At 73.7% G+C, this 112,742-nt stretch carries 95 protein-coding genes, 3 rRNA genes, 9 pseudogenes and 1 riboswitch (2 of these 108 only partly in view); of the genes and pseudogenes, 73 read left to right on the forward strand and 34 right to left on the reverse strand.

Going from position 1 to position 112,742, the window contains the following annotated elements; all coding sequences use genetic code 11:
• Positions 1–25, forward strand: partial view of a universal stress protein gene (locus tag ACQEU6_RS04345; protein ID WP_499329296.1) — the final stretch only. 827 nt of this gene lie to the left of the window's left edge; only the last 25 of its 852 coding nucleotides appear in the window; the start codon falls outside the window, past its left edge; the stop codon is at positions 23–25.
• Between the two features lie 7 nt (positions 26–32).
• Here the strand turns inward: ACQEU6_RS04345 and ACQEU6_RS04350 are convergent, their stop codons facing one another.
• From ACQEU6_RS04350 to ACQEU6_RS04365, 4 genes are all read right to left on the reverse strand, one after another.
• On the reverse strand, positions 33–623 hold the full coding sequence (locus ACQEU6_RS04350) for a TetR/AcrR family transcriptional regulator (RefSeq protein ID WP_499329297.1): 591 nt from the start codon (positions 621–623) through the stop codon (positions 33–35).
• Between the two features lie 238 nt (positions 624–861).
• On the reverse strand, positions 862–1,893 hold the full coding sequence (gene dmpG, locus ACQEU6_RS04355; protein ID WP_499329298.1) for a 4-hydroxy-2-oxovalerate aldolase: 1,032 nt from the start codon (positions 1,891–1,893) through the stop codon (positions 862–864).
• Positions 1,890–2,786, reverse strand: a complete 897-nt coding sequence (locus ACQEU6_RS04360) for an acetaldehyde dehydrogenase (acetylating) (protein WP_499329299.1) — start codon at positions 2,784–2,786, stop codon at positions 1,890–1,892. Before ACQEU6_RS04360 ends, dmpG begins: the two co-directional genes overlap by 4 nt.
• Complete coding sequence (locus tag ACQEU6_RS04365; protein WP_499329300.1) at positions 2,783–3,580, reverse strand: 2-keto-4-pentenoate hydratase; 798 nt, start codon at positions 3,578–3,580, stop codon at positions 2,783–2,785. The genes ACQEU6_RS04360 and ACQEU6_RS04365 overlap by 4 nt, the downstream gene beginning before the upstream one ends.
• Positions 3,581–3,675: 95 nt before the next feature.
• Between ACQEU6_RS04365 and ACQEU6_RS04370 the strand changes: the two genes are divergently transcribed.
• Positions 3,676–4,464 carry an IclR family transcriptional regulator gene (locus ACQEU6_RS04370; protein WP_499329301.1) on the forward strand — a complete coding sequence of 263 codons (789 nt, stop codon included), beginning with the start codon at positions 3,676–3,678 and terminating at the stop codon, positions 4,462–4,464.
• On the opposite strand, the gene ACQEU6_RS04375 is transcribed toward ACQEU6_RS04370, so the two are convergent.
• A complete protein-coding gene (locus ACQEU6_RS04375) occupies positions 4,461–7,328 on the reverse strand; it encodes an FAD-binding and (Fe-S)-binding domain-containing protein (protein WP_499329302.1) in 2,868 nt (955 codons plus the stop codon). The two genes, ACQEU6_RS04370 and ACQEU6_RS04375, sit on opposite strands and share 4 nt — an antisense overlap.
• Positions 7,329–7,531: 203 nt before the next feature.
• On the opposite strand from ACQEU6_RS04375, the gene ACQEU6_RS04380 reads away from it, so the two are divergent.
• The 21 genes and pseudogenes from ACQEU6_RS04380 to ACQEU6_RS04480 all read left to right on the forward strand — a co-directional run bounded on the left by ACQEU6_RS04380 (position 7,532) and on the right by ACQEU6_RS04480 (position 29,372).
• Entirely contained in the window at positions 7,532–8,191 is a 660-nt protein-coding gene (locus ACQEU6_RS04380) for an MFS transporter (protein WP_499329303.1), read from the forward strand.
• On the forward strand, positions 8,188–8,631 hold the full coding sequence (locus tag ACQEU6_RS04385) for a hypothetical protein (RefSeq protein ID WP_499329304.1): 444 nt from the start codon (positions 8,188–8,190) through the stop codon (positions 8,629–8,631). Before ACQEU6_RS04380 ends, ACQEU6_RS04385 begins: the two co-directional genes overlap by 4 nt.
• Before the next feature lie 13 nt (positions 8,632–8,644).
• Positions 8,645–12,213, forward strand: a pseudogene (locus ACQEU6_RS04390) (nitrate reductase subunit alpha).
• Positions 12,213–13,931 (forward strand): nitrate reductase subunit beta, encoded by a 1,719-nt coding sequence (narH, locus tag ACQEU6_RS04395; protein ID WP_499329305.1) that lies wholly within the window; start codon positions 12,213–12,215, stop codon positions 13,929–13,931. Before ACQEU6_RS04390 ends, narH begins: the two are co-directional and overlap by 1 nt.
• Entirely contained in the window at positions 13,928–14,233 is a 306-nt protein-coding gene (locus ACQEU6_RS04400; protein WP_499329306.1) for a hypothetical protein, read from the forward strand. The genes narH and ACQEU6_RS04400 overlap by 4 nt, the downstream gene beginning before the upstream one ends.
• A complete protein-coding gene (locus tag ACQEU6_RS04405) occupies positions 14,230–14,892 on the forward strand; it encodes a respiratory nitrate reductase subunit gamma (protein ID WP_499329307.1) in 663 nt (220 codons plus the stop codon). The genes ACQEU6_RS04400 and ACQEU6_RS04405 overlap by 4 nt, the downstream gene beginning before the upstream one ends.
• A gap of 96 nt (positions 14,893–14,988) precedes the next feature.
• Positions 14,989–15,378 carry a hypothetical protein gene (locus tag ACQEU6_RS04410; protein WP_499329308.1) on the forward strand — a complete coding sequence of 130 codons (390 nt, stop codon included), beginning with the start codon at positions 14,989–14,991 and terminating at the stop codon, positions 15,376–15,378.
• 51 nt (positions 15,379–15,429) lie between these two features.
• A complete protein-coding gene (locus ACQEU6_RS04415; protein WP_499329309.1) occupies positions 15,430–16,302 on the forward strand; it encodes a Gfo/Idh/MocA family protein in 873 nt (290 codons plus the stop codon).
• Between the two features lie 21 nt (positions 16,303–16,323).
• Positions 16,324–16,716, forward strand: a complete 393-nt coding sequence (locus ACQEU6_RS04420) for a rhodanese-like domain-containing protein (RefSeq protein WP_499329310.1) — start codon at positions 16,324–16,326, stop codon at positions 16,714–16,716.
• Positions 16,717–16,786: 70 nt separating this feature from the next.
• Positions 16,787–17,578 carry a DeoR/GlpR family DNA-binding transcription regulator gene (locus ACQEU6_RS04425; protein ID WP_499329311.1) on the forward strand — a complete coding sequence of 264 codons (792 nt, stop codon included), beginning with the start codon at positions 16,787–16,789 and terminating at the stop codon, positions 17,576–17,578.
• A gap of 269 nt (positions 17,579–17,847) precedes the next feature.
• Complete coding sequence (locus ACQEU6_RS04430) at positions 17,848–18,924, forward strand: substrate-binding domain-containing protein (protein ID WP_499329312.1); 1,077 nt, start codon at positions 17,848–17,850, stop codon at positions 18,922–18,924.
• 19 nt (positions 18,925–18,943) lie between these two features.
• Positions 18,944–19,726 (forward strand): annotated as a pseudogene (locus ACQEU6_RS04435) (ATP-binding cassette domain-containing protein); the annotation flags it as partial.
• 151 nt (positions 19,727–19,877) lie between these two features.
• Complete coding sequence (locus ACQEU6_RS04440; RefSeq protein ID WP_499329313.1) at positions 19,878–21,122, forward strand: sugar ABC transporter permease; 1,245 nt, start codon at positions 19,878–19,880, stop codon at positions 21,120–21,122.
• A gap of 46 nt (positions 21,123–21,168) precedes the next feature.
• Complete coding sequence (locus ACQEU6_RS04445) at positions 21,169–22,680, forward strand: FGGY family carbohydrate kinase (RefSeq protein ID WP_499329314.1); 1,512 nt, start codon at positions 21,169–21,171, stop codon at positions 22,678–22,680.
• Complete coding sequence (locus ACQEU6_RS04450) at positions 22,677–24,152, forward strand: FGGY-family carbohydrate kinase (protein ID WP_499329315.1); 1,476 nt, start codon at positions 22,677–22,679, stop codon at positions 24,150–24,152. The genes ACQEU6_RS04445 and ACQEU6_RS04450 overlap by 4 nt, the downstream gene beginning before the upstream one ends.
• Positions 24,149–24,757, forward strand: coding sequence for a histidine phosphatase family protein (locus ACQEU6_RS04455; RefSeq protein WP_499329316.1), 609 nt, complete (start codon positions 24,149–24,151; stop codon positions 24,755–24,757). Before ACQEU6_RS04450 ends, ACQEU6_RS04455 begins: the two co-directional genes overlap by 4 nt.
• On the forward strand, positions 24,758–25,816 hold the full coding sequence (locus ACQEU6_RS04460) for a 2-hydroxyacid dehydrogenase (RefSeq protein ID WP_499329317.1): 1,059 nt from the start codon (positions 24,758–24,760) through the stop codon (positions 25,814–25,816).
• 36 nt (positions 25,817–25,852) lie between these two features.
• Positions 25,853–26,659: a hypothetical protein gene (locus ACQEU6_RS04465; RefSeq protein ID WP_499329318.1), complete on the forward strand. Its 807-nt coding sequence runs from the start codon at positions 25,853–25,855 to the stop codon at positions 26,657–26,659.
• A 232-nt stretch (positions 26,660–26,891) separates the two neighbouring features.
• Positions 26,892–27,599 carry a hypothetical protein gene (locus tag ACQEU6_RS04470; protein ID WP_499329319.1) on the forward strand — a complete coding sequence of 236 codons (708 nt, stop codon included), beginning with the start codon at positions 26,892–26,894 and terminating at the stop codon, positions 27,597–27,599.
• A gap of 387 nt (positions 27,600–27,986) precedes the next feature.
• Positions 27,987–28,487, forward strand: a complete 501-nt coding sequence (locus tag ACQEU6_RS04475) for a metallophosphoesterase family protein (RefSeq protein WP_499329320.1) — start codon at positions 27,987–27,989, stop codon at positions 28,485–28,487.
• A gap of 75 nt (positions 28,488–28,562) precedes the next feature.
• Complete coding sequence (locus ACQEU6_RS04480) at positions 28,563–29,372, forward strand: crotonase/enoyl-CoA hydratase family protein (RefSeq protein ID WP_499329321.1); 810 nt, start codon at positions 28,563–28,565, stop codon at positions 29,370–29,372.
• A 253-nt stretch (positions 29,373–29,625) separates the two neighbouring features.
• Here ACQEU6_RS04480 and ACQEU6_RS04485 read toward each other — a convergent pair whose 3' ends face one another.
• The 3 genes from ACQEU6_RS04485 to ACQEU6_RS04495 form a co-directional block, all read right to left on the reverse strand.
• On the reverse strand, positions 29,626–30,105 hold the full coding sequence (locus ACQEU6_RS04485; protein WP_499329322.1) for a GNAT family N-acetyltransferase: 480 nt from the start codon (positions 30,103–30,105) through the stop codon (positions 29,626–29,628).
• A gap of 136 nt (positions 30,106–30,241) precedes the next feature.
• Positions 30,242–30,715, reverse strand: a complete 474-nt coding sequence (locus ACQEU6_RS04490; RefSeq protein WP_499329323.1) for a DUF2752 domain-containing protein — start codon at positions 30,713–30,715, stop codon at positions 30,242–30,244.
• Between the two features lie 3 nt (positions 30,716–30,718).
• Positions 30,719–31,009: a CD225/dispanin family protein gene (locus ACQEU6_RS04495; RefSeq protein WP_499329324.1), complete on the reverse strand. Its 291-nt coding sequence runs from the start codon at positions 31,007–31,009 to the stop codon at positions 30,719–30,721.
• Positions 31,010–31,683: 674 nt separating this feature from the next.
• Here ACQEU6_RS04495 and ACQEU6_RS04500 point away from each other — a divergent pair.
• From ACQEU6_RS04500 to rrf, 3 genes are all read left to right on the forward strand, one after another.
• Positions 31,684–33,199 (forward strand): 16S ribosomal RNA (locus ACQEU6_RS04500).
• A gap of 444 nt (positions 33,200–33,643) precedes the next feature.
• Positions 33,644–36,757: ribosomal RNA gene (locus ACQEU6_RS04505) — 23S ribosomal RNA — on the forward strand.
• Positions 36,758–36,908: 151 nt separating this feature from the next.
• Positions 36,909–37,025 (forward strand): 5S ribosomal RNA (gene rrf / locus ACQEU6_RS04510).
• Together the 16S, 23S and 5S rRNA genes form the textbook arrangement of a ribosomal RNA operon.
• Before the next feature lie 94 nt (positions 37,026–37,119).
• Here the strand turns inward: rrf and ACQEU6_RS04515 are convergent.
• Positions 37,120–38,568 (reverse strand): hypothetical protein, encoded by a 1,449-nt coding sequence (locus ACQEU6_RS04515; RefSeq protein ID WP_499329325.1) that lies wholly within the window; start codon positions 38,566–38,568, stop codon positions 37,120–37,122.
• Here ACQEU6_RS04515 and ACQEU6_RS04520 point away from each other — a divergent pair.
• Together ACQEU6_RS04520 and ACQEU6_RS04525 are read left to right on the forward strand one after the other, a co-directional pair.
• Positions 38,506–39,402 carry a hypothetical protein gene (locus tag ACQEU6_RS04520; protein WP_499329326.1) on the forward strand — a complete coding sequence of 299 codons (897 nt, stop codon included), beginning with the start codon at positions 38,506–38,508 and terminating at the stop codon, positions 39,400–39,402. The genes ACQEU6_RS04515 and ACQEU6_RS04520 overlap by 63 nt on opposite strands.
• Before the next feature lie 105 nt (positions 39,403–39,507).
• Positions 39,508–40,674 (forward strand): alkaline phosphatase PhoX, encoded by a 1,167-nt coding sequence (locus ACQEU6_RS04525; protein WP_499329327.1) that lies wholly within the window; start codon positions 39,508–39,510, stop codon positions 40,672–40,674.
• Between the two features lie 35 nt (positions 40,675–40,709).
• Here ACQEU6_RS04525 and ACQEU6_RS04530 read toward each other — a convergent pair.
• The 3 genes and pseudogenes from ACQEU6_RS04530 to ACQEU6_RS04540 form a co-directional block, all read right to left on the reverse strand.
• Positions 40,710–40,811 (reverse strand): annotated as a pseudogene (locus tag ACQEU6_RS04530) (IS982 family transposase); the annotation flags it as partial.
• Positions 40,812–40,873: 62 nt separating this feature from the next.
• The gene (locus ACQEU6_RS04535) at positions 40,874–41,812 is read right to left on the reverse strand and encodes an MBL fold metallo-hydrolase (RefSeq protein ID WP_499329328.1); all 939 of its coding nucleotides are present in this window, start codon (positions 41,810–41,812) and stop codon (positions 40,874–40,876) included.
• A 7-nt stretch (positions 41,813–41,819) separates the two neighbouring features.
• A complete protein-coding gene (locus ACQEU6_RS04540; RefSeq protein ID WP_499329329.1) occupies positions 41,820–43,169 on the reverse strand; it encodes a DUF1015 family protein in 1,350 nt (449 codons plus the stop codon).
• A 72-nt stretch (positions 43,170–43,241) separates the two neighbouring features.
• Between ACQEU6_RS04540 and ACQEU6_RS04545 the strand changes: the two genes are divergently transcribed.
• Both ACQEU6_RS04545 and ACQEU6_RS04550 read left to right on the forward strand, forming a co-directional pair.
• The gene (locus tag ACQEU6_RS04545) at positions 43,242–43,697 is read left to right on the forward strand and encodes a tetratricopeptide repeat protein (RefSeq protein WP_499329330.1); all 456 of its coding nucleotides are present in this window, start codon (positions 43,242–43,244) and stop codon (positions 43,695–43,697) included.
• A gap of 56 nt (positions 43,698–43,753) precedes the next feature.
• Positions 43,754–44,755 (forward strand): HAD-IIA family hydrolase, encoded by a 1,002-nt coding sequence (locus tag ACQEU6_RS04550; RefSeq protein ID WP_499340088.1) that lies wholly within the window; start codon positions 43,754–43,756, stop codon positions 44,753–44,755.
• A 7-nt stretch (positions 44,756–44,762) separates the two neighbouring features.
• Here ACQEU6_RS04550 and ACQEU6_RS04555 read toward each other — a convergent pair whose 3' ends face one another.
• On the reverse strand, positions 44,763–45,104 hold the full coding sequence (locus tag ACQEU6_RS04555) for an SCP2 sterol-binding domain-containing protein (RefSeq protein WP_499329331.1): 342 nt from the start codon (positions 45,102–45,104) through the stop codon (positions 44,763–44,765).
• 114 nt (positions 45,105–45,218) lie between these two features.
• Here ACQEU6_RS04555 and ACQEU6_RS04560 point away from each other — a divergent pair, with 114 nt between their 5' ends.
• From ACQEU6_RS04560 to ACQEU6_RS04610, 11 genes and pseudogenes are all read left to right on the forward strand, one after another.
• Complete coding sequence (locus ACQEU6_RS04560; RefSeq protein ID WP_499329332.1) at positions 45,219–45,485, forward strand: hypothetical protein; 267 nt, start codon at positions 45,219–45,221, stop codon at positions 45,483–45,485.
• Positions 45,478–46,281, forward strand: a complete 804-nt coding sequence (locus tag ACQEU6_RS04565; protein ID WP_499329333.1) for a TlyA family RNA methyltransferase — start codon at positions 45,478–45,480, stop codon at positions 46,279–46,281. Before ACQEU6_RS04560 ends, ACQEU6_RS04565 begins: the two co-directional genes overlap by 8 nt.
• A gap of 112 nt (positions 46,282–46,393) precedes the next feature.
• A pseudogene (locus ACQEU6_RS04570) lies at positions 46,394–47,281 on the forward strand (NAD kinase); the annotation flags it as partial.
• A 211-nt stretch (positions 47,282–47,492) separates the two neighbouring features.
• Complete coding sequence (recN, locus tag ACQEU6_RS04575; RefSeq protein ID WP_499329334.1) at positions 47,493–49,199, forward strand: DNA repair protein RecN; 1,707 nt, start codon at positions 47,493–47,495, stop codon at positions 49,197–49,199.
• A gap of 149 nt (positions 49,200–49,348) precedes the next feature.
• Positions 49,349–50,587 carry a putative cytokinetic ring protein SteA gene (steA, locus tag ACQEU6_RS04580; protein ID WP_499329335.1) on the forward strand — a complete coding sequence of 413 codons (1,239 nt, stop codon included), beginning with the start codon at positions 49,349–49,351 and terminating at the stop codon, positions 50,585–50,587.
• A complete protein-coding gene (locus ACQEU6_RS04585) occupies positions 50,584–51,537 on the forward strand; it encodes a copper transporter (RefSeq protein ID WP_499329336.1) in 954 nt (317 codons plus the stop codon). The genes steA and ACQEU6_RS04585 overlap by 4 nt, the downstream gene beginning before the upstream one ends.
• A gap of 4 nt (positions 51,538–51,541) precedes the next feature.
• Positions 51,542–52,485: pseudogene (locus ACQEU6_RS04590) on the forward strand (hypothetical protein).
• 93 nt (positions 52,486–52,578) lie between these two features.
• On the forward strand, positions 52,579–54,195 hold the full coding sequence (gene murJ, locus ACQEU6_RS04595; protein WP_499329337.1) for a murein biosynthesis integral membrane protein MurJ: 1,617 nt from the start codon (positions 52,579–52,581) through the stop codon (positions 54,193–54,195).
• Positions 54,188–55,379 (forward strand): annotated as a pseudogene (locus tag ACQEU6_RS04600) (glycosyltransferase family 4 protein). Before murJ ends, ACQEU6_RS04600 begins: the two are co-directional and overlap by 8 nt.
• A 224-nt stretch (positions 55,380–55,603) precedes the next feature.
• Positions 55,604–56,608, forward strand: a complete 1,005-nt coding sequence (locus tag ACQEU6_RS04605; RefSeq protein ID WP_499329338.1) for a TerC family protein — start codon at positions 55,604–55,606, stop codon at positions 56,606–56,608.
• Positions 56,609–56,684: 76 nt separating this feature from the next.
• On the forward strand, positions 56,685–58,895 hold the full coding sequence (locus ACQEU6_RS04610; RefSeq protein WP_499329339.1) for an acyl-CoA dehydrogenase family protein: 2,211 nt from the start codon (positions 56,685–56,687) through the stop codon (positions 58,893–58,895).
• A gap of 153 nt (positions 58,896–59,048) precedes the next feature.
• Here the strand turns inward: ACQEU6_RS04610 and ACQEU6_RS04615 are convergent, their stop codons facing one another.
• A complete protein-coding gene (locus ACQEU6_RS04615) occupies positions 59,049–59,390 on the reverse strand; it encodes a hypothetical protein (RefSeq protein ID WP_499329340.1) in 342 nt (113 codons plus the stop codon).
• Positions 59,391–59,518: 128 nt separating this feature from the next.
• Between ACQEU6_RS04615 and ACQEU6_RS04620 the strand changes: the two genes are divergently transcribed.
• The 3 genes from ACQEU6_RS04620 to ACQEU6_RS04630 are packed head-to-tail and all read left to right on the forward strand — an operon-like array spanning position 59,519 to position 62,215.
• Positions 59,519–59,950: a hypothetical protein gene (locus ACQEU6_RS04620; RefSeq protein ID WP_499329341.1), complete on the forward strand. Its 432-nt coding sequence runs from the start codon at positions 59,519–59,521 to the stop codon at positions 59,948–59,950.
• Positions 59,947–60,816: an AAA family ATPase gene (locus tag ACQEU6_RS04625; RefSeq protein ID WP_499329342.1), complete on the forward strand. Its 870-nt coding sequence runs from the start codon at positions 59,947–59,949 to the stop codon at positions 60,814–60,816. The genes ACQEU6_RS04620 and ACQEU6_RS04625 overlap by 4 nt, the downstream gene beginning before the upstream one ends.
• Position 60,817: 1 nt before the next feature.
• The gene (locus ACQEU6_RS04630; protein ID WP_499329343.1) at positions 60,818–62,215 is read left to right on the forward strand and encodes a VWA domain-containing protein; all 1,398 of its coding nucleotides are present in this window, start codon (positions 60,818–60,820) and stop codon (positions 62,213–62,215) included.
• Positions 62,216–62,219: 4 nt separating this feature from the next.
• Here the strand turns inward: ACQEU6_RS04630 and ACQEU6_RS04635 are convergent, their stop codons facing one another.
• The gene (locus ACQEU6_RS04635) at positions 62,220–63,614 is read right to left on the reverse strand and encodes an MFS transporter (RefSeq protein ID WP_499329344.1); all 1,395 of its coding nucleotides are present in this window, start codon (positions 63,612–63,614) and stop codon (positions 62,220–62,222) included.
• 91 nt (positions 63,615–63,705) lie between these two features.
• On the opposite strand from ACQEU6_RS04635, the gene ACQEU6_RS04640 reads away from it, so the two are divergent.
• Together ACQEU6_RS04640 and ACQEU6_RS04645 are read left to right on the forward strand one after the other, a co-directional pair.
• Positions 63,706–64,200, forward strand: coding sequence for a winged helix-turn-helix transcriptional regulator (locus tag ACQEU6_RS04640; protein WP_499329345.1), 495 nt, complete (start codon positions 63,706–63,708; stop codon positions 64,198–64,200).
• Positions 64,201–64,274: 74 nt separating this feature from the next.
• Positions 64,275–65,876 (forward strand): adenylate/guanylate cyclase domain-containing protein, encoded by a 1,602-nt coding sequence (locus ACQEU6_RS04645; RefSeq protein ID WP_499329346.1) that lies wholly within the window; start codon positions 64,275–64,277, stop codon positions 65,874–65,876.
• A 46-nt stretch (positions 65,877–65,922) separates the two neighbouring features.
• Here the strand turns inward: ACQEU6_RS04645 and ACQEU6_RS04650 are convergent, their stop codons facing one another.
• Genes ACQEU6_RS04650 through ACQEU6_RS04660 form a run of 3 tightly spaced genes read right to left on the reverse strand, consistent with a single transcriptional unit; the run spans position 65,923 to position 68,437 of the window.
• A complete protein-coding gene (locus tag ACQEU6_RS04650; RefSeq protein ID WP_499329347.1) occupies positions 65,923–66,657 on the reverse strand; it encodes a hypothetical protein in 735 nt (244 codons plus the stop codon).
• Positions 66,658–66,707: 50 nt separating this feature from the next.
• On the reverse strand, positions 66,708–67,352 hold the full coding sequence (locus ACQEU6_RS04655; protein WP_499329348.1) for an MBL fold metallo-hydrolase: 645 nt from the start codon (positions 67,350–67,352) through the stop codon (positions 66,708–66,710).
• Positions 67,352–68,437 (reverse strand): S-(hydroxymethyl)mycothiol dehydrogenase, encoded by a 1,086-nt coding sequence (locus ACQEU6_RS04660; RefSeq protein WP_499329349.1) that lies wholly within the window; start codon positions 68,435–68,437, stop codon positions 67,352–67,354. Before ACQEU6_RS04660 ends, ACQEU6_RS04655 begins: the two co-directional genes overlap by 1 nt.
• Before the next feature lie 155 nt (positions 68,438–68,592).
• On the opposite strand from ACQEU6_RS04660, the gene ACQEU6_RS04665 reads away from it, so the two are divergent.
• Positions 68,593–69,327: a hypothetical protein gene (locus ACQEU6_RS04665; RefSeq protein ID WP_499329350.1), complete on the forward strand. Its 735-nt coding sequence runs from the start codon at positions 68,593–68,595 to the stop codon at positions 69,325–69,327.
• A 166-nt stretch (positions 69,328–69,493) separates the two neighbouring features.
• Positions 69,494–69,832 (forward strand): hypothetical protein, encoded by a 339-nt coding sequence (locus ACQEU6_RS04670; protein WP_499329351.1) that lies wholly within the window; start codon positions 69,494–69,496, stop codon positions 69,830–69,832.
• Here ACQEU6_RS04670 and ACQEU6_RS04675 read toward each other — a convergent pair.
• Together ACQEU6_RS04675 and ACQEU6_RS04680 are read right to left on the reverse strand one after the other, a co-directional pair.
• On the reverse strand, positions 69,825–70,466 hold the full coding sequence (locus ACQEU6_RS04675; protein WP_499329352.1) for an ATP-binding protein: 642 nt from the start codon (positions 70,464–70,466) through the stop codon (positions 69,825–69,827). The genes ACQEU6_RS04670 and ACQEU6_RS04675 overlap by 8 nt on opposite strands.
• A gap of 34 nt (positions 70,467–70,500) precedes the next feature.
• Entirely contained in the window at positions 70,501–71,166 is a 666-nt protein-coding gene (locus ACQEU6_RS04680) for an MBL fold metallo-hydrolase (protein WP_499329353.1), read from the reverse strand.
• Positions 71,167–71,360: 194 nt separating this feature from the next.
• Between ACQEU6_RS04680 and ACQEU6_RS04685 the strand changes: the two genes are divergently transcribed.
• From ACQEU6_RS04685 to ACQEU6_RS04695, 3 genes are all read left to right on the forward strand, one after another.
• Complete coding sequence (locus tag ACQEU6_RS04685; protein ID WP_499329354.1) at positions 71,361–71,852, forward strand: hypothetical protein; 492 nt, start codon at positions 71,361–71,363, stop codon at positions 71,850–71,852.
• A 4-nt stretch (positions 71,853–71,856) separates the two neighbouring features.
• Complete coding sequence (locus ACQEU6_RS04690) at positions 71,857–75,672, forward strand: tetratricopeptide repeat protein (protein ID WP_499329355.1); 3,816 nt, start codon at positions 71,857–71,859, stop codon at positions 75,670–75,672.
• 104 nt (positions 75,673–75,776) lie between these two features.
• Positions 75,777–76,475 carry a Crp/Fnr family transcriptional regulator gene (locus ACQEU6_RS04695; protein ID WP_499329356.1) on the forward strand — a complete coding sequence of 233 codons (699 nt, stop codon included), beginning with the start codon at positions 75,777–75,779 and terminating at the stop codon, positions 76,473–76,475.
• A 225-nt stretch (positions 76,476–76,700) separates the two neighbouring features.
• Here the strand turns inward: ACQEU6_RS04695 and ACQEU6_RS04700 are convergent, their stop codons facing one another.
• Together ACQEU6_RS04700 and ACQEU6_RS04705 are read right to left on the reverse strand one after the other, a co-directional pair.
• Positions 76,701–77,072 (reverse strand): DinB family protein, encoded by a 372-nt coding sequence (locus ACQEU6_RS04700; protein ID WP_499340579.1) that lies wholly within the window; start codon positions 77,070–77,072, stop codon positions 76,701–76,703.
• A 64-nt stretch (positions 77,073–77,136) separates the two neighbouring features.
• Positions 77,137–77,466, reverse strand: a pseudogene (locus ACQEU6_RS04705) (maleylpyruvate isomerase N-terminal domain-containing protein); the annotation flags it as partial.
• A 72-nt stretch (positions 77,467–77,538) separates the two neighbouring features.
• On the opposite strand from ACQEU6_RS04705, the gene ACQEU6_RS04710 reads away from it, so the two are divergent.
• The 4 genes from ACQEU6_RS04710 (at position 77,539) to ACQEU6_RS04725 (ending at position 82,643) form a co-directional block, all read left to right on the forward strand.
• Positions 77,539–78,330 carry an MBL fold metallo-hydrolase gene (locus ACQEU6_RS04710; RefSeq protein ID WP_499329357.1) on the forward strand — a complete coding sequence of 264 codons (792 nt, stop codon included), beginning with the start codon at positions 77,539–77,541 and terminating at the stop codon, positions 78,328–78,330.
• A 270-nt stretch (positions 78,331–78,600) separates the two neighbouring features.
• Positions 78,601–81,438: an excinuclease ABC subunit UvrA gene (gene uvrA / locus ACQEU6_RS04715; RefSeq protein WP_499329358.1), complete on the forward strand. Its 2,838-nt coding sequence runs from the start codon at positions 78,601–78,603 to the stop codon at positions 81,436–81,438.
• 172 nt (positions 81,439–81,610) lie between these two features.
• Complete coding sequence (locus tag ACQEU6_RS04720) at positions 81,611–82,051, forward strand: Rieske (2Fe-2S) protein (RefSeq protein ID WP_499329359.1); 441 nt, start codon at positions 81,611–81,613, stop codon at positions 82,049–82,051.
• 94 nt (positions 82,052–82,145) lie between these two features.
• The gene (locus ACQEU6_RS04725) at positions 82,146–82,643 is read left to right on the forward strand and encodes a Rieske (2Fe-2S) protein (RefSeq protein WP_499329360.1); all 498 of its coding nucleotides are present in this window, start codon (positions 82,146–82,148) and stop codon (positions 82,641–82,643) included.
• Here ACQEU6_RS04725 and ACQEU6_RS04730 read toward each other — a convergent pair.
• On the reverse strand, positions 82,630–83,634 hold the full coding sequence (locus ACQEU6_RS04730) for a mechanosensitive ion channel family protein (protein ID WP_499329361.1): 1,005 nt from the start codon (positions 83,632–83,634) through the stop codon (positions 82,630–82,632). The two genes, ACQEU6_RS04725 and ACQEU6_RS04730, sit on opposite strands and share 14 nt — an antisense overlap.
• 193 nt (positions 83,635–83,827) lie before the next feature.
• Between ACQEU6_RS04730 and uvrC the strand changes: the two genes are divergently transcribed.
• The 4 genes from uvrC (at position 83,828) to whiA (ending at position 88,748) form a co-directional block, all read left to right on the forward strand.
• Positions 83,828–85,813, forward strand: a complete 1,986-nt coding sequence (uvrC, locus tag ACQEU6_RS04735; RefSeq protein ID WP_499329362.1) for an excinuclease ABC subunit UvrC — start codon at positions 83,828–83,830, stop codon at positions 85,811–85,813.
• Entirely contained in the window at positions 85,810–86,685 is an 876-nt protein-coding gene (gene rapZ, locus ACQEU6_RS04740) for an RNase adapter RapZ (RefSeq protein WP_499329363.1), read from the forward strand. The genes uvrC and rapZ overlap by 4 nt, the downstream gene beginning before the upstream one ends.
• A 52-nt stretch (positions 86,686–86,737) precedes the next feature.
• Complete coding sequence (locus ACQEU6_RS04745) at positions 86,738–87,706, forward strand: gluconeogenesis factor YvcK family protein (RefSeq protein WP_499329364.1); 969 nt, start codon at positions 86,738–86,740, stop codon at positions 87,704–87,706.
• Positions 87,707–87,767: 61 nt separating this feature from the next.
• Positions 87,768–88,748 carry a DNA-binding protein WhiA gene (gene whiA, locus ACQEU6_RS04750; RefSeq protein ID WP_499329365.1) on the forward strand — a complete coding sequence of 327 codons (981 nt, stop codon included), beginning with the start codon at positions 87,768–87,770 and terminating at the stop codon, positions 88,746–88,748.
• A gap of 162 nt (positions 88,749–88,910) precedes the next feature.
• Here the strand turns inward: whiA and ACQEU6_RS04755 are convergent, their stop codons facing one another.
• The 4 genes from ACQEU6_RS04755 to ACQEU6_RS04770 all read right to left on the reverse strand — a co-directional run bounded on the left by ACQEU6_RS04755 (position 88,911) and on the right by ACQEU6_RS04770 (position 94,061).
• Positions 88,911–90,761, reverse strand: coding sequence for a heparinase II/III domain-containing protein (locus ACQEU6_RS04755; protein ID WP_499329366.1), 1,851 nt, complete (start codon positions 90,759–90,761; stop codon positions 88,911–88,913).
• A 78-nt stretch (positions 90,762–90,839) separates the two neighbouring features.
• Positions 90,840–92,048, reverse strand: coding sequence for a hypothetical protein (locus ACQEU6_RS04760; RefSeq protein ID WP_499329367.1), 1,209 nt, complete (start codon positions 92,046–92,048; stop codon positions 90,840–90,842).
• Positions 92,038–93,357, reverse strand: a complete 1,320-nt coding sequence (locus ACQEU6_RS04765) for a hypothetical protein (RefSeq protein ID WP_499329368.1) — start codon at positions 93,355–93,357, stop codon at positions 92,038–92,040. Before ACQEU6_RS04765 ends, ACQEU6_RS04760 begins: the two co-directional genes overlap by 11 nt.
• On the reverse strand, positions 93,354–94,061 hold the full coding sequence (locus ACQEU6_RS04770; protein ID WP_499329369.1) for a hypothetical protein: 708 nt from the start codon (positions 94,059–94,061) through the stop codon (positions 93,354–93,356). Before ACQEU6_RS04770 ends, ACQEU6_RS04765 begins: the two co-directional genes overlap by 4 nt.
• A 266-nt stretch (positions 94,062–94,327) precedes the next feature.
• Between ACQEU6_RS04770 and gap the strand changes: the two genes are divergently transcribed.
• The 10 genes and pseudogenes from gap (at position 94,328) to glyA (ending at position 103,730) form a co-directional block, all read left to right on the forward strand.
• Positions 94,328–95,332, forward strand: coding sequence for a type I glyceraldehyde-3-phosphate dehydrogenase (gene gap / locus ACQEU6_RS04775; protein ID WP_499329370.1), 1,005 nt, complete (start codon positions 94,328–94,330; stop codon positions 95,330–95,332).
• 75 nt (positions 95,333–95,407) lie between these two features.
• On the forward strand, positions 95,408–96,640 hold the full coding sequence (locus ACQEU6_RS04780; protein WP_499329371.1) for a phosphoglycerate kinase: 1,233 nt from the start codon (positions 95,408–95,410) through the stop codon (positions 96,638–96,640).
• Between the two features lie 3 nt (positions 96,641–96,643).
• Positions 96,644–97,453 (forward strand): triose-phosphate isomerase, encoded by an 810-nt coding sequence (gene tpiA / locus ACQEU6_RS04785; RefSeq protein WP_499329372.1) that lies wholly within the window; start codon positions 96,644–96,646, stop codon positions 97,451–97,453.
• A 139-nt stretch (positions 97,454–97,592) separates the two neighbouring features.
• Complete coding sequence (secG, locus tag ACQEU6_RS04790) at positions 97,593–97,835, forward strand: preprotein translocase subunit SecG (RefSeq protein WP_089313386.1); 243 nt, start codon at positions 97,593–97,595, stop codon at positions 97,833–97,835.
• Between the two features lie 82 nt (positions 97,836–97,917).
• On the forward strand, positions 97,918–98,289 hold the full coding sequence (locus tag ACQEU6_RS04795; RefSeq protein ID WP_185024817.1) for an RNA polymerase-binding protein RbpA: 372 nt from the start codon (positions 97,918–97,920) through the stop codon (positions 98,287–98,289).
• A gap of 260 nt (positions 98,290–98,549) precedes the next feature.
• Positions 98,550–99,485, forward strand: coding sequence for a class A beta-lactamase (gene bla, locus ACQEU6_RS04800; protein ID WP_499329373.1), 936 nt, complete (start codon positions 98,550–98,552; stop codon positions 99,483–99,485).
• Positions 99,482–100,720 (forward strand): MFS transporter, encoded by a 1,239-nt coding sequence (locus tag ACQEU6_RS04805; RefSeq protein ID WP_499329374.1) that lies wholly within the window; start codon positions 99,482–99,484, stop codon positions 100,718–100,720. Before bla ends, ACQEU6_RS04805 begins: the two co-directional genes overlap by 4 nt.
• 77 nt (positions 100,721–100,797) lie before the next feature.
• Entirely contained in the window at positions 100,798–101,289 is a 492-nt protein-coding gene (locus ACQEU6_RS04810) for an Lrp/AsnC family transcriptional regulator (RefSeq protein WP_499329375.1), read from the forward strand.
• A 109-nt stretch (positions 101,290–101,398) separates the two neighbouring features.
• Positions 101,399–102,214: pseudogene (locus ACQEU6_RS04815) on the forward strand (DMT family transporter); the annotation flags it as partial.
• A gap of 104 nt (positions 102,215–102,318) precedes the next feature.
• Positions 102,319–102,405: riboswitch (ZMP/ZTP riboswitch) on the forward strand.
• Positions 102,406–102,458: 53 nt separating this feature from the next.
• A complete protein-coding gene (glyA, locus tag ACQEU6_RS04820; RefSeq protein ID WP_499329376.1) occupies positions 102,459–103,730 on the forward strand; it encodes a serine hydroxymethyltransferase in 1,272 nt (423 codons plus the stop codon).
• A 3-nt stretch (positions 103,731–103,733) separates the two neighbouring features.
• Here the strand turns inward: glyA and ACQEU6_RS04825 are convergent, their stop codons facing one another.
• The 3 genes and pseudogenes from ACQEU6_RS04825 to ACQEU6_RS04835 form a co-directional block, all read right to left on the reverse strand.
• The gene (locus ACQEU6_RS04825; protein ID WP_499329377.1) at positions 103,734–104,519 is read right to left on the reverse strand and encodes a class I SAM-dependent methyltransferase; all 786 of its coding nucleotides are present in this window, start codon (positions 104,517–104,519) and stop codon (positions 103,734–103,736) included.
• Positions 104,503–105,162, reverse strand: a complete 660-nt coding sequence (locus tag ACQEU6_RS04830; RefSeq protein ID WP_499329378.1) for a GNAT family N-acetyltransferase — start codon at positions 105,160–105,162, stop codon at positions 104,503–104,505. The genes ACQEU6_RS04825 and ACQEU6_RS04830 overlap by 17 nt, the downstream gene beginning before the upstream one ends.
• A 266-nt stretch (positions 105,163–105,428) precedes the next feature.
• Positions 105,429–105,566 (reverse strand): annotated as a pseudogene (locus tag ACQEU6_RS04835) (ACT domain-containing protein); the annotation flags it as partial.
• A gap of 161 nt (positions 105,567–105,727) precedes the next feature.
• Here ACQEU6_RS04835 and ACQEU6_RS04840 point away from each other — a divergent pair.
• From ACQEU6_RS04840 to ACQEU6_RS04850, 3 genes are read left to right on the forward strand one after another with little or no spacing between them, the layout of a single operon-like run.
• The gene (locus tag ACQEU6_RS04840) at positions 105,728–106,399 is read left to right on the forward strand and encodes a carboxymuconolactone decarboxylase family protein (RefSeq protein WP_499329379.1); all 672 of its coding nucleotides are present in this window, start codon (positions 105,728–105,730) and stop codon (positions 106,397–106,399) included.
• The gene (locus ACQEU6_RS04845; RefSeq protein ID WP_499329380.1) at positions 106,392–107,000 is read left to right on the forward strand and encodes a GNAT family N-acetyltransferase; all 609 of its coding nucleotides are present in this window, start codon (positions 106,392–106,394) and stop codon (positions 106,998–107,000) included. Before ACQEU6_RS04840 ends, ACQEU6_RS04845 begins: the two co-directional genes overlap by 8 nt.
• Before the next feature lie 50 nt (positions 107,001–107,050).
• Positions 107,051–108,487 (forward strand): NAD(P)/FAD-dependent oxidoreductase, encoded by a 1,437-nt coding sequence (locus ACQEU6_RS04850; RefSeq protein WP_499329381.1) that lies wholly within the window; start codon positions 107,051–107,053, stop codon positions 108,485–108,487.
• Here ACQEU6_RS04850 and ACQEU6_RS04855 read toward each other — a convergent pair.
• Both ACQEU6_RS04855 and ACQEU6_RS04860 read right to left on the reverse strand, forming a co-directional pair.
• On the reverse strand, positions 108,474–109,268 hold the full coding sequence (locus ACQEU6_RS04855) for an isocitrate lyase/PEP mutase family protein (RefSeq protein ID WP_499329382.1): 795 nt from the start codon (positions 109,266–109,268) through the stop codon (positions 108,474–108,476). The two genes, ACQEU6_RS04850 and ACQEU6_RS04855, sit on opposite strands and share 14 nt — an antisense overlap.
• A 26-nt stretch (positions 109,269–109,294) precedes the next feature.
• The gene (locus tag ACQEU6_RS04860) at positions 109,295–110,026 is read right to left on the reverse strand and encodes an aspartate/glutamate racemase family protein (protein WP_499329383.1); all 732 of its coding nucleotides are present in this window, start codon (positions 110,024–110,026) and stop codon (positions 109,295–109,297) included.
• Between the two features lie 75 nt (positions 110,027–110,101).
• Between ACQEU6_RS04860 and ACQEU6_RS04865 the strand changes: the two genes are divergently transcribed.
• On the forward strand, positions 110,102–110,647 hold the full coding sequence (locus ACQEU6_RS04865; RefSeq protein WP_499329384.1) for a helix-turn-helix domain-containing protein: 546 nt from the start codon (positions 110,102–110,104) through the stop codon (positions 110,645–110,647).
• Positions 110,648–110,649: 2 nt separating this feature from the next.
• Here the strand turns inward: ACQEU6_RS04865 and ACQEU6_RS04870 are convergent, their stop codons facing one another.
• Complete coding sequence (locus tag ACQEU6_RS04870) at positions 110,650–112,044, reverse strand: MmgE/PrpD family protein (RefSeq protein ID WP_499329385.1); 1,395 nt, start codon at positions 112,042–112,044, stop codon at positions 110,650–110,652.
• A protein-coding gene (locus tag ACQEU6_RS04875) for a cyclase family protein (protein ID WP_499329386.1) crosses the window boundary here: on the reverse strand, positions 112,041–112,742 show its 3' portion. The gene runs 117 nt beyond the window's last position; the window shows 702 of its 819 coding nt (coding positions 118–819); its start codon lies off the right edge, out of view — the gene reads right to left on this strand; its stop codon occupies positions 112,041–112,043. Before ACQEU6_RS04875 ends, ACQEU6_RS04870 begins: the two co-directional genes overlap by 4 nt.

The following is a 112,742-nucleotide window of genomic DNA, read 5'->3' on the forward strand; positions in this document are numbered from 1 at the left end:
GATCGTCCCCGCGCGCCCGGACTGAGCGCCGGTCAGCGGTCGGCGACCAGGGCCTCGGTCGCGTGCAGGGCGGGGTCGGCCGGCAGGTCGGGATCGAGGATCAGCTGGAGCAGCAGGCCGTCCAGCACCGCAGTGAAGAGCATCGCGGTGCCCTCGCGGCGCTCGGCGGGCCAGCCGGGGCGCAGGTGCTCCAGCCGCGCGGCGACGCGGGCCCGCGCCTCCCGCGACCAGTCCCGCCGCTCGGCGCCCATCCGCGGGTCGCGCAGCGCCCGGACCAGCAGTTCGGCGGCCAGCCGGAGGTTGCGCTCGCCGGCGAGCATGGCGAGGACGCGCTCGCGCAGCGCCCGCAGCGCGGCCGCCGTGTCGGGCGCGGCGACCAGCGCGTCCACCACCGGGTCGACGATCGTCTCGCTGGCCCGCTGCGCGACCGCGACGTGCAGGCCCGGCAGCCCGTTGAAGTAGTGGTGGAGCAGTCCGGGCCGGATCCGGGCCCGGTCCGCGACGGCCCGGGCCGTGAGCGCGGCCCAGCCGCCCTCGGCGAGCAGGTCGAGACCGATCACCACGAGCTGCTCCCGGCGTGCCAGGCCGCGGGGTGTCGACGCGCGGGGCTCCTCGTGGGTCATCACGCCACGCTATCCCAACGCTTGCACCCTGCAACCGTGGAGATCGTCGGGGGTCCCCGGGGCGGACGGGGTAGGGCCTCCCGGCCGACCGGGACCGGGACCGGGGGATGCGCACCGTGTCGTGCTCGCCGGTCGGCCGCCGCGCCGAGCTGGAGGAGGCCGGCGCGGCGGCCGTCTACGACGACCCCCGCGCCCTCCTGGACGTCTGGACCGAAGCCTCCTTGTGGGCCCCCTCGCGCTATGACGCGCGGTCGCGCTCGGCGGCGAGCTGGAGCGCCACGTCGATGATCATGTCCTCCTGGCCGCCCACGTAGCCGGCCTCGCCGACCTTCTGCAGGATCTCGTGCGCCGGGACGCCGTAGCGCTCGGCGGCCCGCTCGGCGTGCAGCAGGAAGCTGGAGTACACGCCCGCGTACCCCTGCGTGATCGCGCCGCGGTCGGCGAACGGCAGCCGGTGCAGGAACGGCTTCACCACGTCGTCCGCCGCCGCCAGCGCGCCCTGCACGTCCACGCCCGTCGGGACGCCGAGTCGCTCGAACGTCGCGACCAGCACCTCGGTGGGGGAGTTGCCCGCCCCCGCGCCGAGCGCGCACAGCGCGCCGTCGATCTGCCGGGCGCCGTTCTGCTGCGCCAGGACGGAGTTGGCGACGCCGAGGGAGAGGTTCTGGTGGCCGTGGAAGCCGACCTGCGCCTCGTGGCCGATCTCCTTGACCAGCGCGCTGATCCGCTCCTGCGCCTCGCCGAGGACGAGGGCGCCGGCGGAGTCGACGACGTAGACGCACTGCGCACCGCCGTCCACCATGATCCGGGCCTGCCGCGCCAGCTCCTCCGGGCCCACCCGGTGCGACAGCATGAGGAACCCGACGGTCTCCATGCCGAGGTCGCGGGCGGCGGCGAAGTGCTGCAGCGACACGTCCGCCTCGGTGCAGTGCGTGGCGACCCGGGCGACCGACGCGCCCGCGTCGTGCGCCATCTTCAGGTCGTGGACCGTGCCGAGGCCCGGCAGCAGCAGGACGGCGATCTTGGCCCGGGTCGCCTCGTCCACGGCGGCGGCGACGAGCTTGACGTCGTCCTCCAGCGAGAAGCCGTAGTTGAAGGACGACCCGCCGAGACCGTCGCCGTGGGTGACCTCGATGACCTCGACACCGGCGGAGTCCAGGGCGTGCACGACGCCGCGGACCTGCTCCTCGGTGAAGCGGTGCGCCATCGCGTGGCTGCCGTCCCGCAGCGTGGAGTCGGTGATCCGGATCTTCTCGTTGACGTCGCTCATGAGGAGGCCTTCCTGCGCGCGAGCTGCTCGCCGACCCTGGCGGCGGCCGCGGTCATGATGTCGAGGTTGCCGGCCCAGGGCGGCAGGTGGTCGCCGTTGCCGCGGACCTCCAGGAACACCGCGACCCGGGCCATGCCGTTCCAGATGTCGCGGGGCTCGTCGAACTGCGGCTCGACCCGCAGCGTGTAGCCGGGGACGTAGGCGGCGACCTCCGCGACCATCTTCTCGATCGACTCGGCGACGGCCGCGGTGTCGGCGTCGGACGGGATCGCGCAGAACACCGTGTCCCGCATGATCATCGGCGGGTCCACCGGGTTGAGGATGATGATCGCCTTGCCCCGCCCGGCGCCGCCGACCTGCTCGATCGCGCGGGCCGTGGTCTCGGTGAACTCGTCGATGTTCGCGCGGGTGCCGGGCCCGGCCGAGCGGGACGCGATCGACGCGACGATCTCGGCGTACGGCACGGGCACCACCGAGGACACCGCGTGCACGATCGGGATCGTGGCCTGCCCGCCGCAGGTGATCATGTTGAGGTTGGGGGCGTCCGACAGCGAGGCCAGGTTCACCGGCGGGCACACCAGGGGCCCCGCCGCGGCCGGCGTCAGGTCGATCGCCGTGATCCCCGCCTCCTCGTAGCGGGGCGCGTTGGCCAGGTGCGCCTTCGCCGACGTCGCCTCGAACACCAGGTCGGGCAGGGTGGGCTGCTTCAGCAGCCAGTCCACGCCCTCCGCCGACGCCTCGACGCCCATCCTGCGGGCGCGCTCCAGGCCGTCGGACTCCGGCACCACCCCGACCATCGAGTGGACGTCGATCAGCTCGCTGCGCTGGAGCTTGACCAGCAGGTCGGTGCCGATGTTGCCCGGCCCGACGATCGCGGCCGTCAGTCTGCTCACGAGAGCTCCTCCTCTCCGAACCGGGCGGTCACCGAACCGATCCCGGCGAACGTCGCCGTCAGCGTCTGCCCCGGCGCGACCGGCACGGCCGCCGTGATCGAGCCGGGCAGTACCACGTGCCCGGCCTCCAGGCTCACGCCGCGCTCGCCGAGGACGTTGGCCAGCCAGACCAGCGCGTTGATCGGCGATCCGAGGACCGCGCCGCCCGCGCCGGTGTCGATCAGGTCGCCGTCGCGGCGCAGCAGGCAGCCCATCAGCGACAGGTCCTGGTCGTCCAGCCGGACCGGGCGGGTGCCGAGCACGACGCCGCCGCTGGAGGCGTTGTCCGCGATCGTGTCCGGAAGGGTGATCTTCCAGTCCGCGATGCGGGAGTCGATCACCTCCAGCGCGGGCAGCACGTACTCGACGGCCGCGACGGCGTCCGCCGTCGTGGCGCCGGGACCGGCCAGCGGGCGGCCCAGCACGAACGCGACCTCCGGCTCGATCCGGGGCTGCAGGAAGCGGCCGGTGTCGATCGGGGCGCTCTCCGGCAGGAACATCGTGTCCAGCAGCACGCCGAAGTCCGGCTGGTCCACGCCCATCTGGCGCTGCATCGCGGCCGAGGTCAGGCCGACCTTGTGGCCCTTGATCCGCGCGCCGGCGGCCGTCCACGCCTCGACCTGGGCGAGCTGGACCGCGTAGGCGTCGGCCACCGACATGTCGGGGTGGTCCTTCGTCAGCGGCGAGAGGGGAGTGCCGGTGGCGTACGCGTCGAGGAGCGCGGCCGCGGCCTTCTCCACGGAACCCGGGTCCATGGGGCCGTCCTTTCGTTCGTATGGGCAGGCCGAGCCTCTCCCGCCGGGCCCCCCGCGGGCAACGCGGCCGTCCCGCGTGGTGGGACACTGATTCCATGCCGCCCGTTCCGTCCGACGAGAGCTTCCTGCACCGCGTCGTCGCGGTGCTGGCGGCGTTCCGCCCGGAGGACGACGAGCTGGGCGCCGCCGAGCTGGCCCGCCGCAGCGGCCTGCCCAAGTCGACCGCGCACCGGATCGCCCTCGACCTGGTGGACGCCGGGCTGCTGGAGCGCCGGGGCCCGCGGGTGCGGCTCGGGCTGCGGCTGTTCGAGATCGGGCAGCGGGTGCCGCGCCAGCGGGTGCTGCGGGACGCCGCGGTCCCGTACATGTCGGACCTGCGGGAGGCGACCCGGCAGACCGTCCATCTGGCGGTGCTGGAGGGCGGTGAGGTCGTCTACGTGGAGATCCTCGGCTCCTCCGGCGGGCCGCGGATGCCCTCGCAGGTGGGCGGGCGCCTGCCCGCGCACGTGACCGGGGTGGGCAAGGCGATCCTCGCGTTCTCCCCGCCGGAGGTGGTCAGGAGCGTGCTGGAGTCGGAGCTGGTCAAGGTCGGCGAGCGCAGCGTGACCGCGCCGGGGCTGCTCGCCCGGGAACTGGAGACGATCAGGCGAGAGGGCGTCGCCTACGACCGGGAGGAGTCCGGCCGCGGGATCGTCTGCGCCGCCAGCCCGGTGCTCGGCCCGGACGGCGTGGTCCTCGGCGCGCTGTCGGCGTCGGGCTGGGCGACCCGGATGCGGCTCGCCGCGGTCGCCCCGGCCGTCCACACCGCCGCGCTCACCCTGTCGCGCACGCTGGGCGGCCAGGCGGCGTTCCACAGTCGCGGCCCGCTTCGAGACCGGCCCTAGGCGCCGGGCTCCCGGCGCTCCGGCAGGCGGCGGGCCAGGAGCTGGGCGAGGTGCTCGCCGTCGCGCCGCGCCAGCTCGCGCAGCTGCGTGCGGCAGCTGAACCCGTCGGCCAGGACCACGGCGTCCTCGCCGGCCGCGCGGACGGCCGGGAGCAGCCGGTGCTCGGCGACGGCGACCGACACCTCGTGGTGGCCCTTCTCGACGCCGAAGTTGCCGGCCAGCCCGCAGCAGTCGCCGAGCCGTTCGACGTCCGCGCCCGCCTTCCGCAGCAGGTCGGCGTCCTTCGCCCAGCCCATGACGGCGTGGTGGTGGCAGTGCGGCTGCGCGATCCCGGTGATGCCGGACAGGTCGGGCGGCGTCCAGTCCGGGGTCTCGGCGAGCAGCTCGGCGAGGGTGCGGGTCGCGGCGGCGACCTCGCGGGCGGCGGCCGCGTCCACGCCCCTCAGCAGCTCCTCGGCGTCGGACCGCAGCACCCCGGTGCAGGACGGTTCCATGCCGACGACCCTGGCGCCGCGCCGGACGTGGGGGAGCAGCGCGCGGACGGTGCGGCGCGCCTGCGCCCGCGCCCCGTCCAGCTGCCCGGTGGAGATCCACGTGATCCCGCAGCACACGGGGCGCTCGGTCACCCTGACGCGGTAGCCGGCGTCCTCCAGCACCCTCACGGTCGCCCGGCCCACCTCCGGGGAGAACGCGTCGGTGAAGCTGTCCACGAACAGCACGACGTCGCCGTGGCGGCCCTGCGGGCTGCGGTGCGAGGCGAACCAGCGCCGGAACGTCACGGGCGCGAGCGCGGGGAGCGTGCGCCGCCCGTCGATGCCCGCGGCCCAGGCGAGCAGCGGCTTCAGCGCGCGCGACCGCATCACCGCGTTGGCCGCCCTGATCGCCGCAGGCGCGCGGGCGGCGAGCCGGGTCCAGCGCGGGAGCCGGCCGAGCGCGTAGTGGGAGCGCGGCCGGATCCGCCCCCGGTACCGCCGGTGCAGAGCCTCCGCCTTGTAGGAGGCCATGTCCACGCCGGTCGGGCAGTCGGACGCGCAGCCCTTGCAGGCCAGGCACAGGTCGAGGACGTCGTGCAGGGCCTCGGACCTCCAGCCGCCCGGGCCGAGCTTCCCGCTGACGACCTCCTGGAGGACCCGGGCCCGCCCGCGCGTGGAGTCCTTCTCCTCCCGCGTCGCCAGGTAGGACGGGCACATCACGCCGCCCGCCGCGGTGTTGTCGGCGCGGCACTTGCCCACGCCGGTGCAGCGGTGCACGGCCCGGGACAGGTCGCCGCGGTCGTCCCGGTAGGCGAGACCGAGGCCCCGGTCCAGCGGGATCGTCTGCACGGCGCGCAGGTCGGCGTCCACGGCCGCCGGGCGGACGATGATGCCGGGATTGAGCACGTCGTCCGGATCGAGGACGTCCTTGACGGCCGAGCACAGCGCCAGCGCCTCGGCCGTGTACATGTGCGGCAGCAGCTCTCCGCGGGCCCGCCCGTCGCCGTGCTCGCCGGACATGGTGCCGCCGTGCCGGGCCGCCAGCGCGGCCGCGTCGTTCAGGAAGTCCCGGAAGACGCGCGTCCCGCCGGTCCGCCCGAACGGGAAGTCGATCCGGACGTGGATGCACCCGTCGCCGAAATGCCCGTACGGGACGCCGAACAGCTCGTAACCGGACAGCAGCGCCTCGAACTCCCGCAGGTACGCGCCGAGCCGCTCGGGCGGGACGGCCGCGTCCTCCCAACCGGCGTGCGCCTGCTCGCCGGCGGGCGTGCGCGCGACGAGCCCGGAGCCGTCCTCGCGGATCCGCCACAGCGCGTCGGCCAGCGCCATGTCCTCCACGAGCGCCGAGTCGGCGCAGCCGGACGCGGCGACGACCTCCCGCGCCGCGGATCGCAGCGCCCCGGCCTCGGGCCCGGCCAGCTCCACCAGCAGCCATCCGGATCCGGACGGCAGCGGCGGCACGGCGCCGGCGCCCCGCCGCTCCCGGACGACGTTCACGATCCGCGAGTCCAGCCCCTCGCACGCGACCGGGCCGTGAGGCAGGATCGCCGGGACGGCGTCGGCGGCCTCGGCCATCGACCCGTACCCGAGGACCGCCAGCGCCCGGTGCGCGGGCTCCCGGACCATCCGCACCCGCGCCGCGAGGGTCAGCGCGAGCGTCCCCTCGCTTCCCACCAGCGCGCGGGCGACGTCGAACCCCTTCTCCGGCAGGAGGTGCTCCAGCGAGTATCCGGAGACCTGGCGGCCGAACCGCCCGAACTCCGTCCGCACGAGGGCCAGGTTCTCGCCGACCAGCCCCCGCAGCCGCTCCAGCAGGACGCTCCCGGTCCGCGCCCCCGGCACGTCGCCGAGCCGCAGGCGCTCCCCGGAGCCGGTGACGACATCGAGGCCGAGCACGTTGTCGCTCGTGCGCCCGTAGCCGAGCGCCCGGGACCCGCACGCGTTGTTGCCGATCATCCCGCCGAGCGTGGCGCGCGTCCGGGTGGAGGGGTCGGGCCCGAACCGGAGCCCGTGCCCGGCCGCCGCCCGGTGCAGGGCCGCCTGCACGATGCCGGGCTCCACCAGCGCCGTCCCCGCCTCCGGGTCGATCTCCAGGACCCGGTTCAGGTGCCGGCTCACGTCGGCGACGACCCCGGGTCCGACCGCGTTCCCCGCGATGGACGTCCCGGCGCCCCGCATCGTGAGCGGCACCCCGGCGTCCCGGCACACCGCGAGCACGGCCGGGAGCTCGTCGGCCTCACGGGGCGTCACCACGACCCGCGGCGGAACCCGGTACAGGGAGGCGTCCGAGGAGTACAGGGACCGCGCGAGCGCCGAGTCGTCCACCCCGCTGACGCCGGCCGCCCTCAGCGCCTCCACCAGTTCGCCGTGCTCACGATGGTCGGTCACGGTGACAACGGTAGGTCATCGCGCGGGCCGCCCGCCGCCGGGAGCCCGCGCCCGTGCGGGCTTTCGTCGGGACCAAGGTCCCTACCGCGCGTCACCGCCCTCGACGAGGGTGGTGCGACGGAAACCGATCATGGTTTTCCGCAAGGAGCTCAGGGAAGGCCCACCGGACTCACCGGAATCGGTCTGTCGGAGGCAGGGGCACGGTGACTGGGACACGTCGGACGGCGGAAACGGGCCCCGCGGCGGCCGGGCCGGGCGGCGGCGGGCGGCCGATGGTCATGCTGGTGGTGGCCACGATCGGGTTCGCGGTGAACTTCTGGGCGTGGGCGCTGCTGAGCCCGCTGGGCCCGCGGTTCAAGGACTCCCTGGGCCTGTCGTCGTTCGAGCAGTCCCTGCTCGTGGCCGTGCCCGTGGTCGTGGGCTCGCTGGGGCGCATCCCCGTCGGCGCGCTGACCGACCGGTTCGGCGGGCGGGTGATGTTCCCCGCGGTCTCGCTGTTCACCATCGCGCCCGTCCTCTATCTGGGCCTGGCGGGGCACTCCTCGCTGGCGTCGCTGCTGGTGGGCGGGTTCTTCCTCGGCATCGCCGGCACGACGTTCGCGGTGGGGGTCCCCTTCGTCAACGCCTGGTTCCCGCCCCGGCGGCGCGGGCTGGCGATCGGGATCTTCGGCGCCGGGATGGGCGGCACGGCGATCAGCGCGCTGACGACCGTCAAGGAGGTCGACAGGTACGGGATGGCGTTCCCGTTCGTGGTGACGGCCGTGCTGCTCGCCGTGTACGCGGCGGCCGCGTGGCTCGTCCTGCGGGAGGCCCCCGGGCGCACGGCGCCGAGCGGCTGGTCGCGACGGCCCGGATGGGCGTGACGTGGCAGATGTCGGCGCTGTACGCGGTGGCGTTCGGCGGCGACGTCGCGTTCTCGGTGTACCTGCCCACGTACCTGAAGACGCAGTACGGGCTGTCGCAGTCGGACGCCGCGAACCGGACGGCGGGGTTCGTCCTGCTGGCCGTCGTGATGCGCCCGATCGGCGGGTGGCTGTCGGACCGCGTCGGCGCGGGGAGCGGTGCGACGTTCGCGCTGGTCGCCCAGCTCACCCCGGTGAGCGAGGTCGGCGCCGTCACCGGGGCCGCCGGCGCCGCGGGCGGCCTCGGCGGGTTCGTCCCGCCGCTGGTGATGGGCTTCGTCTACGGCGCCTGCGGCTCGTACGCCGCCGGACTGGTGCTCCTCGCGCTGGTGGCAGCCGCCGCCGCGCTGTTCACCGCCACGGTCGTCCGGCGCGCCGCGCTGGACCGCCGAGCCGCATAGGAAGGAAGCAGCCTTGAGCCCGACCGATGGCCGGCCCGGACTGGACGGCCCGCTGGAAGACGCGCTGGTGAGCACGCGGAGGTACTTCACCCGCGCTCGGGTCTCACCCGATCTGCGGACCGTGACGAAGAAGGGCGGGCGGCAGGCGGACGCGTTCTACCGGGACCGCTGGTCGCACGACAAGGTCGTGCGCTCCACGCACGGGGTGAACTGCACCGGGTCGTGCTCGTGGAAGGTGTACGTCAAGGACGGCATCATCACCTGGGAGGCGCAGCAGACCGACTACCCGTCGGTGGGGCCGACCGCCCGGAGTACGAGCCGCGCGGCTGCCCCCGCGGAGCGTCGTTCTCCTGGTACACCTACTCGCCGACCCGCGTGCGGTACCCGTACGTGCGCGGCGTCCTGCTGGAGATGTACCGGGAGGCCAGGGTCCGCACGGGCGACCCGGTGACCGCGTGGCGCGACGTCGTCTCCGACCCGGAGAGGGCCCGCGCCTACAAGGGGGCGCGGGGGAGGGGCGGGCTGGTGCGGGCCTCGTGGGACGAGGCGACCGAGATGATCGCCGCCGCCCACGTCCACACGATCGCCGAGCACGGCCCGGACCGGATCGCCGGGTTCTCCCCGATCCCGGCGATGTCGATGGTCTCGCACGCGTCCGGCGCCCGGTTCACGTCCCTGATCGGCGGGACGATGCTGTCGTTCTACGACTGGTACGCCGACCTGCCGGTGGCGTCCCCGCAGGTGTTCGGCGACCAGACCGACGTCCCGGAGTCGGGCGACTGGTGGGACGCCGGCTACCTGATCATGTGGGGGTCGAACCTCCCGGTGACGCGGACTCCGGACGCGCACTGGATGACCGAGGCCCGGTACCGGGGCCAGAAGGTCGTGGCGGTCTCCCCGGACTACGCCGACAACGTCAAGTTCGCCGACGAGTGGCTGGCCGCCCAGCCCGGCACCGACGGCGCCCTGGCGATGGCCATGGGCCACGTCGTCCTCAAGGAGTTCTTCGTCGACCGGCGCGTGCCGTACTTCACCGACTACGTCAAGCGCTACAGCGACCTGCCGTTCCTGGTGCGGCTCGAACGGCGCGGCGACTCCCACGTCCCCGGCAAGTTCCTCACGGCGGCCGACCTGCCGGGCGCGGAGGCGGAGTCGGAGAACGCCGCGTTCAAGACCGTGGTCCTGGACGCGGCGACCGGGCTCCCCCTGGTCCCGAACGGGTCGCTCGGCTTCCGCTACGGCGAGTCCGGCGAGGGCCGGTGGAACCTGGACCTGGGCGACGCCGACCCCCTGCTGTCGGCCGAGGGCGGGGACGGGGTCGAGGTGGAGCTGGCCCGGTTCGACGCCCCCGACGGCTCGCCCGGCACCCTGCGCAGGGGAGTGCCCGCCCGGACCGTCGGCGGCCACCTCGTCACGACCGTCTTCGACCTGCTCCTCGCCCAGTACGGGGTCGGACGGGACGGCCTGCCGGGCTCCTGGCCGTCGGGGTACGGCGACGCGTCCGAGCCGGGAACCCCGGCCTGGCAGGAGGGGATCACCGGCGTCCCGGCGCGGGCCGCCGAGCGGATCGGGCGGGAGTTCGCCGCCAACGCCGAGGAGTCCCGCGGCCGCTCCATGATCATCATGGGGGCGGGCACCAACCACTGGTTCCACTCCGACACCATCTACCGGACGTTCCTGGCACTGACGACGCTGACCGGCTGCCAGGGCGTCAACGGCGGCGGCTGGGCGCACGACGTCGGCCAGGAGAAGTGCCGCCCGGTGACCGGGTGGGCGCAGCTGGCGGGCGCGCTGGACTGGTCCCGCCCGCCCCGGCAGATGATCGGCACCGCGTTCTTCTACCTGCACACCGACCAGTTCCGCTACGACCAGTTCGACGCGGGGACGCTGTCGGCCGCGTCCGGCGGCGGGGAGGCCGGCCGCCGACCACGTCGTGGACGAGCTGAAGGCCGGGCGGCTGCGGTTCGCCTGCCAGGACCCCGACGCCCCGGAGAACTTCCCGCGCGTGCTCTCGGTGTGGCGCTCCAACCTCCTCGGGTCGTCGGCCAAGGGCGACGAGTACTTCCTCAAGCACCTCCTCGGCGCCGACCACTCGGTCCGCGCGCGGGAGACGCCGGAGCACGCCCGGCCGAAGGAGGTCGTCTGGAGGGACGAGGCCCCGGCCGGGAAGCTCGACCTGCTGCTGTCCCTGGACTTCCGGATGACCAGCACCACGATCTACTCCGACATCGTTTTCCCGGCGGCGACCTGGTACGAGAAGCACGACCTGAACACCACCGACATGCACCCCTACGTGCACTCCTTCAACCCGGCGATCGCGCCGCCGTGGCAGACCCGCACCGACTGGCGGGCCTTCCAGGACATCGCCGAGCGGTTCAGCGCGCTCGCCGAACGGCACCTGGGCGTCCGCCGAGACGTCGTCGCGGTTCCCCTGCTGCACGACACCCCGGACGAGATGGCCACCCCGCACGGCCGCGTCGCCGACTGGGCCGAGGGAGAGTGCGAGCCGGTCCCCGGCGTCACGATGCCGAAGATCGTGACGGTCGAGCGGGACTACCCGGCGGTCGCGGCGAAGATGACCGCGCTCGGGCCCCTCACCGAGACCCTCGGCGCGACCGCCAAGGGCGTCACGTTCGACCTGCGGCAGGAGGTCGAGCGCCTGCGGCACGCCAACGGCGTGGCGCGCGGCGGCCCGGCCGACGGGCGGCCGTCGCTGAGCGGGACGTCCACGCCTGCGAGGCGATCCTCGCGCTGTCCGGCACCACGAACGGCCGGCTGGCCGCGCAGGGCTTCCGCACCCTGGAGCGGCGCACCGGGACGCGGCTCGCGGACCTCGCCGCCGAGCACGAGGGCGAGCGGATCACCTTCGCCGACACCCAGGCCCGTCCCGTCCCGGTGATCACCTCGCCGGAGTGGTCGGGGTCGGAGAGCGGCGGGCGCCGCTACTCCCCGTTCACGATCAACGTGGAGCGGCACAAGCCCTGGCACACCCTCACCGGCCGGCAGCACTTCTACCTCGACCACGACTGGATGGCCGAGCTCGGCGAGCAGCTCCCGGTGTTCCGGCCGCCGCTCGACATGACCGCGCTGTTCGGCGAGCCGCGGCCGGGGGAGACCGGCGAGCTCGGACTGGCCGTCCGGTACCTGACCCCGCACAACAAGTGGTCGATCCACTCCGAGTACCAGGACAACCTGTTCATGCTGTCGCTGTCGCGCGGCGGCCCGGTGATCTGGATGAGCGGGACGGACGCGGCGAAGATCGGGGTGCGCGACAACGACTGGATCGAGGCGGTCCACCGCAACGGCGTCGTCGTTGCCCGCGCGATCGTCTCGCACCGGATGCCCGAGGGCACCGTGTACATGTACCACGCGCAGGACAAGCTGATCGACGTCCCGCGCAGCCGGACCTCGGGCCGGCGCGGCGGCATCCACAACTCGCTGACCCGGCTGCTGATCAAGCCGAGCCATCTCATCGGCGGGTACGCGCAGCTGTCGTTCGCCTTCAACTACCTCGGCCCGACCGGCAACCAGCGCGACGAGGTGGCCGTCATCCGCCGCCGCTCCCAGGAGGTGCAGTACTGATGCGGGTCATGGCGCAGATGTCGATGGTGATGAACCTCGACAAGTGCATCGGGTGCCACACCTGCTCGGTCACCTGCAAGCAGGCGTGGACCAACCGCGGCGGCGTGGAGTACGTGTGGTTCAACAACGTCGAGACGCGCCCCGGCCAGGGGTACCCGCGCCGGTACGAGGACCAGGAGCGCTGGCGCGGCGGGTGGACGCTGAACCGGCGCGGGCGGCTGGCGCTCAAGGGCGGCGGGCGGCTGCGCAAGCTCCTGACGATCTTCTCCAACCCCAAGCTGCCCGGGATCGGCGACTACTACGAGCCCTGGACCTACGACTACGAGACGCTCACCGACGCGCCCCTCCAGGAGCACACCCCGGTGGCCCGCCCCAAGTCCCTGCTGACCGGCGAGGACATGAAGGTGTCGTGGTCGGCGAACTGGGACGACGACCTCGGCGGCTCGGTCGACCACGGCGACAGGGACGTGCTGCTCGCCGAGATCTCCGACAGGGTCAGGCTGGAGTTCGACAAGACCTTCATGTTCTACCTGCCGCGGATCTGCGAGCACTGCCTCAACCCGAGCTGCGCGGCGTCCTGCCCGTCCGGCGCGATCTACAAGCGCACCGAGGACGGCATCGTGCTGGTCGACCAGGACCGCTGCCGCGGCTGGCGGATGTGCGTGTCCGGCTGCCCGTACAAGAAGGTCTACTTCAACCACCGCACCGGCAAGGCCGAGAAGTGCGCGTTCTGCTTCCCCCGCGTCGAGGTCGGCATCCCCACCGTCGGCTCCGAGACGTGCGTCGGGCGGCTGCGCTGCATCGGGCTTGTGCTCTACGACGCCGACAGGGTGCTGGAGGCCGCCTCCGCGCCGGAGGACACGGACCTGTACGAGGCGCAGCGGCAGGTGGTCCTGGACCCGCACGACCCGGCCGTCGTCGCGGCGGCCGAGCGGGAGGGCATCCCGCAGGACTGGATCGAGGCCGCGCAGCGGTCCCCGGTGTACGCGCTGGTCAACACCTACCGGGTGGCGCTCCCGCTGCATCCGGAGTACCGGACGATGCCGATGGTCTGGTACATCCCGCCGCTGTCGCCGGTCGTGGACGTCGTCCGCGACACCGGGCACGACGCCGAGAGCGCCGGGAACCTGTTCGCCGCGATCGAGGCGCTGCGCATCCCGGTGGAGTACCTCGCCGGGCTGTTCACCGCGGGCGACACCGCGCCGGTGGACGCGGTGCTGCGCCGGCTGGCCGCGATGCGGTCCTACATGCGCGACATCAACCTCGGCCGCGAGCCCGACGAGGCCGTCCCGGAAGGCGTCGGCATGACCGGCGAGGCGATGTACGACATGTACCGGCTGCTCGCGCTCGCCAGGTACGACGAGCGGTACGTCATCCCCACCGCGCACGCCGAGGAGGCCCACCACCTGGAGGAGCTCGCCACCACCTGCTCCCTGGACTACGAGGGCGGGCCGGGCATGGGCGGCTCCGGGCTCGGCGGGGGCTCCGGGCCGTTCGGCGAGGCGTCCGGCGGTGCGCCCCCGATCGCGGTGGAGAACTTCCACATGCTCAGGCAGCGGCAGACCGCCGACCATCCGGCCGACCCGGCCGACAAGGCGCACCGCGTCAACCTGCTCAACTGGGACGGCAAGGGCGCCCCGGCGGGGCTGTTCCCCGCGCGCGGGGACCGGAACCCGCCCGCCGGCTCCGGCCCGTCCGAAACGGAGCCCAAGCCATGAGACGCAAGACCAAGCCGGCGCTCGCCGACGCCCACCTGGCCACGGCCTGGCAGGCGGCGTCCCTCCTGCTCGGCTACCCGGACGAGGAGCTCATGGGCCGCCGCCCGCTGCTCCGCCGCGCCGCCGGCTCCCTGCCGCCGTCCGTCGCCGAACCCCTGACCGGGCGGACCGAGGACGCCGTCGCCCGGCTCGTCGCCGAAGGCCCGCCCGAGGAGGAGGTCGGCCTCGCCCCCTACGGCGCCGACGCGACCGCCATGGGGCCGGTCTTCCTGCCCGACCCCGTCCTCGGAGCCCGATCATGACCGGTGACCCGCCCGTCCTCGCCGCCGGGAACGGCGCCGATCCCGGCGTCGCCGGCATCCTGCTCTGGGTCGCGCTGCCCTACGTCGCCGTGGCGGTGTTCGTCCTCGGGCACATCTGGCGCTACCGCTACGACAAGTTCGGCTGGACGACCCGCTCGTCCCAGCTCTACGAGCGGCGGCTGCTGCGCGTCGGAAGCCCGCTGTTCCACTTCGGCATCATCCTCGTGGCGCTCGGCCGCGTCGGCGGGCTGCTGATCCCCGAGAGCTGGACGGAGGCCGTCGGCGTGACCGAGGGCGTGTACCACGCCGTCGCCGTGCTGCTCGGCACCGTCGCCGGCTTCTGCACCCTGTCGGGGCTGGCGATGGTCGTCGCGAACATCGTCGGAGGCGGCTACGACTACCGGGACACCGTCTCCCCCAGGTTCCGGTCGATCTTCTACCTGCGGCCCGACCCCGGTCTGATGACGGGCGTGCCGATCCTTTCCCAGCTCCACGCCGTCAGCGCGCTGGTGCTGTTCGGCATCTGGCCGTTCACCCGGCTGGTCCACATGCTCACCGCGCCCGTCGGCTACCTGACCCGCCCCTACATCGTCTACCGCAGCCGCGACGAGCAGCTCGGCATGCACCGCCCCCGCCGGGGCTGGGAGCGGGCCACCTGAGAGCCGGGAGCCGCCGCCGGACGCCGCCGGAGGCGGCGGTAACGTCCGGAGACACGCATTCCACCCACCCGCCCGGCACGCCCTCGGAGGCCCCTCGTGCTCGCCGTCACCACCGCCGACGTGCGGATCTTCCTGCATGTGCTCGCCGCGACGATCTGGGTCGGCGGGCAGATCACGCTCGGCGCCCTCGTGCCGGCCCTGCGCGGCCACGAGGGCGTCACCAAGGCCGCCGCGCGCCGGTTCAACACGATCGCCTGGCCCGCGTTCGCCGTCCTCGTCCTCACCGGCGTCTGGAACATCGTCGCGGACGACCTCGGGGGCGCCGCCCAGCGCACCCTGGAGGTGAAGCTGTTCTTCGTCCTGCTGTCCGGCGCGGCGGCGTTCCTGCACACCCGGGCCGCCTCCAGGACCGGGCTCGCCGTCTGGGGCGCCCTCGGGGCGCTGGGCGCGCTGCTCGCGCTCTTCTTCGGTGTCCAGCTCGGCTGACGCCCGCCGCCTCCCGCGCTGGAAAGCAGGTAGATCGTCTAGGTTTGTCCCATGAGCGATTCCGTGGCGGTGGGGCTGGTCGGGGCGGGGCCCTGGGCGGGGATGGTGCACGCGCCGGCGCTGGCGGCGGGCCCGGCCACGCGGCTCGCGGGCGTGTGGGCGCGGCGGCCCGAGGCGTCCGCCGCGCTGGCCGGCGAGCACGGCGCGCCCTCGTTCGAGCGGATCGAGGAGCTGTTCGACGTCTGCGAGGCCGTGGCGTTCTGTGTGCCGCCGGACGTGCAGGCCGACCTCGCCGCCCGGGCCGCCCGCGCGGGCAAGGCCGTCCTGCTGGAGAAGCCCCTCGCCATGGACCTGGACGGGGCCCGCCGCCTCGCGGGCGCCGTCGCCGAGGCGGGCGTCGTCTCGCAGATGGTCCTCACGCTGCGCTACTCGCGCGCCGCCCGCGACTTCCTCGACCGGGCGCGGGGCCTGGAGCCGTTCGGCGGCTACGGCTCGTTCGTCTCGTCCGTGCTGAGCGGGGGCCCCTTCGCCACCCCGTGGCGGCTGGAGAGGGGAGCGCTGCTCGACCTCGGGCCCCACATCGTCGACCTGCTGGACGCCGCGCTCGGCCGGGTCGTCGCCGTGCGCGCGCACGGCGACCCCCTCGGCTGGCTGGGGCTGTCCCTGGAGCACGAGGGCGGCGCGATCAGCCAGGCGTCGGTGTCGATGGCGGGCATGGGGGAACTTCCGCCCGCCCACGTCGAGGTGTACGGGCAAGGCGGCCACGCGCGTCTCGACTGGTCGCAGCTCGGCGACGACGCGTTCGCCACGATGGTGGCCGAGTTCGCCGCCGCCGTCCGGAGCGGGACGGGCCCCGCGCTGGACGCCGCCCACGGCCTGCGGATCCAGGAGGTGCTGGCCTCGGCCGAGGCGCAGCTGGTCTGACCTGCCTGCCATGCTTGGTCCATGGCACGCACTATCGATGAGATCCTCGCCGCGGCGCGCGACCGGCTCGCGCGCGTCAACCCCGACCAGGCCCACGCCGAGATGAGCGACGGGGCGGTGCTGGTCGACATCCGCCCGGCCGCCCAGCGCGCGCAGGAGGGCGAGATCCCGGACGCGCTGATCGTGGAGCGCAACGTCCTGGAGTGGCGCTTCGACCCGGCCTCGGGCGCCCGGCTGCCCCAGGCCACCGGCCACGACCTGCGCGTCATCGTCTTCTGCTCGGAGGGCTACACCTCCAGCCTCGCGGCCGCGTCCCTGCACGACCTCGGGCTGACCCGCGCGACCGACGTCGTGGGCGGCTTCAAGGCGTGGCGCGCGGCGGGCCTGCCCACGACCGGGGGCGCCGACCGGTGACCGGGTGAGTTGAGCTCTTAACATTCCTGGTGTTAACTTCTGGCCTGGCGTCCGGACGGAGGAGCGGGGCATGAGCGACCGGCAGCGGCGGGGGCCCGCGCAGCGGCAGGACGCGATCGCCGAGGCGGTGCTCGCCGCGGGGACGGGGACGGCCGCCGAGCTCGCCGAGCGGTTCGGGGTCAGCCTCATGACGATCCACCGCGACCTGGACGAGCTGGAGCGCCAGGGCATCGTCCGCAAGTACCGGGGCGGGGTCACCGCGCAGCGGTCCGGGGTCTTCGAGAGCAGCGTCGCCTACCGCGCCAAGACCATGCGCGAGGAGAAGGAGGCCGTCGCCGCCAGGGCGGTGGAGCTGGTCGAGCCCGGTATGGCGATCATGCTCGACGACTCGACGACGGCCCTCGCGCTCGCCCGGCGGCTCCCCGGCCTCGGCCCGCTGACGATCGTCACCAACTTCCTGGACGGCCTGAACCTGCTGGCCCCGGTGCAGGGCATCCGGCTGATCGCGCTCGGCGGCGACTACGACCCGCTGCACAACTCGTTCATGGGCGTCTCGTGCGTGGAGATGATCGAGTCCCTCCAGGTCGACCTGTGCTTCGTGTCGACCTCGGCGGTGTCGGCGGGCAACGCCGGCCACCAGGAGCAGCGGGTCGTGGTCGTCAAGCGGGCCATGCTGCGCAGCGCCGTGCGCAACGTCCTGCTGGTGGACCACACGAAGCTGGGCCGCACCGCGCTGCACCGGGTCGCGCCGCTGGGCGACTTCGAGCGCGTCGTCGTGGACGACGGGGCGGCGCCGGAGGCGCTGGCCGAGCTGGCGAAGCACAAGGTCGAGTACGACGTCGCCGCGCGCCCGCGCCGCTGAGCCCGTGTGAGCACGGACGTTATAACTAACATCGCCTGACCCGTGGGTGCCTAGAGCCCTCACGGGATCGATGCTGAGCTGTGACCAGGCTTTTCCGACCTCACAGGCGATCATCTTCACGATCATGAATGTTAGTTAACGCTGATGTATTGACACTTCTAACGTTCCTGATGTTACGTTCTCCCCGCGGTGGCCGCCGGCCCCGGTCGCGCGGACACCGCATCGGCTCCATCGCCCCCTTCACGGGCGCCACCCCCGAGGAGAACTCTGTGAAGAAGCCCTCCCTCAGGACGGTCGCCGCGGCCGCCGCGGCGCTCGCCGCGCTCGCCCCCGCCGCGGCGTGCTCCTCCAAGAGCGCGGGGTCCGGCGGCGGCGACGCGAAGAACGCCAAGATCGCGTTCCTCATGCCCGACATCGCCTCGACCCGCTACGAGCTCTACGACGCCCCGCTGTTCAAGGCCAAGATGAAGCAGCTGTGCGGCGGCTGCACGGTGCTCTACCAGAACGCCGGCGCCGACGCCTCCAAGCAGCAGCAGCAGGCCAGCTCGATGCTCGCCCAGGGCGTCAAGGCCATCGTGATCGACCCGGTCGACTCGGCCGCCGCGGCGTCGATCGTCCGGATGGCGCAGTCCCGGGACGTGAAGGTGATCGCCTACGACCGCCCCATCCCGGCGGCCAAGGCCGACTACTACGTCTCCTTCGACAACGAGAAGATCGGCGCGATGATCGGCCAGTCGCTGGTCGACCACCTCAAGCAGGAGAAGGCCGAAGGCGGCATCCTGGAGGTCAACGGCTCGCCGACGGACGCCGCGGCGAATCTGATCAAGAAGGGCATCCACAGCTCCGTCGACCCGAGCGGCTTCAAGCTGCTGGCCGAGTACGACACGCCCGGCTGGGAGCCCGCGAAGGCCCAGCAGTGGGTCACCAGCCAGATCAGCAAGTACCGCGGCCAGATCGCGGGCGTCGTCGCCGCCAACGACGGCACCGGCGGCGCCGCCGTCGCCGCGTTCAAGGCCGCCGGCGCCGACGTCCCGCCGGTGACCGGCAACGACGCCGAGCTCGCCGCCGCGCAGCGGATCATCGCCGGCGACCAGTACAACACGATCTCCAAGCCGATCAAGATCGTCGCGGAGGCCGCCGCCAACGCCGCCCACGCGTTCGTCCAGGGCGAGGCCCCCAAGGGCAACACGACGCTGTTCGGCACGCCGTCGGAGCTGTTCACCCCGACCGTGGTCACGCAGGACAACATCGCCAAGGTCCTGCTCGGACCGGACGGCGCCCTCAAGGCCGACAAGGTCTGCACCGCCGAGTACGCGGCCGCCTGCGCCAAGCTCGGCCTCAAGTAGCGATCTCCCGAGGTTCGTCATGTCACCATCGCCCACCCCGGCCGCCGGCGCGGCGGGCCCGCTGCTGTCGCTGCGCGGGGTCAGCAAGTCGTTCGGCGCGGTCGCCGCGCTCACCGGCGTCGACCTGGACGTCGCCGCGGGCGAGGTCGTCGCCCTCGTCGGCGACAACGGCGCCGGCAAGTCCACCCTGGTGAAGGTCCTGTCCGGCGTGCACCCCCCCGACGCGGGCGCCATCACCTTCGAGTCGCGGGAGGTGAGCATCCCCACCCCGGCCGCGGCGCAGCAGCTCGGCATCGCGACCGTCTTCCAGGACCTCGCCCTCTGCGAGAACCTCAACGTGATCGAGAACCTGTTCCTCGGCCGCGAGCTGCGGGCGCTGCGCCTGGACGACGTCGCGATGGAGGTCCGCTCCCGCGAGCTGCTCACCCAGCTCTCGGCGAAGATCCCCTCGGTGGGGGTCCCGGTCGCGGCGCTGTCGGGCGGCCAGCGGCAGACGGTGGCGATCGCCCGGTCGCTGCTCGGCGACCCGAAGGTCATCATCCTGGACGAGCCCACCGCCGCGCTCGGCGTGGCGCAGACCGCCGAGGTGCTCAATCTGATCGAGCGGCTCAGGGAACGCGGCCACGGCGTCCTCATGATCAGCCACAACATGGCCGACGTGCAGGCCGTCGCCGACACCGTCGCGGTGCTGCGCCTCGGCCGCAACAACGGCGTGTTCGACGCGCGGACGGCCTCCGCCGAGGAACTGGTCGCCGCCATCACCGGCGCGACCGACAACGTGGTGAGCCGCCGGGCCGGCCGGCTCCGCCCTGAGGCGGAGGACGCCCCCGCGCAGGCCGAGGGGAAGAAGGACGGGACCGCGCAGGCGCGGGACGCCGCCGACGGTGCGCAGGAACCGGACGGCGGCGGGCCGGAGCGGGTCGCACCGGGCGGCCTGAGGAAGGGAGCGGGCGATGAGTGACCTCATGGCGCCCCCGGAGACCGGGACCGGCCTGCCGGGCGGGCGCGGCGACCGGGGCGTGCGCGCCGCGCTGGCGGCGGCCGCCGACCGGGTCCGCGGCGGCGACCTCGGCGTCGCGCCGGTGGTCGGCGGGCTGATCGTGATCTGGACCGTGATGCAGATCCTCAACCCGGTCTTCCTGTCCAGCGCGAACCTGGTCAACCTGGCGCTGGAGTGCGTGCCGGTCGGCGTGATCGCGCTCGGCGTGGTGTTCATGCTGCTCGTCGGGCAGATCGACCTGTCGGTGGGGTCGGTGAGCGGGCTCAGCGCCGCCGTGGTCGCGGTGCTGTTCGTCGACCACGGCTGGCCGTCCTGGCTGGCGATCGTCGCGGCGGTGGCGCTGGCGGTGGCGCTCGGCTGGTTCTACGCGAAGGTGTTCAACCGGCTCGGCGTGCCCAGCTTCGTGATCACCCTGTCCGGGCTGCTCGGCTGGCTCGGCCTGCAGCTGTGGGTCCTCGGGCCCAAGGGCTCGATCAACCTGCCGTTCGACTCGCGGCTGGTGACGTTCGCCCAGCTCGACTTCCTGCCGCCGTGGCTGGCGTACGCGCTGGCCGCCGCGGGCGCCGCCGGGCTGTACCTGACGGGCCGCAACCGGGCGGCGCAGCGCCGCAGGGCGGGCCTGCCGGCGACGACGGAGCGCACGCTCGTCCTGCGCAGCGCCGCCCTGCTGGCCGGCCTCGTCGTGGCGGTCTGGTACCTCAACCGGGACCGCGGCGTCGGCTGGATGTTCGTCCTGTTCCTGGCGCTCGTGCTGGCCACGCACTACGTCCTGTCCCGGACGAAGTACGGCAAGTCCGTGTACGCGGTCGGCGGCAACGTCGAGGCGGCCCGGCGCGCCGGCATCAACGTCAAGACCGTCTACGCCTCGGCGTTCGTCATGTGCACCACGCTCGCCGCGATCGGCGGCATCCTCGCCGCGGCGCGCCTCGCGGCGTCCAACCAGAGCAGCGGCGGCGGCGACGTCAACCTGAACGCGATCGCGGCGGCCGTCATCGGCGGGACGAGCCTGTTCGGCGGGCGCGGCAACGCGTTCGCGGCGCTGCTCGGCATCCTGGTCATCCAGTCGATCTCCAGCGGGCTGACGCTGCTGAACCTCGACTCGTCCTACCGGTTCATGGTCACCGGCGCGGTGCTGCTGCTCGCCGTGGCGCTGGACTCGGTCGCCCGGCGCTCGCGCGCCTCGCACGGCCGCGCCTGACCGGCACGGGTTGGATGGGAACACTACGCAACGGACGGGGGAGCCGATGACGGTCGTCTGCGTCGACGCGGGCACCACGATGATCAAGGCGGTGGGGTACGCCGGGGACGGCGCCGAACTGGCCGTCGCCCGGCGGCCCACCGAGGTCACCCGGCCCGCGCCGGGGCACGCCGAGCAGGACATGGGCGCGGTGTGGCGGGCCGTCGCCGACGCCGTCCGGGAGGTGCTCGCCCAGATCGGCGGCGCCGTCGACTTCCTCGCGCTCACCGCGCAGGGAGACGGCTGCTGGCTGGTGGACGGCGACGGCGCCCCCACCGGCCCGGCGATCCTGTGGAACGACGGCCGCGCGGCGCCGGCCGTCGAGCGCTGGGCGGCCTCCGGGGTGCTGGAGCGGGCGTTCCGCGTCAACGGGTCGCTGCACTTCGCGGGCCTGCCCAACGCGATCCTCACCTGGCTGGCCGAGCACGACCCCGACCGGCTCGCCCGGTCCGCGGCGTCCCTCACCTGCGGCGGCTGGATCTTCTCCCGCCTCACCGGGCAGATCGCGGTGGACGGCTCGGACGCGTCCGCGCCCTTCCTGGACATCGCCGCGCTCCGCTATTCCGACGACCTGCTCCGCGCCTACGACATGGAGTGGGCGCGGCGGCTCCTGCCCGGCGTGCGCGGCGACGACCGGCGCGCCGCCCCCCTGACCCCGGACGCGGCGGGCGAGCTGGGCCTGCCGGAGGGCCTGCCCGTCGTCCTCGCCCCCTACGACATCGCGTCCACCGCGATCGGCGTCGGCGCGGTCGACGCCGGCCAGGCCTGCACGATCCTCGGCACGACGCTGTGCACGGAGACCGTCGTCGACGGCCCGCGCCTGGGCGGCGACCCGTCCGGCCTCACGGTCGCGATGGGGCTGCCGGGCCGCTACCTGAGGGCCTTCCCGACGCTCGCGGGCGGCCAGGTCGTCGACTGGGCGTGCCGCGTGCTCGGCCTCGCCGCGCCCGCGGCGCTCGCCGAACTGGCGGCGCAGGCGGCGCCGGGCGCCGACGGGCTGGTCTTCCTGCCGTACCTGTCGCCCGCCGGGGAACGCGCGCCGTTCCTGGACCCGCAGGCGCGCGGCGCGTTCCACGGACTCACCGTCCACCACGAGCGCGAGCACCTCGCCCGCGCCGTCCTGGAAGGCCTGAGCCTGGTCGTCCGCGACTGCCTGGCGGCGGCCGGGACCCGTCCCACGGAGCTGCGGGTCAGCGGCGGCGGCTCGGCCAGCCCCGTCTGGCTGGGCATGCTGGCCGACGTCACGGGCGTCCCGGTCGTGCGGTCGGCCGACAGCGAGGCCGGGGCGCGCGGCGCGTTCGTCGTCGGCCTCCTGGCCACCGGGCGGGCCGCCGACGCCCGTGCGGCGGCCGACACCCACGTCCGTCCCGGCGACACCCACGCTCCGGACCCGGACCGGGCCGCCCACTACGCCCAGACCTATGAGGACTTCTTGACGATCCGCTCCGCCACGGCCCCTGCCTGGCCCACCCTCGCGGCGGCCCGCGCCCGCACCGGCCTGGACGGCGGCGCCCGGTGACCGGCCGGAACGAGGCGGTGTGGCTCGGGGTCGACCTGGGGACGCAGAGCGTGCGCGCCCTCGCCGTCACCGCGTTCGGGGACGTGGCCGGAGCCGGCAGCCGGGCGCTCACCGGGCGGCGGGACGGCCCCCGGCACGAGCAGGACCCCGAGGACTGGTGGACGGCGGTCGGCGCCGCCTGCCGGGAGGCGCTGCGCGACGTCCCGGCACGAGCGGTCCAGGCCGTCGCCGTCGACGGCACGTCCGGGACGATCCTGCTCACCGACGACGGCGGGCGGCCGCTGACCCCGGCGCTCATGTACGACGACACCCGCGCGGCCGGGCACGTCGAGCGGGTCAACGAGGCGGGCGGCGAGGTCTGGCGCACCCTCGGCTACCAGCGCATGCAGCCCGCCTGGGCCCTGCCGAAGCTGCTGTGGCTCCTGGAGCACCACCCGCGCGAGGGCGCCCGCCTCGCCCACCAGGCCGACTTCGTCAACCGGCGGCTGACCGGTCACCCGGTGGCCGCGGACCTCAGCAACGCCCTCAAGACCGGAGCGGACCTCATCGCCGAGGCCTGGCCGGAGGACGTCCTCGACGCGCTGGGCGTCCCCGCCGGTCTGCTCCCGCCCCTGGAACGGTCCGGCACCCCGCTCGGCGCGGTGTGCGCCGCGGCCGCCGAAGCGACCGGCATCCCCGAGGGGACCCCGGTCGTCGCCGGCGCCACCGACGGGTGCGCCGCGCAGCTCGGAACCGGACGCCTCACCGTCGGGTCGTGGAACTCCGTCCTCGGGACCACTCTCGTCCTCAAGGGCGTCAGCGACGACCTCGTCCAGGACCCGTTCGGCGTCGTCTACTCCCACCGGGCGCCGGACGGGCGATGGCTGCCCGGCGGCGCGTCCAGCACGGGCGCCGGCGCGCTCTCCCGCGACTTCCCCGGCCGCGACCTGGCCGATCTGGACCGCCGCGCCGCCCGGCGCGAACCGGCGGCGGCGCTGGCCTACCCGCTCGTCCCGGCGGGGGAGCGGTTCCCGTTCCTCGCGCCGGACGCCCGCGGGTTCCTGCTGGACGGGACGGGCGACGAGGCCGACGACTTCGCCGCCGTCCTGCAGGGCGTCGGCTACCTGGAGCGGCTCTGCTTCGACCACCTCGACCTGCTCGGCGCGCCCACCGGCGGCGACCTGACGCTGACGGGCGGGGCCGCGCGCAGCCGGTACTGGTGCCAGCTGCGCGCCGACATCCTCGGCCGCCCCGTCGTGCTGCCCCGGCAGGCCGAGCCCGCTCTCGGCGCCGCCGTCCTCGCCGCCTCGCCGGGCCGGGACGTCGCCGAGACCGCCGGGCGGATGGTCGCCGTCGAGACGGTGATCGACCCCCGTCCGGGCAAGGCCGGCGTGTTCGACGCGCCCTACCTGCGCATGGTCGGTGAGCTGGAACGGCGCGGGTGGCTGCCCGCCGAGACCGCCGAGCACGCACGCGAGAGGACATCCCGATGACGCGCCTCATCCTCGTCCGGCACGGGGAGACCGAATGGCACGCCGAGAACCGCTACGCGGGGATCAGCGACGTCGCGCTGACCCCGCGCGGCCTCGACCAGGCCCGCGCGCTGGCCGCGTGGGCGGGCGCGGCGCGGCCCGACGCGGTGTGGTGCTCGGACCTGTCGCGGGCCCGGCTGACCGCGGCGCCCTCCGCCGCGGCCATCGGCGCGCGGCTGCACGTCGACGAGCGGCTCCGGGAGCTGGACTTCGGGCACGGCGAGGGGCTCACCCGCGCGGAGATGGAGCGCAAGTTCCCCGAGGAGCTGCGCGCCTTCCTGGCCGACCCCGTCGACGCCCACCTGCCCGGCGGCGAGGACCCGGCCGCCGCCGCCCGCCGCTTCACCGCGTGCCTGGACGACATCGCCCGCCTGCACCAGGGCGGCCGCGTCCTGGTCGTCGCGCACTCGACGGCGATCCGGCTCGCGCTGTGCCGGCTGCTGGGCGTGCCGCTCAAGGACTACCGGCGGCGTTTCCCGTCGCTGGGCAACTGCGCACTGACCGAGATCCGGCTCCGGGGCGGCGAGGCCGCCCTCCTGGAGTTCAACACCCCACTGGAGCGATGAATGACTACCCGCGTGCTCGCGGCCGGTGACCTTTTCGTCCGCAACGAGCTGCTCATCGGCGCCCTGCGCGCCGAGGCGCCCGGCGACCTGGCGTTCTCGGAGGTCACCCTTCCGTGGCCGGTGGAGCCGTTCGGGCGCGTCGCCGAGGTGGACGAGGCGTCCGGGACCGAGGAGCAGATCGTCGAGGCGCTGCGCGGCGCCGAGGTCTGCGTCACCCAGATGGCCCCGCTGACCCGGCGGATCCTGGAGGCCTCGCCGGACCTGCGGCTGTTCGGGATCAGCCGGGGCGGGCCCGTCAACGCCAACCTGGAGGCGGCGACCGAGCACGGCGTGGCCGTCTGCTACGCGCCCGGACGCAACGCCGGCGCCACCGCCGAGCACACCCTCGGGCTGATCCTCGCGGCGGTGCGGCGCATCCCGCAGACCCACGTCGACCTGATGGCGGGGCAGTGGCGCGGCGACTACTACCGCTACGACGACGTCGGCATCGAGATCCACGGCAGCACCGCCGGGCTCGTCGGCTGCGGCGCCGTCGGCCGCCGCGTCGCCCGGGCGCTCGCCGCGCTCGGCGCCCGCGTCCTCGTCCACGACCCGTACCTGGACGACCTCGGCGACCTGTCCGGCATCGCCGAACTCGTGCCGCTCGACGAGCTGCTGGCGCGCGCGCAGATCGTCTCCCTGCACGCCCGCGCGACGCCGCAGACCGCCGGGATGATCGGCGCCGCGCAGATCGCCGCCATGCCGCCCGGCTCCATCATCGTCAACTGCGCGCGCGGATCCCTGCTGGACTACGAGGCCGTCTGCGACGCCGCCGAGTCGGGGCACCTGTTCGCCGCCGCGTTCGACGTCTTCCCCGAGGAGCCGATCCCGGCCGGGTCGCGGCTGCTCACCACCCCGAACATCATCGTCACGCCGCACCTGGCCGGGGCCAGCAAGCAGACCGCCGCCAACGCGGCCCGCATCCTCGCCGCCGACGTCGGCCGCCACCTGCGCGGCGAGCCGCTCCTGCACTGCGCGAACCCCGAGGTGGCGGCGGCCCCCCGGCCGGCCCGCCCCTGACCTTCCTCCTCACCACCCCCACCACAAGGAGGCACGATGCACGGACCCGGACTCGGCGAGGCCGCTCCCACCCGCCGCAGAGTCCTCGGCTTCGCGGGCGCCGCCACGCTCGCCGGAGCCGCCGCCCTGGCCGGGGCCCGTCCCGCCGCGGCCGCCGGACGCTCCTCCACCTTCGACCCGCTGTTCAACGTCCCCCACACCGACAACATGCAGGGCCTCGCCTACCGCCGCGGCCGCTTCTACGTCGGCTTCGACGTGGGCGGCGGCCACGGCGTCATCCGCGAGTACGACGGCGCCGGGACCACCCTCAAGGAGAGCGCGCCGCTCGCCGTCGGGCACGCCGCCGAGATCAGCGTCCGCGACCGCGACGGCCTCCTCTACGTCGCCACCGGAGGGGGCACGAACCCGACCGAGGTCAACGTCGTGGACTGGAGCGGCGAGCCCGAGGTCGTGCGCACCATCGACTTCGGGGCGCTCGGCAACTCCGGCCTGGTCGCGGTCGACAACCGTCGCGACGGCCTGCTCGTGCACGCCGGTCCGGGGGACCAGGGCCCGTTCGTGTTCGCGTTCACCGGCCTCGACGGCACCGTCCGCTCGACCTTCGACCTCGGTTACCAGGGCGTCCCGCAGGGCCTGGAGATGGCCGGCGACAAGGTCCTCTACTACACGAACAACACCATCACCGTGCTGGACCGGGCCGGGAAGATCCTGGAAGCGATCGACATCCCGCTGACGGGGGAGAGCGAGGGGCTGGCGGTCGCGCCCGCGGGCCGCGGCACCCGCGTCTTCTTCGGCTACAACAAGCCGAACCGCGTGTACGCGGTGAAGCCCGTGTTCCACTGACAGTCCAGGCGCGCGGCCGGGTTCCGTCCCCACCTCCCGTCCCGGCCGCGCGCCCTCCTGTTTCTGCGCACAAAGTGATTGACTCCGCGGTCGATATCACGGTCAGCTTAGCGTCCGGCCACCCCCGTTTAGCGGAATTCTCTAGACTGTGAATATTCGGCTGAACGGGCCTTGCTTTTCGCGGTCACTCGGGTAGAAAAAATCAAATCCCTCTTCCCGAGGAGGAAACCCCGTGAAGGCTCCCATCAGGCTGGCCGCACCCCTGGCGGCCGCCTCCGCCGTGCTGGCCCTGACGGCGCCCGCCGCGTCCGCCGCCACGACCACGATCCGCCAGGAGACCGCCGCCGGAGCGCCCTACTCCGGCAACTGGCAGGTCGCCACCGTCGGCGCGCTCACGTTCTCCGTCGACTACCTGGGCGTGAAGGTGACCGGCTCCTGCGACGGCGCCGAACTGCAGGGCACCGTCCAGTCCACCGGCGCGGGCGAGCTGACCGCCGCGTCGATCGGCGCGTGCCGGACCTCCAACGGCCTCAGCTCCCCGGCCACCGACCTGGACCTCGGCCAGATGCCCGACAAGAGCGGGACCGTCGCCTACGACCCGGTCTCCGGGGGCCGCGACGGCTTCCTGTCCATCAACGGCGGCCTGCGCTTCAAGATGGAGGGCAAGATCCTCGGCATCACCGTCACCTGCTACTACGGCTTCCGGACGGGGGGCACCGACGGCCTGCGCTTCGACGTCTACAACCGCGACAACCCGAAGCGTCCGCTGCCGAACCTGGACGACGCGCAGGGAAGGTCGGACGACATCACGCTCGTGCGGCAGTCGGGAAGCAGCGGCCTCTGCCCGTCCAACGGCACCGGAAGCGGCTCGGCCGTCGCCCGCGGTGAGAGCACGCCCGGCTCCGGGGTCTTCGACCGCAAGCTCTACCTGACCTCGTAGGGCCGGCGCGGCGCGCGGAGAGGCGGCCGGGCCCGGGGCCGGTGCAAGGGAGTGATCATCCTCCTCGGGCCCGGCCGCCCTCACTGTGCCCTCGCGGTGCTGGGTCGCCGTGTCGGGGAGAACGACCGGGGGCGTACGGCCGAATCCTTCGGGACGATCGCGAGGAATTCGAGCGTAACTCCGCAGTTCAGTACTCAGTAATGACTGCGTGCTTACAGTTGTTTCCCACGCGTGTCCGAGCCCCGCCGTGGCAAAATCACCCGCCTTTTCCGCGGCGGCGCGCGCGACGCGGTCGTCCTCGCCGGACCACCGGACGAGCCCCGGCGCCCCCGGCGCCGAGGCAGCGCGGCCGACCCGCATCCGGCCCCTGCGGCTCCCCGGGGGAGAATGGGACGCGTGAGAGCGGTGGCCATCTCCGACACCCACGCGCCCCGACGCTGGAAGTCGTGCCCGCCGCGGGTGGCCGAGCACCTGCGGGACGCCGACGTGATCCTGCACGCGGGCGACGTGTGCGTCGCCTCCGTTCTGGACGAACTGGCCGAGTACGCGCCCGTCCACGCCGTCCTCGGCAACAACGACGGGCCGGACGTGGCCGGATGGGGCGCGCCCGAACGCCTCGAACTCGACCTGGACGGCCTCGCCGTCGCGATGGTGCACGACAGCGGCCAGGCCAAGGGCCGCGCCGCCCGGATGCGGCGCTGGTTCCCCGGAGCCGACCTCGTCGTGTTCGGGCACTCCCACATCCCGCTGGACGAGACCGGCGACGGCGTCCGCATCTTCAATCCCGGGTCGCCGACCGACCGGCGCCGCCAGCCGCACGGCACCCTCGGCCTCCTGGACATCGACGGCGGCCGGCTCACCGGGGCGCGGATCGTCCCCGTGACCTGATCCTCGCCCTCGACCGGCGGGGCGCCGCATGGAATCGTCCCCGGAGACGACCGTGAGAACGGGAGGGACCCCGCCATGACCGACCGCGTCACCGTGCACGTCCGCGAGGGGGTCGCCGACGTGCGGCTCAACCGTCCCGACAAGCTGAACGCCCTCGACCTGGCCACGTTCGAGGCGCTCGCCCGCACCGGGGACGCCCTCGCCGCCGACGCCTCCGTCCGCGCCGTGGTCCTGTCGGGGGAGGGCCGCGCGTTCTGCGCCGGCCTGGACTTCGCGAACTTCGCCGCCATGGCCGGTGACGGCGTCGGGCCGGGCGCGGGCGACATCACCGCGCGCGAGCCGGGACGCATCACCAACCTGGGGCAGCAGGCCGTGCACGTGTGGCGGGAACTGCCGCAGCCCGTCGTCGCCGCCGTCCACGGCCACGCCCTCGGCGGCGGCCTGCAGATCGCGCTCGGCGCCGACATCCGGATCGTCGCGCCGGACGCGCGCCTGTCGGTCCTGGAGATCCGCTGGGGCCTGGTCCCCGACATGACCGGCACCGCCGCGCTGATCCGCCTCGTCGGGGAGGACGTCGCGAAGGAGCTCGCCTTCACCGGCCGCACGCTCTCCGGCGCGGACGCCGTCCGGATCGGCCTGGCCACCCGCACCGCCGACGACCCACACGCCGCCGCGACGGAACTCGCCCGCGAGATCGCCGGCAACAGCCCCGACGCGGTCCGCGGAGCGAAGCGCCTGCTCAACCGCGCGGCCGACACCGACCTGGCCGGGCAGTTCCTGGAGGAGTCCCGGACGCTCGGCGCCCTGCGCGGAAGCCCGAACCAGGCCGAGGCCGTCCGCGCCTACTTCGACAAGCGCCCGCCCGCCTTCGCCGACCCGGCCTGACGCGCCCCCCGACGCCGACGAGGCGGACGAGCGAAGCGCGGCCGAACGCGGACCCTCAGGCGATCGGCGGCCACTCCTCGGTCGTGCAAGGCGTGAACGGTTGTGGCCGGGAGAACCGGCAACGTTCGTGCGTCGGTTCGAGCGACGGTTGCGGGTTGGCGGAGGCGCGGATCCCAAGCGGATGAGTGGAGGGGCCTGAGTGCGGATCCGCTCCTGGCGGGCCGGCCCTGGATGCGCCTGACGGTGCCGGATGTCAGCCGAGCGGAAGCTCCGCGGTCACCTCGTCCCCTTCGGCGGTGAGCGCGGCGCCCGCGCTCACCAGCAGCGCGCGAGCGCCGCGGTTGCCCGCCGTCGTCGAAGCGAGGAACCTCGCCGCCCCGGCCGACCTCGCCTCGGCGAGCAGCAGTGCCGTCACACGTGTGCCGATCCCGCGGCCCCGAGAAGCGCGGCTCAACCAGATGCCCGCCTCAACCGCGTCCCCAAGGGGCTGCAGGCGCGCCGCTCCGACCGCTTCCCCGTCGACATCGACCACCCACGTACGCTCCACCGCCGTCACGGGGTCCAGGGATCTCGAGCGGTGGAACTCCAGGAACGCCGTCCGGCGCTCCGGCGTCCAGCCGGGGGCGCCCTCGACCGGAGGCATCACCTCCAGGGGGTCCGCGCCGGCGACGGCCGCATCGAGCAGCCGCGCCAGCGCGGGCTCGTCCAGAAGGGTCAGGGCTACCTCGATCACACACAGAGTCTGCTGTCCACCCGCGAGCCCGCGCGAGTGGATTTCAGCCGGCACGTCCCATCCCGCCCGACCTGAGAGCGACCGCGAGACCACCTTCACCGGGCGCCGGCGCCCACCCGGCCTTGGCCGCTCGTGGTCAGGCGGCGAGGGCCGATCCGAAAGGCAGGTTTCTGATGAGCCAGAAGAGCAGGACGGCGCCGAAGAGAGACCAGATCAGCGCGGGGTGCGCCACCTTCGTCCTCACCGGGCGGTCCAGGGCGCGGGCCCTGGCCCACCGGAGCCAGAAGAACGCCAGAACAGGGAGCATCGCGATGGTCAGGACGTTCAGGCCGAGAGCCTCCTGGAGCCGCCCGTGGGCGAGCGCGTGGACGGTGCGCATCGACCCGCAGCCCGGGCACTGGAACCCGGTGAGGGCGAGGAACGGGCAGGTCGGGTAGTGCCCCGCCTCATTGGGGTCCACCGCGGCGACGTACACGACGGCCGCGACGCAGAGGACCAGTAGTCCGCCGGGACGCAGGAGCCGGACGGCGAGGGACTGCCGGGCACCGCCCGGTACTTCGGGAACCAGCCCGCCCCGAGGGTGCGGGGCGGGCTGGGACTCATCCGTCATCGGTCAGCTGCCGCTGTTCCCCGCCATGGCGATGAGGAAGTAGATGGCACCGACGATCACGCCGAGGACCGCGGACACGATCGCCCAGGTCTTCGCGTTGTTGGAGGACTTGAGCGCGCCGGCCTGGTCGCCGGCCGCCCACTTGGAGTTGACCTGGGCGGCGTAGACGATGGACACGACGCCGGCGGGCAGGCAGCACAGGATCGTGGCCGCGATCGCCCACGGGAGGTGGTTCGGGGGCGGGGAGCCCGCGCCGGAGGTCGGCGGGGGCGGCGGAGCGGGTGGGTAGGCCATGTCGGTACCTCTCCTGTCCTGCTTGGGCTGGGTGATCTCCTTAGATAGATGGTGGCAGGCCACACCAGGTTCCCCCAATCCGCCGCAACCTGGCGGGGAGGCGTCCCGGCGGCGTCTCCGGAGCGCCGATTTGACGCGGGCGCTCCGGCGGCGTAAGTTAACCCCTCGTCCCCTCACGGATGCAGGACGCCCGCATGGCGGCCGGCCGAAGCACGGGGAAACCATCTACGCACCAGCCGACACGGTCTCGCCGTGCCCGGCATGCCGTGGTGGGTCGGAAAGGCTCGATTTTGACAATCGGTCCGGATCTGATGAAATAGCGACACCGCCGGGAAGGAACCGTGCAAGCGGATCCGGAATGGCATATCGGAAAAGCTCGGAATTGACAGTCCGAGCGGAACTGATAAAGTAAGACGAGTCGCCCCGGGGCGGGAAACGCGAAAGCGGATCCAGTGCGGTGGGTGTCCGTTTCTTGAGAACTCAACAGCGTGTTAAAAGCCAGTGCCTTTATCGGCTCGGCCATGTTTTGGCCGGGTCGCCCCGTGCCGCTCTCGCTTTGTCGGGGGTGGTGGGGATTTCTTTGAGGCAATGTCACCTCGTTTGAGGTGGCGATGCTGGGATTGTTTCCTGAGGTTTGGCTGGTCGGGGTTCGCCCCCTGGCTGGTCGTGTGACCTTGATGGAGAGTTTGATCCTGGCTCAGGACGAACGCTGGCGGCGTGCTTAACACATGCAAGTCGAGCGGAAAGGCCCCTTCGGGGGTACTCGAGCGGCGAACGGGTGAGTAACACGTGAGCAACCTGCCCCTGACTCTGGGATAAGCCCGGGAAACTGGGTCTAATACCGGATGTGACCAGCCTCCGCATGGGGTGTTGGTGGAAAGTTTTTCGGTTGGGGATGGGCTCGCGGCCTATCAGCTTGTTGGTGGGGTGATGGCCTACCAAGGCGACGACGGGTAACCGGCCTGAGAGGGCGACCGGTCACACTGGGACTGAGACACGGCCCAGACTCCTACGGGAGGCAGCAGTGGGGAATATTGCGCAATGGGCGGAAGCCTGACGCAGCGACGCCGCGTGAGGGATGACGGCCTTCGGGTTGTAAACCTCTTTCAGCAGGGACGAAGCTAACGTGACGGTACCTGCAGAAGAAGCGCCGGCTAACTACGTGCCAGCAGCCGCGGTAATACGTAGGGCGCAAGCGTTGTCCGGAATTATTGGGCGTAAAGAGCTCGTAGGCGGTTTGTCGCGTCTGTCGTGAAAGCCCACGGCTTAACCGTGGGTCTGCGGTGGATACGGGCAGACTAGAGGCAGGTAGGGGAGAATGGAATTCCCGGTGTAGCGGTGAAATGCGCAGATATCGGGAGGAACACCGGTGGCGAAGGCGGTTCTCTGGGCCTGTACTGACGCTGAGGAGCGAAAGCGTGGGGAGCGAACAGGATTAGATACCCTGGTAGTCCACGCCGTAAACGTTGGGCGCTAGGTGTGGGGTCCTTCCACGGATTCCGCGCCGCAGCTAACGCATTAAGCGCCCCGCCTGGGGAGTACGGCCGCAAGGCTAAAACTCAAAGGAATTGACGGGGGCCCGCACAAGCGGCGGAGCATGTTGCTTAATTCGACGCAACGCGAAGAACCTTACCAAGGCTTGACATCGCCGGAAAACCATCAGAGATGGTGGGTCCTTTTGGGCCGGTGACAGGTGGTGCATGGCTGTCGTCAGCTCGTGTCGTGAGATGTTGGGTTAAGTCCCGCAACGAGCGCAACCCTCGTTCCATGTTGCCAGCACTTCGGGTGGGGACTCATGGGAGACCGCCGGGGTCAACTCGGAGGAAGGTGGGGATGACGTCAAGTCATCATGCCCCTTATGTCTTGGGCTGCAAACATGCTACAATGGCCGGTACAGAGGGCTGCGATACCGTGAGGTGGAGCGAATCCCTTAAAGCCGGTCTCAGTTCGGATCGAAGTCTGCAACTCGACTTCGTGAAGTCGGAGTCGCTAGTAATCGCAGATCAGCAACGCTGCGGTGAATACGTTCCCGGGCCTTGTACACACCGCCCGTCACGTCACGAAAGTCGGCAACACCCGAAGCCCGTGGCCCAACCCTTGTGGGGGGAGCGGTCGAAGGTGGGGCCGGCGATTGGGACGAAGTCGTAACAAGGTAGCCGTACCGGAAGGTGCGGCTGGATCACCTCCTTTCTAAGGAGCATCAACTGGCCGGGTCGCCTCGTGAGAGGGATTCCGGTCGGTGGCTGCTGTTGACAGCGAATGTCTGTCAGGTGGCTGCTCATAGATGTGGAGCACTGGCTACTCAGTCTGCTGGCCGTGCGGCTCAGCTAGTACCGCTTCGGGGGTGACCTCGGGGAGTGGGAAAGGTGAGCTCCGGGCGGCTGGGAGGCTGAACACGCTGTTGAGTCCTGAGGGAACGGGCGCAAGCCCGGGTGACCTCGGATTGCGGGACCAGAACCGCACCTCTTGGTTGGGGTGTGGTTTTGGTGGGCCCGGTTGTTTTTTGAGAACTGCACAGTGGACGCGAGCATCTCTGGTGAACGATGAGAGCTCCTTGGAGTGATCCTCTCTTGTGAGGGGTGTCTTCGGGTTGTTCTTGTTGTTTATCTGCGATTTGTTCTGATCGTTTTGTGTGTTCAAGTTTTTAAGGGCATACGGTGGATGCCTTGGCATCAGGAGCCGATGAAGGACGTGGGAGCCTGCGATATGCCTCGGGGAGTCGGCAACCAGACTTTGATCCGGGGATTTCCGAATGGGGAAACCTGGCACTCGTCATGGGGTGTCGCCGCCTGCTGAATGTATAGGCAGGTTGGTGGGAACGCGGGGAAGTGAAACATCTCAGTACCCGCAGGAAGAGAAAACAATAGTGATTCCGTGAGTAGTGGTGAGCGAAAGCGGAGGAGCCTAAACCGTGCGCGTGTGATAGCCGGCAGGCGTTGCGTGTGCGGGGTTGTGGGACCACCCTGGTCCAGCTGCCGCTGGGCCGAGGAGTTATAAACTGCTCGGATAGTCGAATGGCTTGGGATGGCCGACCGTAGACGGTGAGAGTCCGGTAGACGAAATTTGAGTGGCTTCTGGGTGTGTTCCCGAGTAGCACGGGGCCCGTGAAATCCCGTGTGAATCTGCCACGACCACGTGGTAAGGCTGAATACTTCCTGATGACCGATAGCGGACCAGTACCGTGAGGGAAAGGTGAAAAGTGCCCCGGTGAGGGGTCGTGAAATAGTACCTGAAACCGTGTGCCTACAAGCCGTCAGAGCCTCCTCGGCGACTCTTCGGGGTTGTTGTTGGTGATGGCGTGCCTTTTGAAGAATGAGCCTGCGAGTTATGGTGTGTGGCGAGGTTAACCGGTGGCGGGTAGCCGTAGCGAAAGCGAGTCTGAATAGGGCGTTTTTAGTCGCATGCTGTAGACCCGAAGCGGAGTGATCTAGCCATGGGCAGGGTGAAGCGCCGGTAAGACGGTGTGGAGGCCCGAACCCACCAGGGTTGAAAACCTGGGGGATGACCTGTGGTTAGGGGTGAAAGGCCAATCAAACTCCGTGATAGCTGGTTCTCCCCGAAATGCATTTAGGTGCAGCGTCGCGTGTTTCTTGCCGGAGGTAGAGCTACTGGATGGCTGATGGGCCCTACCAGGTTACTGACGTCAGCCAAACTCCGAATGCCGGTAAGTGAGAGCGTGGCAGTGAGACTGCGGGGGATAAGCTTCGTAGTCGAGAGGGAAACAGCCCAGATCATCGGCTAAGGCCCCTAAGCGTGTGCTAAGTGGGAAAGGATGTGGAGTTGCTGTGACAACCAGGAGGTTGGCTTAGAAGCAGCCACCCTTGAAAGAGTGCGTAATAGCTCACTGGTCAAGTGATTCCGCGCCGACAATGTAGCGGGGCTCAAGCACACCGCCGAAGCCGTGGCATTGGCACCATGTGGTGTTGATGGGTAGGGGAGCGTCCTGTATCCGGTGAAGCCTCGGGGTGACCCAGGGGTGGAGGGTGCGGGAGTGAGAATGCAGGCATGAGTAGCGAATCACACGTGAGAAACGTGTGCGCCGGATGACCAAGGGTTCCTGGGGCAGGCTAATCCGCCCAGGGTAAGTCGGGACCTAAGGCGAGGCCGACAGGCGTAGTCGATGGACAACGGGTTGATATTCCCGTACCCGCTGGTATGCGCCAACGCTGAACCTTCTGATGCTAACCACCCGAACTGTTCTTTGGGCCTTCGGGCCTGGTGGATGGGGAGCGTGGGACCCGAGGGGGTAGTAGGTGAGTGATGGGGTGACGCAGGAGGGTAGCTCAGCCCGGGCGATGGTTGTCCCGGGGTAAGGCTGTAGGGAGAGAGACAGGTAAATCCGTCTCTCGCGTATCCTGAGAGCTGATGCCGAGCCGTTTTAGGTGAAGTGAGTGATCCCATGCTGCCGAGAAAAGCCTCTAGCGAGTGTACCGGCGGCCCGTACCCCAAACCGACTCAGGTGGTCAGGTAGAGAATACCAAGGCGATCGGGTGAACTGTGGTTAAGGAACTCGGCAAATTGCCCCCGTAACTTTGGGAGAAGGGGGACCTTGCCTGGTGATGGCATTTTCTGTCTGAGCTGGGTGGGGTCGCAGAGGCCAGGGGGAAGCGACTGTTTACTAAAAACACAGGTCCGTGCGAAGTCGTAAGACGCTGTATACGGACTGACGCCTGCCCGGTGCCGGAACGTTAAGAGGACCGGTTAGGGGGACTTGTTCCTTCGAAGCTGAGAATCTAAGCGCCGGTAAACGGCGGTGGTAACTATAACCATCCTAAGGTAGCGAAATTCCTTGTCGGGTAAGTTCCGACCTGCACGAATGGCGTAACGACTTCCCCGCTGTCTCAACCACAGGCCCGGCGAAATTGCAGTACGAGTAAAGATGCTCGTTTCGCGCAGCAGGACGGAAAGACCCCGGGACCTTCACTATAGCTTGGCATTGGCGCTTGGAGCGTCTTGTGTAGGATAGGTGGGAGACTCTGAAGCTCAGACGCCAGTTTGGGTGGAGTCATTGGTGAAATACCACTCTGGTCGTTTTGAGCGTCTAACCCGCACCCGTGTATCCGGGTGGGGGACAGTGCCTGGTGGGTAGTTTAACTGGGGCGGTTGCCTCCCAAAATGTAACGGAGGCGCCCAAAGGTTCCCTCAGCCTGGTTGGCAATCAGGTGGCGAGTGCAAGGGCACAAGGGAGCTTGACTGTGAGACGGACGTGTCGAGCAGGTGCGAAAGCAGGGCCTAGTGATCCGGCACCTACGTGTGGAAGTGGTGTCGCTCAACGGCTAAAAGGTACCCCGGGGATAACAGGCTGATCTTCCCCAAGAGTCCATATCGACGGGATGGTTTGGCACCTCGATGTCGGCTCGTCGCATCCTGGGGCTGGAGTAGGTCCCAAGGGTTGGGCTGTTCGCCCATTAAAGCGGCACGCGAGCTGGGTTTAGAACGTCGCGAGACAGTTCGGTCCCTATCCGCTGTGCGCGTAGGAGAATTGTGAGGGTCTGTCCCTAGTACGAGAGGACCGGGACGGACGAACCTCTGGTGTGCCAGTTGTCCCGCCAGGGGCACGGCTGGTTGGCTACGTTCGGTCGGGATAACCGCTGAAAGCATCTAAGCGGGAAGCCTTCCTCGAGATGAGTTCTCCCACCCCTTTGTGGGTGTAAGGCCCCCGGTAGACGACCGGGTTGATAGGCCGGAGATGGAAGCGCGGTAACGTGTGGAGTCGACCGGTACTAATAGGCCGAGTGGCTTGAACACACTGAACGTTCAGAGTGAGTCGCTGTGTGAGTTGTTCGCGTCCCTGTGTGGTTCCCAGGAAACAACCGGGAACCCGTGTTGATAAGTGAATGTCGAGCCGAATGGTTCGAACGTGGATTTGCCCGCCCCTTTGGGGTGGTGCGTTGAGACGTTCGGTGGTTTTGGCGAGGGGGAAACACCCGGTCCCATCCCGAACCCGGAAGTTAAGCCCTTCAGCGCCGATGGTACTGCATGGGGGACCGTGTGGGAGAGTAGGACGCCGCCGGACATATATTGGTCGAGGGTCGCCCCGATTTGCGGGGCGGCCCTCGACGCATGTCGGGGACTTGGCGAAGTAGGCTGAAGAGTCCACCGAACCACCATCAAGAACAGTGACGGACGTGATGAGCGCGGAAGAGGACGGCCGCGGCGACGACAGCCGCGAGCGGCGAGGCGGCAACGGGCGGCGGGACACGCCGGCCCGTCGTGGAGGCGATGCCCGCGGCGGCCAGGGAGGGCCCGGAGCCCGCAAGGGCGGTGGTCCCCGCGGCGGGGGATTCCGCGCCGGCGGCCCGCAGGGCGGGCGAGGCCGTCCCGGCGGCAGGCAGGAGCGGGATGCGCGCGGTCAGCGCGATGACCGGAAGCCCGGCCGTCCGTTCAAGCGCTCGGACGACCGGCGTGACGAGCGTCGTCCCGAATCCCGCGAGGGCCGCCCCGAGGGCCGTTTCAGCGGCCAGCGCGGCGAGCGCAAGGAAGGCCGGTTCGCTGGCCCGCGCGATGAGCGCAAGGACAGCCGGTTCTCCGGTCAGGGGGGCGAGCGTCGGGACGGGCGTTTCTCCGGCTCGCGCGGTGAGCGCAAGGAAGGCCGGTTCTCCGGCCCGCGCGATGAGCGCAAGGACAGCCGGTTCTCCGGTCAGGGGGGCGAGCGTCGGGACGGGCGTTTCTCCGGTCCGCGCGGTGAGCGCAAGGAAGGCCGGTTCTCCGGCCCGCGCGATGAGCGCAAGGACAGCCGGTTCTCCGGTCAGGGGGGCGAGCGTCGGGACGGGCGTTTCTCCGGCTCGCGCGGTGAGCGCAAGGAAGGCCGGTTCTCCGGCCCGCGCGATGAGCGCAAGGACGGTCGTTTCTCCGGTCAGGGGGGCGAGCGTAAGGACGGTCGTTTCTCTGGCCCGCGCGGTGAGCGCAGGGAAGGGCGGTTCTCCGGTCAGAGTGGGGAGCGCCGGGAAGGCCGCTTCCCCAGCCAGGGCGGGGAGCGTCGGGACGGTCGTTTCTCTGGCCCGCGCGGTGAGCGTAAGGAAGGCCGGTACTCCGGCCCGCGTGATGAGCGTAGGGACGACCGGTTCTCCGGGCAGGGGGGCGAGCGGCGGGAAGGCCGGCCGTCTGACAGTCGTGCGCCCAGCGCGGGGCAGGGTGGCGGCGGACCGCGTCGAGACGGGCGTCCGGGAGGATTCCAGGGCCGCGGCGGCCAGGGTGAGCGTCGCTCCCAGGGCCGCCCGCAGGATCGCCCGTTCAAGGGGCGACGTGACGAGCGCGACGAGCGCCGTCCGGGCGCGCGGCGGTTCGAAGGCAAGCGCGAGGGGCGTCCGGGAGAGCGCGACAAGCCGTCGTTCCGGGACCGTGGTGGACCGCGGCGCCCCCAGGAGGGCGGGCGCTCCTACGGGCCGCCTCGCGATCGCAGGGAACGGCCGGCGCGGTACGAGGAGCGGGAGCGGCCGGCGCCGAAGCACGACGATCCGCTGCTGCCCGAGGACGTCACCGGCGACGAACTGGACGTGGAGGCCCGCGAGGAGCTGCGCACGCTGCCGAAGGAGCTGGCGGTGAAGGTCGCCCGCCACCTGGTGATGGCGGGACGCCTCGCCGAGGACGAGCCCGAGCAGTCCTACCGCCACGCGAAGGCGGCCCGGCGGCTCGCGTCCCGCGTCGGGATCGTGCGGGAGGCGGCGGGGATCGCGGCGTACCACGCGGGCGAGTGGGCGGAGGCCCTCGCCGAGCTGCGGGCCGCGCGGCGCCTCGGCGCCGGCGACTACTCCTACCTGCCCGTCATGGCCGACTGCGAGCGCGGTCTCGGGCGGCCCGAACGCGCCCTCGACCTGGTCAAGTCGCCGGAGGCGGACAGGCTCGACCCGACGGGGCGCGTGGAGCTGCGCATCGTGGAGTCGGGCGTGCGGCGCGACATGGGCCAGACCGACGCGGCCGTGGTGACCCTGCAGATCCCGGAGCTGCGCGACCGGCGGCTCCGGCCGTGGTCGATGCGGCTGTTCTACGCCTACGCGGACGCGCTCGTCGAGGCGGGACGCGAGAGCGAGGCGTCCGACTGGTTCGCGCGCGCCGCCGCGGCCGACCGCGACGGGGAGACCGACGCGGCCGAACGCTACGCCGAGCTCGAAGGCCTCGAAATCCTCGATACGGAAGAGGAAGAGGAAGAGGAAGAGGCCTCCAGCGGAGTCCAGGTGGAGGAGTCCGCCGAACCGCCGGTGGAGGAGTCCGCCGAACCGGAGCAGCCGGACGAGCCGGAGGAGCCGGAGCCCGTCGAGGCGTCGGCGACCGACATCGCGTTCCGCGCGGCCGAGCCCGAGGTGCTGGACGCGCCGGACGAGGGCGCGCCCGAGGCTCCGGCGGTCTTCCTGGAGCCGAAGCAGGCCGACGAGGAGCGGCCGCAGGGGGACTGACCTCCGGTACTTGACTGGCGGGTAGGTTTCCCGGATATTCACGGGACCGCGCCGTTCGGGGGGCCGCCGGATGCGTCCGGTGGAGATCGACTCTTTGGAGTTGCCATGCCCCTGGCCCGACGCACGTTCCTGCGCGCCGCCGCCGTCGCCGGCGGGACGACCGCCTTCTCCGGCGCCCTGTGGCAGCGGGCCTTCGCGGCGGGCCCGGCCCAGCCCGGCCCGAGCCCGTACGGGCCGCTGCTGTCCGCGGACGGCAACGGCGTGCAGCTGCCGCAGGGGTTCACCAGCCGGGTCGTGGCGCGCTCGCTCCAGCGCGTCGAGGGGACGAGGTACACGTGGCACCCGGCACCCGACGGGGGCGCGTGCTTCCGCGACGGGGACGGCTGGATCTACGTCAGCAACTCGGAGGTGCCCGCGGTCGGCGGGGTGTCGGCCATGCGGTTCGACGCGTCCGGGAAGGTGACGTCGGCGTACCGGATCCTGAACGGCACCTCGCTGAACTGCTCCGGAGGGGCCACGCCGTGGGGGACGTGGCTGTCGTGCGAGGAGCACGACCTCGGCCTCGTCCACGAGACGGACCCGCGCGGCCAGAAGGGCGCGGTGTCCCGGCCGGCGCTGGGGCGGTTCAAGCACGAGGCGGCGGCCTCCGATCCCGAGCGCAAGGTCGTCTACCTCACCGAGGACCAGTCGGACGGCTGCTTCTACCGGTTCCGGCCGCAGACCTGGGGCGACCTGTCGTCCGGGACGCTCGAGGTGCTGGTCGGCTCCGGAACCGGCCCCGTCCAGTGGGCGAAGGTGCCGAACCCCCAGATGTGGCTCACGCCGACCCGGGACCAGGTGGACGGCGCCATGCGCTTCCACGCCGGGGAGGGCTGCTACTACTCGCGCGGCGTCTGCTACTTCACCACCAAGGGCGACAACCGCGTGTGGGCGTACGACGCGGCCGCCGCGCGGCTGGACATCGCCTACGACGACGACCTCGTCACCGGCGGGGAGGCGCCCCTGCACGGGGTCGACGCGGTGACCGCGGCGGCGTCCGGCGACCTGTACGTCGCCGAGGACGGCGACAACATGGAGATCAACCTCATCACCGCCGAGGGGATCGTGACGCCCTTCCTGCGCGTGCTCGGCCATGACGAGTCGGAGGTCACCGGGACGGCGTTCAGCCCGGACGGGTCGCGCCTGTACTTCTCGTCGCAGCGCGGCAAGAGCGGGTTCGTCGCGGGGACGGACGGCTACACCTTCGAGGTGACGGGCCCGTTCCGCCGCTGACGTGACCCAGGGCCTTTCCCGAAGCGGCCTCGGCCGCGCGCGATGCCGCGTCTGCGGGTGCGGTCGGCCGACCGCAGGACGTGATCGTCCAGATGAACGTAGATTGCGGTCGGAAGGGCATCCAAGTCAGTCTTCACACACCGACCATGGGCGCCCTTCGCCGCGTCCGCGCCCAGTTCGGCAATCTCCCATCAACGATCTAGGCGTGCCGGCCGAGGGCGTGCATGATGCCGGCGACGTTGCTCTCGGCGCTGTTGAGGATCTCGTACTTGGCGGCCAGTTCCGGGTCGACGTCGTCGCTCATGGACGCGTAGCGGTCCCTGGTGCGGTCGACGACCATCGCGACGGCGTGGTCGAGGTCCAGGCCCTGGTCGCGGGCGTCCCGGACGGCGTCGACCCAGATCCGCAGCTCCTCCGCCGAGCGCTCCAGCGTGTCCTCGACCTCCTGCACGGGCCCGTAGTGCGCGAACAGCAGCCGCTGCGGGCCCAGCGAACGGAACTTGGCGATCGACCCCAGCGCCGTGTCGAGGTCGAAGTCGGGCGGCGGCGTGGCGGGCCGCACGTCCGCCGTCTCCGGGATGTAGATGCCGGCGGCGTCGCCAACGTAGAGGTCGCCGGTCTGCGAGTCGACCAGCCCGACGTGGTGCTTGGCGTGCCCGGGGGAGTAGTGCGACTCCAGCCGCCGCCCGCCGCCGAGGTCGATCACGCCGGTGTCGTCGACGGCCCGGATCCGCGCCGCGTCCGTGGGCTTCAGCTCGCCGAACAGGGTGTCGAGGGCGTCCCCGTAGATCATGCGGGCGCTGCGCATGAGGCGGGACGGGTCCGCGAGGTGCCGGGCGCCCTTCTCGTGGACGACGATCTCCGCGCGCGGGTACATGCCGGCGATGTCGCCGACGCCGCCCGCGTGGTCGAGGTGGATGTGCGTCACGACCACGCTCGCCAGGTCGTCCGGTCCGACGCCCAGCTCGCGCAGCGCGGCCCGCACCACGGGGGCGGAGCCGGAGGTGCCCGGCTCCACCAGGCATGGCCGGTCGGAGAGGATCAGGTATCCGGCGGTGATGCCGGTGTGGCCGGCCATCCGCGTGTCGATCTCGTAGACGTCCCCGCCGAGCGGCGTGATCGTGGTCGTGGTGTCCATCCCCCGATCATGGCTCCCGCGGTGCGTCCGGGTCGAGGAGGCGCAGGACGAGGCCGGTGCGGGGCTTGGGGCCGAACGAGGTCGACTTGCGCGGCACGCGCTCGCCCCCGCCGGCGACCGCCAGCACGTCCTCGACCCGGAGCGGGGTCAGGATCACGGCGGTCCCGCCGCTGCGCCGGGCGCGGGCGGCGGCCGCGGACGGGTCGTCGTGCACCACCTCGATGGCGTCCTCGTTCTCAGGGACGCCCCACACCTCGCCGATCAGCAGATGGTCGAGGACGGCGGTGTCGAGCGCCCGCCAGCGCGGGGAGTGCTCGGGCGGCAAGGCCGCCCGCAGGGCGTCCGGGTCGGGGTCGGTGAGCAGGTGCGGGGAGTCGCCGCCGGCGAGCAGGAACGCCGGCCCCCGCGCGCGGGCGAGCGCGTCGAGGGCCTCGTCCTCGGCGGGGAATCCGGTCACGCGGAAGACGGAGCGGGCCTTCTCCAGAGCGGTGTCGGGGCGGAGACCGGGGAGCACGCGGTGGATGGCGCCCAGGTGCGGCGGGTAGCGCGTCGAGTCGACCAGCAGCGCCAGCCCGGCGTCCCAGGGGCCGGGACCGTCGCCGGCCGCGTGGCGGCGCGCCTGGAGGGCCCGGTAGGTGGCGTAGCGGTGGTGGCCGTCCGCGATGAGGGCCTGCTTGCCGCGCAGGTCGTCGGCCACCCGCGCGTGCAGGCCGGGGTCGGTGACGCGCCACAGGCGGTGCGTCAGGCCGTCGTCGGCGTCGAACTCCATCAGCGGGGTCCCGGCCGCGGCGCCGTCGACCACGCCGGCCGCGGCGCCGCCGCCCTCGTACACCAGGAAGATCGGCTCCAGGTTGGCGTTCGCCGCCGCCATCAGCGCGAGCCGGTCGCGGACCGGGCCGGGGAAGACGTTCTCGTGCGGCAGCACGACGCCGTCGGACTCCGCGCGCAGGCCGAGGCCGCCGATGAGGCCGCGCTGCAGCACGGCCGCGCCGCGGGCGGCCTCGTAGACGTACAGGGCCGGGTCGGGGTCGACGGTGAGCGCGCCGCGTTCCAGCCAGCGGCGCAGCCGGCGGCCGGCGGCGTCGTAGGTCTCCCCGGCGGCGCGCGGGAGGTTGAGCCGGATGATGTTGTGGCCGCCCTCCGCCAGCAGCCGCAGCGCCGCCGCCTCGTCGATCAGGTCGTACGGCGGCATGGTCACCGACGCGAGGTCGCCGGCCACCTCGGGGACGAAGCGGACGCCGCGGAACGGGGTCAGCTCCAGGCCGCCGCCCGTGCGCGGGGCCGCCGTCCCGAAGACGCGTGCGCTGAACTCCTCCGGGTCGAGACCGGAGGAGAGGTCGTCGTCCACGCTGGGCATGCTATTCAGCGGAGTGCGCCCGGCGCCGCGGCGGGTACGGTCGTAGTGATCGATGTCCGAGGGGAGGTCCACATGAGTACTCAAGGACCCGGACGGCCGGAGGATTCCCCAGGCGAGGACCCAGGCGATGACCCCGGCGAACATGCGGACTCGCCGCAGGGCGGGGTCTACGAGTGGTACACGCGGGGTCTCGAACTGCTGCGGGCGGGCAGCGCCGCGGCGGCGCTGCAGCTGCTGGCCAGGGCGGCCGAGGCCGAGCCGCAGTCGCACAGCATCCGCGAGGCGCTCGCCCGCGCCCAGTTCGGGGCGCGGCGGTTCGGCGCGGCGGCCGAGAGCTTCCGCGGGATCGTGGAGGCGGAGCCCGCCGAGGACTACGCGCGGTTCGGGCTCGGGCTGTCGCTCAGCCGGATGGGCGACTTCGAGGCCGCCGTCGAGCATCTCGCGCTGGCCGCGGCCATGCGGCCGGAGAACGAGGACTACGCGCGGGAGTTGCGGCACGCCAGGGCCACCCTCGCGGCCCGGCGCTGACCCACCCCTTACCCATCGGTAACGACGCCCGTACGATCGCAGGCATGAGGAGCGCGATGAAAGGCAGCGACCGTCCCCTGAGCGAGGCGTACGACGTCGCCCTGCTCGACCTGGACGGGGTCGTGTACGTCGGCCGCAGGCCCGTACCCACGGCGCCGGAGTCGCTCGCGAAGGCGCGTGCGGCGGGGCAGCGGCTGGCGTTCGTGACCAACAACGCGTCGCGGACGCCGTCGGCGGTCGCGGCGCTGCTCACCGAGGTCGGCGTCCCCGCCGAGGCGGCGGACGTGGTGACCTCCGCGCAGGCCGCCGCCCGCCTGCTGGCCGAACGCCTGCCCGCCGGCTCGGAGGTGCTCGTGGTAGGCGGCATGGGCCTGCGCCACGCCCTCTACCAGCAGGGCCTGCGCCCGGTGTCGACGGCGTCCCGGCGCCCCCCCGCCGTCGTGCAGGGCTACCACCCCGACCTCGGATACGGGCTGCTGTCCGAGGGCGCCCAGGCGGTCGGCATGGGCGCGCTCTTCGTCGGCTCCAACGGCGACCTGACCATCCCCGGCGGCGAGGGGCCCCCGCACCCCGGCAACGGCGCACTGCTCCGCGTGATCAGCGGCGCCACCGGAGTGGAGCCGATCGTCACCGGCAAGCCCGAGCGCCCGCTGCACCAGGAGTCGATCCTGCGCACCGGCGCGGAGCGCCCGCTGGTGGTCGGCGACCGCCTCGACACCGACATCGAGGGCGCGTACAACGGCGGCGCCGACAGCCTCCTCGTCTTCACCGGCGTCACCGGGCACCTCCAGGCGCTCACCGCCCCGCCGCACCGGCGCCCCGCCTACCTCGCGCCCGACCTGTCCGGCCTGCTCGTCCCGCATCCGGAGACCGTCCGGGAGGACGGCGCCCACCGGTGCGGCGGCTGGACGGCGCGCCGCGACGGGGACGCGTTCGCGCTCAGCGGATCCGGCGACCCCTACGACGGCCTCCGCGCTCTCGCGTCCGCCGCCTGGGAGACCGAGGAGCCGCCGCCCGCGGAGGCGCTCACCGCGGCCCTGGAGACCCTCTCGCTCTGAGCGCCGGTCAGAGGAGCTTGCGCAGCCGGAGGAGGTCGAAGATGCTCGCCTCGATCTTCAGCCGGCCGGCGGTCCACGCCTTGGCCGGGTTCAGCTCGTCGAAGGCCATCGCGACGAGGTCGTCGCTGTCCACGGTGAGGCGCACCTGCGCAGCCGCGGGTTCCTCGTCAGGCTCGAACGGGTCGAGGCCGCCCCCGTGCAGGCGGCTGCGGAAGGCCAGCCCGAGGTCCGCGACCCGGCAGCTGATCGTCCGCTCGACGACGTGCTCGGCGAGCCGGTCGGCGTCCACCTCCGCCAGGCGCGCCGCGACGCGCTCCAGCGCCGCACGGCACTCCTCCTCGTTCGCCATGGTCAGGCCGTTCCCCGTTCCTCCGGCATCGATGTCGTTCAGGGACGGTAGCGTTCATGGTGAGCCGGAGGCGACTCGTCGCGTGCGGTCCGGGAGCACTGGGAGGTAAACGTGATGTCCGACGAGGCCGCGGAGGAGCCGGAGTTCCCGGCCGCGCCGCCGCCCGACCCGACCGGCGACCCGCGCGTGGACGCCGCCGTCGCCCTCCTAAGCGAACTCGGCGGACGGCCCGTCGCCGCGCACGTGGAGGTCTTCGAGGACGTCCACCAGCGGCTCCAGGAGCTCCTCGCGGCCGCCGGCCAGGACGAGCGGCCCGAGCGGCCCGAGCGGCCCGCGGCGACCCGGCCGGCCTTCCCCGACGCCCTGCGCCCCCGTGAGTAGCCGGCGCCGCCTGGACGCCGAACTGGTCCGCCGCGGCCTGGCCCGGTCGCGGGAGCAGGCCGGGCAGCTGATCGGCGACGGCCGGGTCCGCGTCGGCGGGCAGACCGCGGCGAAGGCGGCGACACAGGTCGAGGCCGGGGCCGCGATTGTGGTGGCCGAGTCCGGCGGCGGCCCGGAGTACGTCTCGCGCGGCGGGCACAAGCTCGCCGGCGCGCTGGAGGCGTTCGGGGGGCTGGACGCCGCGGGCCGCGTCTGCCTCGACGCGGGCGCCTCGACCGGCGGGTTCACCGACGTCCTGCTGCGCGCGGGCGCGGCGCGGGTGTACGCGGTCGACGTCGGGTACGGGCAGATCGCCTGGTCCCTGCGGACCGACGACCGCGTCACCGTCCTGGAGCGGGTCAACATCCGCGACCTGGAGCCGGACATGCTCGACGGCCCGCCGCCGAGCCTCGTCGTCGGCGACCTGTCGTTCATCTCGCTCAAGCTCGTCCTCGGGCCCGCCCAGCGGTGCGCGACTCCCGATGCCGACTACGCGGTCATGGTGAAACCGCAGTTCGAGGTGGGCAAGGACCGGGTCGGCGCGGGCGGCGTCGTCCGCGACCCGGAGCTGCGCGCCGACGCGGTGCGCGGCGTGGCGGGGCACGCCGCGACGCTCGGCCTCGGCGTCCTCGGGGTGGCGGCGAGCCCGCTGCCGGGGCCGTCCGGAAACGTGGAGTACTTCCTGTGGCTGCGCGCCGGGGCCCCGCCGCTCGACGAGGAGGCGCTGGCGAAGGCCCTCGCGGAGGGCCCGCAGTGAGCGTCGGCGGCGCACCGCGCGTACAGAGGGCGTCGAAACCGGGAGCGTCCCGCGCGGGGGCGTCCGTCCAGACGTCTGCACGCCGGAGCACGTCGGGGAGTGGGGCGAGAGCATGAGCACAAGGTCGGTGCTGGTCGTGGCGCACACCGGGCGGCCCGAGGCGGTCCGCAGCGCGCAGCTGGTCATCGAGCGGCTCAGCGAGGCCGGGATCTGCGTGCGGGTCCTGGACGGCGAGGCCGGCGACATCGGCTGCGCGGGCGTGGAGGTCATGCCCAGCACCGCCGCGGCCGCCGACGGCGCCGAGGTCGTCATGGTCCTCGGCGGCGACGGGACGCTGCTGCGCGCCGCCGACCTCACCCGCAGCTCCGGGACGCCGCTGCTCGGCGTCAACCTCGGCCACGTCGGGTTCCTCGCCGAGGCCGAGCGGGAGGACCTCGCCGCCACCGTCGACCGGGTCGTGACCCGCCGCTACGACGTCGAGGAGCGCATGACCGTCGACGTCACCGCCCGCCGCAACGGCGCCGTCCTCGGCACGACGTGGGCGCTGAACGAGGCCAGCATCGAGAAGGCCGAGCGGGAGCGGATGCTGGAGGTCGTCGCCGAGATCGACGGGCGGCCGCTGTCCAACTGGGGCTGCGACGGTGTGGTGTGCGCCACTCCGACCGGCTCCACCGCGTACGCGTTCTCCGCCGGCGGCCCGGTCGTGTGGCCGGAGGTGGAGGCGATGCTCGTCGTGCCGATCAGCGCGCACTCGCTGTTCGCGCGCCCGCTGGTGGTCTCGCCGCGCTCGTCGGTCGCGGTGGAGGTGCTGCCGGACACGCCCCGCGCGGTGCTGTGGTGCGACGGGCGCCGCACGCTCGACCTGCCGCCGGGGGCGCGGGTCGAGGTCCGCCGCGGCGCCGAGCCGGTGCGGCTCGCGCGGCTGCACCTCACCCCGTTCACCGACCGGCTGGTCACCAAGTTCGGGCTGCCCGTGACGGGCTGGCGCGGGCGGGTCCGGCAGCCGTCCCGGCCGTCCCCGCCGCTCGGGGACTCCCAGGTCGGGGACGCCCCGGCGGCCGGTGGCATCGCCGGATACCCGGGGCCCGGCTTCCCGCCGCAGGGCGCGCCCCCGGGTCCGCACGGGGAGGCGGCGGACGGGCAGAGGGGATAATCTCCACAGGCGCTGATCGGGGATCTGGTTGCGGAGGGTTGTGACGCTGGTGCGTCCGATGGTCGATGAGGTGCGGATCCAGGGCCTCGGGGTGATCGACGAGGCCGTGCTCGATCTGTCGCCGGGCTTCAACGTGGTGACGGGGGAGACCGGGGCGGGCAAGACCATGGTGGTCACCAGCCTCGGGCTGATGTTCGGCGGCCGCGCCGACCCGCAGCGGGTCAGGCCCGGCGCGGGCCGCGCCACGGTGGAGGGCCGGATCGTCGTCGATCCGGGCGGCCGCGTGGTGGAGCGGGTCGAGGACGCGGGCGGCGAGCTGGACGACGGCGCCCTGATCGTCACGCGCTCGGTGTCGGCGGAGGGCCGCTCCCGCGCGTTCCTCGGCGGCCGGTCCGTGCCCGTCAGCGTGCTGATCACCCTGGCGGACGACCTGGTCGCCGTGCACGGGCAGTCCGACCAGCAGCGGCTGCTCCAGTCGTCGCGGCAGCGCGCCGCGCTCGACCGGTACGCGGGCGGCGCGCTGACCAAGCCGATGCGCGCCTACACCAAGGCCTACCAGCGGCACCGCCAGGTCAGCGCGCTGCTGGAGGAGCTGACGACGCGGGCGCGCGAGCGGGCCCAGGAGGCCGAGCTGCTCCGCTTCGGCCTGGAGGAGATCGAGAAGGTCGACCCCAAGGACGGCGAGGACACCGACCTCGCCGCCGAGGAGGAGCGCCTCGGGCACGCCGACGCGCTGCGCGGCGCCGCCGACACCGCCCACGAGGCCCTGCTGGGCGATCCCGCCGCCGCGTTCGAGGCCGCGAACGTGACCGGCCTGCTCGGCCAGGCGCGCAACGCCCTGGACGCCGTCCGCGACCACGACCCGGCGCTCGCGGCGCTCGCCGACCGTCTCGCCGAGGCCGGCTACCTGGTCAGCGACGTCGGCACCGACCTGGCGTCCTACGCCGAGTCCGTGGACGCCGACCCGGCGCGGCTCGCGGCCGTCCTGGAGAGGCGCGCCGAGCTGATCGCTCTGATCCGCAAGTACGGCGGGACGGACGGGACGGTCACCGAGGTCCTGGAGTGGGCGCGCGGGTCCGCGGTCCGGCTGGCGGAGCTGGAGGGCGACGACGACCGGATCGACGAGCTGCGCTCCGAGCACGCCGAGCTCACCGAGCGGCTCGCCGCCGAGGCCGCGGAGCTCACCGCGGTCCGCACCCGGGCCGCCGAGCGGTTCTCCGAGGCCGTCACCGAGGAGCTGACCGCGCTGGCGATGCCGCACGCCCGCGTCGCCGTCACCGTCGCGCCGAGCGGCGACTACGGCCCGCACGGCGTCGACGAGGTCGAGGTGCGGCTCGCGCCGCACCCGGGATCGCAGCCGCTGCCGCTGCACAAGGGCGCCTCGGGCGGCGAGCTGTCCCGCGTGATGCTGGCGATCGAGGTCGTGTTCGCGGGCGCCGACCCCGTCCCGACGTTCGTGTTCGACGAGGTCGACGCGGGCGTCGGCGGCAAGGCGGCGGTGGAGATCGGGCGGCGGCTGGCGCGGCTGGCCCGCAACGCCCAGGTGATCGTCGTCACGCACCTGCCGCAGGTCGCCGCGTTCGCCGACCAGCACCTGCTGGTGGAGAAGTCCGACGACGGAACGGTCACCAGCAGCGGCGTCACCGCCCTGGACCGGGAGGGACGCGTCCGGGAGCTGTCGCGCATGCTCGCCGGCCTTGAGGACTCCGAGCTCGGCCGCGCGCACGCCGAGGAACTGCTCGCCATGGCCGCCGAGGAACGGTAGCGGCGCCGAAGCCCACACGTCAGCCCGTACGTCACGCCGCCGCGGGCCGCCCCCGCTCCGTCAAAGTTTACAGAGGGTGCGTGAACGGACACGCCTGGACCGTCGGCCTTTCCGGCGTTCGCTCCCGGGCTCTGGCAGGATGGCAGTTGATGAACGAGTCGTCACCCACCGCAGAGCGACGCGTCCGGCTGGCCGGGAGGCTGCCCCGGCGCGTGCTCACGCTGGGCCGCGGCCGCGACGACGGGCGGCCCGGGATCAGCGCCACGGTCCGGCTCGACCGCCGCACCAAGGACCTGACCAAGCGGCTCCAGCCCGGCGAGGTCGCGGTGATCGACCATGTCGACCTCGACCGCGTCAGCGCCGAGGCGCTGGTGTCGCGCGAGGTCGGCGCCGTCGTGAACGTCGCGCCCAGCATCTCGGGCCGGTACCCGAACCTCGGGCCGCAGATCCTGATCGAGGCCGGCATCCCGCTGGTCGACGACGTCGGCCCGGAGATCTTCAGCAAGCTGCAGGAGGGCGACCAGGTCCGCGTCGAGGGGCCCGCCGTGCACCGGGGCGAGGAGGTCGTCGCCAAGGGCACCGAGCAGACCGCCGAGTCCGTCGAGGAGGCGCTGACCGAGGCCAAGGCCGGGCTCGCCTCCCAGCTGGAGGCGTTCGTCGCCAACACGATGGAGTACGTCAAGCGCGAGCGCGACCTGCTCATCGACGGCGTCGGCGTCCCCGAGGTGGCCACGAGGATCTCCGGGCGGCACGCCCTGATCGTCGTGCGCGGCTACCACTACCGCGAGGACATCGCGACCCTGCGCCCCTACATCCGCGAGTACCGCCCGGTGCTGATCGGGGTGGACGGCGGCGCGGACGCGCTGCTGGAGGCCGGCTACCGCCCGGACATGATCGTCGGCGACATGGACTCGGTCTCCGACGACGCGCTCACCTGCGGCGCCGAGCTCGTCGTGCACGCCTACCGGGACGGTCGCGCGCCGGGCCTGAAGCGCGTGCACGAGCTCGGCAAGGACGCCGTGGTGTTCCCCGCCGCCGCCACCAGCGAGGACATCGCGATGCTCCTCGCCGACGACAAGGGCGCCACCCTGATCGTCGCGGTCGGCACGCACGCCAACATGGAGGAGTTCTTCGACAAGGGGCGCGCCGGCATGGCCAGCACGTTCCTCACCCGCCTGCGCGTCGGCAGCAAGCTCGTCGACGCCAAGGGCGTCAGCAGGCTCTACCGCAGCCGGATCTCCACCTGGTCGCTGCTGTTCCTCGTCCTCGGCGCGTTCATCGCCATCGTCACCGCCGTCGCCATGTCTCCGGCGGGGGACGTCATCAGTCCCCTGCTCGCCGACCGCTGGCACGCCTTCCTCTTCTGGCTGACCGGACTCTTCACGTGATCGATTTCCGCTACCACCTCGTCTCCATCGTCGCGATCTTCCTCGCGCTGGCGCTCGGCATCGTGCTGGGCTCCACCACGCTGTCGAACTCGGTGAGCGACACCCTGCGCCAGCAGGCCAACTCGGCCGCCAAGACGGCCCAGCAGGCCCGGCTGGCGCAGCGCGACCTGCGCCACCAGCTGGACGGCGAGGAGCAGTTCACCAAGGTGCTCTCGCCGCAGATCGTCGCCGAGCGGCTCAAGGGCCAGTCCGTGGTGCTGATCGAGACGCCCGGCGCCGGCAACGACAGCATCGAGCAGATCAGCCGGCTGGCCAAGGACTCCGGCGCCGCGGTCACCGGGCGCGTCACGATCCAGAAGAAGCTCCTGGACGACGACCAGCAGACCACCGTCGACGAGCTCGCCACGCAGCTCAAGGCCGAGGACGTGAAGTTCCCGGAGAACGCGGGCGCCTACGGCAAGGCGGGCGCCGTCCTCGCGAACGCCCTCGTCACCAAGGACCCCGCCAAGTCCGGCCGTGAGGACGCCGCCGGAGGCGCCGTCCTCAACGGCTTCAAGGAGGCCGGATACGTCACCACCAGCGGCAAGCCCGGCCAGCACGCCACCCTCGCCGTCATGGTCGCCCCCGCCGCCGCCTACGCCTACGCGGGCGGCGGCGACGACAACAAGGCACTGATCTCGCTGGCCTCCGCACTCGACGGCGCCGGGCGCGGTACCGTCGTCGGTGGCCCGCCGACCTCCGCGCAGGAGGGCGGGCTGATCGCGGCGCTGCGCGACTCCGACGCCGCCGACTCGGTCTCCACCGTCGACGTGGTGGACACCGCGGCCGGCCAGGTCGTCACGATCCTGGCGCTGCAGAACGAGATCGGCGGCAAGTCCGGGCAGTACGGCACGGGCGCCGGCGCGAGCGGCTACCTGCCCTCGCCCGCGCCCACGGCGAAGAACGGGTGACCTGATGAGACGAGGCATCGCCAGGAGCACGCGGCTGGCGGCCGGCGCGGGGCTCGGCGCGGTGGCGGCGCGCGCCGCCTACGCCGCGCTGACGCGGCGCCCGCCCGGCCTGAACGGGCTGCCCGGCGAGCAGGTCTGGGGCCGCACCAACCACCGCGGCGAGCCGGTCACGCTGCTGGAGGGCCCCGCGTTCGTCGCGGGCGCCGCCGCGGCCGGGCTGCTGGCCCCGGCGCCGCCGCCCGGGTGCGGGCCGCCGCGCTGCTCGCCGGCGCCGGATCCGGCGCCCTCGGCGGCTACGACGACCTCGCCGGCTCGGCGTCCTCCCGCGGCTTCAAGGGCCACCTGACCGCGCTCGCGCGGGGCGAGGTGACCAGCGGCGCCGTGAAGATCCTCGGCATCGGCGCGACGGGGCTGGCCGCCGCCGCCGTCGCCGGCTCGCCCGCCCCGACCCGCACGGGCCGCGCGTTCGACACCCTCGTCAACGGCGCCGTCATCGCCGGGTCCGCGAACCTGATGAACCTGTTCGACCTGCGCCCCGGGCGGGCCGTGAAGGTCGGCCTCATCGCCGGCACGCCGCTGGCGCTGACCCGCTCCGGCTCAGCCGTGGTCGCCGCGCCGCTCGGCGCCGCCGCCGCGCTGCTGCCCGAGGACCTCGGGGAGCGCGCCATGCTCGGCGACACCGGCGCCAACGCGCTCGGCGCGCTGCTCGGCCTCGCCGGGGTCGCCGGGCTGAACGCCGCCAGCGAGTTCGTCAGCTTCACCAAGGTCATCGCGGGTAATCCGGTGCTGAACCGCGTCGACATGCTGGGCCGCCGCCCGGTCGCCGCCCCCGCCGAGGCCCCCGCCGCGGAGGCGGCCGCGCCGGAGACCGGGACGCGAGAGGCCGAGAAGCCCGACACCGAGGACGCGTACCGCCCGGCGGGCGACGGCGTCGCCGACCTCGCCTAGCCCGCCGGACGCCCCCCGCAGACCTCGACGAGCGTGCCTTCGCCTACCGTGCCCCCATCCGAAGCGCCACCGCCGCCCCGGCGGCGGCCGGGCGTGCGCCGGCTGACCGGCGGGCTGGCCGGCGCCGCCGTCGTCATCGCGGTCATCACCGTGCTGGCGCGGCTCGCCGGGTTCGGGCGCACCTACGCCTTCTCCCAGACCGTCACCACCTCGTGCCTGAGCCAGGCGTACTTCAGCGCCACGCAGCTCCCCAGCAGCATCTACGAGATCGTCGCGGGCGGCGCGCTCGCCAGCATGGTCGTGCCGGTGCTGGCCGGGCCCGCCGAGCGCGGCGACCGCGAGGAGGTCGGCCGGACCGGGTCGGCGCTGCTCACCTGGATCGTCGTGGTGATGGTGCCGCTCTCCGCGCTGATGGCGCTGCTCGCCCATCCGCTCATGGAGCTGGCGGTGGCCGAGCACCCGCAGGGGTGCTCGCGCGGCGACGTCGTGCGGGTCGGCGGGGACATGCTGGCGATCCAGTCCGTGCAGATGGTGATGTACGGGATCGCGGTGGTGCTGTACGGGCTGCTGCAGTCGCACCGCCGGTTCGTCGCGCCCGCCCTCGCGCCGCTGGTGTCGAGCCTCGTGGTGATCGGCGCCTACCTCGTCTACGCACCGCTCGGCCGGGGCTTCGAGAACGACCTGGCCGGGCTCCCGGTGGGCGCCGAGCTGACGCTGGCGATCGGCACGGCGCTCGGCGGCGTCGCGATGGCCGCCACGGCCGCGGTCGCCGCGTGGCGGCTGCGCCTGCGGCTGCGGCCCACCCTGCGCTTCCCGGACGGGGTGGCGCGCCGGGTGCGGCGGCTCGCGGCGGCCGGGATCGCGACGGTCGCGGCGCAGCAGCTGGCGACGCTGCTGATCGTCCGGCTCAGCTCGCAGGGCACCCGCGGCGCGCTCGCCAACTACCAGTACGCGTGGGCGATCTACCTGCTGCCGTGGGCCATCCTCGCGGTGCCGATCGCCACCAGCGCGTTCCCGCTGCTGTCGGCGCGGATGAGCGCGGCGGACCACGACCGGTTCGACCGGGTGACCGCGTCCACCACCCGCGCGGTGATCCTGGTGTCGTGCCTGGGGGCGGCCGCGCTGGCCGCCGTCGCCGTCCCCGCCGCGGCGGTGTTCAACCCCGGCCACCCCGACCAGCAGGAGGTGCTGTCGCGCGCGGTGCTCGCGTTCGCGCCGGGCCTCCTCGGCTACGGGCTCGTCGCGCACCTCGGCCGCGTCCTGTACGCGTGCCACCGGGGACGGATGGGGGCGGCCGCCGTGGTCGCGGGCTGGGTCGTCGTCATGCTCGCGGAGGTCGCGCTGGTGCTGTCGGTCGACCGGCAGTGGGTCGTGGCGGCGCTCGGCGTCGGCAACGCCGTCGGGATGACCGTGGCGGGCGTCCTGCTGCTCGTGACGCTGGTGCGCGCGAGGGGCGCCGCCGCGGTGCGCGGCGTGCCGCGGGCGCTGGCCGCCGGGCTGCTCGGCGCCTGCGCGGGCGGTGCCGCCGGATACGCGGCGGCCGCGCTGCTCGGCCCCGGCGGGACGGGCCCGGCCGGGGAGCTGCGCAACGTCGGGACCGGGGCGCTCGCCGCTCTGGCCGCCGGCGCCGTCTTCCTGATCATCGCATTCGTGATCGACGGCCGGGACCTGCGGGCCGTCCTCAGCCGGAAGGTCACCCGCAATGTCTGACAGGCAGGATCTGGACGGGCTGCGCGTCGCGCTCGTCCTCGGCACGAGCGCCGGCGGTGTCGGCCGCCACGTCCGGTCCGTCGCCGAGGGCCTGGCCGAGCGCGGCGCCCGCGTCGTGGTGTGCGGGCCCGCCGCCACCGACGCGCTGTTCGGGTTCGGCGCCGGCGGTGCCCGGTTCGCCGAGGTCGACCTGGCCGACCGGCCCCGCCCGGCGAGCGACGCCAGGGCCGTCGCCCGGCTGCGGCGGCTGCTGCGCGACGCCGACGTCGTCCACGCCCACGGCCTGCGCGCCGGGGCCCTCGCGGCGGCGGCGTGCGCGCACGTCGTGCCGGGCCCGCTGCGGTTCGCGCGCGGCGGCCCGCCCCTGGTCGTCACGCTCCACAACGCCGTGATCGCCGGCGGCCGGACGGCCGCGGTCTACGGGGTGCTGGAACGCGTCGTGGCGCGCGGCGCCACGCGGGTCCTCGGCGTCTCGCCCGATCTGGAGGAGCGGATGCGGGCCCTCGGGGCCCGGTCGGTCGGGCACGCGATCGTCCCGGCGCCCGCGCCGCAGGCGCCGCCCGGCCCCGCCGTCCGCGCCGACCTGCGGGCCGAGCTCGGCGGGGGAGCGGCCGCTGGTCGTCACCGTCGCCCGCCTCGCCGAGCAGAAGGGCCTGCCGACGCTGCTGGACGCCGCGGCGGCGTGGGCGGGACGCACCCCGCCGCCGCTCGTCGCGATCGCGGGGGACGGGCCGCTGGAGGAGGAACTGCGCGCCCGGATCGAGGCGGAGGACCTGCCCGTCCGGCTCCTCGGCCGGCGCTCGGACGTCGCCGGGCTGCTGACCGCCTGCGACGTGGCGGTCGTGCCGAGCGTGTGGGAGGGGCAGCCGCTGGTCGTCCAGGAGATCCTGCGGGCGGGGCGGCCGCTGGTCGCGACCCGCGTCGGCGGGATCCCCGGCATGGTGGGCGCCGAGGAGCGGGGCGAGGGGGCCTCGCTGCTCCAGGGGCCCGAGTCCGACGCGGCGCTGCTGGTGCCGCCGAACGACGCGGAGGCGCTCGGACGCGCGGTGAGCCGCGTCCTGGACGACCCGGCGCTCGCGGCCCGGCTGGGTTCGGCCGCCGCCCGGAGGTCGGCGCTGCTGCCCGGCGAGGACGACGCCGTCGACCAGCTGGCGGGGCTGTACCTGGAGCTGACCGGGCCTTAGATGCGGCCTTCCGCCCTCGGGTTCGAGAGACGGGCGGAAAAATCGCGGGGGAGGGGAACCGGCCCGGCGCGGGCCGCGTTGAAGCAGGTAACGGAGGGGAGTATCCCCGCGCGCGGTTCTCGTCAGTACGGTCGGCCCATGCCGGCCCGGGGCCGCGGCCCGTACCGATCACAGGGCGGGAGAGACCTCCGGCGCTCGTCTCATGTCCGCCGGAGGTGTTCACGTTGTCGGTCTCCCCTCTCGTCTGGGGCCTCACCATCGCGGCGATCCTTGCGATCATCGCCGCCGACCTGTTCCTGATCCACCGCAACGACACGCGGGAGTTCACCACCCGCCGCGCGGCGTTCTGGTCGGTGGTCTACATCGGCCTGGCCGCGCTGTTCGGGCTCGGCGTCTGGTTGTTCTCCGGCGGTGAGCACGCCGCGCAGTACTTCGGCGGCTTCGTCATGGAGAAGAGCCTCAGCGTCGACAACCTCTTCGTGTTCATGGTGATCCTCGCCCGGTTCGCCGTGCCGAAGCACGCCCAGCACACGGTGCTGATGGCGGGCATCGTGATCGCGCTGGTGCTGCGCGGCGCGTTCATCGCGGTCGGCGCCGCCGCCATCGCGACCTTCACCTGGGTCTTCTTCCTCTTCGGCGCGTTCCTCATCTGGACGGCGATCGGGCTGGTCCGCGGCGACGACGAGGACGAGTTCAAGGAGAACGCGCTGCTGCGCTGGGCCAAGCGCGTCATCCCGACGTCGGAGGAGTACGACGGCAGCCGGTTCCTCACCCGCCGGGGCGGGCGGCGGCTGGTCACCCCGATGGCCATCGTCATGATCGCGATCGGCTCCACCGACGTGCTGTTCGCGCTGGACTCCATCCCCGCGATCTTCGGGCTGACGACCGAGCCGTACCTGGTCTTCACCGCCAACGCGTTCGCGCTGATGGGCCTCGTCCAGCTGTACTTCCTGCTCGGCGGCCTCGCCGACCGGCTCGTCTACCTCGGGCACGGGCTGGCGTTCATCCTCGGGTTCATCGGCGTCAAGCTGATCCTGCACGCGCTGCACGAGTACGGCGCCGGGTGGGCTCCGGACATCCCGATCTGGCTGTCCCTCGCCGTGATCGCCGGGACGCTGGCCGCCACCGCGGTCGCCAGCCTCGCCGCGGGCCCCAGGCCGTCCCGCGAGCCGCTCCCGAAGGGCGAGCCCGCCGCCGAGGCGGAGAGCCCGGCGACACGCGAGGGCTGAGAGCGGGACCGCGTCCCCCCATCGTCCGAATGCTGTTCTAGAATCTCGGTCAAAAGGGTCGAGAGAGGGTTGACGCATGGCCATCGGGCTGACCGAGGAGCATGAGGCGCTCGCCGAATCGGTGCGCGGCTTCGCCGAGCGCAACATTCCGGCGACGGCCGTCCGGGCCGCGCTGGACGCGGACGAGGAGACCAGGCCCGGATTCTGGCCGGCCCTCGCCGAGCAGGGCCTGCTGGGCCTGCACCTGGACGAGGAGCACGGCGGCCAGGGCTTCGGCCTGCTGGAACTGGCGGTCGTGCTGGAGGAGCTGGGCCGCGCGGCCGCGCCCGGGCCGTTCCTGCCGACCGTGCTCGCCAGCACGGTCATCGACGCCTCCAGCAACGCCAAGCTGCGCGCCGAGCTGCTCCCGGGCCTCGCCGACGGGTCGCGGACGGCCGCCGTCGCGCTGGACGGCGAGCTGACGGGCCGCCGCGAGGGCGACTCGCTCGTGGTGTCGGGCACGTCGGCCACGGTGCTCGGCGCGGCGCTCGCCGACGTGCTCGTCCTCCCGGTCGCCGTCGACGACGGCGAGCAGTGGGTCGCGGTGGACGCCGCCGACCTCGCCGTCGCCCCGGTCGCGAGCCTGGACCGGGTCCGGCGCGTCGCCTCCGTCGAGGTCTCCGGCGCCGCCGTGGCGGCCGACCGCGTCCTGGACGGCCTCACCACCGGCCGGGTCAGGGACCTGGCCGCCGCGCTGTTCGGCGCCGAGGCCGCGGGCCTCGCCGGCCGGCTGGTCGCGACCGCCGCCGAGTACGCCAAGGTCCGCGAGCAGTTCGGCCGGCCGATCGGGCAGTTCCAGGGCGTCAAGCACAAGGCCGCCCGCAGCCTGATCGCCCTGGAGCAGGCCCGCGCCGCCGCCTGGGACGCCGCCCGCGCCCTGGACGAGCGCGCCGACGAGGCCGGGGCGGCGACGACACGTTTCGCCGCCGCGGTGTCGGCCGTCATCGCGGTGGACGCCGGGGTGCAGACCGCCCGCGACGCCATCCAGATCCTCGGCGGCATCGGCTTCACCTGGGAGCACGACGCCCACGTCTACCTGCGCCGCGCTCTCACGCTGCGGGCGCTGCTCGGCCCGTCCAAGGGCTGGGCCGCCGAGGTCGCCGCGCTCGCGCTGGACGGCGGGCGCCGCGAGGTCGTGCTGGAGCTGGACGAGGACGCCCAGCCGCTGCGCGAGCGGATCCGCGCCGAGATCGCCGAGCTGGCCGCGGTCGAGGACAAGGACGCGCTCGCCGAGCGCCTCGGCGACGAGGGCTGGACCGTCCCGCACTTCCCCCGCCCCTGGGGACGCGAGGCCGGGCCGGTCGAGCAGATCCTCATCCAGCAGGAGCTGAGGGCCGCCAAGGTCAGGACGCCGAACCTCGGGATCGGCGCCTGGCTGGTGCCCTCGCTCGTGCGCTACGGGACGGAGGAGCAGAAGGAGCGCTTCCTGCGGCCGACGCTGCGCGGGAAGATCGTGTGGTGCCAGCTGTTCTCCGAGCCGGGCGCCGGCTCGGACCTGGCGTCGCTGTCGATGAAGGCCGAGCGGGTCGAGGGCGGCTGGAGGCTCACCGGCCAGAAGATCTGGACGTCGCTCGCCCAGCACGCCCAGTGGGGCTTCTGCGTCGCCCGTACCGACCCCGCCGCCGCCAAGCACGACGGCATCACCTACTTCCTCGTGGACATGGCGTCCGAGGGCGTGGACGTCCGCCCCCTGCGGGAGCTGACCGGCGACGCCCTGTTCAACGAGGTCTTCCTGGACGGTGTCTTCGTCCCCGACGACCGCGTGGTGGGCGAGGTGAACCGGGGCTGGCAGGTCGCCCGCAACACCCTGTCCAACGAGCGGGTGTCGCTGTCGACCGGCGGCGGCCTCGGCATGGGCGTGCCCGAGCTGCTGCGCTTCTTCGCGGACCGGGACCTGGACGCGGTCGCGGCGGCGGAGGCCGGCAGGCTCGTCGCCCAGGGCCAGTCGATCGACCTGCTCGGACTGCGCACCACGCTCAAGCAGCTGAACGGCGTGGAGCCGGGCGCGGAGGCCAGCGTCCGCAAGCTGCTCGGCGTCCAGTTCAACCAGGACGTCGCCGACCACTGCTGGGCGGCGCAGGGCGCGGCCGCGGCCACCGAGGTCCCGATGGCCGAGAGCGGCATCGTCGGGCGCGCCATGCTGTTCAGCCGCGCGATGACCATCTACGGCGGCACCACCGAGGTGCAGCTCAACATCATCGGCGAACGCATCCTCGGCCTCCCCAGAGACCCCGAACCAGGCAAGTAGCCCCCAAGCGGGCACAAGCCCCAACCGCAGGTACGAACCCGACTCTCAGGTTCGAACCTGACTCCCGGTCACGGGCAGGCGCGTGGAGCGCGTGCAGCGAGCGCAACGCGCCTGCCCGTCGCAACGGGGGTTCCAGCGGGTCGCCCCCCTGGGTCAACGCGGCCGGAAGGTGTAGGTGAAGTTGACGAGGACGACGCCGGCCAGGGCGATGAGGAGGCCGGGGAGGCCGGCGTTCACGACGCCGATCGCGCTCAGCGGGATCGCGGCGAGCAGCGACAGTATCGCCAGGACCAGGCTGTGGTCGCCGCCGCCGTGGCGGGGCTCGGGCGCCGGGGCGCGGCGGCGTGGGCGCGGCGCGGCGGCGCGGGCGTCGAGGGTCTCCTCGAGACGGTCGACGACCGTCTCGATGAAGGCGTCGTCATAGTCGGGCCCCAGTTCGCGCCGGGCCGCCATGGCCGCCGTGAGGTCCTCGCGCGGCAGTCGTGGGGTCGTCATGACACCGTTATAGGCGGGCGGGGCCGGCGCCCGCGTCACCCCCCGGGGCCATGTGGCGGCTACCCCTCAGGTGTGAGCGGACCCGCGGGTAGGATTCCGCTCCTGTCCCACCGAATCCGGAGGTCTCCGTGACAGTGCGGGCCCGTTCGACCGCCCTCGCCGCCTTCGCCGTCGCGGCCGGGCTGGCCCTCGCGGGCTGCGGCGGCGGGAAGGAGGCCGCGGACGCGGCGCCGTCCGCGCCGCCCACCACGCCGGCGCCGCTTCCGGCGGTGCGGCCCGCCGACGTCAGGCCGCTGGTGGGGCGCTGGGTCGGCGCGGCCAAGGACTACTTCCGGTTCGAGGCCGACGGCAGCGGCGTGTGGGTGCGGGGCCGGCAGAAGCTGTGGAGCGGGTCGGCCATCCCCGAAGGCGGCGGCAAGTACCGCTTCTCGTGGAACGGCGGCGACCCCAAGGCCGCGTCCTACTGGGGCGTCACCCTGGGCGGGGACAAGGCGTCTCTCGTGTTCGCCGGGACCAACCAGACCTACAAGAAGGCCGCCGTGCGGAAGGGCAACGGATGACCGACCCGATGTTCGCCTCACCCGCCGACGCCGGGCGCAGGCTCGCCGGCGTCCGCTACCTCGCCGACGACGCGATCGCCACGACGGTGTTCCTGGCCCAGGCGCTGGGCAAGCCGCTGCTGGTGGAGGGCCCCGCGGGCGTCGGCAAGACGGAGCTCGCGAAGGCCGTGGCGGCGGCGACAGGCGCGGAGCTGATCCGGCTGCAGTGCTACGAGGGCCTGGACGAGGCTCGCGCGCTCTACGAGTTCAACTACAAGAAGCAGCTCCTCGCGATCCAGGCCGCGCGCGCCGACCGCGCCTGGCAGGAGACCCACGACGACATCTTCTCCGAGGAGTTCCTGCTGGAGCGGCCGCTGCTGGCGGCGATCCGCCGCAGCGACCCGACCGTCCTGCTCATCGACGAGGCGGACAAGGCCGACGTCGAGGTGGAGGGCATGCTGCTGGAGGTCCTGTCGGACTTCCAGGTGACGATCCCCGAGCTCGGGACGGTCGCGGCGGTCCGCCGCCCCTTCGTCCTGATCACCTCGAACGCGGCGCGGGAGCTGTCGGAGGCGCTCAAGCGCCGCTGCCTCTACCTGCACCTGGACTACCCGGCGCCCGAGCGGGAGCGCGACATCGTGCTCGCGCAGGTGCCGGGCATCGAGGCCGAGCTGGCCGAGCAGCTCGTCCGCACCGTCGGCACGCTGCGCGACCTGGAGATCAAGAAGGCGCCGTCGATCGCGGAGACCGTCGACTGGGCGCGCACCCTGCTGGCGCTCGGCCTGGACGACCTGGACGAGGCCGCCGTGGGCCGGACGCTCGGCGTCGTCCTCAAGCACGTCTCCGACCAGGAGCGCGCCGCCAAGGAACTCGGGCTGAGCGGCTGACATGGGCTCACTCGTCGACCGGCACACCGGGTTCGTCGCGGCGCTGCGCCGGGCGGGGCTCGCGGTGTCGGTCGCGGAGGGGCTGGACGCGGTGCGCGCCGTGCGGGCCGTCGACCTCCTCGACCGCGAGTCGCTGCGGGCCGCCTACGCCGCGACGGTCGTCAAGCGGCCCCAGCACCGTGCCACGTTCGACACGCTCTTCGACCTGTGGTTCCCGGCGGCCGTCGGGGACGGCGCGGGAGCGGTGCGCGACCCTGAGCGCCCGGCGAGGACGGTCGACGACGACGGGCGCCCCGTCCCGGCGGCGCTCGACCCCCAGGTGCAGCGGCGCCGGGACGAGCTCGCCGGCCTGCTGCTGTCCGGGGACGACGCCGCGCTGCGCCGGTTCGCCCGGCTGGCCGTCGCCGAGTACGGCCGGACGCCGGGGCAGGAGTCGTGGTTCTCCTCGGGGGTGCTGAGCGCGCTGTCCCCGGAGACGCTGATGGCGCGGCTGCTGGAGTCGGTGCTGGCCGGGCAGGAGCGGGGCGGCATGGCCGAGCGCGTCGCGCGCCGGACGTTCCGCGACCGGATCGCCCGGTTCTCCGGCCTCGTCGCGGGCGAGGTGCGGCGCCGCATCGCCGAGGACACCGGCGTCGAGCGGACCGCCCGCATCGTCGTGCGCCCCCCGCTGGAACGGCTCGACTTCGCCGGCGCGACCCGCGCCGAGATGGAGGCGCTGCGGCGCGAGGTGTATCCGCTGGCGCGCAGGCTGGCGTCGCGCCTCGTGCAGAAGCAGCGGCGCGGGCGGCGGGGCCGGCTCGACTTCCGCCGGACGGTCCGCGCCTCCCTGGCCAGCGGGGGAGTGCCGCTCACCACCCACCACCGGCCGCGGCGCCCGCACCGGCCCGAACTGGTGGTGCTGTGCGACGCCAGCGACTCGGTGTCGGCGTTCGCCCACTTCACGCTGCTGCTGACCTTCGCGCTGCGGGAGCAGTTCAGCAAGGTCCGCGCGTTCGCGTTCATCGACGCCACCGACGAGATCACCAAGTACTTCGCGCCGGGCGCGGACGTCACCGCCGCGATGACCCGCCTCGCCGCCGAGGCCGACCTCGTGTGGATCACGGGCCGGTCCAACTACGGCCACGCCTTCAAGGTGTTCGACGACAGGTACCGCGACGCCGTCACCCCGAAGACGTCCCTCCTGGTCCTCGGCGACGCCCGGTCCAACTACGGGGAGCTGTCCCTGCCGGTCGTGCGGTCGATGGCCGGCCGGGCCCGGCACGCGTACTGGCTCAATCCCGAGCCGCGCGCCCAGTGGGACACCGGCGACTCCGCCGCGTCCCGCTACGGCGAGCTGATCCCCATGTACGAGTGCCGGAACCTGACCCAGCTGGCCGCCTTCGTCGAGGAGCTCGCCTAGGGCCTCAGGAGGCCCGGGAACGCTCCCGGATCACCAGGGCCAGGACGGCGTAGGCGAGGGCGGCGACGCCCGAGACGGCCATCGCGACGTTCGTGCCGTGCGCGAGCGAGGCCGGGTCGTGCCCGGACCCCGTCGCGACGGTCCCGACGATCGCCACGCCCAGCGACGCCCCGATGTAGCGGGCGGTGTTGTTGGCGCCGGCTCCCATGCTCGCGCGGTCGGCGGGCACGCTCTCCACGGCCAGCCGGGCGAGCATCGCGTTGGTCAGGCCGCTCGCGACGCCGGCGGCGGCGAGGCCCGGGGCGAGCCGCCACCAGTGCGCGTCCGGGGCCAGGACCGCCAGCGCGAGCTCGCTGACGCCGGCGAGCGCGAACCCGGCGGCCAGCAGGCGCCGGACGGGCAGCCGCGACGGGAGGCGGTGCGCCTGCAGGGCGACGACGAACGACAGCCCGGACCAGATCGCCAGCACCAGCGCGGCCGCGATCGGGGACAGGCCCATCACCAGGATCATCATCGTCGCCAGGTAGGTCATGACGCCGATCACGGCGAGCCCGGTGACGAGCGCCCCGGTCACCGACAGCAGGAACGCCGGCCGGCGGAACAGCGCCGGGTCGACCATCGGATCCCGCCGCCGCGACTCGACGAGCACGAACGCGGCGAGCAGGATCGCCGCGGCGGCGAACAGCGCCAGGACGCCCGGGGCCGTCCAGCCGGTGCGGCCCCAGGTGATCGCGGCCACCAGGGCCGCCACGCCGAGGCTCATGGTGGCCAGGCCCGGCACGTCCACGCCGCGCGGGTGCTCGGCCCGCGACTCGGCGAGCGCGCGGGAGGCTCCCACGGCGAGCGCGGCGGACGCGGCGACGGTGACCCAGTACCAGAGCCGCCAGCCGCCGGCCGAGGTCAGGCCGGCCGCCGCGACGGGGCCGAGGGCGATGCCGAGGCCGACCATGGCGCCCCACATGCCGGTCGCCCGCGCCCGCCGCGGACCGGGCGCGAACGAGGCGCCGATGATGCCGAGCCCGGTCACCAGCAGGGCGGCGCTGGCCGCGCCCAGCGCGACGCGGCCCGCGATGAACACCGCGGCGTTGGGTGCGAGCGCGCACGCGACGCTGGAGACGGCGAGCGCCGCCGCGCCGATCACGAACATGCGCCGGCGGCCGTGGTCGTCGGCGAGGCTGCCGGCGGCCAGCAGCGCCGCCGCGAGACCGAGGCTGATCGAGCTCATCAGCCAGATCTGCGCGGTCGGCCCGGCGCGCAGCCCGCGCGCCGTGTCGGCCAGCGTCGCCGCGGGGGCGCAGTAGTTCATCAGGGCCAGCAGGGTGGCGGCGGCCGGCAGCGTCAGCGCGGCGGCGGTGCCCGGCGCGCTGGGCGCGGCGCGGGGGGTCGCCAGAGTCGTCATGCGGTCTCCAGGTTCATTGAACGAACTCAACCCGGTGACCGTAGCACGAGTGAGTTCAATCAATGAACCCCCCGGCGGGTACTGTGGTGGCATGGCACTCGGCAAGGACTACGCGGCGCAGGACTGCTCGCTGGCCCGCGCATTGGAGGTCGTGGGGGAGCGCTGGACGCTCCTGATCGTGAGGGACGCCTTCTACGGCGTCCGCCGGTTCAGCGACTTCCTCGTCCACCTGGACATCCCCCGCGCGGTGCTGTCGGCGCGGCTCCAGTCGCTGGTCGACGCCGGCGTCCTCGTCAAGGACGGCCACGACTACGTGCTGACGGCGAGGGGCAAGGAGCTGTGGCCCGTCGTCCACACCCTCGCCCGCTGGGCGGAGGACCACCTGGCCGCCGAGCCGTGCCGCGTCTTCGTCCACCTCGCCTGCGGCACCGAGATCGGCCCGGACGGGCGGTGCGCGGCGTGCGGGCGGCATGTCGCGCCGGAGGAGCTGGAGATCCACGCCGGGCCCGGCGTCCGCCGCCGCACCGACCCGGTCAGCATGCTCCTGCGCAACCCGCACCGGCTGCTGGACCCGATCCGCACCTGAGTGAGCGATCCCACGGCGAGGTCGCTCACCGGCGGTGGGGACCGCGGGGTTCGCACCGGATAATCTCCACGCTCATGAAGACCGAAAGGGCCGAGCCCGCCCCCCGGGCCCGGCGCCGCCGGGGGAGCGTGCTCGGCCCCCTGTGGCGGCTGATCGACGGCGACCCGGACGACACCCGGGCCCGGATCGCCCACCGGGCCAGGGTCCTGGTGCGGATCGCCACCGGGCTGGCGAACCTCGGCGGCGCGCTGGTCGTGCTCGCCTTCGCCGTCGTCGTGCCCGACCCCGTCGGCGAGGCGTCCGAGCGGCTCCGGCTCGTCAACCTGATCGTCTTCATCCTCTACGTCACCGCCGCGGTGCCGGTCGGCCTCGTCCTCGGCGAGCGGTTCTTCCGCCGCGTGCGGCGCATGGTCGAGCGGCACGACGAGCCCGACCGGCACGAGCGCTCCCTGCTGCTGTACGGTCCGCTGCGGCTGATGGCGCTGCACCTGACGCTGTGGGGGATCGGGACGGTCGGCTGGGTCGTCATCAACGCCCCCTTCTCCGGCCTGCTCGCCGTCAAGCTCGGCCTGACGAGCCTGCTCGGCGGCCTCACCACCTGCACGGTCGTCTACCTGCTGACCGAGCGGCTGCTGCGGCGCGCGGTGACCACCGCGCTGCGCAGCGAGATGCCGCGCCGGACCGGGCTGCCCGGCGTCGTCGCCCGGTCCGTGCTGGCCTGGGGCCTCGGTACCGCCGTCCCGATCCTCGGGCTGATCACCCTCGCGATCGGGTCGTTCGTCATCGCCAGGATCACCGTGCGGGAGTTCGCCGTCGCGGTCCTCGCGCTCGGCGGCATCGCGCTGGCCGTCGGCTTCGGCGTCACCTACGGCGCCGCCCGCGCCATCGCCGACCCCGTCGAGTCCGTGCGGCTCGGCCTCGCCCGGATCGAGCGCGGCGACCTGGACGTCGAGGTGCCCGTCTACGACGCCAGCGAGGTCGGGCTGCTGCAGGCCGGGTTCAACCACATGGCCGCCGGGCTGCGCGAGCACGAGCGGCTGCGCGACCTGTTCGGCCGCCAGGTCGGCGCGGACGTCGCGCGCGTCGCGGTCGAGCGCGGCATCGACCTCGGCGGCGAGCTGCGCGAGGTCGCGGTGATCTTCGTGGACATCATCGGCTCCACCCGGCTCGCGGCCGACCGGCCGCCCACCGAGGTCGTCCGGCTGCTGAACGCGTTCTTCGCCGTGGTCGTCGAGGTGGTCGGCGCGCACGGCGGCTGGATCAACAAGTTCGAGGGGGACGCCGCGCTGGCGATCTTCGGGGCGCCGCTCGCGCTGGACGGCGCGCCCGCCCGCGCGCTCGCCGCGTCCCGCGAGCTGGCCCGCCGGCTGCGCGAGGACGTCCCGGCGCTGAGCGCCGCCGTCGGCGTCTCGGCGGGCGAGGCCGTCGCCGGGCACATCGGCGCCGAGGAGCGGTTCGAGTACACCGTGATCGGCGACCCGGTGAACGAGGCGGCCCGCCTCACCGACATGGCCAAGACCACCCCTGAGCGCGTGCTGGCGGCGGGCTCGCTCCTCGCCGAGGCGGACCCGGACGAGGCGGCGCACTGGGCGCTCGGCGGCGAGGTCACCCTGAGGGGCCGCACGCAGCCGACCCGGCTCGCCTCACCGCTCCCGGTCGAGCGCGTCCCGTCCTGATGCTCTGCGCCTGAAGAGCCTGGGCGCGGCCCCGTTCCAGGGCCTCTCAGGACGGCCCGAGGGTGGCGCCGCTCAGGGTCGTGTAGAAGGGCGATCCGGCCAGCCGCGAGCCTTTCTCCTCACCGATGTAGACGTCGGCGTGGTCCTCGCCTCCATAGCCGGGGCGGAACAAGTCGGTGACCGTCCAGCGGGCCTTCCGGAACGCCGCGCACACCTCGTCGTCGACGGCGCGGCCGTTGCCCTCCTCGCCGCAGTCGACGATCGCGAACCGCTGACCCCGCGCCAGGACGGACCTGTCGGCCGCCGCCGACGCCCACGCCCGCAGCGGGCGCCCCCGCGAGTCGCGGGTGGTGTCGTCCAGCCAGAAGCCGACGCTGTGCGACCAGTTCAGGTACCGGCCCCGCTCGGGCCCCGCGGTGATGCGCCCGCTGCCCTCGGTCTGGACGACCTTGAGGAAGTCCTTCGGGTAGGAGCCGAGCGGGGTCGTCCCGTGCGAGCAGTGGAAGCGGACGCAGCCGCGCACCGCTTTCGGCTCGCCGTGGTAGAGGCTTTCCAGCGCCGTGTAGTACGTGGTGATGCGCCACCCCGCGACCCGTCCGAGAGGCGCGAGCCTGCTCGGCGCGGGCGCGGGGGCCCCGACCGTCGGAGGCGGGCTCGCGGTGGGCGCGGGGGCCGACGGGGGCGGCGCGGTCGGCGGCGGCACGTCCGCGCCGCGCGCGCTCTGTCCGCAGCCCGCAAGGGCCCCGCACAGCAGGAGGCCCAGCGGTGCCCTGCGCCGCATCGCACCCTCCCGGCCTGGACGGCTGTCCGCCACCGGGGACACTATCCCGGTCAGTGGCCGCGAGCTATCCATTCCTCGAGATGCGGCGCCTCCGCGCCGACGGTGGTGGACTCGCCGTGCCCGGTGCGGACCGCCGTCTCCGGCGGGAGCGTCAGCAGGCGCTCCCGGATCGAGGCGATGATCGTCGGGAAGTCGGAGAACGACCGGCCGGTCGCGCCGGGTCCGCCGCTGAACAGGGTGTCGCCGGAGAAGACCGTCGCCAGGGCGGGAGCGTGCAGGCACACCGCGCCGGGGCTGTGGCCGGGCGTGTGCAGGACGGTGAGGTCCGTTCCCGCGACCGTGATGACCTGGCCGTCGGACAGTTCGCCGTCGGGCGAGGTGTCCGGGTGCCGCTGCTTCCACAGCATCAGGTCGCCCGGGTGCAGCAGGACGGGCGCGCCCGTCCGGGCCCTGAGGTCGGGCGCCGCGTCGATGTGGTCGTCGTGCCCGTGCGTGGACACGATCGCCACCAGCCGGCGGCCGCCGAGCGCCGCCGCGATCGCCTCGGCGTCGTGCGCGGCGTCGATGACGATCGCCTCGGAGTCGTCCCCGACGATCCAGACGTTGTTGTCGACCTCCCAGGTCCCGCCGTCCAGCGAGAACGTCCCGGAGGTGACGACGTGGTCGACGCGCGGCCCCGCGGTTCCGCCGGCCATCAGAGCACCACCACCGAGCGCAGCACGTCGCCGCGGTGCATCTTCTCGAACGCGGCCTCGACGCCGTCCAGCTGGATCGTCTCGGAGACGAACGCGTCCAGGTCCAGGCGGCCCTGGAGGTAGAGGTCGATGAGCATGGGGAAGTCGCGGGACGGCAGGCAGTCGCCGTACCAGGACGACTTCAGCGACCCGCCCCGCCCGAACACGTCCAGCAGCGGCAGGTCCAGCCTCATCTCCGGGGTCGGCACCCCGACCAGGACCACCGTCCCGGCGAGGTCGCGGGCGTAGAAGGCCTGCTCGTAGGTCTCGGGGCGGCCGACCGCGTCGATGACGACGTCCGCGCCGAACCCGCCGGTCAGCTCCCGCACCGTCGCGACGACGTCCTCGTCCGCGCCGTTCACGGTGTGCGTGGCGCCGAGGGAGGACGCGGTGGCGAGCTTGCGCTCGTCCAGGTCCACCGCGATGATCCGGGCGGCCCCGGCCAGCCGGGCGCCGAGCACGGCCGCCGCGCCGACGCCGCCGCAGCCGATGACCGCCACCGAGTCGCCGCGCCCGACCCCGCCGGTGTTGATCGCCGCGCCGAGCCCCGCCATCACCCCGCAGCCGAGCAGCCCGGCGACCTCGGGCCGCGCCGCCGGGTCGACCCTGGTGCACTGCCCCGCCGCGACGAGGGTCTTGTCGGCGAACGCGCCGATGCCGAGCGCGGGCGACAGCTCCGTCCCGTCCTCGAGGGTCATCTTCTGCGCCGCGTTGTGGGTGTCGAAGCAGTACCAGGGGCGCCCGCGCAGGCAGGCGCGGCACTGCCCGCACACCGCGCGCCAGTTGAGGACGACGAAGTCGCCGGGCGCCACCTCGGTCACCCCCTCGCCCACCGACTCGACGACCCCGGCGGCCTCGTGCCCGAGCAGGAACGGGAACTCGTCGTTGATCCCGCCCTCGCGGTAGTGCAGGTCGGTGTGGCAGACCCCGCACGCCTGGACGTCGACGACCGCCTCGCCGGGCCCCGGGTCCGGGACGACGATCGTCTCGATCCGCACCGGCTGTCCCTTGCCGGGTGCGACGACCCCGCGTACCTGCTGCGCCATGCTGCCGCCCTCTCGTCCGTCTCGACCTCCCCCCGACCCTACCCACGCCCCGCCCGCCTTCCCCGCCGGTCCGGCCGCGTGACCCTCCCAGGGAGCGGACGCGAGTTCACCTGCGCGCGATGCGGGTCCGGGCCGCCGGGCACGAGGCTGCCTCCATGACACGCATCACGACCCGTCTCACCGCCGGGATGCTGGCCGCCGCCGCGATCACGGCGGCGGGCGCCGCCCCCGCGTCCGCCGGTCCGTTCGAGCGACCGGCCGCCGCCCGCCAGGGCGCCGCACGCGGGCAGGTGGTCTCCGCGACGCACCTCGCCTCCATGTCCGCCGACCGGGTCCGCGCCTGGCTGGCGTCCGAGGACTTCGACACCGCGTCCGTCCGCCACGGCGTGGACACCTACCGGCTCGTCTACCGGACGGTCGACGCCCGGGGCCGCGCGGCGACCGCCAGCGGCCTGGCCGTCCTGCCCCGCAGCCGGGACCGGCGCCTCGCCACGGTCTCCTACACGCACGGCACGACCAGCTACAAGCCGGACGCCCCTTCGACGGCCGACGGCGTCTGGGGGCCCGGCGCGGCCGTCACCTACGCCGCGGCCGGGTTCGCGGCGGTCGCGCCCGACTACCTCGGCCTCGGCCTGGGGCCCGGCGTCCATCCCTGGAAGGACGTGCCGTCCGAGACGAGCGCGTCCCTCGGCATGCTCCGCGCGGCCCGGCACTTCGCCGCGTCCTGGACGGCCGGGTCTTCGTCACCGGCTTCTCGCAGGGCGCCTCGTCCGCCCTCGGCCTGGCACGGGGGCTCCAGGACGGCGCCGACCCGCACTTCCAGGTCCGCGCGGTGGCCCCGATCAGCGGCGCCTACGACTTCCGGGGCGCGGAGCTGCCCGCCCTGCTGAACGGTGACGTCAGTCCGAAGATGTCCGTCGCCTACACCACGTACCTGCTCACACCTCCTGGAACCGCGTCCACGGGGGCGTCTACGAGTCCCCATCGGAGCTGTTCCGCGAGCCCTACGCCGACCGCGTCGAGAAGTACTTCGACGGGACGACGCCCGGCCCCGTCATGCTCGACGGCCTCCCGGACACGCTGGACGAACTCCTCACCCCCCGCGGCTTCGAGGTGCTGCGCCATCCGTCCGGCACGTTCGCCGAGGCCCCGCGCGTGGACGCGGAGGTCTGCACGGCCTGGACCCCGCGCGTCCCGGTCCGCCTCTACACGATGGCCGGGGACGAGCAGGCCGTCACCGCCAACACCGACCACTGCGCCGCGGCGTTCCGGGGGCGCGGAGCCGCCGTGCCCGTCGTCGAGGTGGGCGACCGGCTCTACGGCGGCTCCCGCCACCTCGGCTCCAACCTCGCGGGCACCGCCCGGATCGTGCGCTGGTTCGGCGGGCTCAGCTGAAGTGGATGGCCTCCAGCTTGTCGGCGGCGTCGCGGTCGAGGACGGTGACGCCGGCGGCGGGCGGCAGGGGGCCGCCGCTGCGGGCGCGGGTGATCAGGGGGCGCCAGCGGCGGCAGTGGCGGGCCCACAGGGTGGCGGTGACGACGCGGCCGCGCGCGTACTGGCCTGCGCGGGCGGTCTCCGGCGCGACGTCGATGAGGATCAGGTGCAGCCGCCCGCCGCGGCGCCGGGCCAGCCAGGCGAAGAGGTGCAGGATGTGCGGCCAGGTGCCGCGCGTGTGGGCGACGACGCCGTGGCCGGCGACGATCGCGCGGCCGATGCGCCAGACGTGGGTGCTCTGGACGATCGGGGTGCGCAGCCGGACGGGCAGCGGTCCGAGGAAGCGCGCCCACCAGTTGCGGGACTGGCGGGAGTCGATCACTCGGACGTCCCCGGCGCGCACCGGGGACGTCTCGTCGCCGCGCAGCCCGTACAGGCGGTTGAGCAGCGTGCTCTTGCCGGCGCCCGGCAGGCCGGCCACCAGCACCAGCGAACCCGCCGGGTAGCGCAGCGCGGGCCCCGGGTCAGCCTCGTGGGGTTGGGGGATGGTCGACTCCTGGTCTCGGGCCGGAAGTGTGTTGGGGCCAACGAACACCCCGCACCACTTGTTCCGGCCCGGGCCGGAAGTGTCACCAGCCGCGTGCGCGCCATTCCGGGAGCGAGGGGCGCTCCCGGCCGAGCGTCGAGTCCTTGCCGTGGCCCGGGTAGAACCAGGTGGCGTCGGGGAGGCGGTCGAAGACGCGCTCCTCCACGTCCGCGAGCAGCTGCCGGAAGCGCGTCGGATCGCCCCAGGTGTTGCCGACGCCGCCGGGGAACAGGCTGTCGCCGGTGAACAGGTGCGGGCGGTCGGCGAGCTCGCCGCCGGCGTCGTAGAGCAGCGCGATCGAGCCGGGCGTGTGGCCGCGCAGGTGGATGACGTCGAGGGACGCCTGCCCGACCGCGACGGTGTCGCCCTGCTCCACGGGCTCGGCGACCGGCTCGGGGAGGGGGCCGGCGTCGCGCGGATGGGCGGCGACCGGCGCGCCGGTCGCCCGCGCCACCTCGCTCAGCGCCATCCAGTGGTCCTCGTGGCGGTGCGTCGTGACGATGCGCGCGAGGGGGCCGTCGCCGATCAGCTCCAGCAGCCGGGGCGCCTCGTTCGCCGCGTCGATCAGCAGCTGCTCGCCGGTCGCGGTGCACCGCAGCAGGTAGGCGTTGTTGTCGTACGGGCCGACCGCCACCTTCGTGACGCGCAGCCCGGGCAGCTCGCGGACGTCCGGACGCCCTCCGGCCTCGACGTTGCCGGTGTAGGTCATGCGTCCTCCCCGTCGATCGTTCGAAGACCATCTTCCATCATCGGCGCCCGCGATCACCCGCACCCCGGGTGCGCGCCTGGAATGCGTCACCAGACGCAGCCGAACCGTGCGCCGCCGGACGGACTTTTCCCCCTTCTCACCGCACCATGGGTACTGGAAGATCAGGTTCGACCCCCCCGAAGGGCGGTGAGGCGTTGGCGACCGCGTTCCGTCCCGGCCCCGGCCGGGAGCTGCCGGAGGACCTCCTCGGACAGGCCTGCACCCTGGTCCGGCTGTGCGGCCGGGACTCCGCCGTGGCGGCGGTGTTCCTCGCCCTCGTGCTGGTCGGGACCGTCACCCGGCTGGCGGCGGGCCTGCCGGGCCTCGCCGCGCTGGCGCTGCTGCCCGTCCTCGCCGGCGCGTTCGCGGTCTCCGCCGTGTACGCGGTGCGGTCGCGGCGGACGCTGCTGGCGGTGCTCGGCGAGGTGCGCGGCCGCACCGGCTCGCCCCTCGACCCGGGCGTGCCGTGGACTCCGTTCGGCTCGGCGGTGGCGCTGGACGAGCGCGTCCGCGACGCGCAGCTGCGCAGGCTGCTGTCGGCGGCGCACCGCTGCGGGGAGCTGTCCTGGCAGGCCGTCGCCTGGTCGGCGACCACCGCGGTGCTGTTCCTGTTCTGGACGCTGGCGGCGGCGGTGGCGGGAGGATGACCGGATGATCGGCGACGGCCCCGGCGTCCGGCCGGGCAGCTTCTGGGAGCGGCTGGCTCCCACCGACCGGCAGGCCCTGCGCGCCATGGGCCGGCGCGCCGACATCCCGCCCGGCGGCATGCTGTGCCACCAGGGGACGGTCGCGCCGGCCGTCTACGTCGTGTTCAAGGCGTCGCCGCGGGCCGCGAGCAACGCGGTGGCCAAGGAGTTCGTGGACTCCAGCGACGGCGACGAGTCGATCATCGACCTGTTCGGCGCGGGCGACCTGGTCGGGGCCCTCGGCCCGTGGGGGCATCCGCAGCGCGCCACGGTCGCCGCGCTCGACCACGTCACGGCGCTGCGCGTGGACCGCCGCAAGTTCCGCAGCCTGCTGGCGGCGAGCCCGCAGGTCGCCGAGGCCATGATGCACGCCGTCTCCGAGAGCGTCACCTACGGCGGCCGGCGGCACGCGGTGCGGGCCGCCGACCATCCCCAGCGGCTCGCCTACCACCTGCTGGAGCTGGCGCACCGGTTCGGCGAGCCCGCCCCCGGCCAGGGGACGCGGATCCCCCTGCGGCTCAGCCAGGCGGAGCTGGCGAACTGGGCGGGCATCTCCCGCGAGACGCTGGTGCGCTGGTTCCGGACGTGGCGCGCCAAGGGCATCATCGACCGGCGGGCCCGCCCGCTGACCGTCCTCGACGTCGAACGGCTCCGCCGCGCCGCGAGCCCCTGGGGCGACGACTGGCCGGCCGCCGACGCCGAGCGGACGCCCGAGGACGCGCGGGGGCCGGGGGAGGGCGCCGGGATCGCGGCGCGCGAACCGGTGCGCCTCGGCGCGCCGGCCGCGCCGCCCGCCGTGCGCATCCCCGCCGACAACCCGTACTTCGCCGGGCGCGCCGTCAGCCTCGGCAAGCTCGATCTGCTGGTCGGCCAGTCCGTGTGGCCGCGCGCCGTCGTCGTCCAGGGGATGGCGGGCGTGGGCAAGACCACGCTGGCCCTGCACTGGGCGCACCGGGTCGTCGACCGCTTCCCCGACGGCGTCCTGTTCGCCGACCTGCGCGGCACGTCGCGCAACCCCGTCACCCCGGCGGAGGCGATGGGGCAGGTGCTGCGCGCGGCGGGCGTGCCCGGCGACCAGCTCCCGCGGACGCAGGCGGAGCTGGCGGCGCAGTGCCGGTCCCTGCTCGGCGAGCGCCGGATGCTGCTGATCCTCGACAACGCCGCGCGGCCCGAGCAGATCAGCCCGCTGCTGGCGGCGACGGCCTCCGGGCTGGTGGTCGTGACGAGCCGCCGGCGCCTGCCCGCCCTGCTCGAAGGCGCCGACGTCCGGACGCTGGAACTGCGGGAGATGGCGACGCAGGAGGCCGTGGACCTCATCTCCAACGTCCTCGGGACGGGCGATCCCCGCCTCCGCGAGGAGGACAAGGCGGTCGAGCGGCTCGCCCGCGAGTGCGGCCACCTGCCGCTCGCGCTCGGCGTCATGGCCGGGCGGCTGGCCGAGAACCCCGGCGAGTCGATCGCCGGGACGGTCCGGGAGCTGGCCGCCCGGGACGTCCGGGACGCCGCGCCGTACGGGCCGGGCCTCGCGGGGGCGGGCCTGGTCGACGGCGCGGCGCCCGGCACGTCCGGGACGGCGCTGCTGGCCGTCCTCAGCCCGACGTTCGACGTCGCCTACCGCGGCCTGCGCCGCGGGCAGCGGGAGGCGTTCCGCAGGCTCGGCCTCGTCGCCGGGCCCGACTTCACGCCCGCCGCCCTCGCCGCGCTGCGGGACGGCACGGTCGGCGAGGCGCGCGAATGCCTGGAAGGACTGCGCCAGGCGTACCTGGTGCAGGACGTGGGGCCGGACCGCTACCGGATGCACGACCTGCTGCGCGAGTTCGCCCGCGAAAGCGGCCTGCGCGAGGACTCCGACGGCGAACTCCAGGCGGCGCAGCGGCGGCTGCTGGCCGGCCACCTTGCCGAGGCCCGCCGCGCCGGCGACGCCATGGCCGCCCGGTCCCGTCCCAGGGCGCACGCGGGGGCGGCCCGGGGGCGTCCGCCCACCGGCGCCGATCGCGCCGGCGGGCTCGCCTGGTTCGAGGCCGAGCGCCGCAACCTGGTCGCCGCGGTGCACCAGGCCGCCCGGCTCGGCCTGCACCGCACGTGCTGGGAGCTCGCCGACGCGCTGTTCGACTTCCAGGAGTTCCGCCGCTACGGCGAGGACAGCATCGCCGTCCACCAGGTCGGCCTGCACGCCGCCCGCACCGAGGAGGACTGGGCGGCCGCGGCCGTCATGCTCCACAACCTGGCGATGGCGCACTTCGAACTGGGCGACTCCGTCCAGGCCATCGGGTACGGGGAGGACGCGCGGCGCGGGTTCCGGGCCGTGGACCCGCCCGACCGCTACGGGGAGGCCGCCACGCTGGCCACCCTGGCCGACGTCCACGTGGCGCTGGGCCGCTACCTGACGGCGATCGACCACGCGCGGCGCTCGCTCGCCATCCACGGGGAGCTGCGGGACGACGCGGGAACGGCCAAGGGCCACGACATCCTGGCCAGGGCGTACCTGGGTCTCGGCGACTACGGGACGGCTCTGGACCACGCCGCCAAGTCGCTCGACGTCCGCCGCCGGACGCAGGACCAGCCGGGCGTTGCCGAGACCCTGCTCACCGTGGCGCAGGTACACCGCCGCCAGGGGAACGTCCATGGTGCGGTGTCCCATGCGCTGGAAGCGCTCGCCATCCGGCAGGAACTCGCCGACATGCACGGCGCCGCACAGGCGCTGACGGAGCTCGCGCGGATGAACGCCGCGCTCGGCCTGCGCGACCTCGCGCAGCAGGACGCCGAGCAGGCGCTGCGCACCTACCGCGCTCTGGGCGCGCGCCATGGGGAGGCGCGCGCGCTGACCACGCTCGGCATGCTCATGTGCGACGCGACACGGTTCGCCGAGGCGTTCACCTACTGCGGGCAGGCGCTGCGCCTGCACCGCGACACCAGCGACCGGCACGGCGAGGCCGAGGCGCTCGCGCAGATCGGGATCGTCCACTGGCGCCTCGGACGGTACCGCGAGGCGCGCGAGCACCTCCTGCGCGCCCTGGAGATCCGCCGCGAGATCGGCGACCAGCACGGCGAGGCCAACGACCTGGAGCACCTGTCGGTGGTCATGCGGCGCCTCGGCCGCCACCAGGAGGCGTTCATCCTCGGCCTGGAGGCCCTGGACCTGTGGCACCGGCTCGGCGCGCGGGGCGGGATGGCCGGCACGCTCGGCAGCCTGGCCCGCACGTACTCGCGGCTCGGCCTGCCCGAGGACGCCGAGCGCGCCGCCCGGCAGGCGCTCGGCCTGCGCGAGTCCGGCGGCGACTGGTACGGCCTCGGCGTCGGCATGGACACCCTCGCCTCCGTGCTGCGCCGCGCCGGACGCCCCGAGGAGGCGCTGGAGCGGGAGCTGGAGGCCCTGCGGATCCTCGGCGAGGTCGGCGACCGGCACAGCGAGGCCGTCGCCCTGGTCCACCTCGCCGCCATCCACCTCGACCTCGGGCGCGCCGGCGAGGCCCTCGCGACCGGGCGGCGCGCCCTCGACCTGGCCGCCGAGCTCGGCGCCACCCGCGAGCAGGCCCACGCCCTGCACAGCATCGCCCGCGCGTCCCAGCTGACCGGCGAGCACGCCCGCGCGGTGGAGCAGGTCACCGCCGAGATCGCCATCCGCCGCGAGACCGACGACCAGCGGGGGCTGCGGCGGGCGCTGGAGCTGCTGCGCGACTCCCACCTGGCCCTCGGCGACCAGGCCGCGGCCGCGGACTGCGTCCGCCGCGTCCGCGCCCTGGACGGCCTGCTCGCCCCGGACGGGCCGCCCGACGTGTGACCGGTGACGCGGTCGGCGGGGGCCGGGGCGCGTTCACTGGACCGGATGCACGCGATCATGAAGGCCCGGGGCCCGGCCGGATCCGGGTCCGGTGAGGAGGCGAGATGCAGACCCCCCGGTTCTGGGACGCGCTGACCCCCCGCGCCCAGGAGGCCCTGCGGCGGGCGGGCTCCCCGGTGGTGATCAGGCCCGGCGCGTTCCTGACGCGCGAGCACACCCGCGCCGCCCAGGTCTTCGTCCTGCGGTCCGGGGCGGTGAAGGTCTGGGTGGACCGGGACGGCGAGACCGCCATCCTCGACGTCCTCGGCCCCGGCGACCTGGTGGGGGAGCTGGAGGCGGTGGACGGCGGGGTCCGGCACGCCAACGCCGAGGCGCTGACGCGGGTCGAGGCGCTCGTGCTGCCCGCCGCCGGCTTCCGCGCCGCCCTGGACGCCCACCCCGGCTCGGTGTGGGCCGTCGCCGCCGTCCTCGCCGAACGGCTCCGCGACGCCGACGGGCTGCGCGTCGCGCACTTCCCCGACGACCCCGAGCGCCGCCTCGCCGGCCGCCTCCTGCGCCTGGCGGCGCGGTTCGGCTCCCCGGTCAAGCGCGAGCGCCCGGACGGCGTGGTCGAGGAGGGCGTCCTGGTCCGGGTCCCCGTCACCCAGCAGGACCTTGGCCGCTGGGCCGGCATGGGCCGCCGCAAGGTCGCGCAGATCCTCGCGTCCGAGCCGCTGCGCGGCCGCGTGACCGTCGCCAGGAGCGCGATCGCCGTCCGCTCCGCGGACGCCCTGCACCGGCTCGCGGGCGACGAGCCTCCCTAGAGGCTGTGTTTCACAGTCCCGGCCCGCTTCGCTCGCCTGGCGGCTGCGTCTCAAAGTCCGGGCCCACTTCGCTCGCCTGGCGGCTCGCTACGTGACCAGGCCTGGGGCGAACGCGGCATCGCTTCGCGATCTGCCCGGTTCCGCTCGCCTCCGGCTTCGCTCCACCGGGCAGCTCACGCGTTCGCGAGCATGGCCGAGGCCACTTCGAGAGCCCCCGGGGTCCGCTCAGGAGCCCGGTTGCTCCGCGAACTGCGAAGGCTCGTGCGGCCAGGGCGGCGGCACGGGCAGCGGGCCGTCCGGACGGACGTGCACGCCCGCGCCGTCCGACCGTCCGCTCAGCCAGCCCAGCAGCGCCCGCCCGGAGCCGGACGCCTCCGGGCCGCCGGGCGCCCAGCCGAGCTCGGCGGTCTCGCCGGAGTCGGTCGCGGTGATCCGCAGCCCGGCCAGCTCCCCGAGGAGCCGGTCCGGCAGCGCCGCCATGTCCGCCAGCGTGGCCGCCGCGGACCACCGGACGTAGGGATCCGGCCAGGCGGCGGGGCCGTAGCCGGCGGCGAGGTCGACGTGGTGGGCCTCCACCTCGTTCCAGCGGCGGAACACCGTGTACCACGGCCGGATGGGGCCAGCCTATCATCGCCCGCACCGGGGTGTTCCCGACATTCTCCGGCAGCGACCGGGCCTGCTCGGAGAACCGCGCCTGCGTCGCCCGGACGTCCGCGACCAGCGCGTCCCGGCCGCGTCCCGCGCCCGCGGCGACGTCGGCGTTGCGCCGCTCCAGGCTCGGGTACTGCGGGATCTCCGTCCCCGTGCGGGCCCCTTCCAGCAGGTTCCACAGGGAGTCGGCGTTGCGCGCGATGTGCGTCGCGACGTGCCCGCGGCTCCACCCCGGCAGCGCCGACGCGCCCCTCAGCGCGTCGTCGGCCGGCCCCTCCAGCGTCGCGGCGATCCGCTCCACGCCCGCGTCGAGTTCGTCGATCACGTCGCGCCAGTCCATGGCCCCTCCTCGGCGAAAAAGGACCCTCCATCCTGCCTCACCCGGCCCCGCGCGCGCCGGACAATGGTGATCATGGAGCTTCCGATCTGCGTGACGTGCGGCGTCCAGTACGCCGGGCCCCGCCCCGACTGCCCGATCTGCGAGGACGAGCGGCAGTACGTCGGCTGGGAGGGCCAGCGGTGGACGACCCTGGAGGAACTGCGCGCCGACCATCGGGGCCGCGTCGCCGAGGAGGGCCCGGGGGTCGTCGGGATCGGTGCCGAGCCGTCCGTCGCCATCGGCCAGCGCGCCCTCCTGCTGCGCGCCCCGTCCGGCAACGTCCTGTGGGACATGGTCACCCACATCGACGACGACCTGGTCCGCCGGGTGAACGAACTCGGCGGCGTCTCCGCGATAGCGATCAGCCACCCGCACTTCTACGGCACCATGATCGAGTGGGCGCGCGCGTTCGACGCCCCCGTCCACATCCACGAGGCGGACCGCCGGTGGGTGGCCCGCCCGGACGACGCGGTCGCCTTCTGGTCGGGCGACATCCTCGAACTGGCCGACGGCCTCACGCTGATCAACGCGGGCGTCCACTTCGCGGGCGGCCAGGTCCTGCACTGGCGCGACGCACGCGCGCTCTTCTCCGGCGACATCCTGTCGGTCGTCAACGACCGCGACTGGGTGAGCTTCATGTACTCCTACCCGAACTACATCCCCGAGCGCCCGCGCACGGTCCGCCGCGCCCTGCGCCTCCTGGAGCCCTTCGACTTCGACCGCGTCTACGGCGCCTGGTGGAAGAAGATCGTCTACAGGGGCGGGAAGGACGCCGTCCGCCGTTCCGCCGAGCGCTACCTCTCCCACGCGCTCGACGACGGGTGACCCGGGCGGGCGCGTCCGCGGCCGGAGCGCGTTCCGGGTGGTCGGAAGGGGTGCCGCGCCTCCGGCCGTGTTCCGGTGGCGGGCATCGTTCGAACACGTGTACGGTGCGATGGTGCCCTCCCGACCGCTCGGATCGGCCGGGTGGCGTCATGAAATGCAGCGGCGAGCGCCGCTGTTGAGAAGTCGGGGGATCCTGTCGCACCCCGTGGCTAGCCTTGATACCGAGCCGTAACCGCAGATCGCCGCGCCCAGAAGAGGAACCGGAAGAACGTGCATGACCGACTCATCGTGCGTGGAGCACGCGAGCACAACCTGAAGGACGTCTCGCTCGACCTCCCGCGGGACTCCATGATCGTGTTCACCGGTCTGTCGGGCTCCGGGAAGTCCAGCCTGGCCTTCGACACGATCTTCGCCGAGGGCCAGCGCCGGTACGTGGAGTCGCTGTCGGCCTACGCCCGGCAGTTCCTCGGGCAGATGGACAAGCCCGACGTCGACTTCATCGAGGGGCTCTCCCCGGCGGTCTCGATCGACCAGAAGTCGACCAACAAGAACCCCCGGTCCACGGTCGGGACGATCACCGAGGTGTACGACTACCTGCGGCTGCTCTACGCCCGGATCGGGCACCCGCACTGCCCCGAGTGCGGCCGGCCGATCAGCCGGCAGGCGCCGCAGCAGATCGTCGACCGGGTCCTGGAGCTGGAGCAGGGCGCCCGGTTCCAGGTCCTGGCGCCGGTGATCCGCGGCCGCAAGGGCGAGTACCTGGAGCTCTTCCGCGAGCTGCAGTCCAAGGGCTACTCGCGGGCGCTGGTCGACGGGCAGATGATCCGCCTGGACGAGCCGCCCAAGCTGAAGAAGCAGGAGAAGCACGACATCGCCGTCGTGGTCGACCGGCTCTCGGTGAAGGACTCCGCCCGGCAGCGGCTCGCCGACTCGGTGGAGACGGCGCTCGGCCTGGCCGGCGGCACGATCGTCCTCGACTTCGTCGACCTCCCCGAGGACGACGAGCACCGCACCCGGATGTACTCCGAGCACCTCTACTGCCCCTATGACGACCTGTCGTTCGAGGAGCTGGAGCCGCGCTCGTTCTCGTTCAACTCGCCGTACGGCGCCTGCCCCGACTGCACCGGCCTCGGGACGCGCATGGAGGTCGACGCCGAGCTCGTCGTCCCCGACGGGGAGCTGCCGCTCGGCGAGGGCGCGATCCAGCCGTGGTCGGGCGGGCACGTGAGCGACTACTTCCTGCGGCTGCTGTCGGCGCTGGGCGACGCGATGGGCTTCGACCTGAACACGCCCTGGGACCGGCTGCCCGCCAAGGCGCGCAAGGCGATCCTGAACGGGCACGAGACGCAGGTCCACGTCCGCTACAAGAACCGCTACGGCCGCACGAGGTCGTACTACACGGCATACGAGGGCGTCGTCCCCTACATCCAGCGGCGCCACGCCGAGTCCGAGAGCGACTCCAGCCGGGAGCGGTTCGAGGGCTACATGCGGGAGATCCCGTGCCCGACCTGCGAGGGCGCCCGGCTGAAGCCGGTCGTGCTCGGGGTCACCATGGGCGGGATGTCGATCGCCGAGGTCGCCGCGATGCCGATCGGCGAGGCCGCGAAGTTCCTGCTGGCGCTCGAACTGAACGAGCGCGAGACGCACATCGCCGAACGCGTCCTCAAGGAGATCAACGCCCGGCTCGGCTTCCTGCTCGACGTCGGCCTCGACTACCTCACCCTCGACCGGGCGTCCGCGACGCTCGCGGGCGGCGAGGCGCAGCGCATCCGGCTGGCGACGCAGATCGGCTCCGGCCTGGTCGGCGTCCTGTACGTGCTCGACGAGCCGTCCATCGGCCTGCACCAGCGCGACAACCACCGGCTGCTGGAGACGCTGCTCCGGCTGCGCGACATGGGCAACACCCTGATCGTCGTCGAGCACGACGAGGACACCATCGCCGCCGCCGACTGGATCGTCGACATCGGCCCGCGCGCGGGCGAGCACGGCGGCGAGATCGTCGTCTCCGGCACGGTCGAGGACCTGAAGAAGTCCGAGCGCTCCCTGACCGGCGCCTACCTCGACGGGCGCCGCGAGATCGCCGTCCCGCAGATCCGGCGGCCCCGCACCCGGGGGCGCGAGGTCACCGTCAAGGGCGCGCAGCAGAACAACCTGCGCGACGTCGACGTGGCGTTCCCGCTCGGCGTCCTCACCGCGGTCACCGGCGTGTCGGGGTCCGGCAAGTCGACGCTGGTCAACGACATCCTCTACAACTCGCTGGCGAAGAAGCTGAACGGGGCGAAGACCGTCCCCGGCAAGCACAAGCGCGTCAACGGCGTCGACCAGCTCGACAAGGTCGTGCACGTCGACCAGTCGCCGATCGGCCGCACCCCGCGGTCCAACCCGGCGACCTACACCGGCGTGTTCGACCACATCCGCAAGCTGTTCGCGCAGACCACCGAGGCGAAGGTGCGCGGCTACCAGCCCGGCCGGTTCTCGTTCAACGTCAAGGGCGGCCGCTGCGAGAACTGCTCCGGCGACGGCACCATCAAGATCGAGATGAACTTCCTGCCGGACGTCTACGTCCCGTGCGAGGTCTGCCACGGCGCCCGCTACAACCGGGAGACCCTGGAGGTCCACTACAAGGGCAAGACGATCTCCGAGGTGCTCGACATGCCGATCGAGCAGGCCACCGAGTTCTTCGAGCCGATCACGGCGATCCACCGGCACCTGAAGACGCTGAACGACGTCGGCCTCGGCTACGTCCGGCTCGGCCAGCCCGCCCCGACCCTGTCCGGCGGCGAGGCGCAGCGCGTCAAGCTGGCGTCCGAACTGCAGAAGCGCTCCACCGGCCGCACCATCTACGTGCTGGACGAGCCGACCACCGGGCTGCACTTCGAGGACATCCGCAAGCTCCTCGGCGTGCTGAACGGGCTGGTCGACAAGGGCAACACGGTCCTGGTCATCGAGCACAACCTCGACGTCATCAAGACCGCCGACTGGATCATCGACATGGGCCCCGAGGGCGGTTCGCGCGGCGGCACGGTCGTCGCCACCGGCACCCCCGAGGACGTCGCCGAGGTCGAGGCCAGCCACACCGGCCAGTTCCTCAAGAAGCTGCTCTCCTAGGCTGTGTTTCAAAGTCCCGGCCCACTTCGCTCGCCCGGCGGCTCGCTACGTGACCGGGCCCGGCCAACGCGGCATCCGTTCGCGTGCGTGACCGGGGCCACTTCGAGACGGGCCCTGGGCGCCGGGGGCGGGTCGGTGCGGGACGGGTGAGGCCGTCCACCAGGATGGAGCCATGGGAGACGAAGTGACGCCCGGGGCCGCCGAGGCCGCCGGGAGCGGGGGAGTCGGCCGGCGTGCGGTGCTGTGCGGAGGCGGGGCGCTCGGCGCCGCCGCTCTCGCCGGCTGCGCGTCCGGAGGCGGGACGAAGACCGCCGAGGACCTCAAGGGCAAGCAGATCGCGAAGGCCGCCGACATCCCGGTCGGCGGCGGCAAGGTCTACGGCGACGAGAAGGTCGTGGTGACCCAGCCGAGCCAGGGCGCCTACAAGGCGTTCACGGCGGTGTGCCCCCACCAGGGCTGCACGGTCGGCGGGGTGTCGAACGGGCTGATCAAGTGCCACTGCCACGGCAGCGAATTCAAGATCGCTGATGGCTCGGTGCAGCGTGGCCCCGCGAAGGAGCCGCTCAGGGAGTACCCCGTCCGGGTCGAGGGCGGCGGCATCGTCGTCACCTGATCACCTTTTTGGTTCGGATTTGAACCAACGTGCTCGCGCATCCGTGCTTCCCGGTGACGGACAGGAACCGAGAGAGGTCACCGGAGGGGCGGGAATGCCACACAGGTCCGAGACGCAGGCGGACGGAACGGAGCGCGCGGCGGGAGAGGGCGCGCCGGGGGAGAGCCCCGCGGGCGGCACCCGCAGGGGGCTCCTCATCGGCGCCGGGCTCGCGGGCATGGCCGGGCTGGTGGCGGCGTGCGGCGAGTCGGGCGACGGCGGGCGCGGCTCCGGGGACGCGGACGGGGGCGGTGACGGCGGGGCGGGCGCCGCCCTGGCCTCGGTGAGCGAGATCCCCGTCGGCGGCGGCAAGGTGTTCGAGGACGCCAAGGTCGTCGTCTGCCAGCCCCGCCAGGGCGAGTTCACGGCGTTCTCGGCGGCCTGCACCCATCGGGGATGCAGCGTCGGTTCGGTGACCGGAGGCACGATCAACTGCCCCTGCCACGGCAGCAAGTTCAAGATCACCGACGGGTCGGTGGCGAGCCCGCCCGCCGACGAGCCCCTGGCGCAGAAGAAGGTCACCGTCCAGGGCGGGAAGATCATGCTCGCCTGAGCGACTTCGCGCGCGCCGGGCCGTCCTCGCGCGGGACGGCCCGCGCGCCGTCGGCGTGCCGCCCCTCCGCCACCTCGTCCTCGGTGACCGGAGCCGGGCCGCCGCCCTCGTCCCCGGCGCCGTCCACGACCGGTTCGGGGCTGACGCGGAGCCGGGGCAGGGCCTCCGGATGGCGGTCGCGGATGTGGGAGACGAGGTGCTCGCGCACGTCGCAGCGCAGGTCACAGGTGCTCGCCGAGTCGGCGGCGCTCATCAGCGCGCGCACCGTGACGAGGCCGCCCGGCAGCACGTCCACCACCTGGAGCGTCCACTCCCGCCGGTCCCACAGCGGGTTCTCCTTCAGGGCCGAGTACAGCTCGGCGCGCAGGTCCTCCACCGGGACCGTCCAGTCCACGTGCAGCTCGACCGAGCCGAGCAGGCGGCTGGAGTGCCGGGTCCAGTTCTCGAACGGCTGCTCGGTGAAGTGCGACACCGGGAAGATCATGCGCCGGTCGTCCCAGAGCTGCAGGACGACGTACGACAGCGTCAGCTCCTCGACCCGGCCCCAGATGCCCTGCGTGACGGCGACGTCGTCCAGGCGCAGCGCGTCGCTGAAGGCCAGCTGCAGCCCGGCCAGCAGGTTGCCGAGGGTCGGGCGCGCCGCGATGCCGACCACCAGGCCGGCGACGCCCGCCGAGGCCAGCACCCCGGCCCCGACCGCCCGCACGGCGGGGAAGGTGAACAGCGCCGCGCCGGCGGCGAGCACCACGATGATGACGGCGGCGATGCGGCGCAGCAGCATCATCTGCGTGCGGGCCCGCCTGGCCCGCCGGTTGCGCTCGCCCTCGATCCGCATCAGCCGTGCCAGCGGCGGGTCGCTCAGCGCGTAGCCGATCCGCATGACCAGCCACGTGGACGCGCCGATCGCCGCGATCCGCATCGCGTGCCGGACCACGTCCTCGGCGTGCCCGCCGACGAACTGGTACGGCATCGCGGTGCTGGAGCTGACCACCACCGCGAACGCGAAGGCGGGCGCGGCGGAACGCCCCCCTTCCGGATCCTTGGAACCGATTGACGATCCCTTTCCGGTTGATTTGCGAACATCCGGGCGCGAAGGAGAGATCTACGTCACCCTCCGGCCGCGCGCGGCGGCGCCGGCCGCGCGGGGGCACGGCGTGTCGGTGCCGCCCATTAGGCTTTCGAATGTGGCAGACCCGGCGACCTACCGACCCGCACCCGGCTCCATCCCAGAGTCCCCGGGGGTGTACCGGTTCCGCGACGAGCACGGCCGGGTCATCTACGTGGGCAAGGCCAAGAACCTGCGCTCGCGGCTGGGCTCCTACTTCGCCGACTTCTCCGCCCTGCACCCCCGGACCCAGACGATGGTGCAGACCGCGGCGCGCGTCGACTGGACGGTCGTCGGCACCGAGGTCGAGGCCCTCCAGCTGGAGTACTCCTGGATCAAGGAGTTCGACCCCAGGTTCAACGTCCGTTACCGCGACGACAAGTCCTATCCGTATCTCGCCGTGACCCTGAACGAGGACTTCCCGAGGGTGATGGTGATGCGGGGCGCCAAGCGGAAGGGCGTGCGCTACTTCGGGCCGTACTCCCACGCGTGGGCGATCCGGGAGACGGTCGACCAGCTGCTGCGCGTCTTCCCCGTCCGGACGTGCAGCGCCGGCGTGTTCAAGCGGCAGCACCAGCTCGACCGGCCCTGCCTGCTCGGCTACATCGGCAAGTGCTCGGCGCCGTGCGTCGGCCGCGTCTCGCCCGACGAGCACCGCCTGCTCGCCGAGGACTTCTGCGACTTCATGGCGGGCAACACCACGCGGTTCACCAAGCGCCTCGAACGCGACATGCGCGAGGCCGCCGCGTCCCAGGAGTACGAGCGCGCAGCCCGGCTCCGCGACGACATCCGTGCCCTGGAGCGCGCCCTGGAGAAGCAGGCGGTCGTGCTCCCCGACCGCACCGACTGCGACATGATCGCATTCGCGGAGGACGAGCTGGAGGCGGCCGTCCAGGTGTTCTACGTGCGCGGCGGCCGCATCCGCGGGCAGCGCGGCTGGGTCGTCGACAAGGTCGAGGACGTCACCACCGCCGACCTGGTCGAGCACTTCCTCATCCAGATCTACGGCGAGAGCGAGTCGGTGCCCCGCGAGGTCCTCGTCCCGGCCCTGCCGCCGGAGGAGGAGGCCATGGCCGAGCTGCTGTCGGAGCAGCGCGGCGGGCCCGTCCGGCTGCGCGTCCCGCAGCGCGGCGACAAGCGGGCCCTGCTGGAGACGGTCGCGCGCAACGCCCACGAGGCGCTCAAGCAGCACAAGACGCGCCGCGCGTCCGACCTCACCACCCGCAGCCGCGCGCTGCAGGAGATCCAGGAGGCCCTGGAGCTGGACGACGCGCCCCTGCGGATCGAGTGCTACGACGTGTCCAACCTCCAGGGCACCAACGTGGTCGCGTCCATGGTCGTGTTCGAGGACGGGCTGGCCCGCAAGAGCGAGTACCGCCGGTTCACGATCAAGGCCGTGGAGGGGCAGGACGACGTCCGCTCCATCCACGAGGTCATCACCCGCCGCTTCCGGCGCTACCTGGCCGAGAGCGAGAAGACCGGGGAGCTCGACACCCTCGGCGACCCGGAGGAGGGCGCGCACCAGCCGATCGACCCCGAGACCGGCCGGCCGCGCAAGTTCGCCTACCCGCCCAACCTGGTCCTCGTCGACGGCGGCCCCCCGCAGGTCGCGGCCGCGCAGCGGGCCCTCGACGAGCTCGGCGTCGACGACATCGCGGTGTGCGGGATCGCCAAGCGGCTGGAGGAGCTCTGGCTCCCCGGCGAGGGAGACCCGGTCATCCTGCCCCGCAACAGCGAGGGTATGTTCCTCGTCCAGCGGGTCCGCGACGAGGCGCACCGGTTCGCCATCACCTTCCACCGGCAGCGGCGTTCCCGGTCCATGACGGTCAGCGAACTCGATAACGTTCCGGGTCTGGGCCCGGCGCGCCGCGCGGCGCTGCTGAAACACTTCGGGTCGCTGAAGCGGCTGAAGGACGCGACGCCCGCGCAGGTCGCCGAGGTCCCGGGGATCGGCATGCGCAGCGCCGAGAGCATCGTCGCGGCGCTGCACGGCGCCGCGCCGGGCGGCGGCGGGGGCGAGGGACCCGGCGGGGACGACGGGGAGCACAGGGGGAGAGGCGCATGACCAGCGACACCATTCCGGACATCGTGATCGTCACCGGTATGTCCGGGGCGGGCCGCAGCACCGCGGCCAAGTCGCTGGAGGACCTCGACTGGTTCGTGGTCGACAACCTGCCGCCCGGACTGCTGGCCACGATGGCCGACCTCGGCGGCCGGGTGAAGAACGCGGTGCCGCGCATCGCCGTCGTCGTGGACGTGCGCAGCCGCGCGTTCACCGACGACCTGCACTCCTCGATCGCCGAGCTGGAGGCCCGCGGCGTCCACCCGCGCGTGGTGTTCCTGGAGGCCGGCGACGCCGACCTCGTGCGCCGGTTCGAGAGCGTCCGCCGCCCCCATCCGCTGCAGGGCGACGGCCGCCTGGTGGACGGCATCGCCCGCGAGCGCGAGCTGGTCCGCGAGGTCCGCGCCGAGGCCGACCTGGTGATCGACACCAGCGGGCTCAACGTGCACGAGCTGCGCAACAAGATCATCGGCTTCTTCGGCAACGACAGCGGCGAGTCCAGCCTGCGCGCCACCGTCGTGTCGTTCGGCTACAAGTACGGCCTGCCGGTCGACGCCGACCTCGTCGTCGACTGCCGGTTCCTGCCGAACCCGCACTGGGTGCCGGAGCTGCGGCCGAAGACGGGCCGCGACGCCGCCGTCCGCGACTACGTCCTCGGGCAGCACGGCGCCAAGGAGTTCCTCGACGCCTACTCCGAGGTGCTGCGGCTCCTCGCCGACGGGTATGAACGCGAGGGCAAGCACTACGTGACGCTCGCCGTGGGATGCACCGGTGGAAAACACCGTAGTGTTGCCATGGCGGAACAGATCGCCGCCCGGCTGCGGGACGAGGGCATCGAGGTGCAGGTCGCCCATCGTGACCTCGGCCGCGAATGACGGCCCGCGCCGGGACCCGGCGAGGGGCCCGGACGAGGAGAGAAACCGCACGGTGAAGCCCCACGGCCCCAAGGTCGTCGCGCTCGGCGGGGGCCACGGCCTCTATGCGTCGCTGTCGGCGCTTCGCCGGGTCACCGACCGGCTGACCGCGATCGTCACCGTCGCCGACGACGGCGGCTCCAGCGGCCGGCTGCGCCGCGAGCTCGGCGTGCTGCCGCCCGGCGACCTGCGGATGGCGCTCGCCGCCCTCTGCGGCGACGACGAATGGGGCCAGACCTGGCGGGACGTCGTCCAGCACCGCTTCCGCAGCGAGGGCGACCTCCAGGGCCACGCCGTCGGCAACCTGCTCATCGTCGCGCTGTGGGAGCTGCTCGGCGGCGACGGCGCCTCCTCCACCTCGACCGTCGCCGGGCTCGACTGGGTCGGCCGCCTCCTCGGCGCGCACGGCCGCGTGCTGCCGATGGCGGCCGTCCCGATGGACATCGTCGCCGAGGTGCGCGGCGCCGACCCGGCCGGGCCCGACGAGATCACCCATGTCAAGGGCCAGGTGGCGTGCGCCAGGACGCCCGGCAGCGTGCTCGGCGTGTCGCTGGTGCCGGCCGACCCGCCTGCCTGCCCGGAGACCCTCGCCGCCGTCGACGACGCCGACTGGATCGTGTTCGGCCCCGGCTCGTGGTTCACCAGCGTCCTGCCGCACCTGAAGGTGCCCGCGCTGGCCCGCGCCCTCACCACCTCCCGCGCCCGCCGCGTCGTCGCGCTGAACCTCGCGCAGCAGCCCGGCGAGACCGACGACTTCTCGCCGCAGACCCACCTGGAGGTGCTGCAGGCGCACGCGCCCGACCTGCGCGTGGACGTCGTCCTCGCCGACCGCGCGGTGGTGGACGACCCCGAGGCCCTCGACAAGGCCGTCCAGGACCTCGGTGGACGCCTCGTCCTCGCCGACGTCGCCGCCGACGACGGATCACCGCGTCATGAACCCGCCCGTCTGGCCCAAGCCTTCGTACAGATATTCACCGAGTGACGACCGGCGCGGCCGCGATCGGCCAGACTGCTGGAAGTCCGATAGGGGGAGGGTTCATCAGATGGCGATGACCGGTGTGGTCAAGGACGAGCTGAGCAGGCTCACGGTGCTGAAGCCGTGCTGCCGCAAGGCCGAGGTCTCGACGCTGCTGCGGTTCGCGGGCGGCCTGCACCTGGTCAGCGGCCGCATCGTGATCGAGGCCGAGATCGACACCGGTGTGGCGGCCCGACGGCTGATCAAGGACATCTCGGAGGTGTTCGGACACACCTCCGAGGTCGTCGTGCTCGCGCCGAGCGGCCTGCGCAAGGGCAACCGCTACGTCGTGCGCGTCTTCCGGGACGGCGAGTCGCTCGCCCGGCAGACGGGCCTCATCGACAACAACGGCCGGCCCGTCCGCGGCCTGCCCCGGCACGTCGTCGCGGGCGCCGCCTGCGACGCCGAGTCGGCCTGGCGCGGCGCGTTCCTGGCGCACGGCTCCCTCACCGAGCCCGGCCGCTCCATGTCGCTGGAGGTGACCTGCCCCGGCCCCGAGGCCGCGCTCGCCCTCGTCGGCGCCGCCCGCCGCCTGAAGATCCACGCCAAGGCCCGCGAGGTCCGCGGCGTCGACCGCGTCGTCGTCCGCGACGGCGACGCGATCAGCGCCCTGCTCACCCGGCTCGGCGCCCACGACAGCGTCCTGGCCTGGGAGGAGCGCCGGATGCGCCGCGAGGTCCGCGCCACCGCCAACCGGCTCGCCAACTTCGACGACGCCAACCTGCGCCGCTCCGCCCGCGCCGCCGTCGCGGCCGGCGCCCGCGTCGCCCGCGCCCTGGAGATCCTCGGAGACGACGCCCCCGAGCACCTCGTCAGCGCCGGCCGCCTCCGTCTGGAGCACAAGCAGGCGTCCCTGGAGGAGCTCGGCCAGCTCGCCGACCCGCCCCTCACCAAGGACGCCATCGCCGGCCGCATCCGCCGGCTCCTCGCCATGGCCGACAAGCGCGCCGGCGACCAGGGCATCCCCGGCACCGACGCCAACCTCACCGCGGACATGCTCGCGCCGTGACTCCCAGGGGGCGACCCCCTGGGACCCCCGTTGCGAGCCGGGCGATCCTCACGCCACGGTGCGAGTCGGAGTGCCCGTGCGGGTTGTGCCGTGTCGCTGCGGTCGCCCGGTGCGGGTTCTGCTCTACGAGCGTCCGGCGTGGCACGTCCGGGAGCGCTGGGGTCAGGGGAGGCGGTGGAGGGTGCCGTCGGGGGTGGCCTCGAAGGTCAGGTGGCGGGTGCCGACGGTCGCCTCCACGTGGAGTGTTCCGTCCGGGAGCGTGCGGGTTCGGATCTTCGGGGGGCCCTCGCCGCGGACGGGGGCGATCAGGGTCAGGATGCGGGCGGGCGGGGTTCCTCCGCGGGCGGGGAAGGACACCACCGGGGCGGGGAGCCTCTTGTGGGGGGAGGAGGCTGTCCAGCCCTGCTTCGGGGTGAGGGAGCCCCGGAGGATTCTGGCGGAGTCGCCGGTCGTGCCGGGGAGCGGTAAGCGGATGAAGTGGACGCGGACCGGGCCCGACGTGGCGACGGCGTCGGGTCCGTGGGCGACGGCGGTGAACGCCGCGGGCAGGTGCCAGAGCTGCTCGACGGGACGGGGAGCCGCGGAGCGCACCTCGTCCAGCACCGCGAGGGCGTCCGGATCGGACGCGGCGAGCACCGAGCGGGAACGGGTCGTCCCGGCGAAGGCGGTGTCGGAGAACCGGAACGTGTCGGCGCCTCGCCGGAAGTCGTGCGCGACCAGCGCCGTCGCCGCCCGCTGGTGGAACGGGACGCCGCGCACCACGAGCGTGTTGTGCGCCTCCGGAGACGCCAGCCACCTCCGCCAGACCGCGTCGCTGTAGCCGATGTGGCCGCTCGGAACGAGGATGTCGCTGCCGAGCGCATGGAAGGTGAGCGCCATGTGGTCGTTCTGCCCGTGCGCGTACCGGCCCGGGCCGAAGCGCGCCGTGTAGGACATCTCCTCGGCGAACGAGCGGCCGTCCCGGCCCCAGCCGGACCTGCCCATCACGTACCCGGCGCGGTAGACGCGCGCCCTCTCCATGGGCGGGACGCCTTTCACGCCCTGCGTCGCCACGTACCTGAGCGGTCCCGATCCGAGGTCGTCGATGTCGGAGGCCCTGTCCGCGTACGACTCGCCGATCTGGAGCAGGTCTCCGGCGGGCGTGGTCTGGAAGGCGATGAACTCGTCCATCAGCCGGTGCCGGCGGACGAGCTCGGCGGGGACGGGACGGCCGCACTCGCGCATGACGCGGAACGCGAGCCGCCAACGGCTCCGGTTGTAGACGGCGTAGTGCGTGGACTGCTCGTTCCCGGCGCCCTCGTCGTCGATGGCCGGCCGCGCCCCGCCGGGCGGGGCGAGGATCGCGTCGAGCAGGCGCCGGTGGCCGAGCCCGGCGAGGTCCTCCCGCCCGACGGCGCACCCCGCCGTCATGAGCGTCATCGACTCGTCGGTGCCGTGGTTCCAGGGCCCCGAGTAGTGCTCGGGACGGGCCAGCCACCGCGCGTGGGCGGCGATGGCCTCGTCCAGCCACCCTCCGGTCAGATGCCGCCGGAGGCAGACGAAGGTGGCGAGGCGGAACTTGGCGGCCTCCCCGATCGCCTCGCGCCTGGGCCCGGGGAACCGTTCGGGCCGGGCGTTGTCGGCGAGCCAGTCCCGGGCGATGCCCTCGGCCGTCCGCAGCGCGGCGCGGTCACCCGTCCGTTCGTACTCCTCGACGAGGCCGCCGAGCCATTCGAGGGAGTGGAACCAGAGCCGCCACGACCGGTCGCCGTACGGGTCGCGGCCCCAGTCCACGTCCGTCCCGCGGGCGACGCGGACGGGGGCGGTGCGCGGAGTCGCGAACCGGCCCCCGCGGACCTGGGCCGCCGGGTTCACCCTGTCCAGGCCGTTGTAGCCGAGGCAGACGGCCCGCGACGCCGCGCGGGCCGTCACCGGAACGGTGGGCGTGACGGAGCCGCGGCAGCCGGTCGACAGCGACAGCAGGAGCACGGCGCACGCCGCCCGGCGGGCGCTCCCTGAAGATCGGTGGGCCACACTCCAACAACACACGTGCGGCGCCATTCCGGCGGACCGCCGCCGGTGAAGGGTCGGTAAACATTCGGGGGGCGCCGGTCAGCGCGGGGTGTGGTCGCCGCGCAGCACGCGCTCGATGAGGTCGTCGCGGAGCTGGCCGTAGCCGGTCTCGGCCCACACGCTGCGGGACGGGTCGGCCTCGTAGTAGGGCACCTCCCGGCCGTCGCGGCGGTCGGTCAGGACCTCGGGGGCGCGCTTGTCGCGGGCCGCGCGGGCGCACGCTCGGCAGGTCCGGACGCTCAGCCGCCTGCGGGAGCCGACGGGGCGCCAGTCGAGCTCGGCGGTCGCGTCGCCGTGGAGCGGGTTGAAGAAGCACAGCGGGACGGGCGGGATCTCCGGTCTGCCCTTCGCGACGGCCTGCGCGGAGGCGAGGGCGTCGCGGCCCTGGTCGAGCAGGACCAGGACGCCGGCCAGGTCGGGGACGCCCCGCGCCGCGTCGAGGGTCTTCCCGGCGGCCTGGTAGGCGTCCAGCGCGCGGGCGACCAGGGTGCGGGTCCGCTCGCCGGAGGTCGGGACGCCGCTGTCGTCCAGCAGCTCCCCGAACGCGATCACCTCGCGGGACGCCTGCTCGCGGAGCTGGTCCTCGGTGGCGCGGTTCGCCGTGGCGAACACCGTGCGGGGCATCAGCAGCCCCTCGCCCCCGCGGCGGACGGAGGCCATCCGGCGCCGCCGCCACAGCAGGAATCCGGCGACCCCGGCCACGGCCGCGCCCGCCGCGCCCGCGCCGAGGGGCGCCGCGAGCCCGCCCCCGTCCGCCCCGTGCTCGGGCGGCGGGGTGCCGTGCCGCGCCTTGTAGCGCTTGTCGATCTCGGCGGAGACCCGGTCGTACTCCTGCTGGCCGGTGCCGGAGACGATCAGGTCGGCGACGCGGGACAGCCGGGCGGCGAGCGGCGCGTCGTCCATGGCGCGGTCCAGGGTGACCGCCCAGGCGGCGCGGTCGGCCCGGTGCTCGCCACCCCACTCCCGCGCCCGGAGGTCCTGGGAGTCGTCGTCGAAGGTGATGAAGATCCCGTCGCGGCCGAGGCGGTCGTGGACGACGGTCGCGAGCTGCTCGGAGTCCGTCCACGTGCCGCCCTTGACGATGGGGACCAGCACGACGAAGACCGGCGCGGGCGCCTTGCGCAGCTTGGCGATGAGCGCGCGGCGGTCCGCCGCCGGAAGCGCGGACGCCAGGGACGGGTCGACGTATACGGGGGAGCGGCGCAGCGCGGCGGCCAGCCGCTCGCCGGGGGACGGTTCAGTCAACACCGAGGTACCTCATCACACGGGGGAGGAAGGTCTTGCCGTGGGCGCCCCACGCCGTCTCGCGCCACACGCCCGGGACGAGGGTGTGCGGGCGGTGGCCGCCCGGCCCTGGGATCTGCAGAAGGCGCCGCTCGTCGAGTCCCTGCCTCTTGTCGAGGTCCCGGCAGCCCGCGCAGAGCGGGCACTGCCTGGGCAGGGCGCCGCCGTGCTCCTTCTCCAGCTTCCGGACGCGCCTGCGCACCACCGACCTGCCGTGCAGCGGGTTCACCAGGCACGGTGTCGGCGGGGACTCGATGTCCCGGGCGAGGGCGACGCATCCCTGGCGCGCCAGCACGATCGCGCCCACGAGGTCGATCGCTCTGCTGTCGTCGTCCTTGGCGTCGTCATAGAGGATCTGCGCGGCGTCGTAGGCGGAGACGGCGTAGGCGCGGCCCTGCTCTCCGCCGGACGCGGCGAGCAGGCGGCGAAGCCTCTCCAGGTCCCTGGCGCTGTGCCGGCGGAGCCAGCGCATGCTCGGCCTGGTGCGCGCCCGGGCACGCCGTCCGGCACTCGGCCGGTTCCGGCGCCGCGACGGCCCGCCGCGGCGCAGCGCGAGGACACCGAGGCCCAGCCAGTACAGGACCGCGGCCCCCGCCGGACCGGCGAGCAGGAGTCCGGTCAGCAGCGGCGCCTTGATCTCCGGTTCGTCCGGCGTCAGCGAGAACTCCCGGCCGAACGGGTCCGGGCTGGAGAACAGCCGCGGCATGGTGGGGGACGCCGAGGGCGCCGCCGCGTAGCCGTCCAGCCGCCGGACGATCCGGTCGGCGAGCCCGTCGTAGGGACGCTCGGAGTCGACGGGACGCGCGTTGCCCGGCATGTCCTCCTCGTCCAGTTCGTCCAGCGGGGAGCGCCCCCGGCGGGGGACGTTGAACGCCTTGGACTCCAGGTTGCCGCGCGCGTCCGCCATCACGTAGAGGCCGTCGCGGCGCGAGCGGTCGCGCAGCATGAACAGGAACGCGTCGCCACGGCCCTGCGACTCCGACTCGCTCGGGTTCGGGATCACCACCACGTACGCCGGCGTGCCGAGCCGCTTCGCCGTCGCGGCGACGGCCACGCGCAGCCGGGCGCGGTCGCGCGCGCCGAGCGCCTGCGCGACGTCCGGGTCGACGAACACCGGGTCCCTGGCCAGCGCGGCGCCCACCCGGTCGAGCCGGTGGTAGGCGTACGGAGGCGGCCCGTCCTCCGCGGCGGCTCCGGGGACCGTCGCGAGCGCGGAGAGGACGAGGGCGGCCAGCACCACCGGGAACCGCAGCACCACGGGGAACCGCTTCATCCGCGGGCCTTCCTGGTGTTCTTCCCGGTGCTCTTCCCCGGCGGCCTCTTCGGCAGCCGCGCCCGCCTCGCCAGCCGGACGCGGCGGCCGACCAGCAGGCCCAGGATCGCGCCCCCGCTCACCACGGCGCCGCCGGTGAACAGGCCCCACTCGATGCGGGACGCCCGCCGGTCCGCCGCGTCGTCGGCGTCCAGGGCCTCGCGGACCTTCGACTTCGGTCTCGGGCGCGGATGCTCGCGGCGCTCCCCGGCGTGCCCCGACAGGGCGATGTCCACGAACAGCGCGATCATCTCCGGGGCGCTCGCGTCGTAGGGGGTCTCCGCCTCCGCCGCCGCCCAGGCGTCGTCGAGCGGGAGGGCGCGGTCGCCGCCGAACCGGCGGAGCTCGCCGCTCCCGCCGGACGGGGGGACCACGATGTAGACGCCGTCCTTGCCCAGCCGGTCGCGCAGCAGGGCCGCGAGGGACTCGGCCGCGTTCTGCGGGCCGAGGCCCGTGTCCAGCGTCACCGCCACGTACACGGGGACGCCGAGCCGGGCGACGGACGCCTTGATCCGCGCGGCGGTGTCGGGCGGAAGCGCGCGGGGCGCGTGGTCGGTGACGTAGACGGGGTCGCGGCGGAGCGCGGCGGCGATGGCGTCGGCGCGGCCCTCCGGGGCGGCGCGCTCCAGCAAGGGGGCGGCCCCGGCCGGGCGTCCGAGCAACACGGCCCCCACCAGCCCCGCCAACAGAACCGACCACCCGCGCCACATGGCCGGGAGTGTAGTGATGATCGTGCTTTTTCGTGAAAGAGGGGCGGTCTCGGGCGTCCCCCGACCGGGGGAAGGCGGACTCACCCATGAATCCCACGAAACCGGTGTCCGGCTACTCGTTGGTCATTGGATAGGGTCTGAGGTGGGGTAGAGCCCCGGATCGACCGTAGGTAAGAGCCCGGCTGGCACCGGGCGATACGACGTACGAGGAGAGCGGTTCCGTGACCATCCGAGTAGGCATCAACGGGTTCGGCCGGATCGGCCGCAACTTCTACCGCGCGGTGAAGGCGTCCGGGGCCGACATCGAGGTCGTGGCCGTCAACGACCTGACGGACAACGCCACGCTCGCCCAGTTGCTCAAGTACGACAGCATCCTCGGCCGCTTCCCCGAGGACGTGCACGCCACCGCCGACGAGATCGTCGTCGGCGGCAAGGCCATCAAGGCCTTCGAGGAGCGCGACCCCGCGAACCTCAAGTGGAGCGAGGTCGGCGCCGACGTCGTCGTCGAGTCGACCGGTTTCTTCACCGACGCCAACAAGGCGCGGGTGCACGCCGACAACGGCGCCAAGAAGGTCATCATCTCCGCGCCGGCCAAGAACGAGGACCTCACGGTCGTCCTCGGCGTCAACGAGGACCGGTACGACCCGGCGAACCACACGGTGATCTCCAACGCGTCCTGCACCACCAACTGCCTCGCCCCGCTGGCCAAGGTGCTGCACGACAACTTCGTCATCGAGAAGGGCCTGATGACGACGATCCACGCCTACACGCAGGACCAGAACCTGCAGGACGCGCCGCACAAGGACCTGCGCCGCGCCCGCGCCGCCGCGCTGAACGTGGTCCCCACCTCCACCGGCGCCGCCAAGGCGATCGGCCTGGTGCTGCCGGAGCTGAAGGGCAAGCTGGACGGCTACGCCCTGCGCGTGCCCGTGCCGACCGGCTCGGCCACCGACCTGACCGTCGAGCTGTCCCGCGACGTGACGGTCGAGGAGGTCAACGAGGCGTTCCGGGCCGCCGCCGACGGACCGCTGAAGGGCTACCTCACCTACACCGAGGACCCGATCGTCTCCAGCGACATCGTCACCGACCCGTCGTCCTGCATCTTCGACTCCGGGCTGACCAAGGTCATCGGCGACCAGGTGAAGGTCGTCGGCTGGTACGACAACGAGTGGGGCTACTCCAACCGCCTCGTCGACCTCGTCAAGCTCGTCGGCGCGCAGCTGTAACCGAAGCCCGTCACCGCCGTGGCCGCGCGACGCGCGGCCACGGCGCGGCCGTGTACGGAAGGACACCGCATCCCGATGCGCACCATTGACGATCTCGACGTCGCCGGACGGCGCGTCCTGCTGCGCGCGGACCTGAACGTCCCGCTGCAGGACTCTGGCCCCCCTCCGGGGGGTGCGGGGGGTCGCCCCTCCACAGCGATGCGCATCACCGACGACGGGCGGATCCGGGCCAGCCTGCCGACGATCGAGGCGCTGCGGTCCCGGGGAGCCAAGGTCATCGTCTGCGCCCACCTCGGCCGGCCCAGGGGGCAGGTGAAGCCCGAGCTCTCACTCGCGCCGGTCGCCGCCCGCCTGGGCGAGCTGCTGGGCGCGGAGGTGGCGTTCGCGACCGACGTCGTGGGCGACTCCGCCCGCGCCGCGGCCGGCGGCCTCGCCGACGGCGGCGTCGCGCTGCTGGAGAACCTGCGCTTCGAGCCGGGCGAGACCAGCAAGGACGACGCCGAGCGCGGCGCCCTCGCCGACCGGCTGGCCGCCCTCGCCGACGTCTACGTCGGGGACGGCTTCGGCGCGGTGCACCGCAGGCACGCGTCGGTCTACGACGTGCCGAAGCGGCTCCCGCACGCCGCGGGCGGGCTGATCGCCGCCGAGGTCGAGGTGCTCAGGAAGCTCACCGAGGACGTCGAGCGCCCCTATGCGGTCGCGCTCGGCGGGTCCAAGGTGTCCGACAAGCTCGGGGTCATCGACAACCTGCTCGGCAAGGCCGACCGCATCCTGATCGGCGGCGGCATGGTGTTCACCTTCCTCAAGGCGCAGGGGCACGAGGTCGGCCGGAGCCTCCTGGAGGAGGACCAGCTCGACACGGTCCGCGAGTACCTGCGGCGCGCCGAGGAGACCGGCGTCGAGTTCGTGCTGCCGGTCGACATCGTCGCGGCCGCCGCGTTCGCCGCGGACGCCGACCACGACGTGGTGCCCGCCGACGCGATCCCGGCCGACCGGCTGGGCCTGGACATCGGGCCCGAGTCCGGCAAGCTGTTCGCCGCGCGCCTCGCCGACGCCAGGACGGTCTTCTGGAACGGCCCCATGGGCGTGTTCGAGATGGAGCCCTACTCGCACGGCACCCGCGCCGTCGCGCAGGGCCTCATCGACTCCGGCGCGTTCACCGTGGTCGGCGGCGGCGACTCGGCCGCGGCCGTCCGGCTGCTCGGCTTCGACGAGGCGGCCTTCTCCCACATCTCGACCGGCGGCGGCGCGAGCCTCGAGTACCTCGAAGGCAAGACGCTGCCCGGCCTGCAAGCCCTGGAGGACTGACCGATGGCCCGCGTCACCCCTGCCGGCGTCCCGAGCGGCCGCAAGCCGCTCATGGCCGGCAACTGGAAGATGAACAACAACCACCTCGAGGCGATCGCGCTCGTCCAGAAGATGGCGTTCGCGCTCAAGGACCCCGACTACGCGGCCGTCGACGTCGCGGTGATCCCGCCGTTCACCGCGCTCCGCTCGGTGCAGACCCTGATCGAGGCCGACAAGTACGGGATCCAGTACGGCGCGCAGGACGTCTCCCAGCACGCGTCCGGCGCCTACACCGGTGAGATCTCCGCGGCGATGCTGGCCAAGCTCGGCTGCACCTACGCGGTCGTCGGGCACTCCGAGCGGCGCCAGTACCACGCCGAGGACGACGCGGTCGTCAACGCCAAGGCCAGGGCCGCGCTCGCCGCCGATCTCACCCCGATCCTGTGCGTCGGCGAGGGGCTGGAGGTCCGCAAGGCCGGCGCGCACGTCCCGCACGTGCTCGCGCAGGTCGACGGCGGGCTGGAGAAGATCACCGCCGAGCAGGTGCGGCGCATCGTGATCGCCTACGAGCCGGTCTGGGCGATCGGCACCGGCGAGGTCGCCACCCCGCAGGACGCGCAGGAGGTCTGCGGGGCCATCCGCACGCGGCTCGCCGAGCTGTACGACGGCGGTGTGGCCGACGAGGCGCGTATCCTGTATGGCGGTTCGGTGAAGGGCGGCAACGTCGCCGGGATCATGGCGCAGGCCGATGTGGACGGCGCCTTGGTCGGTGGTGCCAGCCTGGACCCGGGAGAGTTCGTCAAAATCTGCCGGTACCGGGATCTGCTGGTCTGATCACATCTGATCAATTCCGCGTGAAGCGGGGGTTCTTGCCGAACCAGCGGAGACTTCGTCGTACCCTTCGTAGCTGACGGGTAAACGCCCGGTCCGGCTCGACCTCCGTCCTGAACTACAGACAAGGCGCTGAAGAAACGTGATCATCGCAACGTCCATCGTGCTCATCGTCACGAGCCTGCTGATGGTGGTCCTCGTCCTGATGCACAAGGGCAAGGGCGGCGGCCTGTCCGACATGTTCGGCGGCGGCGTCTCGTCGTCCCTCGGAGGGTCGTCGGTGGTCGAGCGCAACCTCGACCGGCTGACCATCGGCGTCGGGGTGGTCTGGTTCGCCTCGATCGTCGTGCTCGGGCTGCTGTTCAAGCACAAGGGCGTCGGCTGAGCCGGCCCGTCCAACACATGCGAGCGCCGCGCCGTCCTCGAAGGTCACGGGCGGCGGCGGCACACCAAGCGAGGAGTATTCCGTGGGTAGTGGCAACGCGATTCGGGGCAGCCGTGTCGGGGCCGGTCCGATGGGAGAGGCGGAGCGCGGCGACGCCGCCCCCCGCGTCTGGGTGACCTTCTACTGCGCCAACCGGCACGAGACCCGCCCCAGCTTCGCGACGGACGTCGCGGTCCCCGAGACGTGGGACTGCCCGCGCTGCGGGTTCCCCGCCGGCCAGGACTCCGAGAACCCCCCGGCCCCGCCGAAGACGGAGCCCTACAAGACCCACCTCGCGTACGTGAAGGAGCGGCGCAGCGACGAGGACGGCGAGGCCATCCTGGAGGAGGCGCTCGCCAAGCTCCGGCAGAAGCGCGCCGCCGTGAAGCGGGCCATGGAGGCCGCGGCCCGCTGACGCCCGCCGAAGCCGCACCGTGTGGCCCGTCCCCGGCGAGGGGACGGGCCGCACGCATTTCCGCGGCAGGGGGCGGGACGCGCCCGCATCGGCGGAATCGCCGGTCTCCGCGCCGGCGCCTGGGCGGGACCCCGTCTGACCAGCTCTGATATGTGTCTGTGTATGGCGGTACGCGTGATATCCATATTGGACGTCACGAGTGCGGCTCTGGTCTCCTGGGGCGTCCGCCCTCCGCCCCCCGGGAAAGCAGGTGCCTCCGCATGCCGTCCGTGCAGTCCGGTTCGTCCCGGCGGGCGCTGCTGGCCGCCGCGGCCCTGCTGCCGCCGGCGGGATGCGGCGGGAAGGAGGAGCCGTCCTCCGCGACGCCGCCGCCGTCCGCACGGCCCTCGGCCGTGGCGCCGGACCCGTCGCGGTTCGCGGCGCTCGAACGCCGGCACGGCGCCCGCCTCGGCGTGTACGCGCTGGCGACCCGGACCGGGGCCGAGGTGGCCTACCGCGCCGACGAGCGCTTCGCGTTCTGCTCCACGTTCAAAGTGCTCGCCGCGGCGGCGGTCCTGCACGGCAACCCGCTCGGCCATCTCGACGAGCGCGTCGCCTACACCCGGGCCGACGTGAACTCCATCTCACCGGTCACCGAGGACCGCGTCGCCACCGGGATGACCGTCCGGGAGCTGTGCGACGCCGCCATCCGCTTCAGCGACGGCACGGCGGGGAACCTGCTGATGCGCGACGCGGGCGGCCCGGCGCGGCTGACCGCCTACCTGCGGGGGCTCGGCGACACCGTCAGCCGCATGGACGACTACGAGCCCGAACTGAACCGGGTGCGCCCCGGCGACCCGCGGGACACCACGACCTCGCGGGCGATCGCCGCCGACTACCGCGCGCTCGTCCTCGGGGACGCGCTGGAGCCCGCCAAGCGCGCCCTGGTCCGCGGGTGGCTCGAACGCAGCGCCACCGCCGTCGGCGCCGAACGCATCAGGGCGGGCCTGCCCCGGGGGTGGAGGGCGGCGAGCAAGACGGGGACCGGAGACTACGGCAGGGCCAACGACATCGCCGTCGTGTGGCCTCCCCGGGGCGCACCGCTCATGGTCGCCGTCATGTCCGACCGCCGGGGCTACGGCGCCCCGCCCAGGAACGCCCTGATCGCGGAGGCCGCGGCGCTGGTCGCGTCCGACCTGTCCCGGGCCGGGCTGTGACCGTCTCCGTTCCCGCGCCCGCCCCCGCCGGTTCGCCGCCCGCGCCCGCCGCGGACCCGTCCGGCCGCCGGGTGATCGTGCCGGTGGTGGCGATCCAGCTCGCCGCCAGCCTCGGCTTCTTCGCGGTGATGGCGCACCTCGTCGCCCACCTCAGGCACGACCTCGGACTGATGGCCGGCACGGTCGGGCTGGTCCTCGGAGTGCGGGTGGGCCTGCAGTTCGCCCTTCTCCTGCCCGTGGGAACCCTCACCGACCTGCTCGGCGCGCGCCGGGCCGGGGTGATCTCCTGCGCCGTGCGCGCGGTGGGGTTCGCGATGCTCGGCTCCGCCGCGAGCGTGTGGGCGCTCCTCGGCGCGGCCGTCACCCTCGCGGTCGGCGGCGCGCTCTACAACCCCGCGGGCCACAGCCTGCTGGCGTCCGTCGGCCCCGGCGCCAGGTCCGGCGGATTCGCCGCCTACGTCGCCGCGCAGCACCTGGCGACGGTCGCGGGCCCGCCGATGGGCCTGCTCCTGCTGGGCACGGGGTCCGGATTCGCGCTCCTGACGGGGACGGCCGCCGCTCTCTGGGTGGTCGCCGGCGTCCTGTTCCTCTTCGTGCCCCGGACCGGCGGCAGGAACGCGCCCGCGCGCCCGCGCGACGTCCTCGCGGGCGTCCGGGCGGTGCTCGGCGACCGGGCGTTCCTGTACTTCGCGCTGCTGACCGCGCCCACGACGCTGCTCGCCACCCACATCATGACGGCCGTGCCCCTCCTCGGCTTCAGGCCCGCGGTGGCGACGCTGTGCTTCTCCCTCCTCGCCATGGTCGCGGCGTCGGTCCAGCCGTTCGTCGCCGTCCGGCGCCGCGGCGAGCGGCCGTGGGTGCTGCGGGCGGGGCTGCTGTGCGCGGCGGCGGGGTTCTTCGTCCTCGCGGCGCTGGACGGCACGCAGCAGGGCCCGCTGATGCTCGCGGCCGTCCTCAACGGGGCCGCCAACGGCCTCGTGCAGCCGTCGGTCTTCCAGCGCACCGCGCGCCGCGCCCCGCCGGAGCGCTTCGGCTCGTACTACGGCGTGCTGGCGTTCAGCGCCGGCATGTTCTCCTTCGCCGGCGACCTGGTGATCGGCCGTCTCTTCGACCTCGGACCGGCGGGCGCGGCGTGGGCCCTCACCGGGGTCGGCACCTGCGCGCTGCTGGCCGCGGCGGGCACCACGGCGGGCGGCGTGGCGGGCGGCGTGGCGGGCACGGCCCGGGGCGAATAATCTTCGGGGAACGGGACGTCCGGGCGCGATTCCCGCGCGGGAGTTCGGCGTCCGCCGGACAGTTCGGGAGGAACCCTATGGACGCGGTCGACCAGGCGATCCTGCGGCGCCTGCAGCGGGACGGGCGGCAGACCAACCGCGAACTGGCGGAGGCGGTGGGGATCGCGCCGTCCACGGCCCTGGAGCGGACGCGCGCGCTGCGCTCGCGGGGCGTCATCACGGGGTTCCACGCCGCGGCCGACCTGGAGCGGCTGGGACGCGGCGTGCAGGCGCTGATCTCGATCAGGATCCGGCCGCAGTCGCGCGAGGCGATCGAGTCCGCCCGCGACAGCATGGCCTCCATGCCCGAGACGGTGGCGGTCTTCGTCGTGACCGGGAACGAGGACCTGCTCGTCCACGTGGCCGTGCCGAGCACCGCCTACCTCCGCGACTTCGTGCTCGACCGGCTGGCGCGCCGCAAGGAGTACGTCGACGTCCGCACCATCGTCGTGTACGACTACGTGCAGCCGGTGGAGCAGTCCGAACTTCCGTCGGACCACAGGCCCGGAGGGCGAACGCCCTACAGCTGACGGCTGGAGTTCGCCGCCCGTGGCGAAGGAATGACGGTGCTAGGGGCCCAGGGCGAACGAACGACGGCTCAGTGCGTCTGGTTCCGCACGTTCACCTAGCTTCGGCGGCATGGACCGACGGAACAACTCATCCGGTGCGCTGCTGGTGCTCGCCGCGGGCGTGCTCTGGGGGACGGTCGGGCCGGCGCAGGTGCTGGCCGGGCCGTCCGCGAGCCCGGTGGCGGTCGGCGGCGCCCGGATCCTCTCGGGCGGGCTCGTCCTCGCCGTCCTCGTGCTCGCGGCCGACCGCCGCGCGTTCCTGGCGCTGACCCGCCGGACCTGGCCGTCCCTCGCGGCGGCCTCGGTCGCGACCGGCACCTTCCAGGCGTCGTTCTTCAGCGCGGTCGACCGCACGGGCGCCGCCGTCGCGACCGCCGTCGTGTTCGGGCTCGCGCCCGTCTCGACCGGCCTGTGCGAGCGGCTCGTCCTGGGTGCCCGGCTCGGCCGCCGCTGGTGGGCCGGGACGGCCTGCGCGGTCGGCGGCGTGGCGCTGCTGATGGTGCCGGGAGAGGCCGTCCACGCCGACCCGGCCGGGATCGCGCTGAGCCTGGCCGCCGGCACGTGCTTCGGCGTCTACACGGTGTCGGCGAAGGTCCTGACCGGTCTCGGGACCGGGATGGGCGGGGCCCGGATGGCGGGCGCGGTTGCGGTGACGCTGCTGGCCGGGGGAGCGGCCCTGCTGCCCTGGACGCTGCCGGAGCTGCCGGCCCTCGCCGCGCCGCGCCCGGCGGCACTGGTGGCCTGGCTGGGGATCGCCGCCACCGCCGCCGCGTACATGTTCTTCGTCACCGGTCTCGGCCGGGTGACGGCGGCGACCGCCGGGACGCTGAGCCTCGCCGAACCGCTCGTCGCCACCGGGCTGGCCGTGGCCGTCCTCGGCGAGCGGATGTCGGCGCCGGTCGCGGCGGGTTCCCTGCTGCTGATGGGCGGGCTGTTCGTGGTGTCGGTCCCCGCACGCGCGCCGCGCGGGACCGGGGCGGCCCGGTATGATGGCGGCCACGCGACTGGCGCAGTCAAGGTGGAGACGACCACCGGGGAGCGAAAGTAGTCCGCACACCGCGCGCCTGGGTGTACGGGTCCCCTTCGCCGGGGCGCCCGAAGCCCCGGCGCGAGCAGCGCGGAGGCTCACGATGCACGAACCGGCCGTATCCCATCTGCAGGGCCAGGACCCCGAGATCGCCGCGCTGGTGGAGGCCGAGGCCCGCCGCCAGTACGAGAAGATCCGGTTGATCGCCTCGGAGAACTACGTCTCGGAGGCGGTGCTGGAGGCCGCCGGCACGGTCCTGACCAACAAGTACTCCGAGGGCTACGCGGGCAAGCGCTACTACGAGGGCCAGCAGAACATCGACCCGGTCGAGCTGCTCGCCATCGAGCGGGCGAAGGGCGTGTTCGGCGCCGAGCACGCCAACGTCCAGCCCTACTCGGGCTCGCCCGCCAACCTCGCCGTCTACATGGCGTTCCTGGAGCCCGGCGACCCGGTCATGGGCCTGTCGCTGCCGATGGGCGGCCACCTGACGCACGGCTGGTCGGTGTCGGCCACCGGCAAGTGGTTCCGGCCCGTCCGCTACGACGTGCGCGCCGACACCGGCCGGGTCGACATGGACCAGGTCCGCGACCTCGCCCTCAAGGAGCGCCCGAAGCTGATCTGGTGCGGCGGCACCGCGGTCCCCCGGACGATCGACTTCCCGGCGTTCGCCGAGATCGCCCGGGAGACCGGCGCGGTCCTGGCCGCCGACATCGCGCACATCGCGGGTCTGGTCGCCGGCGGCGCGCACCCGTCCCCGGTCGGGCACGCCGACGTCGTCACCACCACCACGCACAAGACGCTGCGCGGCCCCCGCGGCGCCATGATCCTCTCGACGGCCGAGCACGCGAAGGCCGTCGACAAGGCCGTCTTCCCCGGCCTGCAGGGCGGCCCGCACAACCACACGACGGCCGCGATCGCCGTCGCGCTGAAGGAGGCGGCGCGGCCGGACTTCGCCGGGTACGCGCGGCAGGTCGTCGCGAACGCCAAGGTGCTCGCCGCAGCGCTGCTGGACCGCGGTTACGACCTGATCTCCGGCGGCACCGACAACCACCTCATCCTCATCGACCTGACCGCCAAGGGCGTCGCGGGCAAGCCCGCCGCGCAGGCCCTCGACCGCGCCGGCATCGAGCTGAACTACAACGCCGTCCCGTTCGACCCGCGCAAGCCGTTCGACCCGTCCGGGCTGCGGCTCGGCACCGCCGCGATCACCACCCGGGGGATCGGCGAGGAGCACATGCCGCGGCTCGCGGCGTGGATCGACGAGGTCGTGCACGCCACCGCCAAGCAGGACGAGGCGGTCCTGGACCGGGTCGCCGGGCAGGTCCGCGAGCTGCTCGCGTCCTACCCGATGCCCGGCTGGCGTTCCGAGCCGTGACGCTCAGCGTGGGCGCAGCAGCGTGATCATGCGCCAGGCCGCGGGGTCGGCGAGGGGCACCGCGCCCTCGCCGGCCCCGAAGTCGCCGTACTGCGCGACCGCCTCCAGCCCTCCCGCGAGGCGGATCGCGGCGTCCAGCTCGGTGGCCGTCCAGAACCGGTAGGGCACGACGTCGCGGACGACCCGCGGCTCCGCGCCCTTCCCGTCGATGGTCATCGTGACCCGGTCGTCGGCGATCTGGGTGACCGGGTCCAGCCGGTCGGACGGCTCGCCCCAGCGCACGCTCGCGCGGACGCCGTCCCGCTCGACCGTCCAGGCGGTGCTGACGCTCGGGTCGTCGCCCAGCCGGTCCCGGGGGTGCGACATCTCGATGACGTAGAGGCCGCCGGGGGCCAGGTGCGCGGCGGCGCACCGCAGGTGCGCCACGAACGCGTCCAGCGTCATGAGATGGGACGTGGAGTCCAGCATGGTCGCGACGAGGTCGAAGCGGCGGCCCAGCGCGAACCGTGTCATGTCGCCCTCGACGACCTCCAGTCCGACGCCGGCGCGTTCGGCCTCGCGGGCCGCGTAGGCGCACATGCGCGGGTTGAGGTCGAGCGCCGTCGCCGCCAGCCCGCGGCGGCCGAACTCGCGGGCGTGCTCGGCGGGCCCGGCGGCCAGCTCCAGCACCGTGCCGGGGACGAGGCCCCGCTCGGCGCACCAGGCGAGCAGCACGTCCGCCTCGGCCGGCACGTCGCGGAACGAGCACGCCAGCTCGTACGCCCAGGGGTCGTCATATACGCCGGTCACCCGCCCATCCTGCCAGCGTCGCCGGCCCGGCGGGACGGCCGTCCAGCCGCAGCCTGATCTCCACGATCGCGGTGTCCCCGGTGCGCCGCGTCCGCCCCCCGAGGGAGGTCAGCAGCCGCCGCATCCGGGCGTTCTCGCTCAGCGCGGTCGCGCGCACCTCCACCAGGCCGCGGTCCCTGGCCAGCGCGAGGAGCAGCCCGGCGAGGCCGCGGCCGAGCCCGCGGCCCTGCCAGGCGTCCTCGACCAGGAACGCGACCTCCCCGGCGCCCGGGTCGCGGACGAGGACCAGGTGCGCCAGCGCCAGCAGCGACCCGTCCGGGCCCTCCGCGACCAGCGTCAGGCCCCGCGAGGAGTCGCAGAACCCCTCGAACGCCCGGCGCGGCGGGTACGGCTTGGGGCTGAAGTAGCGCATCCGGCGGCTGTCCAGCGAGCAGCGCTCGTGCAGCGCCCGCACGGCGTCGCCGTCGCCGCGGCCGATCGGCCGGACGACCACCTGCGTGCCGTCGCGCAGCGCGATCCGCCGGGACGCCGACGGGCGCGGCGCCGCCGGGAGCGCCGCGCGCACCAGCGCGTCGGCCCGCGCCGCCTCCGTCGCGGTGAACGGCAGCCCGGTGCGCCGTAGCCGGACCGAGCGCCCGCGCACCGGAACGATGAGGTCGCGGCGGTCGGGCTCCTCGCCGCCGGGGCGTGCCAGCGGGCGTCGTCGGCGCGCAGCAGCTCCCCGAGGATCTCGGGCACCGCGTGCGGCTCGGCCCGGAGCCGGGCCGCGAGGGCGAGGACGCGGGTCGGCTCGTCCACCAGGTCGCGGGGGCGCGCGGGGAGCACGGCGGTCCGGGTGCCGCCCGCCGCGCCCAGCGCCTCGGCGAGGGCGCGCGCGTCCGGGCCGCCGTGCGGGACGTCGACGATGAACTCGTCCACCACCCCGTCGGCGTCGAGCTGGACCGACAGCCCGAGGATGTTGGCGCCGCGCCGGGCCAGCGCGGCGGTGAGGGAGGCGAGGCGGCCGGGCCGGTCCTCGATCTCGGTGCGGATGCGCAGCAGCGGCATGGCGTTCCCTCCGGGGGCCGGGTGCCCTGTTGGTGTCCGGTGCGGTCGCCGACAAGGGTCGCCGACGCGTGTTACGCGGCCGCTACGTCATCGTGTGCCAGGGGTTTCACATTCCGGACGGGGGGTTGAGCCGCCCGCCCCGAGCGCCTAGCGTGCGGTGAGTGATCGACCCCGTGACCGGTGAGCGCGCCGACGACCGACCGCGGCGCGGCCCGTCCCCGACGAGGCTCCCGCTGCTCCTCCCCGGTTCGCTCAGCGAAGAGCAGCGAGCCGTCTACGAGGCGGTGACGGGCGGCCCCCGCGCCGGCGACCGCAACCCTCCCTTCGCCCTGGCCGATGACATCGGGCGCCTCCAGGGCCCCTTCAACGCGATGCTCTACAGCCCTCCCGTCGGGCTGCCGCTGCAGGACCTCGGCGCCGCGCTGCGCTTCCGCACCGGCTTCACCAAGCGCGAGCGGGAGATCGCGACCCTCGTCGTCGCGGCGCACCTGCGCTCGGACTTCGAGTGGTACGCCCACGAGCGGATCGGGCGCCGGCAGGGGCTCGCCGACGAGGAGACGGACGCGCTGCGCGAGGGCCGCGCGCCGATGCTCGCCGACGTCCGCGAGCGCGTCGTGTACGAGGCGGCGCGCCAGCTCGTGGCCGAGGGCGACCTCGCCGACGCCGTGTTCACCGAGGCGGTGGCCACGCTCGGCCGCACCGCCCTCGTCGAGCTGGTCGCGCTCGTCGGCTACTACCAGGCGCTCGCGCTGCAGTTGCGCGTGTTCCGCGTGGGCGTCCCCGACGGGGAGGCCGCGCCCGAGTGGCCCGCCGCGGGGGACGGGTATGAGTGAGGTGCTGCGCACGGTGCGGCTCGTCCTGCAACCGGTGTCGATGCGCGACCACGGCGCCCTTCTGACGCACTGGACGGGCCCCCTCGTCCGGCGCCACCTGTTCGACGACCGGGTGGTCACACCCGTGCAGGTCAGCGAGATCATCGAGGCCAGCGAGCGGGACTTCGCCACCGAGGGCTACGGGCTGTGGGCGCTGCGCCCCGCCGCCGGGCCTCCGGTCGGCGGCACGGGGCCTTCGGCCGGCGGCGCGGGGGCGCCCGGCGGCCCGCTGGCCGGCGTGGCCGGGCTCAGCCACCACGAGGGGCCGCTCGGCCACGGCGTGGACGTCGAGATCCTCTACAGCCTGGAGCCCGACCACTGGGGGCGGGGGCTGGCCGCCGAGGCGTCCCGCGCCGTCCTGGACTACGCCTTCGAGGTGGTCGGCGTGCACCGGATCACCGCCGAGATCGACATGGCGAACCCCGCGTCGTCGGAGATCGCGCTGCAGCTCGGGATGCGCCGGTGGCGGGAGGGGCCCGCCGGCCCCGACGGCGCCGCGTACTACGCGGCCGAACGCTCCCGCTGGATCGGATCCCGTCGAATAGTCGACGTCCTACCCTAGAATCCGTTGCCGCCTGTTGATTTTGCTGCGGAATGCAGCAGGATGAGCGCATGAGCTCCTCCCCGGGCCGGGCGCCGCTGGCTCCCGGCTTCGCCAACGGCGGCGTCTCCCACTGGTACCGGGCGGCCGGGCGCCCCGACCCCGGTCCCCGCCTGCCGGGCCCGCGCACCGCCGACGTCTGCGTCGTCGGCGCCGGCTACACCGGGCTGTGGACCGCCTACTACCTCAAGCGCGCCCGCCCTGGCCTGCGGATCGTCGTGCTGGAGCGCGAGTTCGCGGGGTTCGGCGCGTCCGGCCGCAACGGGGGCTGGGTGCTGGGGGAGATCGCCGGGTCCCGGGAGCGCTACGCCGCCCGGCACGGCCGTCCCGCCGCGATCGCGCTGCAGCACGCCATGTTCCGGGCGGTGGACGAGGTCGTCCGTGTCGCGGGCGCCGAGGACGTCGACGCCGGCCTGGTCAAGGGCGGCGTCCTGCACGTGGCCCGGAACGCCGCCCAGCGCGCCCGCCTCGCGGCCCTGGTCGACGAGGCCCGCGAGTGGGGCTGGAGCGACGGCGACCTCGTTCCGCTGCCCGCCGTCGAACGCGACGAGCGGCTGCGCGTCGAGGGCGCGACCGGCGCCGCGTGGAGCCCGCACGCCGCGCGCGTGCAGCCCGCCGCGCTCGTCCGGGGCCTCGCCGCGGCGGTCCGGCGGCTCGGCGTTCGGATCTACGAGCGGACGCCGGTCGTGCGCATCGACCCGCGCCGGACGGACGGGCCGGCCGCCGCCGTGACCCCGTTCGGGACCGTCACCGCCGAGTACGTGCTGCGGGCCACCGAGGGCTTCACCGCCGCGCTGCCCGGCCACCGCCGCGACTGGCTCCCGATGAACAGCTCCATGATCGTCACAACGCCGCTGCCCGCCCGGACCTGGAAGGCGATCGGGTGGGAGCGCCGCGAGCTGCTCGGCGACATGGCGCACTACTACATGTACGCGCAGCGCACCGCCGACGACCGCATCGCCTTCGGCGGCCGGGGCCGCCCCTACCGGTACGGGTCGCGGGTCGACGACGGCGGGCGGACCGAGGCGTCCACCGTCGACGCGCTCTGGACGATGCTCACCGGGATGCTCCCCGCCGTCGCCGAGGAGGGGGCGGTGGAGCACGCCTGGTCGGGCGTCCTCGGCGTCCCCCGCGACTGGTGCGCGACGGTCGTCCTCGACCGCGCGACCGGGCTCGGCCACGCCGGCGGCTACACCGGCCACGGCGTCGCCACCGCGAACCTCGCCGGCCGCACCCTCCGCGACCTCGTCCTGGGCGACGACACCGACCTGACCGCGCTGCCGTGGGTGGACCGCCGCGTCCGCCGCTGGGAGCCCGAGCCCCTTCGCTGGCTGGGCGTCCACGCGATGTACGCCCTCTACCGCGCGGCCGACGCCCGCGAGTCGTCCGCGCCGTCCGGGCGGACCTCGGGCCTGGCCCGCCTCGCCGACCGGATCACGGGTCACTGACGAGCCGCTGGACGTCCCCGTACGACGGAACGGGAGGGGCCTCGCCCTCTCCGGTCACGTCGAGGGCGGCGGCGACGGCCGCGCGCAGCGCCGTGCGGAACGGCAGCGACCCGGTGCTCACCCGGTGCACGCCGAGCCGGGCGAGCCGCGGGTACGGGGTCCGGCCCGGCAGGTACAGCACGTTCAGCGGCAGGCCGGCGGCCTCCAGGACGGCCCGGATGTCGGTGTCTGCGGCGATCCCGGGGACGAAGATCCCGTCCGCTCCCGCCTCCGCGTACGCCCGTGCCCGCCGCAGCGTCTCGTCCAGGTCCGGCGCGCCCAGCCAGAACGTGTCGGTGCGGGCGTTGACGAACACCTGCGGCGCGGCCTGCCTGACGGCCGCGATGACGGCCGCCTGGTCGGCGGCGGGCGCGAGGCCCCCGTCGGCGCGGCCGTCCTCCAGGTTGAGCCCGGCGATCCCGAACGAGGCGAGCTCGGCGGCGAGCTCGGCCACGTCGCCGGGCCGGTCGGAGAACCCGCCCTCGACGTCGACGGTCACCGGGACGGGCAGCCGCGCCAGCGCCCGGGCGAGCGCCACCGTCTCGGCGCGCGTGCCGCCGGCGGCGTCGGCCTTCCCGGCCGCCGCGGCGACGCCGAGGCTCGTCGTGCCGACCGCCGGGAACCCCGCCTCGGCCAGCGCCGCGCCGCTCGCGAAGTCCCACGCGTTCGGCAGCACCAGCGGACGGTCGCCATGGTGGAGCCGCCTGAACCGGCTCGCCTTCTCCGCGCCCCCGATGTCCATGCCCGCCAATCTAGGGGCGGGTCGTTTCACCGCCCGTCGAAGCCTCCGCCGCGCCAGGCGGGCAGGGGCCGGCGGCCGACGGCGGCGTCGAAGGCGGCGCGGGCCAGCAGGCGGGTGGAGTCGAGGGTGGGCAGCGGCGAGGCCTCGGGCGTGACCAGCAGCGGGATCTCGGTGCACACCAGCGCGACGGCGTCGCAGCCGCGCCCCGCGAGGCGTTCGATGATCCGGACGTACTCGCGGCGCGAGTCCTCGGTGAGGACCCCGTTGACCAGCTCGTCGAAGATGATCCGATCGACGGTCTCCCGGTCGCCGGGGTCCGGGACCTCGGCGGCGATGCCGCGCGCGGCCAGTTCGCGCGGGTAGAGCGGGCCGTCCATCGTCCAGCGGGTGCCGAGCACGCCGACCCGCGTCCGGCCGTCGCGGGCGGCCTGGTCGGCGACGACCTGGACGATGTGCAGGCCGGGGAGCGCCAGATCGCCGCCGGGGTGTTCGAGGGCCAGGTGCGCGGTGTTGTCGGGGCAGACGAAGAAGTCCGCGCCGGCCGCGGCGAGCCGCCGCGCGCTCTCGGCCAGGATGCTCCTGACCGCGGCGGGGTCCCCTGCCTCCCACGCGGGCATGCTGCGCGCGAGCGCGATGAGGTCGAGCGTCACGTCCGGGTGGTCGTCGGCGCCCAGTTCGCGGAAGCCCTCCTGGCAGAAGGTCCGGAAGCACAGCGCGGCGCCTTCCGCGCTGTGGGCGAGGATGCCGAGGTGCCTCATGCTCAGTCCTGTTCGTTGTGGCGAACGATCGTCCAGTACAATGAACACTACCCTCAGGGAGGCGGGAGCGGGCGAGTGGATGTGATCGCGATGATCGCGGCGTCGATCCGGCGCGAGCGCGAGCGCGCCGGGATGTCCCAGACGGAGCTCGCCAGGCGCGCGGGCCTGGCGAAGTCGACGCTCTCCCAGCTGGAGTCGGGCGCCGGGAACCCGAGCGTCGAGACGCTGTGGGCCCTGGCAACGGCCCTGGACGTTCCCTTCAGCCGCCTCGTGGACCCGCCGCGCCCGGCCGTCCGGGTGGTCCGGGCGGGGGAGGGGCCTGCCGCGCACTCCGACCGGGCCGACTACACGGCGACGCTGCTGGCGTCATCGCCGCCGCACGCGCGCCGCGACCTCTACCGCGTCACGGCGCGACCCGGCGAGGCGAAGGTCTCCGACCCCCATCCTCCGGGCACCACCGAGCATGTCGTCCTCGGCGCCGGGCGCGCCCTGGCGGGGCCCGCGTCCGGGCCGGTGGAGCTGGGACCCGGCGACTACCTCGCCTACCCCGGCGACGCCCCGCACGTCTTCGAGGCCCTGGCGCCCGGCACGGCGGCGGTCTTCCTGATGGAGCACCTCTAGCGTCAGGCGAGCAGGGAGGTGAGCCGGCCGAGGTCCGCCAGGTCCGCGAGTCCGTAGACGAGCTCGGTGATCTGGCCGGCCCGGTCCTCCCGGACACGGCGGGCGGCGTTGAGGCGGAACTTCGTCGCCAGTTCCTCGGCCGAGAGGGGGTTGTCCGGGCCACCGCGGTTGGCGTCCACGCGCTCCTCCAGGAGCGCGCCGGCGCGGGTGCGGACCCGCAGGACGGCCGGGAACTGGTGCGGGAAGATCTCGTCGCAGCGGGCGTCCGGCACGCAGCGCACCCGGGCGGCCAGCGCCAGCCGGGCGGGATCGGCGGCGGCCTCGTCGGTGAAGTCCTCGTGGAAGACGCCGAGCCCGCCGCCGCCGAGCAGGGCCGCCGCGACGGTGTAGGGCCCGGAGAACGCGGCGTGGTACCCCGATCGGGGGCGGGCCTTGTCCTCGTGCGGCTCGCCGATCGTCCGCAGCACGGGGGCCGGCGCGCCCAGCTCGATCGACTCGATCTCGGCGGGGTCGAGCCCGCGGGCGCGCAGCCGGAGGGCGGCGTCGATGCCGGCGTGCGTGAAGTGGTTGCACGGGTAGGGCTTGAAGAAGATGCCGGGCAGTTCCCAGTGCTCGCCGAGGCCCGAGGTGAGGGCGTCGAGGTCGACCTGGTCGCCGCAGAACGCCTGGAGCATCCCGAACCGGCCTTCGAGGACGGTCGGCGGCCCGGTGATGCCGGTGCGGGCCAGCCCGGCGGCGGTGACGGCGGCGTGCGCGGCCCATCCGCAGTGGATCCGCTTGACGGTGCCGCCGGTGCGGTTGGCCTCCAGGATCCCCGAGCCCATGCTCGCGGCGATGCCCATGGCGTCGGCGATGCCGGCGGCGTCCAGGCCGGACAGCATCGCCGCGGACGCGGCGGCGCCGACGGCGCCGCAGATGGCGGTGGCGTGCTGGCCGCGCTCGAAGAACACCGAGTTGCCGAGCTCGCGGTCGTACCCGGCCATGCCGAGCCGGACGGTGATCTCGATGCCGACGCCCACCGCGTCCAGCAGCCGGGCGCCGCCCGCGCCGCGCGCCTCGGCCGCGGCCAGCGCGGCGGGCACGACCGACGCCGACGGGTGCAGGACGGACGGCAGGTGCGTGTCGTCGAAGTCCAGGGAGTGGGCGAGCGTCCCGTTGAGCAGGGCGGCGCTCGGCTCGGGCAGGCGCGTGCCGGTGCCGATCGCGGTGGCCCGGCCCAGCCCGCCCCATTCGGCGACGAGGTCGCCGACGGCCCGCGCGGGACGCTCCCCGGTCGCGGCCAGGCTGTTGCCGAGCGCGTCCAGGACGCGGCGCGCCGCGTCCGCGCGCAGTTCGGGGGGCAGGCCGCGGGAGGCGGCGGTGGCCGCCAGGCCCGCGAGCCGCTGGACGGGGGTCATGCCGCCACCGCCGCGAGGGGGCGGACGGGGGATCCGGTGCCGCCGGTGATCCGCAGCGGCGCCAGCACGAACACGAACTCGTGCAGCCCGGCCTCGGCGAGCGCCTCCAGAGCGAGGTGCTCCAGGATGAAGATCCCGGACTCGACCAGCAGGATGCGGTGCACGGGCAGGACGGCGTGCCCCGCGCCCGCCGGGATCTGCTCGTATGCGGTGGTGTCGGCGCCCGTCGCGGCGACGCCGCGGCCGGCGAGCCAGCGGGCGGCGGACGGCGTCGCGCCCGGCACGCCCGTCTCCCGGCCGAGGTAGGCGGTCGCGTCCCCGAAGTTGCGCGACCACCCGGTGCGGATCAGCGCCACGTCGCCCGCGCCCGGCTCGGTCCCGGCGCGCGCGGCGGCCAGGTCCAGGTCCTCGGCGGTCACACCGTATCCGGGCGGGAGCGTCGCCACGCCGTGGACCGCGGCCACGTCCAGCAGCACGCCCCGGCGCAGGAGGCCGGGCAGGTTCTCGGCGCCGTGGCTGGTGAACGCGCCGCCGCGCTGGGCGTCGGCGGCGGAGATTCCGCCGTGCAGCTCCCCGTCGTGGCTGACGTGGGAGAGCGCGTCGATGTGGGTGCCGACGTGCCCGCCGGTCACGATGATCTCGTTGGCGGCCGAGCCGCCGTCGGGCCGCTCCATGTCGCCGTGCCGGCGGATCAGCGT

Source organism: Spirillospora sp. CA-108201, assembly GCF_050936235.1.
Taxonomy (GTDB): domain Bacteria; phylum Actinomycetota; class Actinomycetes; order Streptosporangiales; family Streptosporangiaceae; genus Spirillospora.

Bases quoted from the DNA above. Each gene is read 5' to 3' on its own strand.
- ACQEU6_RS04615 (WP_499329340.1), bottom strand. From the start codon at position 59,390: ATGACGACCCCACGACTGCCGCGCGAGGACCTCACGGCGGCCATGGCG.
- narH (WP_499329305.1), top strand. From the start codon at position 12,213: ATGCGGGTCATGGCGCAGATGTCGATGGTGATGAACCTCGACAAGTGC.
- ACQEU6_RS04850 (WP_499329381.1), top strand. From the start codon at position 107,051: ATGAGCTCCTCCCCGGGCCGGGCGCCGCTGGCTCCCGGCTTCGCCAAC.
- ACQEU6_RS04720 (WP_499329359.1), top strand. From the start codon at position 81,611: ATGGGAGACGAAGTGACGCCCGGGGCCGCCGAGGCCGCCGGGAGCGGG.
- ACQEU6_RS04415 (WP_499329309.1), top strand. From the start codon at position 15,430: ATGAGCGATTCCGTGGCGGTGGGGCTGGTCGGGGCGGGGCCCTGGGCG.
- ACQEU6_RS04495 (WP_499329324.1), bottom strand. From the start codon at position 31,009: ATGGCCTACCCACCCGCTCCGCCGCCCCCGCCGACCTCCGGCGCGGGC.
- ACQEU6_RS04645 (WP_499329346.1), top strand. From the start codon at position 64,275: ATGAAGACCGAAAGGGCCGAGCCCGCCCCCCGGGCCCGGCGCCGCCGG.
- ACQEU6_RS04690 (WP_499329355.1), top strand. From the start codon at position 71,857: ATGATCGGCGACGGCCCCGGCGTCCGGCCGGGCAGCTTCTGGGAGCGG.
- whiA (WP_499329365.1), top strand. From the start codon at position 87,768: ATGGCGATGACCGGTGTGGTCAAGGACGAGCTGAGCAGGCTCACGGTG.
- ACQEU6_RS04540 (WP_499329329.1), bottom strand. From the start codon at position 43,169: ATGCCCAGCGTGGACGACGACCTCTCCTCCGGTCTCGACCCGGAGGAG.
- ACQEU6_RS04610 (WP_499329339.1), top strand. From the start codon at position 56,685: ATGGCCATCGGGCTGACCGAGGAGCATGAGGCGCTCGCCGAATCGGTG.
- ACQEU6_RS04780 (WP_499329371.1), top strand. From the start codon at position 95,408: ATGCGCACCATTGACGATCTCGACGTCGCCGGACGGCGCGTCCTGCTG.
- ACQEU6_RS04365 (WP_499329300.1), bottom strand. From the start codon at position 3,580: ATGGACCCGGGTTCCGTGGAGAAGGCCGCGGCCGCGCTCCTCGACGCG.
- ACQEU6_RS04660 (WP_499329349.1), bottom strand. From the start codon at position 68,437: ATGGCGCAGCAGGTACGCGGGGTCGTCGCACCCGGCAAGGGACAGCCG.
- ACQEU6_RS04870 (WP_499329385.1), bottom strand. From the start codon at position 112,044: ATGACCCCCGTCCAGCGGCTCGCGGGCCTGGCGGCCACCGCCGCCTCC.
- ACQEU6_RS04420 (WP_499329310.1), top strand. From the start codon at position 16,324: ATGGCACGCACTATCGATGAGATCCTCGCCGCGGCGCGCGACCGGCTC.
- ACQEU6_RS04810 (WP_499329375.1), top strand. From the start codon at position 100,798: ATGGACGCGGTCGACCAGGCGATCCTGCGGCGCCTGCAGCGGGACGGG.
- ACQEU6_RS04425 (WP_499329311.1), top strand. From the start codon at position 16,787: ATGAGCGACCGGCAGCGGCGGGGGCCCGCGCAGCGGCAGGACGCGATC.
- ACQEU6_RS04635 (WP_499329344.1), bottom strand. From the start codon at position 63,614: ATGACGACTCTGGCGACCCCCCGCGCCGCGCCCAGCGCGCCGGGCACC.
- steA (WP_499329335.1), top strand. From the start codon at position 49,349: ATGAACGAGTCGTCACCCACCGCAGAGCGACGCGTCCGGCTGGCCGGG.
- ACQEU6_RS04560 (WP_499329332.1), top strand. From the start codon at position 45,219: ATGTCCGACGAGGCCGCGGAGGAGCCGGAGTTCCCGGCCGCGCCGCCG.
- rapZ (WP_499329363.1), top strand. From the start codon at position 85,810: ATGACCAGCGACACCATTCCGGACATCGTGATCGTCACCGGTATGTCC.
- ACQEU6_RS04350 (WP_499329297.1), bottom strand. From the start codon at position 623: ATGACCCACGAGGAGCCCCGCGCGTCGACACCCCGCGGCCTGGCACGC.
- ACQEU6_RS04525 (WP_499329327.1), top strand. From the start codon at position 39,508: ATGCCCCTGGCCCGACGCACGTTCCTGCGCGCCGCCGCCGTCGCCGGC.
- ACQEU6_RS04535 (WP_499329328.1), bottom strand. From the start codon at position 41,812: ATGGACACCACGACCACGATCACGCCGCTCGGCGGGGACGTCTACGAG.
- glyA (WP_499329376.1), top strand. From the start codon at position 102,459: ATGCACGAACCGGCCGTATCCCATCTGCAGGGCCAGGACCCCGAGATC.
- ACQEU6_RS04860 (WP_499329383.1), bottom strand. From the start codon at position 110,026: ATGAGGCACCTCGGCATCCTCGCCCACAGCGCGGAAGGCGCCGCGCTG.
- ACQEU6_RS04440 (WP_499329313.1), top strand. From the start codon at position 19,878: ATGAGTGACCTCATGGCGCCCCCGGAGACCGGGACCGGCCTGCCGGGC.
- ACQEU6_RS04765 (WP_499329368.1), bottom strand. From the start codon at position 93,357: ATGAAGCGGTTCCCCGTGGTGCTGCGGTTCCCGGTGGTGCTGGCCGCC.
- ACQEU6_RS04640 (WP_499329345.1), top strand. From the start codon at position 63,706: ATGGCACTCGGCAAGGACTACGCGGCGCAGGACTGCTCGCTGGCCCGC.
- ACQEU6_RS04855 (WP_499329382.1), bottom strand. From the start codon at position 109,268: ATGGACATCGGGGGCGCGGAGAAGGCGAGCCGGTTCAGGCGGCTCCAC.
- ACQEU6_RS04400 (WP_499329306.1), top strand. From the start codon at position 13,928: ATGAGACGCAAGACCAAGCCGGCGCTCGCCGACGCCCACCTGGCCACG.
- ACQEU6_RS04445 (WP_499329314.1), top strand. From the start codon at position 21,169: ATGACGGTCGTCTGCGTCGACGCGGGCACCACGATGATCAAGGCGGTG.
- tpiA (WP_499329372.1), top strand. From the start codon at position 96,644: ATGGCCCGCGTCACCCCTGCCGGCGTCCCGAGCGGCCGCAAGCCGCTC.
- ACQEU6_RS04455 (WP_499329316.1), top strand. From the start codon at position 24,149: ATGACGCGCCTCATCCTCGTCCGGCACGGGGAGACCGAATGGCACGCC.
- ACQEU6_RS04475 (WP_499329320.1), top strand. From the start codon at position 27,987: ATGGGACGCGTGAGAGCGGTGGCCATCTCCGACACCCACGCGCCCCGA.
- ACQEU6_RS04630 (WP_499329343.1), top strand. From the start codon at position 60,818: ATGGGCTCACTCGTCGACCGGCACACCGGGTTCGTCGCGGCGCTGCGC.
- ACQEU6_RS04665 (WP_499329350.1), top strand. From the start codon at position 68,593: ATGACACGCATCACGACCCGTCTCACCGCCGGGATGCTGGCCGCCGCC.
- ACQEU6_RS04650 (WP_499329347.1), bottom strand. From the start codon at position 66,657: ATGCGGCGCAGGGCACCGCTGGGCCTCCTGCTGTGCGGGGCCCTTGCG.
- ACQEU6_RS04550 (WP_499340088.1), top strand. From the start codon at position 43,754: ATGAAAGGCAGCGACCGTCCCCTGAGCGAGGCGTACGACGTCGCCCTG.
- ACQEU6_RS04625 (WP_499329342.1), top strand. From the start codon at position 59,947: ATGACCGACCCGATGTTCGCCTCACCCGCCGACGCCGGGCGCAGGCTC.
- ACQEU6_RS04480 (WP_499329321.1), top strand. From the start codon at position 28,563: ATGACCGACCGCGTCACCGTGCACGTCCGCGAGGGGGTCGCCGACGTG.
- dmpG (WP_499329298.1), bottom strand. From the start codon at position 1,893: ATGAGCGACGTCAACGAGAAGATCCGGATCACCGACTCCACGCTGCGG.
- ACQEU6_RS04655 (WP_499329348.1), bottom strand. From the start codon at position 67,352: ATGGCCGGCGGAACCGCGGGGCCGCGCGTCGACCACGTCGTCACCTCC.
- ACQEU6_RS04370 (WP_499329301.1), top strand. From the start codon at position 3,676: ATGCCGCCCGTTCCGTCCGACGAGAGCTTCCTGCACCGCGTCGTCGCG.
- ACQEU6_RS04680 (WP_499329353.1), bottom strand. From the start codon at position 71,166: ATGACCTACACCGGCAACGTCGAGGCCGGAGGGCGTCCGGACGTCCGC.
- ACQEU6_RS04670 (WP_499329351.1), top strand. From the start codon at position 69,494: ATGCTCGACGGCCTCCCGGACACGCTGGACGAACTCCTCACCCCCCGC.
- ACQEU6_RS04460 (WP_499329317.1), top strand. From the start codon at position 24,758: ATGACTACCCGCGTGCTCGCGGCCGGTGACCTTTTCGTCCGCAACGAG.
- ACQEU6_RS04725 (WP_499329360.1), top strand. From the start codon at position 82,146: ATGCCACACAGGTCCGAGACGCAGGCGGACGGAACGGAGCGCGCGGCG.
- ACQEU6_RS04845 (WP_499329380.1), top strand. From the start codon at position 106,392: ATGAGTGAGGTGCTGCGCACGGTGCGGCTCGTCCTGCAACCGGTGTCG.
- ACQEU6_RS04465 (WP_499329318.1), top strand. From the start codon at position 25,853: ATGCACGGACCCGGACTCGGCGAGGCCGCTCCCACCCGCCGCAGAGTC.
- ACQEU6_RS04490 (WP_499329323.1), bottom strand. From the start codon at position 30,715: ATGACGGATGAGTCCCAGCCCGCCCCGCACCCTCGGGGCGGGCTGGTT.
- ACQEU6_RS04710 (WP_499329357.1), top strand. From the start codon at position 77,539: ATGGAGCTTCCGATCTGCGTGACGTGCGGCGTCCAGTACGCCGGGCCC.
- ACQEU6_RS04405 (WP_499329307.1), top strand. From the start codon at position 14,230: ATGACCGGTGACCCGCCCGTCCTCGCCGCCGGGAACGGCGCCGATCCC.
- ACQEU6_RS04545 (WP_499329330.1), top strand. From the start codon at position 43,242: ATGAGTACTCAAGGACCCGGACGGCCGGAGGATTCCCCAGGCGAGGAC.
- ACQEU6_RS04695 (WP_499329356.1), top strand. From the start codon at position 75,777: ATGCAGACCCCCCGGTTCTGGGACGCGCTGACCCCCCGCGCCCAGGAG.
- ACQEU6_RS04555 (WP_499329331.1), bottom strand. From the start codon at position 45,104: ATGGCGAACGAGGAGGAGTGCCGTGCGGCGCTGGAGCGCGTCGCGGCG.
- recN (WP_499329334.1), top strand. From the start codon at position 47,493: ATGGTCGATGAGGTGCGGATCCAGGGCCTCGGGGTGATCGACGAGGCC.
- bla (WP_499329373.1), top strand. From the start codon at position 98,550: ATGCCGTCCGTGCAGTCCGGTTCGTCCCGGCGGGCGCTGCTGGCCGCC.